This window comes from Klebsiella terrigena (genome assembly GCF_006539725.1).
GTDB classification, from domain to species: Bacteria; Pseudomonadota; Gammaproteobacteria; order Enterobacterales; family Enterobacteriaceae; genus Klebsiella; species Klebsiella terrigena.
This window is the reverse complement of record NZ_BJNO01000017.1, coordinates 1-114,719: the sequence shown is the minus strand read 5'-3', so window position 1 is coordinate 114,719 and position 114,719 is coordinate 1. Positions and strand designations below refer to the sequence as shown.

Sequence of the window (114,719 nt, the reverse complement as noted above, 5' to 3'; positions counted from 1 at the left end):
CGCTTCGATCCCTTGTGTAAGGGATGTACCAGTAAAGATAGCTGTAAAGAGAAAGCTTTTCTGGGAACCCCGGTTATTTATCAGGAGCAGTGCGTAGGGGTCATTAGCCTGGTGGCATTAACCTGCGAACAGCAGGAGCGTATTAATGACAACCTGCGCGAGTTTTCCGATTATGTTCGCCACGTTTCGTCGATATTTGTTTCGCGACTGCTGGAGGATCAGGGCGGCAGCGATAATATCCAGAAAATGTTTTTAACGATGATCGAAAATATGGACCAGGGGGTTCTGGTTGTCGGTCACGATCAGAAGGTCAAATTTGCCAATCACACGGCGTTAAAGATTCTCGGGGCGAACCAGGGGAATATGATCGGTCAGCTGATTAATTTCAGGCCGCTGACCTTTGAGCATAATTTCACGCGCGGTCATATGCAGCACGTGATCTCATTCGATAACAAGACCGAAATGATTATTGGCCAGCTGCACGCGGTTCAGGATCAGTGGCTGTTTTTAATGGCCTTCCATCAATCGCACTCCTCTTCGAATTTAAGCGCCTCGGTGGAAGAGCCGCAGATTGCGCAGATTGCGCAGATGGTGGGAGAGTGTCGGCCGATGCGGCAGCTGAAAAAGCTGATCAGCCGCATCGCGCCCAGCCCCTCAAGCGTCATGATTGCCGGCGAAAGCGGCACCGGGAAAGAGGTGGTTGCCAGAGCGATACACAAGCTCAGCGATCGTCAGGCCAAACCTTTTATCGCCATTAACTGTGCCGCTATCCCTGACCAGCTGCTGGAAAGCGAGCTCTTCGGCTACGTCAAGGGCGCGTTTACCGGCGCCTCGGTGAACGGCAAGACCGGGCTTATCCAGGCGGCAAACCACGGCACGCTGTTTCTCGACGAGATTGGTGATATGCCCCTGACGCTGCAGGCTAAGCTGCTGCGGGCGATTGAATCGCGCGAAATCCAGCCCGTCGGCGCCAGCCATCCGGTGCCCGTCGATATCCGCATTATTTCGGCGACTAACCAAAATCTCGAGCAGTTTATCGTGGCCGGTAAATTCCGCGAAGATCTCTACTATCGCCTCAACGTGATCCCGCTCAGACTGCCGCCGCTGCGTGAGCGTCAGGAGGATATCGAGCTGCTGATCCACTATTTTCTCCATCTGCACACCCGGCGCCTTGAGCTGGTCTACCCCGGCGTGGCGCCGGAGGTCGTTGCCATGCTGAAGGGCTACCGCTGGCCGGGAAATATTCGCGAGCTGAGCAACCTGATGGAGTATCTGGTCAACGTGGTGCCCTCGGGCGAGGTTATCGACGCCTCGCTTCTGCCGCCCAATATTATCAGCGGCGCCAGGCTTGCCGAGCGTGAGCCTGGTGCCGCCGAGCCGGTGAGCATGCCGGGAGAAGAGGAGAGCGTCACGGCGCTGGAGGAGATGGAAAGGCAGATGATCCGCGAAGCCTTAACCCGCCACAGCAATAAAAAGCAGGCGGCAGATGAGCTCGGGATTGGCATTGCCACCCTGTATCGTAAGATCAAAAAATATGAGCTGGTGGGGCTGTAGAGGCGCCGGCCGCAGGGGCTGAAAGCGCCCCGCGTATCACTCTGAGAGAGCGGTTATCAAAATCGCTACCGGGCGTCCGCTGTGTTGGCGCTATTTGATGAATTCGGGGTTGTTCGTTTTTTGAGCATAATGGCTAAAGCGATCCGCCGCCGTGCTTGCTCGCTTCAGTCGCCATTTCATGGCCTTAACGGGATGAATGGCACCGTTCTTGCCTTGTGATGTTCTCTTCGGCCGCCGTGGCGGCCGGTAAGCAAACATGATAAGGACAGGAACATGGCGCAAACCAATGACAATATCGCTCCCTCATCCGTACCCTCGCAACACGCATTTTTTTCAAAACCGCGCATTATCGCCCGACCGGGATTTAACCGCTGGCTGGTGCCGCCGGCCGCGCTGGCGGTGCATCTCTGTATTGGGATGGCCTACGGTTTTTCCGTTTTCTGGCTGCCGATGTCGCAGCTGGTGGGCGGCAGCGGATCGCTGCAGTGCCCGGTCACGATCTCCTTCTGGCAGCAGCTTTTTACCCGCGAATGCGACTGGAAAATCTCGCTGCTAGGCTGGACCTATACGCTGTTTTTTGTCTTTCTCGGCTGCTCTGCGGCGCTGTGGGGAAGCTGGCTGGAAAAGGTCGGGCCGCGGCTGGTGAGCTTCATCGCAACGCTATGCTGGTGCGGCGGACTGCTGCTCTCAAGCGTCGCCATCTATTTTCATCAGCTCTGGCTACTTTGGCTGGGGGCAGGGGTTATTGGCGGCGTCGGCCTTGGGCTGGGCTATATTTCACCGGTCTCGACCCTGCTGCGCTGGTTCCCCGATAAGCGCGGAATGGCCGCCGGCATGGCGATAATGGGCTTTGGCGGCGGCGCGCTGGTGGGGGCTCCTCTGGCAAACGCGTTGATGAATTTTTTCGCCGACGCGACGGGTAACGGCGTCTGGCAGAGCCTTCTGGCGCTGTCAGCCATCTATGCCCTGTTTATGCTCTGCGGTACCTTCGGCTATCGTCTGCCGCCGATGGGCTGGCATCCCGCCGGGGAGAAGGCGCTTAAAGTGATGAGCGCGCATTCCACCGTTCAGGTACACGTCAGCGTAGCCTGGCGCACGCCGCAGTTCTGGCTGCTGTGGCTGGTGCTGTGGCTGAACGTGACGGCGGGGATCGGTATTTTAGGGATGGCCTCGCCCATGCTGCAGGAGATTTTTGCCGGCAAGCTGCTGGCGACGACTCTGCAGTGGCACGAGCTTAACGCCGACCAGCTGCGGCGCATCGCCACCATGGCAGCAGGCTTTACCGGGCTGCTGAGCCTGTTTAATATCATCGGCCGCTTCTTCTGGGCTTCGGTTTCCGATCTTTGCGGCCGGAAAATGACCTTTGCCATGATTTTTCTCCTCGGCGCCGCGCTGTACGGCTCCCTGCCGCTGATCAACCACGGCGGCTATGTCGCCATTTTCGTCTGCGCCCTGTGCGTTATCATTTCGATGTACGGCGGCGGCTTTGCCACTATCCCCGCCTATCTGGCCGATATCTTCGGCGCGCAGATGGTAGGGGCGATCCACGGGCGTCTGCTGACGGCATGGTCCGCCGCCGGTATTAGCGGCCCGGTTTTAGTGAATTATTTACGGGAATATCAGCTGGCCCAAGGGCTTGCTCCGCAGCGGGTGTACGATATTACGCTGATGGTCCTCACCGGGCTGCTGGTTATCGGCCTGATCTGCAACCAGCTGATCCGCCCGATACCGCAAAAATATGCCATGTCCGCCCAGCAACAGCAGCAGGCGAAAGGGCTGTATACGGTGAATGAGAACGCGCAGCTCAGCTGGGAGCCTCGGCCGTCGCGGGCGCTGATGGCCTTGAGCTGGTTCGCGGTAGGGGTGCCGCTGCTGTGGGGAATAGGGACCACCTTCCAACAGGCGGTGAAGTTCTTTATGTAGCTATCCGTCAGGCAAGCGCCCGCTGGGGCATCGGCCGGGTGCTTGCTCAATCGCCGTTTATCAAAATAATTCCCATTCGACCCGTCGGTGATACACTACATACTGTGATCTTTGTCATACCGTAATTAAAACAGAGAAAAGAGACACTGCTATGCAACATATCATTGAGGGTTTCCTCAACTTCCAAAAAGAGATCTTCCCCCAGCGTAAAGAGCTCTTCCGTAGCCTGGCTTCCAGCCAGAATCCCAAAGCGCTTTTTATCTCCTGCTCCGACAGCCGTCTGGTGCCAGAACTGGTGACCCAGCAGGATCCTGGACAGCTCTTTGTTATTCGTAATGCGGGTAATATCGTGCCTTCCTTCGGGCCGGAACCGGGTGGGGTCTCAGCTACCATCGAGTACGCGGTTGTTGCCCTCGGGGTGACCGATATCGTGATTTGCGGCCACTCTAACTGCGGCGCGATGACGGCGGTTGCGACCTGCCAGTGCCTCGACTCCATGCCGGCGGTTTCCCACTGGCTGCACTATGCCGATGCGGCAAGAGCGGTTGTTGACAGCAAAACCTGGGATAGCGAAATTGATAAAGTGAACGCGATGGTGCGTGAGAACGTTATCGCCCAGCTTAACAATATCAAAACGCATCCGTCGGTAGCCGTCGGGCTGCGCGACGGCGCGCTGCGCCTGCACGGCTGGGTATATGATATCGAAAGCGGCGCGATTGGTGCCCTCGATAAAAACACCAAATCCTTCGTCTCGCTCTCTGAAAATCCTGAAGTTTTCTTCGAGTAGCTCTTCTACAGGGCATGGAAGCCCTGCATCCCGCACCTCGCCGTCATCCTGCTGATAAACGTTCCGCTACGCCCGCTCGGGTTTGATAGAGGCTTTGCCGATCGCCAGCAGCGCGACGCTCAAAATAAATCCCGTTCCGCTGAACAGATAGAGCGAGCCGGCGGCTCCGATAGCCTCAGCGCAGTATCCTGCGCCGAGAGAGACGATCGCCGAGACCGCCATTTGTCGCCGGTAGCTTCTGGCGATTGCGGCTGGCACCTGTTGCCGCTCGAAGTTTTTGAGCAGCGCGTAGACGGCGAGGGAGAACACGACGTTAGAGAAAATATGCGCCACAAAGACCAGCACCAGCGCCACAGCGGGCCACGTCGCGAAGGGGATTAGCCCGTAGCACAGCAGAAAAATCGCCAGGCAGCCGATCTGCAGCCCGTTGCTGCTGCTGTTTTTTTCAAAACGCGCCGGGTTGAGCAGCAGCGGCCCAACCAGCTGGCCCAGGCTGCGGGTAAAAAGCAGCGCCAGAGCGGTTGTTTGTTCCGGCGAGCCTGATGAGAGCGCCCCGGGAGCCAGCCCCGGCAGCAGCGCCATTGCCGGCGCCCCCGCCGCGGCCAGCAGGGGCAGGAGCAGCATCGCGTGGCGCTGAGAATGGGTCAGCGTTTGCCAGCGCAGCGAAGAGAGGCTCCGGACGTGCTCGACAAACGGCGCGCCGACGCGCCTTTTCGCCCGCCCGAGGAGGATGAGGGCGGCGGCGAAGCTCAGCAGATCGATAAGCAGCAGATGAGTCGCGCTCATATATCCCCGCAGGACTAATCCCAAACCAATGCCGCAGAGCACGTTGCCGGCAAAAATAAGGCTTTCGAGCGTTGTGGCGACCGGGAGCTCCTCTTCGCTCAGGCCGGTTTTGAAGAGTTGACTCAGCGCCGGGAAGGTCATGCCGGTGGTGAACGCCCCGATCGCCTGAGCCATGAGCAGCAGCGGGATAGAGTCAATCGCCACGGCGTAAAACGGCACCGCCAGCCCGATAAGGCCAAGCCCTTCGCCGAGTATCAGGATCGTAAAGGGGCTCAGGCGCTGGCAAAAGCGTTCGCCCGCGATGCTGCCAAGCAGTCCGGGGACGGTGGAGAGAACGTAGGCAAGAGCCAGCGACGCGACGGGGGCCGAGAGGCGGATTAGCTCGCCAAACACGACGATCCAGGTGATACCGTTGCCTATCGAGGAGATCAGAAACGCGAGAGCGAGCAGGCGTAGCCACGGCTTATTCGCCATGGTCTGGAGAAGAATTCGAATCATTGTCATGTCCGTAATAAGCGAAAAATTGCTTTTCCAGCCACGGGCTAGCCGCCGTTAGCTGAAAATTAATACAACTGTTATCGGGCTTATTGTCAGGACATTACATAACCAGGGATCCGCCGGGGAGGAGTGCAAGTGTTAATTTAATATTGCATATTTGTAGCGTTGTCAACGCCGGCGCGCCGACAACGCTATCGGGTCCTCAGCCGTGCTGGCGGACGACTTACAGCACGCCATCGCCGCCGTCAGAACACCAGACCTGGCCGGAGGTGAACGAGCAGGCGTCGGAGGCCAGCGTCACGTACAGCGGGGCAATTTCCACCGGTTGCCCAGGGCGACCGAGCGGGGTATCTGCACCAAACTGGCGGACCTTCTCCTCAGGCTGGCCGCCGCTGGACTGCAGAACCGTCCAGTAGGGGCCGGGGGCGACGGCGTTGACGCGGATCCCCTTCGGACCCAGCTGTTTGGCTAATGATTTGGTGAAGGCCACGAGGCTGGCTTTAGTCTGGGCGTAATCAAAGAGTATCGGGCTCGGCTTAAAGGCCTGAACCGAAGAGGTGTTGATGATCGCGCTATGCTCTTTGAGATGGCGCAGCGCGGCTTTGGTTATCCAGAACGGCGCGTAGACGTTGGTTTTGAAGGTGGCGTCAAAATCCGCCGTTGTGAGTTCTGCCAGCGAGTCGCAGTACTGCTGACGCCCGGCATTATTCACCAGAATATCCAGACCGCCCAGCTCTCTGGCGGCCTTTTCAACCAGCGCTTCGCAGAAGGATTCGCTACGAATATCGCCGGGAATAGCCACCGCCTTGCGCCCTGCGGCCTCAATCAGAGCGATGACCTCTTCGGCGTCGGCTTCTTCCTCCGGCAGATAGTTTATTGCCACGTCCGCTCCTTCACGAGCAAACGCAATGGCCACCGCGCGGCCGATACCCGAGTCGCCGCCGGTAATCAGCGCTCTCTTGCCGGACAGTCTGGCCGAGCCAACGTAGCTTTCCTCACCGTGATCGGGAACGGGCAGCATCTCCGAAGCCAGGCCGGGAGGCGTTTGCGGCTGGTCGGCAAACGGAGGGCGGGGGTATTGTGCGCTGTGTTTGGCGTGGTCGCTCATATAATTTCCTCTGTTCAGGCAAATATTAAGCATAGGTCCAATGGGCGGCAGGAAAAGGTATTTTAGGAATTAAGTCAGCGGTGGTGCCGGTATTATTATGCTGCCGCAGGGCAATATCATGCGTAATTGTCTGATTAGCCGCGATGTTTTATTTCTGCGACCGATGTGGGTCGGGTAAAATTTTAGGATTGTTCTAACGGCTGGTGCGGGGTTTATTACCTGTGGATGCGTGGGGGGGATTATTCTGCGGCCGGATGGCGTTAATTTTACGTTCTTTACAAATACGCTCAATTTTACCGCTGAAAAAATAATCCGCCACCGCTTGATGGGTTGTCCTGTTGAGGGTTAGATGGGATGAGCCGAGATGTTTAAATTTATTTCTGGCACCGTTTTTATTGGTCTGGCCCGCCGGGTAAGCGGCCCGGCGGTTTGACACAGGCTTCCTGTCACTTACTGTTAATTCTCGACGGCAATGATTTGCCATAGCGCGAATCATTTTTCATAAACCAACCGAAAGGTAACATTATGACAGAGCACAGAGGTGGATCGGGTAATTTCGCGCAAGACCGGGAAAAAGCATCTGAAGCCGGTCGTAAAGGCGGTCAGCATAGCGGGGGGAATTTTAAAAACGATCCCCAGCGCGCTTCAGAAGCCGGGAAAAAAGGCGGTGAGAATAGCCACGGCGGCGGGCATAAATCAGGCGCCAGCTAATTCCCGTGCGGTCTGGCATAAAGCGTAACGCTATCGTCAGCGTTATATATCCTGCGGGCCGCTGGCCCGCATTTTTTTACCCACAGCGTCAACGCACCGGCAACAATGCTATATATCTGCGTCATCTGTTAAATAGTCTGCTCTTTGCGTAATAACCGCAGCCAGCAGCGGAGGATAAATACTGTGTCCCATTCTAGCGTAAATGACCCTGATAAACCGGCCCGCCATCCGGCAAAAGACGACCCCCGCGAACGGGGGGAAATTCCGCGTAAAAGGGATGATAGCGAAGATCGGCAAAAGGACCCCTGGCAGCCGGCTCCTGACCGACGCTAAGGGCAGGCACGGCCTTAGCGCCGATGCCCGCCCGCAAGCGTCAATGGCGGCTAGCGCTCGATAAACGGCAGCCACCGCCGCGGGCGCGCTGCCGGCTGCGATGCGGCTTTAGCCATCGCGGCGCCAATTTCCGCGCAGACCGTAAGCCCCTGAACGAACGGGCGGTCGTGCATGAGATAGGGCAGCGCACCAAACGCAATGCGCCCGCGAACGATCTCCGGCTCCAGCAGGGTGTAGTCTTCCCCGACGTCGGGAATAGCGTCCCCGGCGGCGAGGATCTGCTGGCGCAGCGTCGGGAACGGCAGGTCTTTGGTCTTCAACGGCTTCTGCCCTCTGGCATCGATAAAGACCTCAAAGGCATACCTGGACTGGCCAACGCTTATTTCCGTCAGGTTATCCTCAATGGCGATGGTGTAATCGGGTCCAAGCGGGAGAATGCTGATAACGCCGGCCTCGTGCAGCGCCAGCAGCCGGCGAATGGATTGCGACGGGATCGCCGCGTAGTTATCGATAAACACCCGCGCGAGGCCGGCGCTAAACCGCTCCGCGTCCCGTGAGTCGAGATGAGGGACGATGGCCTGGACCGCTTCATGCAGTCTGAGGATTGCATAGCGCCATGCCACCGTGCGCCTGTCGCGCTTGTTGCGCTCGACCTCGATGAGATTCGCCTCAGCCCAGCGGAAAGGATCGCTCTTCCTGCGCGCGGCGAACCAGGCATCGTGGAAGCTGTCGGCGTTAAGCGAGTGCAGCGCTATCTCCCGGCTCCACTGCGGGTCGGCGGCGTCAATTTCCTGCGCCATCAGCGCGAAGACCCGGTCGAGCAGCCCCTCGGGTCCGGCGGCGATGTGCCGGGCAATCGCCTCGTCGCTGGCGATCGTTAAGGGTTCATAGGGAATGGGGCAGTAGAAGTCGGCTTCAGGCAGGATCCCGGAGCGGGACATCATCACCATTTCCAGCGCCTCGCTGCCGCGATCCAGCCTGAAGCTCAGCGACCGGTCCTCCGCCTCCACAAAATCCCCGTGCTGCGCGGCAACCGCCATGGCGGCATCGATGCCGCTGAGCGACGTTCCCATAATTCCGACCCGACAGGGCGCGATGCGCGCGCTCATTAGTCCCGACCAGGGGCTCGGGAAGTGGGCGCGTGGGGTGGTGTCGTCTTCAGGCCAGACGTGTCCGGTGGCGATAACCGCAAGGTCAAAATGCGCGGGTTCCGCAAGCCCCTGGGCGCAGAGCATCACGCCTTCGGAGGTAACGTGCAGATCCTCCACCCGGCAGGATTCATGGATCGCGACCTCAAATCCGCGCTGGCGGGCCGTCGCCACCAGCTGCTGAAACTGGTCATGGAAATATTCACCCAGCAGCAGGCGCGGCAGGAACTGGCGGACATGAAGAGACTCTTTACGCACCCCGTAGCGCGCCAGATGCTCAGCGCTCAGCCCCTGCAGCCAGTCGATATAGGTTGAGAAAATGGGGGGGATTTCGATGCTGGCAATGTTCGCCAGCATCATCCGCGCGGTGTCTTCCTTGCTATAGGGCATCCCGACGCCGGCCCGGTCGGCCTGTTCATAGATGGAGACGGCAAGCGGCACCGCGTTGTGTAAAAGGGCGTGAAAAGTATAAATTCCCGTCGGTCCGGCGCCGATAATCGCAATTTTCTTCATTGATATGGGCTCATTGTTTTGGCGCAGCCATCCGTTATCTGGCTGACGCTGAAGGTGTAACTAAGGGCACAGAGCAAAGTATAAACGAGGGATCGCGGGGCAGCGGTAAAGTGCCTGTATCTGCTAGCGAATAGTTGGCGGAAGCGGCGGGAGCATCCTTTCGTTGAAGGGGACTTAAAATCATTTTTTGGTGTCGTCAATTGCGCAGCGTTAGCCTGCCCGGGATGCCGGTATGAGGAACTGCAAATTCTCGAAAGGAGGGGGCTTAATAATTAACGCGGACGGTATTTTCTTTGAATGAATAAATAAACCCCGAATTTCAAGATTGTGATTATATTATGATTAAATTGTGTTTATTTAATGTGGATGTCATTCATTTGATTTTATGGGCTGTAATTAACTAACCTTGATTGTATTTGTATCTCGCTGTTTTTGTTGTTGTATTTTTCTTTTCTTTCTGCTTGTTAATTATGGGCTTGATAATGAATCTCATTTTTAATAACGTAGGGCGGCACAATAATCCTATTGAGCGCTGTTCGGAATACGCTATCAAAGAATAGCGTGGCGCGTTTGTCTCTTCGTTTTTCCAGGGCGGAATTTTTATTTTGGCGAAAAAGGGTAATTGATATCCCGATATAACATCGGGAGGCGCCTGCTTACGCCAAAACCAGAGAAGATGTTCTGTGCCTGGAGGTCGCTGCCGTTGTTTATCTGACGGATGAAGAAGGCGTGCCCCGACGGCAAAATAAGAAAACAGGGCATATTCCATGAAACATTATTCACACTACTCGCTGGCCGCGCTGATTCCTATGGCTATCTGGGGAGCGGGGTCGCCGGTGCAGGCCGCTGACGACAGCACGCCAGACGAAACGAAGAGATCCGCTGCGGCAAACGCATCGGAGAAACACGACGAAACGATGGTCGTTACCGCAGCCGCGCAGACTCTCCAGGCCCCCGGGGTTTCCACCATCACTGCCGATGAAATCCGCAAACATCCACCCGCACGCGACGTCTCCGAACTGATTCGTACCCAGCCCGGCGTCAACCTGACGGGCAACTCCACCAGCGGTCAGCGCGGTAATAACCGCCAGGTCGATATTCGCGGTATGGGGCCTGAGAACACGCTGATACTGGTGGACGGTAAACCGGTGACCAGTCGTAACTCCGTGCGCTATGGCTGGCGCGGAGACCGCGACACGCGCGGTGATACCAGCTGGGTACCGGCGGAAATGATCGATCATATCGACGTTATTCGTGGCCCGGCGGCGGCCCGCTACGGCAATGGCGCAATGGGGGGCGTGGTTAACATCGTCACTAAACCGACCAGCAGCGAGTGGCATGGTTCCTGGAATACCTATATGAACGCCCCTCAGCACCGTAAAGAGGGCTCGACGAAGCGCACGAACTTCAGCCTAAACGGTCCGCTGTCGGATGAGGTCAGCTTTAATTTATGGGGTAACCTGAGCAAGACGCAGGCCGATGCCCAGGATATTAACTCCGGCCATGAAGCGGCACGAACCGGTACCTATGCGGGATCCTATCCTGCAGGGCGCGAAGGCGTCGTGAATAAAGATATCCACGGCAAGCTGCGCTGGGAGTTTGCGCCGATGCAGGCGCTGGAGTTCGAAACCGGCTACAGCCGTCAGGGCAACCTGTACGCCGGCGACACGCAGAACACCAACACCAGCACGCTGGTGAAAAGCATGTACGGCAAGGAGACCAACCGCCTCTATCGCCAGACCTACGGCGTGACCTGGACCGGCGGCTGGGATAACGGCGTGACCAGCAACAGCTATGCCCAGTATGAACATACCCGCAACTCGCGGATGAGCGAAGGGCTGGCGGGCGGGACGGAGGGCATCTTCTCCAGCAGCGAATTCTCGGATATCGACCTCTCGGACGTGCTGTTGCACAGTGAAGTGAATATCCCGTTTACCCTCGGGGTTGAGCAGAATCTGACCCTGGGCACCGAGTGGAACCAACAGCGGATGAAGGATGGCGTGTCGACCACCCAGTCTCTCTCCTATGGCTCCATCGACGGCACCCCGGCAACCGGGCGCAGCCCGTACTCCAGCGCGGAAATTTTCTCGCTGTTTACCGAAGACAATATCGCGTTGACGGATAGCACCATGCTGACGCCAGCCCTGCGCTTTGATCACCACAGTATTGTCGGTAATAACTGGAGCCCATCTCTGAACCTCTCCCAGGGGCTCTCCGATGACTGGACGCTGAAACTGGGGATTGCCCGCGCCTATAAAGCGCCGAACCTCTACCAGCTCAACCCGAACTATATTCTGTACAGTAACGGCCAGGGCTGCTACGCCAGCAGTTCCGCCTGTTACCTGATGGGTAATAGCGATCTGAAGGCCGAAACCAGCGTTAACAAAGAGATCGGTCTTGAGTATAAGCACGAGGGCTATCAGGCGGGGCTGACGTGGTTCCGCAACGACTACCGTAATAAGATTGAGTCAGGTTACTCGGCGGTAGGCACGGCCAGCAACGGTACGACCAATATCTATCAATGGGAAAACGTGCCGAAGGCGCTGGTAGAAGGGCTGGAAGGCTCGCTAAATCTGCCGGTGAGCGAAACGGTCAGCTGGAGCAACAACCTGACGTGGATGCTGCAGAGCAAGAACAAGACCACCGGCGATCGCCTGTCGGTCATTCCGCAGTTCACGCTGAACTCTGACCGTTAGCTGGCAGGTGCGTGACGATCTCTCCTTACAGAGCACCTTCACCTGGTATGGCCGCCAGAAACCGAAGCGCTTTAACTATAAAGGTGAGGCGGTGTCCGGAAGCGAGCTAAACGAAGTCAGTCCATACAGCATTGTTGGGCTAAGTGCGACCTGGGACGTCAATAAAAACCTGAGTCTGACCAGCGGCGTGGATAACCTGTTTGATATTCGCCACTATCGCGCCGGTAATGCGCAGACCACGGGGAACTCGACAACCGGGGCTTATCTGTATGGCGCCGGCGCGGAAACCTACAACGAGTCGGGGCGGACGTTCTATGTGAGCGTGAATACGCATTTCTAAAACATCATCAATCACGGGCCGGAATAGGTTGCTACTCCGGCTTTTTTGCCGTCAGCTAAAACGGCAAAGGGCAGCTTGATGAGTTGTCCGTAGCGTTTGCCGGGCGGATTGCTGGCGCTAAAGCACCTGCGGTACGTGCCGCTGACGGAACCGATCAGGACTGGAATCTCTGGTTAGCATCAGGCGTCGGGTATTAAACGGATTTGAATATCGTGGAACAGGGGATATTGAGTAGGGCTGAACGGCTGTAGAAAGCGCTTCTTTCGAGGAAAATGCACCAGATTAAGAAAATCTGGTGCGTCCGAGTGGACTCGAACCACCGACCCCCACCATGTCAAGGTGGTGCTCTAACCAACTGAGCTACGGACGCATTTGGTGCGTTTAATTGGACTCGAACCAACGACCCCCACCATGTCAAGGTGGTGCTCTAACCAACTGAGCTATAAACGCTTTATGGTGCGTTCAATTGGACTCGAACCAACGACCCCCACCATGTCAAGGTGGTGCTCTAACCAACTGAGCTATGAACGCAATGTTGTGGTGACAACGGGGACGCATATTAGCGATCGGGAGAGGTTGTGGCAAGAGGCAAACGTCACTTTTCTTGCAGAACAGACGCGATTGCGGAAGTTTTACTCATGTTGTCTATATTTTGCTGATGATCAAGGATATTTCTTGCCCAGTTTTCACCAGAAGGCCTTAGCGACCGGCCATGAGGAACGCTTCCACCCGCCTGGAGTGGCGCCTGTTGACGGGCGGGCGCGGTATCGTAAATCCGTTGCGGACGCAAAGGGGGACGCGGCGGATAGCCGGCGTCGACTAACTATTCTCCCGGGTGAAAATAGAAAAAAGACTCGCGCTTGTTTCATACGATATTTATTAGTTAAATGCATTTAACCTTCGGTAATAATTTGTGTGGTCAATGTATTTTCGTGGGTTTTATTTATGGTGTAGGCATTTTCTTATATACGATATTAATATGATTATTTCCCCCGCGAGTTTAAATTTGATTTTGGTCACGAATTCATGGCTATTAACGGCGTAACGTGGTTCTCGCACTCACTAAACAATCAAGGGAAATGAAAATGAGCACACATGAAGTTCAGGATTTAAAAAACGAAGAGTTAGATGGCGCATACCCGAAGGCCTGCGTGGTAAATACTACCCGCTATCGCGTGCATGGTGAGATAAAATATGCCACCTGCAGCACCGACAATTTTAACCTGCGGGCCGGGGCGCAGGAGTCTTTTGCCCGCGGGCTATGCCTGCTGACGCGGATTAATGCGGTAGTGCAGCTTGAAGACCGGGACGTACAGGCGAAGCCGTATACCTCAACCGGGACTTCATACAGCCAGTTCGCGGTCATTGAAGTTGCGCCAGGGGTATTTGAAGTGACGCGTCGTACTTAATAATAAGTATCGTCGTAACGCTTTTGTATTTTGATATCAACAAGGTCTCTGCTGCGGCCTTTTTTAATTAAGGGAAGCGTTGGGTTTTATTTAAATATAAGGCGAAGGGTGAAGAGGGCACAGATTATCAGTAGGATCAGAATGAGCTCAAAACGATAGCGTTGCAGCATAGTGCTCTCCTAAAAAAATCGGCGCTGAAGCAGCGCCGATTTATTACGATACCAGACGAGCCGGATTAATTATGCAGCCGGTTGTGCAGCCGGTTTAGCGGCAGTGTGGTGTTTAGCTTTATGGTGTTTTTTAGCAGCCTGAGCTTTCTGCGCTACGGCAGGTTTTGCTGCGGCTTTATGGTGCTTTTTAGCAGCCTGGGCTTTCTGCGCTACGGCAGGTTTTGCTGCTGCTTTATGGTGTTTTTTAGCGGCCTGAGCTTTCTGGGCTACGGCAGGTTTAGCTGCGGCTTTATGGTGCTTTTTAGCGGCCTGGGCTTTCTGAGCGGCAGCCGGTTTAGCTTCTGCTTTTTTGTGTTTTTTCACAGCCTGAGCTTTCTGCTCTGCAGCCGGTTTAGCGGCGGCTTTGTGATGTTTTTTGTGATGAGTGGTCTTGGCAACGGTGCTGTGAGTTGCAGCAGCTGGAGCCTGAGTGGTGCTTACCGCATCAGCAGCGAAAGCAGCAGAAGACAGACCCATAGCAGCGGCAACGACCAGAGCTAATACTTTTTTCATTCTGATATCCTCGAAAATGTTTCTTCAGTTAACCCCACTGCGGGGCTGTTGAAACAACTATATGCCGGTCATGGCGCGAGTTCAGTGAGTGTTTGGTATCGGCAGGTAACCGAATGTACGACGCAGGCTGCGGGAGGGCATAAGAGGGTTTCCGCTAACGAGGAAGCGTTAGCGGAGTAGGGACGGGCTTAGCCGCGCGTCGTTTGGGCAAGCGTCGCGGCAAGCTCCCGTCGGCTCATGGGAACGCAATAGGCGGGCGTGCCGCGTTCAAAGCGCCATCCTTCGCTCAGCGGCCCGACGTCGAGGGCATCAAAACCAAAGGCGTCGTACAGCGCGGCGGCAATGGTTTTCCCCTCTTCATCATCGCCCGCCAGCGGCAGCGCCCGACGATTTTCCGCCCCGGCGGCCAGGCCATCGCTTTCCAGCTGCGTCATCGGGATGGCGTTGAAAGCTTTGGTGATTCTGGCGGTGGGCAGGTTCCGCGCCAGCAGTTCGCTGGTCGTGGTTTGCCCGGAATCGAGCTCGGCAATGTCGCCATCCCGTTGCGGGTAGTAATTGACCGCATCAATAACGTGCTTATTTTTAATCCCGGCGACCGGCAGCGCGTTGATGGCGCTGAGGGGGACGGCAATCACCACCACCTCGCCAAATTCGGCGGCCTCGTCCGCGCTGCCCACCTGGCAGCCGATCATCGGCCGCAGGCTGAACAGCGTCTGCGGCCCCCGTGAGTTGCTGAGCATCACGTCGTGCCCGGCCTGCAGCGCAAGCTTAGCGATGGAGCGTCCTACAAACCCGGCGCCTATTATTCCGATCTTCATCTTTGACTCCTGACAAATTGTCTCGTTGAGGAAATAAATTTAATTCCCTCGTCACAGAAGATAAATCGTAAGATGGTTGCATGATAAACAACTCAAATGAGTGAATCATGGATCAGCTCACCAGCATGAAGGTTTTCGTCAAGGCGGCAGAAACCGGCTCATTTGCCGCCGTTGCCGAACAGCTGCAGCTTTCGCCGCAGATGGTTGCCCGCCACGTAGCGGCCCTCGAGGCGCATCTCGGCACCTCGCTCATCGCGCGAACGACGCGGCGGCAAACCCTGACCGATATCGGCCGCAGCTACTATGAGCGCTGCCGCGTGGTGCTGGACGAAGTCGCTGAGGCCGACGCGCTGGCGCTGGAGATGAAGGCGACTCCTTCCGGCATTATCAGAGTCAATGCGCCGGTTACCTTTGGTTCGCACGCGCTCTCGACGTTTATCACCGACTATCTCGCCCGCTACCCCGAGGTTCAGGTTGAGCTGACCCTCAGCGACCGCATCGTCGACCCGATAGAAGAGGAGTTCGAGGTGATTATTCGCATCGGCGAGCTGGCCGACAGCACCATGGTCGCCTGGCCGCTGCGTCCTTACCGGTTAATAGCCTGCGCCTCTCCTGACTATATTTTGCGCCACGGCGAGCCGCAGACGCCGGCGGATCTGCAGCACCACTCCTGCCTGGTCTATGGCCACTGGTCGGCCATGAACGCCTGCCGCTGGCAGTTCACCAGGGAGGGCGCCACGGTGGAGGTTAAACCCGCCGGGCGCTTCCGTTCGAACGACTGGAAAGCGCTGATGAACGCCGCTCTCGCCGGGCACGGCATCACCCTCGGGCCGGAAGAGGTGCTGAGAGTTGAGGTTGAGGAGGGCAGGCTGGTGCAGGTTTTATCGGGATTTTCCGGCCCTTCGCGGCCGATGCACGTGCTGGTGCCGGCAGGACGCCGACGCACGACCAAAATCAAATGCTTTGTTGAGGCGCTGAGAGAGGCGCTGGGCCCGCACGGACCCGGCTATCGCTGAGAAACGGCGCCCCGAAAGCGGGGCACCGCTGCCGGTTAGCGCGCTGCGCGCTGTAAAATGACGCTCGACGGCTGACGCTGGAGGAAGCGCATCCGCAGCATCATCAGGATCGCCGCAGAGGTTAAGCCGATAATGAACCCGCACCAGAAGCCGGCAGGCCCCATGCGCGGGACGACAATATCGGTTAACGCCAGCACATAGCCGCTCGGCAGTCCCAGAACCCAGTAGGCGGTAAAGGTAATAAAGAAGATTGAGCGCGTATCCTTATAGCCGCGCAGGATCCCGCTGCCGATGACCTGGACGGAGTCGGAGACCTGATATATCGCCGCCAGCAGCATCAGCTGGGAGGCCAGTACCACCACTTCCGGGTTGTCGTTGTAGAGAAGGGCAATCTGTTTGCGCATCAGGATGGTGAAAATCGCCGTGATCGCGGCCATGCAGACGCCAACGCCGACGCCGGTTCTGGCGGAGGTTTGCGCATCGAGGGTTGAACCCTGGCCGAGGCGGAAGCCGACGCGGATAGTAACCGCCGCCGCCAGCGACAGCGGTAAAACGAACATCAGCGAGCTGAAGTTAAGCGCAATCTGATGGCCGGCGACATCGATAATGCCCAGCGGAGAAACCAGCAGCGCAACCACCGCAAACAGGGTCACTTCGAAAAAGAGCGCCAGCGCGATCGGCAGCCCGAGCTGGACCAGACGCTTGAGGACGGCAAAATCCGGCTTGCTGAACCCCTCGGCGCCGCGAATATCACGCATTGAGCGCGCCCGACGTACCCAGGAGATCATGCTGAAAAACATCACCCAGTACACGGAAGCCGTTGCCACGCCGCAGCCCACGCCGCCCAGCTCCGGCATGCCGAAATGGCCGTAGATAAAGATGTAGTTGACCGGGATATTCACCAGCAGGCCGATGAAGCCCATGACCATCCCCGGCTTGGTTTTCGCCAGGCCTTCGCACTGGTTACGCGCAACCTGGAAGAAGAGGTAGCCCGGAGCCCCCCACAGCAGCGCGCGCAGGTAGCCGACGGCTTTATCCGCCAGCGCCGGGTCAATATTATGCATTGAGCTGATGATATAGCCGGCGTTCCACAGCACTACCATCACCAGCACCGAGACGAACCCCGCCAGCCAAAAACCCTGGCGCACCTGGTGCGCGATGCGCTCACGGCGCCCGGAGCCGTTGAGCTGCGCGACGACCGGCGTTAGCGCCAGCAGCAGGCCGTGACCAAAGAGGATCGCCGGCAGCCAGATGGAGGTACCGATGGCAACGGCCGCCATATCGGTGGCGCTGTAGCCACCCGCCATGACGGTATCGACGAAGCCCATTGAGGTCTGGGCCACCTGCGCAAGGATGACGGGAATAGCCAGTGCTAACAACTGACGCGCTTCAATGAAGTACTTCTGCACCTGTACACCTTTATATTGTTGTTATTTTAAGACTAAAAAAGCCGCCGTTAATGGCAGCAAGAAGAAAAAGCAGAGGGATTAGCCAGTCTATTGTAGCGAGGATTAGCCATTAAGCCAGTGAAAAAATGGTAGGGCACGATGCGTGCTGGCAACCTTATTTACCACCTGTTATTGTTTCCGATTAATATATTGTGAGCCATTCCTGGAGGAGCAAAGCATGTTTACTGGCATTGTGCAGGGGACCGCTAAAGTGGTGTCCATCGATGAGAAGCCCAATTTTCGTACCCACGTGGTGGAGCTGCCTGAGCACATGCTCGACGGACTGGAAACCGGTGCGTCGGTCGCACACAACGGCTGCTGTCTGACCGTCACCGAGATCGACGGCGCGCGCATCAGTTTTGACCTGATGAAAGAAACCCTGCGTATCACCAACCTCGGCGCCGTGCGTCAGGGGGACGTGGTCAACGTTGAGCGCGCGGCAAAGTTCAGCGATGAAATCGGCGGCCATCTGATGTCCGGCCATATTATGACCACCGCGGAGGTGGTTAAGATCCTGACCTCGGAAAATAACCGCCAGATCTGGTTCAAGGTCCAGGACCCGGCGCTGATGAAGTACATTCTGTATAAAGGCTTTATCGGCGTTGACGGCATTAGCCTGACGGTTGGCGAAGTCACGCCAACGCGCTTCTGCGTGCACCTGATCCCGGAAACGCTGCTGCGCACCACGCTGGGAGTGAAAAAGCTGGGGGATCGGGTCAATATCGAGATTGACCCGCAGACGCAGGCGGTGGTCGATACCGTTGAGCGGGTGCTGGCCGCGAAAGAAGCCGTCCAAAAGGCGACGCAAGAGTCATAGTCGCGGGCTGCTCGCTACGATGGGGCTGCCGTTTAGCTCCCGGCCGCAGCCTGCGGCTCGCCGATTTCAGCAGCGCCATTTCTCATCGCTGAACGCCCGCTGTTGCGGAAACAACTACGGGATGGGGAAAAAAAAATGCCTGTCGGTGATGACACCGGCAGGCATGTTGAGTGCAGGTCAGGATCTAGCGCGCCACGCGCAGGCCGCTTTCGGCACCGCGAGAAAACACCACCTGCCACAGCTGAATATCGCGCGCGCGAAAGGCACCGGCGCAGGCGTTCAGATAATAGCTAAACATGCGCTTGAAACGCTCGGTGTAGTTATCGGCAATATCCGGCCAGCTGGCGAGGAACCGCTCGTACCAGGCCATCAGCGTGGTATCGTAATCGGCGCCTATATTGTGCCAGTCTTCCATCACGAAATGCGTTTCGCTGGCTTTTGCAATATGGCGTACCGACGGCAGGCAGCCGTTAGGGAAGATATATTTATTGATCCACGGATCGACGCTGAGGTCCGTTTTGTTTGAACCGATGGTGTGCAGTAAAAAAAGACCGTCCGCTTTCATATTCCGGTTGACGACATCGAAATAGGTGGCGTAGTTTTTCGGCCCCACGTGCTCGAACATACCGACGGAAACAATACGATCAAAACTATCATGTAAGTCGCGATAGTCCTGTAACAGGATAGTGACGTCTAATCCCTCACACCGCTGCTGGGCCATTTTTTGCTGTTCGGCAGAAATGGTAACGCCAACCACGCTAACGTGATAATTTTTTGCCATGTAATAGGCCAGACCGCCCCAGCCGCAGCCAATATCCAGCACCCGCATCCCCGGCTCCAGCTGCAGCTTACGGCAAATAAGATCTAATTTAGCCTGCTGAGCCTCTTCCAGAGATTGCGCCTCTTTCCAGTAAGCGCAGGAGTATTGCATATAGGGGTCGAGCATCTGACTAAAGAGGTCGTTGCCGAGATCGTAATGCTCTTTGCCGACAATCCAGGAACGTTTTTTACTTTGCAGATTGAACAGACGAGCAGCAGCAATACGCAGCGTATCTTTGAGATGGCGGGGAAGCTGGTTTTCCAGCCCGGCGCGCAGCACCTTGTGGAAGAAAATATCCAGACGCTCGCAGTCCCACCAGCCGTCCATATAACTTTCACCTAACCCCAGAGACCCTTCCTGCAGCACGCGCTTAAAAAAGAGGGGGTTTTTTATCCGTAGATCGGAGGGAGCGGGGCCATTAATTTCAATACCCGCACGACCGAGCAACTCAGCTGTAATTCGGTACCAGTCGTCATTTGGTACACTTACTTCTTCTATACACGATGAACTCATAGCTTCTCCATCACGCCCAAGTGATCAGAACCTTAAAACAGCGTAGACGCTTTTTTTGGCATTGTGAGAAATCTCACGGAAAATCCGTGAAGCTGCTATCCGACGTAGAACAGAGGAAGGGAGATAACCCTTGCCGAAAGGCCTTCCATGGTGAAACGGGAGGCGTCCTGCCCCCGTTAATATCGATAAACTTTCTATTTATGTGATACGGGATCCAGTATAGGCCCCTATTTTAAGGCTTTCAATAAAAACATATTAGCAGGCTAATTACTGGACCTTAACATCACTGAAACCATTCTATGCATGTGACGACTGGGTGCTGAGACGGGCGCTCCGCAGCTGCATCGCATATCCCAGTCCGGCCAGCACGATGGAGGCCAGCATCACGCTGGTGGTGGTGAGCAGCGGAGTGGCGATCAGCGTCGACACCAGCAGGCTGGTCAGGAAGCACAGTCCGAGCTGCAGGGTATTCTGCAGCGCGGCGGCGCGACCCGTCGCCTGAGGGAACGGCCGTAGCGCCTGGGCGACGACAATCGGGTAAATGGCGCCGTTAACGATAGCCATCACGCAGAAGGGTGCCATCAGCGCGACGATAGAGACATCCTGCTGCAGGCCCACCAGCCAGGTGGCGGCAACGCTGATGGCAAAAACGACCAGCAGCCACGGCAGCAGCTGCTGTCCCTGCCATTTCTGCAGCGCGGCACGACAGCCGTATCCGCCGATTAAAAAGGCGATAGTCTGCGGTACGTAGCTCAGGCCGATGGCGGTTGGCCCGTAGCCCATGTCGTGCAGAATAAACGGCGAACCGGTCAGCCAGGCGAAAAAGCTGGCGGAGCAGGCGGCGTAGATCAGCACGTTGCCGCTGTATTCGCGCGAGCGCAGCAGCGCCAGGAAGGTGAGTTTTTTCTGCGTGCTGCTATCGGGCTTGCTCACCGGCTTGAGGCGTAATGCAGGCAGCATCAGCAGCAGAGCGACGATAAACAGGGTCGCGAAGATAGCCTGCCAGTCGAAATGGGCGAGCAGCCAGCTGCCGAGCAGCGGTGCCAGGGCCGGGGAGAGGCCCACCAGCGGCATGATGGTGGCGAATATGCGGTTGGTGCGCTGGGCAGGATAATAGTCGGTGACCATCGCCTGCCAGGTGACCGCCGCTGCGCAGACGCCGATGGCCTGCACAAATCGCAGCGCCAGCATCAGGGTCGCGTCCTCGACCCACAGCATGCCAAGGCAGCCGACGGCGAAGATCGCCAGGCCGCTGAGCAGCACCGGCTTGCGCCCATAGCGATCGGATACCGGGCCCCAGAACAGCTGGCCAAGGGCGAAACCGGCGAGAAACACGCTCAGGCTGGCGCTGACCGAGGCCGCTGAAGTATTCAGATCCTGTTGGATAGCCGAAAACGCCGGCAGATACATATCGGTTGCGAGGAAGCCGAGCACGCTGAGACCCGCCAGCCAAACCAAAAATCCTTTCCCAGGTTGTTGCATAAAGTTCTCTTTCTTCTGATGCAGGTAAGATGCCGCAGAGTGTAGGGAGTGCATTCTGGCTTGTGAAACGCTAATATTTGTTAAATGCGTTCAAAAAATTTGCAGGCAGAATATGTGGTCAGAATACTCCCTTGAAGTGGTTGATGCGGTTGCACGCAACGGCAGCTTTAGCGCAGCGGCTCAGGAGCTGCATCGTGTACCCTCGGCGGTCAGCTACACCGTGCGTCAGCTCGAAGAGTGGCTGGCCGTTCCGCTCTTTGAACGTCGCCACCGCGACGTTGAGCTCACCCCCGCCGGGGTGTGGTTTTTACAGGAAGGGCGTTCTGTTATCAAAAAAATGCAGATCACCCGCCGCCAGTGTCAGCAGATCGCCAACGGCTGGCGCGGGCAGCTCTCGATCGCGGTTGACGATATCGTGAAGCCGGCGCGGATGCGGCAGATGATTGTTGATTTTTATCGCCACTTTCCGGACGTCGAGCTGATTGTCTTCCAGGAGGTGTTTAACGGCGTCTGGGACGCGCTGGCCGACGGCCGCGTGGAGCTGGCCATCGGCGCGACCCGCTCGATTCCGGTCGGCGGACGCTACGCCTTTCGCGATATGGGCATGCTGAGCTGGCACTGCGTCGTCGCCAGCCACCATCCGCTGGCGAAAATGAACGGCCCGCTGAGCGATGACACGTTGCGCAACTGGCCGTCGCTGGTCAGGGAAGATACTTCCCGATCGCTGCCGAAGCGCACGACGTGGCTGCTGGATAATCAGAAGAGGGTGGTGGTGCCGGACTGGGATGCCTCGGCAACCTGCCTGTCGGCCGGGCTCTGCATCGGCATGGTGCCGTCGCACTTCGCCCGTCCGTGGATCGACAGCGGCGAGTGGACGGCGCTGGCGCTGGAAAATCCGTTCCCGGACGCCGCCTGCTGCCTGACCTGGCAGCAGAGCGATATCTCGCCAGCGCTCTCATGGCTGCTGGACTACCTTGGCGACAGCGAAACGTTAAATCGGGAGTGGCTGCGGGCGCCGGAATAGCCGACGCCCGGCAGGATTAGCGGCGGTAGTCGACGAACGGGCCGTCGATCACCGAGCGGCGCTCGACCAGCCGCGGGTGAACTTCGATAGACTGCGACTCTTCGCGCTTGTTGACGATGCGGTCCATCAGCATATTGAAGGCGGCTTCGCCGAGAGAGTCCTTTGGCTGATGAATGGTGGTCAGCGCCGGGCTAAAGTAGCGGGCGTTGCGCACGTTGTCATAGCCAATCAGCGAAATATCCTGCGGAACGCGCAGGCCCATTTCGTCGGCGGCGCAAATCGCGCCCATCGCCATGATGTCGCCGCCGCAGAAGATGGCGGTCGGACGATGCTGCTGGCTGAGGATCTGCTGCATCGCGCGGTAGCCGGACTCCGGCTCGAAGTCGCCCTGAACCACCCAGCTTTCCGGGACGTTAATCTGCGCTTCTTCCATCGCTTTCATAAAACCGGCCAGACGCCCGGCGCCGGTGTTGCGCTCCAGCGGACCCGGGATCACGCCGATTTCACGGTGGCCGCGCTCAACGAGGTAACGACCGGCCATATAGCCGCCTTCAAAGGCGTTATCGATAACCGAATCGGTAAAGTCGGCCTTGGACTCACCCCAGTCCATCACCACCATCGGGATGTTGCGGTACTCTTCGAGCATGGAGAGCACCGACTGCGGATATTCGGAGCACATCACCAGCAGGCCGTCGACGCGCTTTTGCGCCATCATTGACAGGTAGGCCTGCTGCTTTTCCGGATCGTTCCAGGCGTTGCCGAGAATCAGGGTGTAGCCCTTCTGGAAGCAGCTCTTCTCAACGGACTCGATAATCTCGGCGAAATAGGCCGCTTCGCTGCTGGTGGCCAGCAGACCGATCGATTTGGTGTGATTAACCTTCAGGCTGCGCGCCACCGCACTCGGAGAGTAGTGCAGCTCTTTGATGGCAGCCCATACCGCGTTGCGCGTCTCTTCAGCGACAAAGCGGGTTTTGTTAATTACATGTGAAACTGTTGTAGTGGAAACGTTTGCGCGCTTCGCTACATCTTTAATTGTTGCCATTACTTCTCTCTCCAGACCTTGACCTGATCGTCTGCTTATCGATACGGAAACGTTTGCCTATACACACCCTGAGTACAATGTTCAACATTGCATCACGTCGGGAAACGACACAGAACGACAGGAAGGGGTCAATGGCCGATACGCTTTCAAATTAGCGTGGGATTTTGTCCGATCTTGCGGCAAAGGGGAAGAGTAAAAATGTGCATCACCCTAAATCTCAGAAGATTTTTATACAATATTGTGCAAAAATGAGCAGGCTCACTTTTCTTGTGGGGATAATCAGGGGGAAAATTGATGGATACAGATTTAAAGTTTTCGCTGACCACGACGATTATTGTTCTGGGCCTGATCGTGGCCGCAGCGCTGACCGCCGTACTGCACTAATTTTTTCGGGGGAGAGGCTCCTTTCCCCCTATCTCCGCGCATTATTATCAAATTCGCAAAAATCTTTTGCCATTTCGTTTACTTTTGTTTTTCTGTGATTGATGTCATGCTTTTCGCTTCTGATGAGATACCGTCGCTGAGGGCGGTCTGCTGGAGTCATTGCATGAAGATCAACTTTCCCCTGTTAGCGCTGGCCATTGGGGCGTTTGGTATCGGTACGACCGAATTTTCCCCGATGGGATTACTGCCGGTTATCGCCAAAGGCGTGGATGTGTCCATTCCCGCTGCGGGGATGCTGATCAGCGCCTATGCCATCGGCGTGATGGTCGGGGCGCCGCTGATGACGCTGCTGCTGTCGCACCGCGCGCGCCGCAGCGCGCTGATTTTCCTGATGGCTATTTTTACCCTTGGCAACGTCCTCTCGTCAATGGCGCCGGATTACACCACGCTGCTGCTCTCGCGCATTATTACCAGCCTGAACCACGGCGCCTTCTTCGGCCTCGGGTCGGTAGTGGCTGCGAGCGTGGTTCCTAAGCACAAGCAGGCTAGCGCGGTAGCCACCATGTTTATGGGGCTGACCATCGCCAACATTGGCGGCGTTCCGGCGGCGACCTGGCTCGGTGAGACCATCGGCTGGCGCATGTCCTTCCTCGCCACGGCGGGTCTTGGCCTGGTGGCGATGGTCAGCCTGTGGTTCTCGCTGCCAAAAGGCAGCGCAGGGGAGCGGCCAAACGTGAAGGAGGAGCTGGCGGTATTGATGCGGCCGCAGGTGCTCTCCGCGCTGCTGACCACCGTGCTCGGGGCCGGGGCGATGTTCACCCTCTATACCTATATTTCGCCGGTGCTGCATACCATTACCCACGCTTCGCCGCTGTTCGTCACCGCAATGCTGGTGCTGATTGGCGTCGGCTTCTCTCTGGGCAACTATCTTGGCGGAAAATTTGCCGACCGCTCGGTTTCCGGCACGCTGAAGGGCTTTTTACTGCTGCTGATGGTTATCATGCTGGCGATCCCGCTGCTGGCGCAGTCGCAGGTCGGCGCGGCCATCAGCATGGTGGTGTGGGGCGCGGCGACGTTCGCCGTGGTGCCGCCGCTGCAGATGCGCGTGATGCGCGTGGCTCACGAAGCGCCGGGGCTCTCTTCTTCGGTGAATATCGGGGCGTTTAACCTCGGCAATGCGCTGGGCGCGGCGGCCGGTGGGGCGGTAATTTCCGGCGGGCTGGGCTACGCATTTGTTCCGGTAATGGGGGCAATCATCGCCGGCGTGGCGCTGATGCTGGTTCTGTTCAGCGGTCGCGGACGACCACAAGAGGCCTTCGCCAGCCGTTAATAATCACCGCAGAAGGGTTTCCCCTTCTGCGGTGCAGTTTTATGCCGCCAGATTAGCCGCGACAAACTTCCAGTTTACCAGCGCCCAGAAGTGCTCCAGATAGTTCGGACGGGCGTTACGGTAGTCAATGTAATAAGCATGTTCCCAGACATCCACGGTCAGCAGCGGTTTAGCGCTGCCGGTGAGCGGCGTGCCGGCGTTGCTGGTGGAGACAATTGCCAGGCTGCCGTCGGCATTTTTGACCAGCCACGTCCAGCCTGCGCCGAAGTTTTTCGCCGCCGCATCGGTGAACTGCGCTTTAAAATCAGCGAAGCTGCCGAAGGATTTAGCGATGGCTGCCGCCAGTTCGCCTTCCGGCTCACCGCCGGCATTCGGCGCCAGGCAGTCCCAGTAGAACGTGTGGTTCCAGACCTGGGCCGCGTTGTTAAAGACGCCGCCTTCGGAAGAACGAACGATCTCTTCCAAAGACTGGCCTTCAAAAGCGGTGCCCTTGATCAGGTTGTTGAGGTTAGTGACGTAGGCCTGGTGATGCTTACCGTAGTGGTATTCCAGGGTTTCAGCGGAAATGTGCGGCGCCAGGGCGTCTTTCGCATATGGTAATGCAGGTAATTCGAACGACATTGCTACTCTCCTTATTATATTAATGCGTGCAATAACCATGTAGTGCACAGGGAGATAGTAGCAAATTAAAAGATGTGGCAAAAGAGAGAGTTAACCTGCCGCAGGCGCGGCAGGGGGGCATCAGCGGATCGTTTTAGGCGTCATCACGCGGCGGGCGCCAACGTAGTGGCGAACCCAGTAATCTTCGCTTAACGAGGTAATCTGAATATCGCGTCCGGTACGCGGCGACTGGATAAATTTGCCGTTGCCGACGTAAACGCCGACATGATCCGCCGTGCCGCGACCGCGGGTGCGGAAGAAGACCAGATCGCCGCTCTCCAGCTCGCCGCGATCGACGGGGCGAGCATCGCGCAGGTGGTACATTTCGTTCGCCGTGCGCGGGATATGAATCTTCACCAGGTCTTTATAGGCGTAATAAACCAGCCCGCTGCAGTCAAAGCCGGTGCGCGGCGAGGTGCCGCCCCAGCGATAGGGCTTACCAATTTGGTCCATCAGCTTCGACATCGCGGTGCTCTGCGCTTTTTGCACCCGTACCTTATGCGCATCGGCCAGCGTCAGCGGCACTTCTTCCTCGGCAACCGGCTTGCAGCGCTTTTTATAGCCTTTACGCACGACGCACTTCTGCTTCACGCTGGCCATCGCCCGCGTCGGCTCGATAGTGGATTTAACCGAAGCCGCGCACTGTTTTTTATAGCCTTTTCGCAACACGCACTTTTTCGTTCCACCGGCGACCTGACGGTTTAATGCCGTTTGGCTCGAGGCGGTGGTGCGGGTAGGGTGTTTGGCGCGGGAGGAGGTCGATGCTTTCTTGCTGGAGGTTTTGGCGCTGGATTTTGTTTTCTGAGTGGAGACTTTTTTCTTGCGTTCGCTGGTGCCCTTTGCCTGATGCGCTTTCGGCGTGGCGGAGGCGTGCGTATGCCCTGAAGCATGCGCCAGTGGTGTAAATGAGATAGATGTAAACAGTAATGCGCAGAGCGAAATCGCGATTTTGTTTAGCCGCGCCACTGAGCAATCCCCTGATTAATTACAGACATGTACACATACCTGACCATGAATGACAAAACCCAACGATTCTAATGCATAAAAACCCTGAAAGTTAATACTCTTTTGTATCTAAAGTGCATATATAATTTTCTTCATTAGAATCAATTGGTTAAATTGGTCAATTCAAAATCATTCAAAACAAACTCATAACTATATTTCGATCTTATCCCACTCCCTTCCCCTGTCATCGCGATATTTTGCTGTCATGACACCCGACTTATGCCCCAGAAGATGCTGCGCAAAGTCCTCTCCAGCCTGTTTATCGTACAATCGTGCTGACAGACTTCGTAGCTCATGAAAGCTCGGCGGCTCGCCAGAGAAACTAAGCCCGGACAGCTCGCGCGCTTTCCTGAAATTACCCGATACTGTTGCGGGTGAAAGTGCCTTACCTGCAGTCGATGAAATAATGTTTTTCCCGCCGGACAGATTGCGGCATTTCGCCAGAATTCCTTCGAGAGACACATCCAACGCATCAAGCCTCAATGCTACGTTCTTTCTCGTGGCGCCAGCTGCGAACCATGAATGATGAGGATGGTCATTCTTACTTCAGTGCCTTCCTCGATCGGTTTGCGGCAGTACGCGCATTTCTTCTGCATTGCACCTCCTACATATGTGCTGTGAATGCGGCAGGGTGCTCTTCTAAAACGCCCTTCAGTGGATAACAATCACCCTGAATGCCTTGCTCAACGGCTGCGTCTTTGACGGTAGCCAGTTAACAACTACTGCCGGCTGCTTCTTTTCCACCCCACCCGGGAAACAAGGCGGTACCGCTATAACTGAGCCGCGTGCGCATAGCCGCATTCACCGCATTGCAAAGCCTGCTGATTAGTTTTTCTGTCCCTTAAGGCCGGGTAGCCGAACGTTTTTTATCGGAGCAACGCAGCGCGTTGTTGATGAAATGAGTTTAACCATTACTAAATCTTTTTGTAAAGCGATAAGTAAACTTTTTGGTGAAGTAAATGCTAAACTTTTGCTGGGATTAGATTTTTAGAGGGAAAGAACAGAGTTGGTGGCGAAAAAAAACCGCCATATTGGCGGTTTAGATATTTGATTGCTATTAAAATCACTTTCTTGAAGCGAGTAACTCTTTGAAAAGCTCGTTAAATTTGTTGTATTTAGATTCAAAATCTTTGAGTGCTTCCCGCTTTGCCGAATCAGGAAATCCGCGAAAGTACTTTATGAGTTCTTCTTCTTCTGTACTTAGTTCTAAAGCAGCAAGTTTTGCAGCTGAGTTCTCATCATCAGCGTCAAGATAGCCGGCAGGCATGCCATAGTCTTTTTCTAGACGCCTTGCAGCCCTTTCACCAAAAGAACTCCGCCCATTTATCAGTTGCGATAAATAGCTCTTCTCTTTCTCTGGTAACGACTTTTCTGAGAACCACTCTTTAAGCCGTTTTCGTCTGATATCTGATGTCGTCATATGCGCATTTTGATTAGTAATTTATAAACAAGCAAATACTTGACTTTTAGGTTTAGTAATTTATAAACTCAAGCTACATTTACGAAGGAGCATGTATGCAACTCAAAGACTATCTCAGCATGAAAAGAGGAAACGCAAAAGCTTTAGCTGTAAAGCTTGAAGTTTCAACCTCTTACTTATCGCAAATGGCCTCGGGTAACGCAGCTATTTCACCCGCTCGCGCCATTCTTATTGAGCAACTAACAGATGGGCGAGTTACCCGAGCTGATTGTTTTCCAGATGAATGGCGAAGTATTTGGCCGGAATTTGTTCCCTCGGTCGAAACGCATAACGCTGATCAAGATCAGGGTCGGGGGTAGCGCATGCATTCGCTTCACTTCCAACAGAATACCGGAGCCGGTACGGGAATATGCCTGTGGTCGCAAAGATGATTATGAGAGAATAACCGAAGTCTTTTAGTGAATATTTATGTGTTGTAACTCAGATCTGAGCTAGCGCTCTTACGATACAGAGCTTAAGCTCAGCTGACAGGCAGCTTTGTGCCAAGAGCGGAAGTTAACTACGGATAAAATTCAGCGCCTCACCTCCAGAGCCGCTGCATAATGGCAATAAGCTACACTTGTTCATTATTTCCAAAACAGGAAAGCCTTCCGCTGCTTCAACGGTGTGTGTTTGACATCGCGCAGTTGGGACATTTTGATCAACAACGAGCATGGCCAGCTAACGATGAAATTGATACTTGTTCGACACGCAGAAACAGAGTGGAATTTGGAAGGAATTATTCAGGGGCACAGCGATAGCCCCTTGACCTGTCGGGGTTTGCGTGAAACATCCGTCCTACTAGCAGCGTTTAGTGCAAGTGAGTATCAAATAGAGCGTGTTTACGCTTCTCCGCTTGGGCGTGCCTGGCAAATGGGGCAAAGCCTGGCTGAACACTTTCATTGTTCACTGACGGCTGAACCGGCCCTTAAAGAGCAGGCCTTTGGTCAGTTTGAAGGTATGCCGTTAGAACTACTCAGACAAAAACATCCAAACTATGCAAATGAGTTATTCAGGCTTGATGCAGAGTATTGTCCACCTGGGGGGGAGTCACTGGCGCATGCTTCTCAGCGAGTTATGCGTTTTTTACAAAACCTGGAAGATACCTCATCACATCAACAAACAATATGTATTGTGTCTCACGGGCATGTCAGTCAGGGCACTCTGGCAATTCTTAAAGAAGGGACTGTCAATAGTTTCCCTCGCTATGCTCACCCCAATGCAAGTTATTCTGTTATCGACCTGATTAATGGAAAATGTATCGGCCTAAAGTGGGGGATTGCTACACATTTACGTCACCTGAATTAGTGGCTACCTTTCAAGCATTGAAAACCCATCCTGCCAGAGTCATCATTATTTAAGCACAAAGTCCGCTTTTCGCTCTCAGGAGACCTACAGCGTCACGTGTTTGTCTGCTGTGTGCCAGGAGCGGACTTTACTCTCTTACATTTTACGGAATGTGAGTGCGCTACAAATGTGGATCAAGGCTCCAGATACCACGAGCCAGTGACGCGTACTACTTCGATACGTCCGGCCGTAACAAAAAATAAACCTTGTCAATTCAACCCGCTACGGCGGGTTTTTTTATGCAACTACTGATAGAAAAGTTAACAATTCGTTCTCTTAAGATATTGAACATTTATCGGCATGGATGTACTGTTTATTTATACAGTATATCGATGTCGAGGTTACTATGAGAATTGAAATCACAATCGACCGCAAGAAGGTGTTGCCAGATGGTGCTGAGCCTGCCCTTGAAGCTGAACTGCTGCGGCGGTTCAGCCAGAAGTATGAGGACTGCAAATTATCAGTACGTCGCTCCGGGGCTGATAGTCTGAGTGTTTTGGGTGGTATTGATGGCGATAGAGAAACGATAGAAGAGATTCTGCAGGAAACGTGGGAAAGTGCCGACGACTGGTTTTACTGAATTGGCTTTAGTTGGTAGCAGGCATTTTTGTCAGAGCATCGCATACAGCGTTTCCCTCAGATGCAGCTGCCAGACATCTTTTTAGTCTGAATGTAGCTCGGGGAGGGGCGATGGATATTGAAGAGGCCATTCGTATAATCAAAAAAGGTGGCGAATACCGAATAAAATGCAATGGTGACCAGGTTATCGTCCTTGAAAAGATCAGCGAAAAGCAATTTCTAGCTACCATCGAAGAGTTTGTAGAATTGTCTATTGAAGCTGGGATAATTGACCCGGCATATATAAACTTGCCATAATCAATTTGCCGCCTGAACAACGGCATCGGAGTATTGCAGCGCCACCGGAGAATCACGATGGCGCATTTGCACCTAATAAAGCAGTCACAAGGCATACTGATCCCTGCAACGCAGGAGACCAGCGAATTTCTGCAATCAAAATGCAGGCTCGGCGCCGTCCTGGAAGCCGACTATAAACTCGTCCGCAACCCGGCGTTTCATCGCCGCTACTTTGCTTTACTCAATCTCGGCTTTGACTACTGGGAACCTACCGGCGGAGCGATCTCATCCAATGAGCGCAAGCTTGTGTATGGCTACGCCAGTTTTCTAGCCGCCTATGGCGGTAACGAATCAGCCCTTCTTGATGCCGCAGAACAATACCTCGATCGCGTAGCCGAGAAACGCGCCGGCAGCATCAGCATCTGTAAATCTTTTGACGCCTATCGGACGTGGGTCATTGTCGAGGCAGGGCATTATGACGCCATACAACTGCCGGACGGAACGCTAAAAAAACATCCCCGTAGCATTTCTTTCTCCAGCATGGACGACACCGAATTCCATGAATTGTACAAGGCGTCGTTGGATGTTCTCTGGCGCTGGATACTCTCCCGTTCATTCAACAGCCAGATGGAAGTCGAGAACGCCGCAAACCAGTTACTGAGCTTCGCGGGGTGAGGACTATGAAGAAATCATGGTTCGCACATACCGAATGCACAACAGCCCAGGCAGACGAGCTGGTGGCTAAATACCGGCAGCGGGGCATCAAGGTTGAACGCAGTTTAAACCCAGACCTTATTACCTGGACCGTCAGCGCGCAGCTGGTTGAGGACAAGAACCCTCCGCGCCCGGATTCCCGCTGGCGTAATCGGATGTGGGAGTGATTATGGCAAACCTTCGCAAAGCGGCTCGTGGCCGCGAATGTACCGTTCGGATCCCCGGTTATTGCAACGGCAACCCGGAAACCAGTGTTCTCGCGCATTACCGTCTGGCGGGGACGTGTGGTACCGGGTGCAAACCCGATGACACCCAAGCGGCAATAGCCTGCTGCGGGTGTCATGACCTGATCGACGGCAGAAAAAAAACCACCGATTACACCCACGATGAATTACGCCTGATGCATGCAGAAGGTGTGCTCAGGACTTTGGCCATATGGAAAAAAGAGGGGCTACTGAAAGCATGAAACTCGAAGCATCACTCAAACACTTCAGCCCCCAGGGCATGCAGATTAGCGAAAGCATGAATAAAACAGGAGTACAGAACAATGCGTGATATGTATGAAGTATTAGACTGCTGGGGCGCATGGGCTGCTGCTGACGGTAACGGTGTTGACTGGCAGCCAATAGCTGCGGGATTTAAAGGCCTGCTTCCTCATGGGAAAAAATCGCGCCTGCAGTGCGATGATGATGAAGGGATCATGATTGATGGATGTGTATCTCGGTTGCGTAAGTATAAGCCTGAAGAGTATGAGTTGATTATTGCTCACTTTATAATTGGCATCTCACTACGTACCATTGCGAAGAAACGAAAGTGTTCTGATGGTACCATCCGGAAGGAATTGCAGACGGCAATGGGGTTTGTTGACGGCGTACTACATATGCTTTGATATACATAACCAAAATATACCATAAGAGAAGTAAGCTGAAGGTTTAGCTTACTTCTTATTAAATTCTCTCTTCTCTTTAAATAGTTCTTTTATTTTAAGTGGAATGAAAGTTGACTGTATAAATGAGAAGCATGTCAGGAAGGCAATTGAGTGTCCAATCACGGATTTTATATTCGATAATATTGTTGAGGTGTTTGTTTTATCTTTTGTTATTAAATAAAAGATAAAGATTAATGCCAATGTAAGTATGTAAAGTAAAAAGAGAGCATAGTATTTGTTAAAACGCATCAAGAATCTTTTTTCTTGATTAGCAGCATCCAACGCACTCATGTTGCTAAGTAATGTTGAGTTTTCACCGGACATAGTAATAACTAAAAGTAAAAAGCCAGACAGAATTGAAAATACGTTAGCTACAAGATTCAAAGCATCAGTATTGTTAGTCAAGCTACCCGTTAGGAAAACAGAGAAGCTTAAGGAGGCTATGATGTTTAGTGCTGATACAATCAGCCCTGTTGTGTTTATGTTTTTTAGCATCTTAGCCTCCATTTAATTTACTATCATTATAGCTCTTTTGTTACAAAATCCTCTAGGATTTCTTTTGCATATTTAGCATTTATAGACTTAGAACCATATGGGACTGTAAAGTATGTTCTGGTAAGCTTCAGATCGTCGCTATAAAATTTATCACCTTTTTTCGTTTCAATGTAAAAATCTCTATCAAGATCATTAACCCAGTTTGCGGTATCGTTTTCTATGGATTGAGCTAATTCGGCATTTCCTTTGGCATCGATAGTTAAGTGTCCAGATATTCCCTTAGCTCTGATTTTTGGCTCTTTATTAAAGATTGATTCTATCAACCCAGGAGCCTTAACGAAATCCGATTCTTCTACGTCAATGTTAAGATGAAGAGCCTTTAATTTGTCGTCTTTAATTTTTTGGATGACATTATTTTTCAAAATAGATGTTGGAGTTACTGATATGCCAAATTCCTTAAGGATTTTTGCAATTTTAACTTCGCACCAATTAGTTGAGATCTGCATTAATGATGCAATTCGGTTGTCCTTAATCATTAAGAATGCATGAAGGTCATCGAGGTTTTCTACATCAAGCAGATCGCTTGCTGCTTTTTTTAGCGGGGTGATTGAAACTTGCGCTTTCGGATTGTAAAGGGCTAGGTGAAGATAGTGGAGATTGTTGCTAGTTTCAAATGCCTTCAGCATGAGGTGTTTCTCTGTACTGATCTTGATAACCGCGTCGACTTTAAAGGCTGTAGACTTTGCGATTTGGTCAAAGAGAATATCAGTGGATGTTGTGTTTACTTTGAAACCCCTGACTAAACATTTTTTTGTCAGTCCATCTTTCTTAGAGTTAGAGAAATTCATAAATGACCTTAGGTTAGAATCAGTACGGGAGAATTGTAATAAATTGCTAACGCGTACGCAAAAACTATCGTAATCTGTTAGGAGTGGTCACTTCGACACACCGCCTAATCATCGAAACCCTGCCACCCGTCGGGATTTTTGCTTTTCTGGGGCTCGCATCTGCGGGCCTTTTCTATTCTGGTCGCCAGAACGTCACTCACTCTGTGTTTTGTCGTAAATCCATCTGGCGGCCATTCCATGCATAAGGCTAACGGGGAAAGAACTGGGGCAGCCAAGCTTCCAGCCCCGTGAAGCCTGACCCTTTCCTGACTACAGACAGCACCCGCTAACTACGCGAGGTGAGAGACCATGAAAATGAATAACCAGAACGAGAATATCGTTACCCATTTCTTTGCGTGGCTGGCTGCTGTTGCCTCGATGCTGGGGATTACTACCCAGGACATGGTTTATATCCTCTTTGGTTTTATCGGCGTGGTGATTTCTCTCGCGTCGTTTGTGCTGGGTCGAATGGATGCGAGGAAAGAGCGCAGCGAAGACAGTAAACGCACGCAACTGCTAGCTGATTATCTCCATGGCGCGCAGCAGAAGCCCGTACATGAGAGGCCCTCATCGGCGGAAGTCATTACCGAATCAATGAACAGGATAAACAACGATGGCGCAACTGACTAAGAGAGCCGGTACTGCCGGTGTGGTTTGTTCTGTCGGCGCGATTATCGCAATTGTGCTGAATGCCGGTAACGTGCGGACCAATGAGCGAGGCCTCGAGCTGATTGGTAATGCTGAAGGCTGTCGGCGTGATCCGTATGTTTGCCCGGCTGCCGTGCTGACTGATGGCATCGGAAATACCCACGGTGTTAAGGTCGGCGTTCGCAAAACCGACAAACAGATCGCCGCTGACTGGGAGCGAAATATCCTTGAGGCTGAGCGCTGCGTTAACACCTACAGTAATGGCCGCCGGCTAAGCGACAACACGTTTTCAGCTGTCACCTCGATAACCTTTAATGCCGGCTGCGCCAATATGCAGAAATCAACGCTGTTTGCGCTGCTGGGAAAAGGTCAGGTGACGCAGGCATGTAACCAGTTCCCTCGCTGGGTATACGGCGGCGGGAAAGTCCTCCCCGGCCTGGTGACCCGTCGAGCAGCAGAAAAACAGCTCTGTCTGGACGGTGTGAAATGAGCCGCTTAACCGCCATTATCAGCGCAGTAATTATCTGCCTGATCGTTTGTCTTGGGTGGTTGGCGATGCATTACCACAGCGCCGCTGCGGAGCAGGAAACCCGAGCTAAAACCGCAGAGCAACAGGTAAACACAGCGCAGGACATCACCTCAAACGTCCTGACCACCATGAGCATATTCAATTCCATCGCAGAGGCTAACCAGCATGCTAAAGAGCAGATCGTACTGGACGCATCGGGAGCCTCGGCTGACATCCGAGTTTCTGTTGCGAATGATGATTGCGCTCCCCGTTATATTCCTGTTAGCGCAGTTAAGCGGTTGCAGCAATACAAAGACCGTTTACGTCAAGGTGCCGGTGGTGCCACTACCGGCCAGCCTGACAGCTGAAACGCCATATCCCGACATCCCCGACAAAATGACGTGGGGCCAAAGCCTGGATTTGAACGTCAGCCTGCTGTCGGCGCTGGGCCATTGCAACCTTGATAAAGCCGACATCAGGAAGGCGGAAAAAGAAAGAGCAGCGCAAGCCGTTAACCCCACTAAGGGATAACAAACCAGCAATACCTACTCAAGGATAAAGCCATGTCAGTACGTGCAAAATTTCAATGTAACAGCATCAATAAATCGCCGGATAACTCTTCGGCTGTTGTCCACCTTATCGCGGTAACGACTGGCAGTACGGAGAACGAAACTTGGTCGAAGTATACCCCTAGCGGTCAACTGCATACGAATTAATCAGCTGACTAACTGACAAAAACTACCTCGCTCTGACGAGGTTTTTTTATGCCTGAAAATTGCGGAGGTGTGATGTTTAAACAGAAAAAATATAAGTCCGTCGGCTGGCTGAAAGGTGGCAGGGATTACCCCGCTCTCGACTGCTTCGGCCTTATTAATGAAATTCGTCGGGACCTGGGGTTACCAGCGTGGCCGGATTTTGCAGGGGTGACGAAAGACGATGGGGGCCTCGATCGTGAAGCCAAAAAATTTATGCATTCGCTGACCCGTTGCGACCCCTGCGAGGGGGCTGGTGCAATTTGCTATTCCGGCTCCACAGTGACACACGTCGCGATTGTAGTGCGGATAGGTGAGCAATTGCATGTTGCAGAGTGTAACCCACAAACAAACGTTACGTTTCTTCCGCTGGCCCGCTTTAAACGGCGCTTTGTAAAAGTGGAGTTCTGGCAATGACCATCAGATTTTATCCTTCACGTCTGCCGGGCGAACCGCTGGAAACACACGAACATAGTGAAATGTCTTTCCACGACTGGATGGTATTGAACGTAAAAGAATATCGGGATCAGGAAAAGCACCCGATAGCGGTTGAGGTGGGTGGCATTAATGTCCCTCCCCAGGAGTGGCCGCTTTGCTTTATCAAGCCTGAAAGCGATGTGAGGATTTATCCCGTACCATTTGCAACGGCCGCAGCTGTCGCAGCCTGGGCATCGTTGGCAATAGCCGCGGCATCAGCGGTTTATGTGCTGATCACTATGTCCAACATGGACAAAGGCGGTTATTCATCATCATCCGGTACCGGTCTGGATTTAAACCCGGCAAAAGCGAACACCGCAAAACTTGGCGATCCCATCCGCGAATTATTCGGACGCTATCGCGTATATCCCGATTATGTCGTGCAGCCTGTCACCCGATTTGATCCAGATGACCCGACGATAATGCGTGTGGAAATGCTGCTCTGCGTCAGCGTCGGCAATGTGGCTTTCACCACCGGTGATATCCGTATTGGCGAAACGCCGGCGGCCGCGCTGGGCGATAAGTTTTCCTCAACCGTCTACGGGCCGGGTGCTGATGTGTCGGCTGATCGCCGTAGCGAAAACTGGTACAACTCGACCGAGGTGGGCGGCACATCATCCGGTACCGGCCTCGATATGGCTCAGACCTCACCCGATTCGACGGATATCACGGCTGATAGCATGACGGTATCGGGCCCATCTGTAACGTTTTCGGGATTGATCGATTCCAGTGTTGACGATGATGAAGGTAACACCCTGCCAGAGTCATGGGTCGCCGGCGCACTGGTGACAATTATCGCTCCGGCCAACTTCCAGATATCGACGTCATCGGGTTACAGCCTACTGACCAGCGACATTATTGCGGAGATGAACCCGTATCCGGGAATGCCGGTTACGTTAGAAATTAACGGTGCTCAGTATGAGCTGTTCATCGCGACCTACACCCCCAAACAGGATGCTGTTCCTGGTGTCGGGGGAACGGCTGCTGCGGTGCGTGGTAATGCTGCACCGACAACTTATGATTTTTCAGTAACAGGCCAGACGTTTAATCTGACCTGGCAGGGGGCTACTTACACGATCTCGCTCGTGGCAAACTACGGCACTATGTCCGGGTTGCTGGCAGCGATTAACGAAGGGATCACAGGTTCCGGCCTCATTGCTCATGATGATAGCGGCGTGGTGCGTATTGTGGAGATATCGAGTCCGTGGCGTGGCGGATCCATCACCTCATCGTCGCTTCCGGTATCCGTCTTCGGGGATAACCCTGATTCTACGTCAGGCACGGCATCAAGCGGTGGTAGCCCTGCGATTACGTCTAATGTCACCCTCGCATATGGAAGTGCTGCAGGTGCGGCCTTCTCGGGTATTCCTGAAGGTACGCAGCGGCTTGCCCTGGCCCATAGTGGTAACGAGTATCGGATCGCTGATGCCGACGGCACTACGGCAACGGTTCAGCGTGTAATTGAGGGTGTAATAGATCCATCCTGGCTCGGCTTCTCTCCGCGCACGATGATCGATTACCAGGCCACAGGTATCAATGACAATAATACCTGGATGGGACCGTTTCTTGTCTGTCCCGAAAATGAAGTTGTGGATGCCTTTGAAGTGAATTTCTCGTTCCCGTCGGGAATTTGCGGGTTCGACAGCAAAGGCAAAAAACGCATCCGCCATTGTGAATGGGAGATTCAGTATCGGGTATATGGCTCCGGCTCCGGCTGGACCAGTCGGCAGGGCGTTTACGCGCTACAGAACGTCAACGGACTGGGGTTTACTGAGCGCTTTGATCTCAGCACGACGGGACTAGTTGAAGTGCGTTGCCGCCGCCGGAACGAGCAGGGTTCGAACAACGCACGCGACTCGATGTACTGGCAGGCGCTGCGTGGTCGGCTATTGGCTCGGCCATCATCCTATGCTGGCGTTACGCTTTTGGCGGCGACGGTGGAAACCGGCGGGAACCGGTAGCGGCCATCGCCAGTTTTGCGGTGATCACACCTCCTGCTGCGACTTTCACAAACCCGGTATTAAAACTGGTCGTAGAGACCGTCGGGTAAGACGTCGGGGAGGCAACGCTCACAAACCCCGGCACGGGAAAGGCTTCTGTACCTCCAGCTGTTACGGGGTCGCCTGCCAGCGAGGTAATCGTTTTTTCGAATTCCTCATATGACGTATAGCCACCTGATTTGTCTTTGTTGTCAACAGTGAGGATGTCTTTTAGGACGTTGCAGGAAAACGTTGATGATGTGGTGACGCGGGTCGCCAGAATGACAAATCCATCAGCGGGTACAGTGAAAACACGCTGATACACAGAGGAGCCCACCCCGGTATTATCCGCTAAAATGAACACCTGATTGACGTCGTAAAACGCAATGTTCGCGAAGGCGGACCCGTTACTGGTTGCTGTCAGGATGAGCTTTTGTCCCTCTTTCACAGAGAGGAACGTTGAGTTGCGCCAGTTCGTGGACAGTACCCGCGAGCCATCAGCTTTGACAATGTAGTTTGAACCGGTCAGGTCACTGAGGACGGCCAGCGGGGTAGAGCCGACCAGGCTATTCATGTAATTGATGATATCGGAATTCTGATATCCCGATTTTGACCATACGGAACCATTCCACAACCACAATGTACCTGTTGCGGTATCAAGGCCCACCTGATTTGCGTTGGCAGGTGTAAATGCCAGCAAATCTGCTTCATTGGCAAAACCGAGTATTCCGCCCAGTTGGGTAATTTTTCTCTGCAGGAGTCGCCATGATTCCAGCGGGTCACCAGCGCGATCGGGAACTGTGGCTTCCGGACCGTTCACCAGTTTATCCAGGCGCGTGACATTATCGAGCAGCACCTCAGGAGACGAGCTCCCCAACGGCGGATTAAAAGCCATAGTTTTTGCTCCAAAAAATAGCGTTCGCGCAAACGAGGGTTTGTGCGAAGTGATGGAGCTTTTTACAATCAGCTTTTTCAATGGGTTACAACATGCTGATTGGTTATGCTAGGGTCTCAACAGTGGACCAAAACCTAGATTTACAGAAAAATGCGCTGATTCGTGCAGAATGTGAGCTGATTTACGAGGATACGGCGAGCGGAAAGAACTCCCGGCGGCCAGGGCTTAAACGCACGCTGCGGCGGCTCCGGCCTGGTGATGTGCTGGTGGTTTGGAAACTGGATCGGCTGGGGCGAAGCGTGCGTGACCTGATCACGCTGGTATCGGAGCTGCAGGCGCGCGGGGTTAATTTCCGAAGCCTGACCGATAGTATTGATACCAGTACGGCCGCCGGCCGATTTTTCTTTCACGTAATGAGCGCCCTGGCGGAAATGGAGCGCGAATTGATAGTGGAGAGGACTCGCGCAGGTTTAGCCGCGGCCAGGGAGCAGGGGAGAGTCGGCGGCCGCCGGAGGGTGATGACTCCGGAGGTTGTCGAGCAGGCGCGACGAATGCTGGATAACGGCGCGACCCGGCAGCAGGTGGCCGACCTGATCGGGGTAGGTGTGAAGACCATTTACAAATATTTCCCTGCGGGGTAAGGATGCTCACCTGAGAACCGTATTTCAAGCAAAAGGACATGATTATATCTTGGCCCGGTTGCTATAGATTGATGAACCGACAGGTGTTTAACTGAAATGTCATATGTTTTTGTAATGAATTGAAATGTAATTATTTAAGAGGATGATTGGATGAATTAAGATGTGACGTTACACGACAATTTTTATAATGCTCGCACATCTAAATTTAGAAAGATAAACCAATTAATTTAAAATTTTAATAACACATTTCCAGGGAATAATCTTCGGTTTGAAGGTTATGTGTCAAGAGTTTTCAAAGAATTGTCTGATGGACTCCTTTTCACCAAGGTATTCAAAGCCGAACAAACGAATTTTAACTTGGTTGTAAAACCATGCATTATCATGCCGTTCAATTACTCCCCCGGTATGGAAGCATAACCCCGTTGCTGCCCGAATAATCGCATATTTATCATTGCTGAACCTGACTCTATGGATGCAGAAAGGTTGGTTTACGTCTCCAAGAACACGGCTGGCAATGATATCCCCTTCAATAAAAACATCTTTCCTGCTTTTCATAAACCTTCCTTCATCTCAGTGATAAGCTGTTTTAGTACTCTGTATTGTTCAAATGCGAAAGTGCTGATCAGCCACCAATACACCAACATTCTGATGGTCTGAATAATAGCCCACAGGCAGGGCACTCCAGAACCGCATTTTTCCGTAATTTACCTGCTTTCTGATCGGCCCGGTGGGCACATACCGGGCAAGCCACGTGAACGGGTCTTTCTTTAAAATGCCTGAGTCCATTTGTATAAGACATAAATTGATACTCTATGGAATGTAATATTCATTATACGCCTTTAAACAAGATTATTTAGATAATGTTATGTGGATTTATTACTAAATCAGCAAGTCAGACCCGCAGACCACCTAGGTGATTTGTGATATAATACCCTTCCGTGAGAAATTTATAATGAAATCAGAAGACATCCTCGACTGGTACCCGGCGCAATTGCCGCCAGTGAAAATTATCCTTGGTGAAGCCGTGCTGGCCGTCGGCAAACAGGGGCGCCCCATTAACACCCGGACGTTGCTTGAGTACCTGCAGGTGATGCAGGACAAACAAAAAAGAAGGGATGACAAAACCGCGATGAAGACCGCAATTGATGTTCTCCGGGACAATCAGCGCACTAACGGCAGACGTTAATGCGCACGCTAAGCCAGCGTCAGTTCTGAATGATATCAATGGTATGGAATTGTCCGTCATCCATCAGCGGAATGCTGTCATCGGGGAGGATGATGCCGTCCAGAGTGGCCTGGTATTTCCCGACGCCACGTGAAACGCTAATGTGATACTGACTGTCGCCGTACTGATATGTCATGGAAAACGACGGCCAGTTGTCCGGCAACAGAGAATGAACGGTAAGGGAAGTACCGCAACGTTTTATCCCCAGCAGCTCCTCTGTCAACAAACGGTATGCCCAGCCTGCGGAACCGGTATACCAGCTCCATCCGGCACGACCCGTATGCGGCGCGACGCTGTACACATCAGCGCTCATGACGTAGGGCTCCGCTTTATATCTTTCCACTTCACAGGCATCCAGCGTGTGGTTTATCGGGTTGATCATTGACCACAGCTGCCACGCGCGTTCTGCATTCCCCATCCGGGCAAACGCCATCACCGCCCAGATGGCGCCATGAGTATACTGCCCCCCGTTCTCCCGCACTCCTGGCAGATAGCCCTGGATATATCCCGGATTCAGCCCGTGCCCATCGAAAGGTGGCGTTAACAGTTTGATTAGCCCGGCCTCGTTATCCACCAGATGCTTATCCAGCGCCTGCATCGCCATGACGCTACGCGCCCGGCTGGCGACCCCGGACAGTACCGACCAGCTTTGCGCAATCGCATCAATTCGACAGTCTTGCGACGCTTTTGAGCCCAGGGGAGTACCGTCGTCAAAATATCCTCGCCGGTACCATTCACCGTCCCATGCCGAGGTTTCGAGATTTTTTTGCAGGCGCAGCGCCTCTGAACGACACATTGAAGCGACGCTGGCATCCTGTCGCCGATCGGCAAGCGAAGCGAAGCGTTGTAAAATATCGTACAGGAAGAAGCCCAGCCAGACGCTTTCACCTTTCCCCTCAATGCCAACCTGGTTCATCCCGTCATTCCAGTCGCCGGCCCCCATCAGCGGGAGACCGTGCTGCCCGAAGCGTAATCCATGCTGAATAGCTTTGACGCAGTGTAACCATAGCGTCTCTTCGGTGCTGCTGATGACCGGCGTGTCGTAGACGGACTCTTCACCCGGATGGAGCGGGCGACCTTGCAGATAAGGAATATTCAATTCCAGTATTTCCGTGTCCCCGATCGTTTCGACATAGTGACAGACTGCGAGCGGGAGCCAGAGATAGTCATCCGAACAGCATGTACGCACGCCGTTACCGTGAGGAGGGTGCCACCAGTGTTGCACGTCTCCCTCAACAAACTGTCGTGTTGCGCACAGCACTATCTGTTCGCGCATCCTTTCCGGGGCGGCGTGACTGAGCGCCAGCGTATCCTGCAGCTGATCGCGAAAACCAAATGCGCCGCCGGACTGATAGTAACCGCTACGCGCCATAAGGCGACTGGCTATCGTCTGGTACAGCAACCACCCGTTGACCAGTAAGTTCACGGAGGTGTCCGGGGTATTGACCACCATTTTATCGAGTACGTGATGCCAATAGCGGTGAACGTTGTTCAGCTCCTGGCGGACGGTATCCTCATTCAGATAGCGGGCCAGGGTCTCCTGAGCCCGGCTATGATTTTCATCCACGCCAAGGACAAAAATAAACGTTCTCTGGTCGCCATCAATTAGCGTGGCCGCGGATTGTACTGCTGCGCAGGGATCCAGCGCGGCCCCCGTTTTACCCGAGAGCCTGCGCAGCTTCATGGCGTCCGGATTTTGCAATGAACCGTTTCGGCCAATAAACTCGCGGCGGTCGCCCGTCAGCGAGCAGTCGGAGCCGCTGACGGCAAAAAATGCCGTGCGCTCGCCGCCGTTAGCGCCGTAAAAGTTGTTGGCCATCACCCCGCAACCGCCAGAAATGTTGACTGGATACGTAACGATATGGGAGGCCGAACGGGTTTGTAAATCCCCAAGCGTCCACTCCGCATAGCCGGTGACGGACAGTTTACGCGTTCGTCCCGAATTATTACTGAGCGTCAGGATCGCCAGTTTAACCGGTGCCTGTTCGGCGACCAGTATCGTCAACTCACTGTCTATCCCGCTCTCCCGGTGGGCAAACACGCTGTAGCCAAAACCATGACGGGTCAAATAGTCGCCGTGGCCGCGCACCGGCAGTATCGTCGGCGACCAGCACGCACCGCTCTCTTCATCACGCAGATAGAAGGCTTCACCACTGCGGTCGCTCACCGGATCGTTTTCCCAGGGCGTTAAGCGGTATTCATGGGCATTTTCATACCAGCTGTAGGCCTGTCCCGCCTCTGAGATAACGCTGCCAAAATCGGCGTTTGCCAGCACATTTGACCACGGAGCTGGCGTCGGCTCGTTTTCCCTGAGGACAATCTGATACTCCCGACCATCCTGAGAAAAGCCGCCGAGCCCATTGAAATGGCGCAGCTGATGGGTATCAGGCGTCCAGTCGGTATGTCGATTGCCCTCCGCTGCAGGGTGCGGAATTAGCAACCTGGCCTGGGGTTTTAGGGTATGAATGCGCTGGTTAAGCTGTTCACTTAGCCCACCGGCTCGATCATCAAGGTACAGGCAGGCGACGCTCATCAGAAGCTGCTTATCCTCGGCGGAGAGATGCTCGCCATTACGGACAAAAATCCCGCCTGATTTATCCAGCAGGCTGGCTCCCGACCTGGCATAAATCAAATCCATAATCTGGTTTTGCAGCGCCTGCTGGTAACCGCCAGGGCTCTCATTGAGGATCACCAAATCGACCTCCAGCCCTTTCTGGCGCCAGTATCGGTGCGCCTGAATAAGTGTTGTTACCGAGGCGATACCCTCTTCGCTGGTGATACTGAACAGCACTATCGGCAGATCGCCTGAAATCGCCCAGCCCCACAGGCCGGACTGACCTCGCCGGTTACGGCTGATAATCTGGCCGTCGGCGCGCAGCTCGTGACAGGGGTAAAGCACCGCGCTGGCGAGACGGTTAAACAGCGTGGCATCATCTTCACTGGCGTTCATCTGGCGTAACACCACCAGACTGTGGGACCAGGCCAGTTCAAAGATGCGGTCAGCGATGGGGTGATCTCTGTATTTTTCAAGCAACGCCAGGCTGTGCTGGCGGCTTTCGCTGATACCGTAAACGATATCGATAGTGACGGGCTGTCCCGGCAGTAGCGTGATAGCGTGGCGAATCGCCAGTATCGGATCAAGAACGGCCCCCGAGGTATTGCTGAGCGGTCCTTTTTTTACGCTTGTCAGCGCATTTGAAGGGGTTCTGCCGCGGCCAATAAATGCTGCCCTGTCGGTTTCAAACGAGATGCTCTTACTGTTATTGCCATGCACGACCACCATGTGAAACATGCACGGGTTCTGTTCGTCCAGCGAACGCGGGCGGCGATGGCACAGGATCGCGTCACGATCGGGGTTAATCTCGGTCTGGATGAATAAATTGCTGAATGCCGGATGGGCCCGATCGCTGGCGTCGGACGCCAGCACCACTTCGGAATAGGTTGTCAGTTCAAGGTCGCGCGGCATTCGCCCCCTGTGTACCAGCGTGAGCCTCCGTAGTTCAATATCATCTTCCGGGGAGACCACAATCTGGGTTCTGACACTCAGCGATCCGAAAGTACGCCTGTATTCAGCGCCGGCATCGGTAAAGATCGTCTCGTCGCCGTTATCGGCGTCTTTGCCGGTGGGATGCCAGGTATTGCTCCAGACTTCGCCCGTTTGCGAATCGCGGATATAGCAGAATGCTCCCCAGTTATCCCGGGTCGTATCGCTGCGCCAGCGCGTGAGGGCAATATTGTTCCAGCGGCTATAGCCACCGCCACCGGGGGTCAACATCAGATGGTAATGACTGTTGGACAACAGCTGAACTTCAGGCACCGGCGTATCTGCTCCGGTGAAAATACGCGGTTCGTAGCGAACGGGTTTGACCCTTCCTTCATGGGATTCGAAATGACGGCGCGGGCTGTAGAGATCGACCGCATCCGGCACGCGCTCCTGTAACAGCAGGCTCGCCGAGCGGAAGACGGTACTGGACATGAATCGCTCCGTCATCGGGGCGTTAAGCAGCACGTGAGCCAGCGCCTGAAATGCCATCCCCTGATGGTGCGCCATCCAGGACTGCACGACGGCATACAGCTGCCCGGTTGCGAGGCGGGAGGGAGTATAGTCCAGCGCTTCATAAAAACCGTATTCGCCGCGCGCGCCGTTTTTTTCCAGGCTGAGCAGATTCTCGCAGGCTTTCTGCGGAGAGATCGTTAGCGCCAGCAGTGTCGCATACGGGGCGATGACCATATCGTCAGCAAGTCCTCGCCGCAGACCGAGGCCCGGTACGCCAAATGCCTGATACTGATAATTGTGCTGAACATCAAAAGCATGATAACCGGACTCCGATACCCCCCACGGCACCCCACGCTCTTTGCCCCAGCGTATCTGACGCTTAACCGCGGACTGGCTCATTTCATCGAGAAGGCTACCGGGCCAGGTGGGCATCACCAGGTTCGGCATCAGGTATTCAAACATCGAACCGCTCCACGACATCAGCGCGGTTTCATGGTCAATGGTGGTGAACAACCGTCCCAGGGCATACCAGCTTTTTAACGGCAGCTGGTTAGTCGCGATGGCGAGAAAACTGGTCAGACGGATTTCAGACGGCAGAAGATCGTAATGGCTTTTATCGGGTGTGTTCGTATCACAGTTGTAGCCGACGCTGAGCAGGCTGGTCGCCTCGCTGTACAGAAAAGCAAAATCCATTCTCGCATGATCGTTCAGCCGCTGTTCAAGTTCAGTGATAATCTTCAGCCGCATGCGGGCCAGCGCCGTAGCCGATGCCGGAGGCGTTCCTTCGCCGCAATAGCTCGCGCCGGCAAGCCAGCTCAATGTCGGCAGCATCTGTTCGCTATACGTCTGAGGTATCCAGCCAAGCAAATGCGACCATTCATGGCAAAGCTGCACCAGCTGATGCTCAAGGTGTCCTGTCCAGCGCACCACAAGGCTGCTCTCCTGAGCGCACTGCGTCGTCAGATGGTTACACTGGGCGCGCATTTTTTTAAGTTCGTTGAACAGCTGCGCCGGAGGCAGCGACGCTGCGTTCAGGCAGTGCTTGCGCAGCAGTCGCAGACCGGTTGGCGCGTTCTGACCCCAGTGTTTTTCCAGAATGATTATCGTATCGTTCAGTCCGGCCAGGATCTGCTCGCTGTTCAAAACCGGCTGATGACGCATGGCGGACAGGCCTTCGCGCAATGTTAGTAAATGGCCGGCCATATTGCCGCTGTCAACGCTCGAAACATAGCGTGGGCTGAGGGGCGCGAGCGTGCGGGTGTCATACCAGTTAAAGAGATGGCCCCGGAAGTGTTCCATTTTATCCATTGAGTCGAGAGTCATCGTCACGCGCTGTAAAACCTCTCCCCCGGGCAGGTAGCCAAAATCCCAGGCGGTCAGGTTGGCCATCAGGGAAAGTCCGATATTGGTGGGGGAGGTGCGATGTGCGATGGTTGGCTGCGGTATTTCCTGGTAATTGTCCGGTGGAAGCCAGTTCTCTTTTGCCGTGGCAAAGGTTTCAAAGAAGGCCCAGATTTCGCGACTCGTCTGACGCAGCAGCTGCTTCTGTTCCTGGTTCAGCGAAATCGCCTTACGTTCAGGCTGGCGGCTTAGCCAGCTCAGCAGCAGGGGGGCCAGACACCATAGAACGCCGACGGGCAGAGCGATAGTCAGAAGCCGTGGGGAAAAATGAAAAGTCATCATCGTCAATGCCGCCCCGGCGACAACATTCAGCCACATCGCCCGATAAAAACGAATCACCGAAACGCCGGGCTGATGGCCGTCGGGGCTGTGGCTGGTCCACTGGATGAGATTGCGCTGACTGACGCCAAGACGCCAGAGCGTCACGGCAATGGCGTACAATGAGTATCCGGCCTCATGCGGCAGTATCGCAAAATTGAGCCCGATACGGGAAAACCGTTTCAGCGCCCCGGCCGCGACGAGTGGAATATGCAGCCGCAAAGGGCGACGAAGCGGTTTATGCAGAAGGTCGTGGCTGATACTCAGCGCTGAAGGCAATAACCACACCAGCGCCAGCGCGCCAAGCCAATAAAGCGGGTTGGGGACCAGCAGCAGGGAGCAAAAAAGAAGCGTCAGCAAAGACGGGCTGACCAGACTGCGGCGTAAATTGTCGAATAACTTCCAGCAGGAAAGCGCCGATAGCGGGTTTTTATCCCGGGTTCCATCCGCCTTTCTGATGTACGGGCTGAGCCAGTTAAGCAGCTGCCAGTCGCCACGGATCCAGCGGGTGCGGCGGGCAACGTCTGACAGATAGTTGTTCGGGTACTGCTCGTAGAGTAAAACTTCACTGAGTAGCCCGGAGCGAGCGTAGCACCCTTCGAGTAAATCATGGCTGAGGACCAGATTTTCCGGGCAGGCGTTGGCGGTGGCCAGGACAAAGATATCGACGTCATAAATGCCCTTACCAACGAACGATCCTTCGCCGAAGAGATCCTGATAGATATCTGAAGACATCATCGAATAGGGATTATTACCCGGCACGCTGCTGCGCATGGCGGCATAGCGTCCCTGTCCGTTGCGCGGCATTTCCTCCGCCATCCCGGGCTGTAAAATGCCGTACCCTTTGACGACCCTCTGCCGTAGCGGATCATACTCTGGCAGGTTGAGCGGATGCGCCATTGTCGCGACCAGCTTATGCGCCGTGTCGCGCGGTAACACCGTATCGCTGTCCAGGGTGATGACATATTTAATATGACCCGGCAACAGATGCGCTGGCGCATCTGCGACGCTGGAAAATTGTGCCGCGGGATGGCGCAACCAGTTGTTCAGCAACGCCAGCTTTCCCCGTTTGCGTTCATAACCCATCCATTTTTCCTGCGTGGGGGCCCATTCTGGCTGTCGGTGCAGAAGATAAAAGCGTGGGCGGCTGGCTGGATAACGGCGGTTAAGATCCTCAGTTTCCGCGATGGCCTGTCTGAGCAGCCCGCTGTTTTCTGGCGGTTTTTCAACGGCGGAATCGGCAAAATCGGTGAGAAGGGCGAAGCGGAGGTTTTCGTTCTGATTACCCAGCCAGCACACTTCCAGGCTGGTGAGGAGCTTGCTGATGCTTTCGTGACTTGTCAGCATACAAGGGACCACTACCAGGGTCGCGCAATCAGCCGGAATTCCAGCGGAAAAATCCATTCGCGGCAGCGGTCGGGGTATTCGAAAGCGAGTGGTCGCTTCGCTCAACAAATCGTTCATTAACTGACTGACCGCCAAAATAAGCGGCAATGCCAAAAGTATCAGCATCCAGCCCATTCCCTGCTGCGCGGTTTCGTGCAAAACTCCGGCCGTCACCGCTGTCGTCAGCAGGCTCAGGCTGCCAAGCCATGACAACAAGGGGATTTTGTTGAAACTATGCCGCAGGCGTATCAGCCCTGAGGTATCTGCGGAAAGCTGTACTTCCAGCAGCTCGCGGCCTCCACCGGCCAGATAATAACCAATATGATGCCCCGGCGTGCCGGGCGCATTTTCCACAGAAAGGGCCAGTACTCGGCTGGCTACCTCTGACTCGCTGAAACGACTGTCTCTGGCCAGGATCTCGATGACGTGGCGGTAATGATCCCGGGTATCAAAGTGCATACGGGAATAGGTGCCGGCAGGATCGAGACGCAATGTCTGTTCTACGACGCTGATTGCCTCGGCGAAATCAGCCCAGTTCGTTTCGCTCAGCAAACGCAAGCCCGCGATGCTGTTGCTGACGGAAAGCTGGCTGGCCGCAAGCTGTTGATTGAAGCGGTGAATGAGAACCTCGGTTGTCACGCCCTGTTCAGCAAGACGCTGGTCCACCCAGGTCAGCGGCAGAGCCAGCGCATTGCCGCGCCCCTGCAGGCGGCGTACCAGTTCTGCGACAAACGCACTGCTCAGCGGCGGCCGCGCGCGCGCCATGTCGGCGACCACCATGATTAAGTCTGCCGGAGTATTCTCGGCACATTCGAAAATCCGCGTAATCCATGTATCTGCCAGGCTGCGCTCTTGCTGGGCTTTTACTACTTCCATACTGACGCGACGCAGATTTTCGATTAGAGACAGACGCAGCATGCCCGGTAGCGCCCAGACCTCGCCTAACGTCAGCGGCGTCACCTGTTGATAGGCCGCAATATAGCTGGTCAGGCTGGCCACATCCCAGCGCCCGTCTCCGTGGGCAATAGCTTTAGATGCAATATCGTAAATGCGCGGGCAGTGGTGAGGCGATGCCAGGGACGGGAGGCCTTTGCCAAAGCTTTTTGGCAGGTGCTGGCGGACAATGCGGATTTGTTCCTCAATCAGGTAGTAATTATCAAGCAGCCACTCACCCGCGGGCATGATGCTCGATTTTTTCCCGGCATTGAGCGCATAACAGTTTTGCGTGATCGCAGCCTCATTATCCCCCAGCCGTTTAAGAAGATAGTAAGGCAGCTTGTCCGGCGACAACTTATGAGTATGCGCCAGTTTCTGGCCGTAACGTTCCATCTGAGGCGTCGAAAACAGCTCAGAGCGCAAGCTATTTTCGCTTGTTGAGTCGTTGGCAGGAGACGGCACCAGTTCAGGGGCTTTCGTAGACATACGGGAGCGGCTAAACCATGCCCGGGGATTCATTTTCATAGCGTTGCTCTGATGCGACATTAACGCGCAGGAGCAGTTGCGAAATCAGTTCAGAAACGTTCTCTCAGGATGGGCGTAAGGCATCAGGGATTTAACAGCTGCCGGTCTTTATTTCAGTATAGAACACCGATTTGTACGTGAGCCGGCGTAAGGGGTTAGCGTGGCGAGACAAAAAGGGCCTTACATCCCGGGCATAGCATTGCCTGCTTTAACCGAATCTTTGATGCAGGCTGGGGGGATTTTAAGCCGCAGATGGGGCAGGTGGCGGTGGACGTTCCACCGATGAGCTTCATTGCGTAATCGAGAAATGACATGATGATTAACCTTTCAATGAATGTTTTTTAGTCTACCATGTCTGGCTAAAATTTAATCTTTTTAATGTTGGCGCTTGCTATTTATATTTGTTATGTCATGAATGATTGTTTAACACATTGTTTTTAAGTTTTTTTTTATGGTTCTTATCTAAGGCTAGGTAATCAGCTTTGGTCTTTCATATTACTAACTGTGCGCGATACCGTATGCCAGATGAAATGTTTTGCAGACACAATTCCATCGGCGGCAATCTCCCCGGCTTCCTTACCTCCAATATCCTGTCTCATCCATTCACGAGCGGCTTCTGGAACCAGTACGAGCGGCCCGCGGTCGTGAATATCGATCAGCTCTTGGTCGGCGGTTGTAGTCACTATCCGATTTGATACTGATGGCTTTGTGGCGTAACTAAGAGGCACGGCAGGGAAAATGCTGCTGTAGGCAGGTCACAAAAGGGTCTTAAGTTATTGATAAATAGTGACTGGATTTGTGGTGCAATGTGGTGAACTGCAGTGTATTTTTTAATCTATTATTATTATAACATTATGATTTATATGCGTATTATGTGTTTTGTTTTCACTTTTGTATCTAAAGTGTCGTTTGATTAACAATTGCAAAAAAATATGGCAGACATTGACCGACTTGTACAGAAAGTGCGCAGCACGGCGGCGCGCCAGCTGATAAAGTCATATTTATAAGGCAACTTCTGGGCACAGAAGATAAAATATAGAGAGTGAAAAAAATGTTATTATCTGTCCTGCGTTCAGGACGCTACAATGACAAATTACTGCCGTATAGAAGTTAAGGAAGCATGACAATGAGCACTACCGTAGAAAAAATCGAACGTCAAATCGCTGAAAACCCGATCCTGCTGTACATGAAAGGATCGCCAAAACTGCCAAGCTGCGGCTTTTCCGCTCAGACCGTGCAGGCGCTCTCCGCGTGCGGCGAACGCTTTGCCTACGTAGATATCCTGCAGAACCCGGACATCCGCGCTGAGCTGCCGAAGTATGCAAACTGGCCGACCTTCCCGCAGCTGTGGGTTGATGGCGAGCTGGTTGGCGGTTGCGACATCGTGATTGAAATGTATCAGCGTGGTGAACTACAGCAGCTGATCAAAGAAACGGCGGCGAAGTATAAAACTGACGAGCCGAAAGCAGAATAATTTTGCTACCCGTAAAAAAGCGACTTCCGATGAAGTCGCTTTTTTTTGTCTCTTATTCCGCTTCAGGCACCGGCAGCGGCCATCCGCCAAGGCGTTTCCAGCGGTTAACTATCTCGCAGAACAGCTGGGCAGTCTGGTCGGTATCGTACAGCGCAGAGTGCGCCTTGGTACCATCAAACTCCATACCGGCGGCGAGGCAGGCTTTGGACAGCACGGTTTGACCGAGCGCCAGTCCGCTCAGTGCGGCGGTATCAAAGGTGACGAAAGGGTGGAAAGGATTGCGTTTTAGCCCGGCGCGCTCGGCGGCAGCCATGGTAAAGCTGAGATCGAACGTGGCGTTGTGCGCCACCATGATGGCGCGATTACAATCGCTGTCCTTCATCCCTTTGCGGACCATTTTGAAAATAGCGTGCAGCGCGTCGTACTCGCTCACCGCGCCGCGTTCAGGGTCGTTAGGGTTGATGCCGTTAAATGCCAGCGCTTCGGGCTGCAGGTTTGCACCCTCGAAAGGTTCAACATGAAAATGCAGCGTTTCGTCCGGCATCAACCAACCCTGCTCATCCATTTTCAAGGTAATGGCAGCGATCTCAAGCAGGGCGTCGGTTTTGGCATTGAACCCGGCGGTTTCGACATCGATAACCACAGGATAAAAACCGCGAAAACGGTCGCACAGACCATTAAGTTGAACGTTCTCGGACATCAGATTCTCTTTACTGGAAAAAAGTAGCGCGCATTATGGCAAATTTTGCCGTGCCTTGCAGCAGTCAGGGGATAAAACAGCGGGCGCCGATCGGCGCCCGAAACCGTTAGTGGCCGAGGCCTTTTCCGGCGTCTTTCTCTTCGATCAGCTCGATTTTGTAACCGTCCGGATCTTCAACGAAGGCGATAACCGTGGTGCCGCCTTTAACCGGGCCGGCTTCGCGGGTGACGTTGCCGCCGTTCTGGCGAATACGTTCGCAGGCTTCTGCCGCATTATCCACGCTCAGGGCGATATGGCCGTAGGCGCTGCCGAGATCGTATTTGTCCACGCCCCAGTTGTAGGTCAGCTCGATAACCGCCGTATCGCTCTCCTCGCCGTAGCCAACGAAGGCCAGCGAATATTTATATTCGGTGTTTTCGCTGGTACGCAGCAGCTTCATGCCGAGCACGTTGGTATAAAACTCGATAGAACGCTGCAGATCGCCAACGCGCAGCATGGTGTGAAGTAAGCGCATGTTTGTATACTCCTTTTTTACAACAGCCTGTTGGCCGTCGTATTTGAAAATGGCCAGAATGGCATCAGAAACGGACAAGGCGTTTCCGGCACCGGAGCACTATAACGTAAAAAGGCGGCCTTTTCAGGCCGCCCGTCCGATAAGAGGCATCATGCGCTAAAAACGAATGGCCGCCGGGCCCTGAGCGTGCGCCGGTCGGCTACGATTTGCGCAAATCGATGCGCAGGATGCGTTCCTTCGCCCCTTCGACAAATACGTCAGGATCCCAGTCGCGGTTGAATCCTTCCTTTATACCGACGTACAGAGTATCCCCGTCTGCCGATAGCACCATCTGGTTTGGATAGACCGGCGTGCGGAATTCACGGGTTACGGCATAGGTTGTGGCATCGACAACGCTGAGGGTGCCGCTGGTGAAATTGGTGACGTAGAGCTCGTTATATTTCGGGTTGTACCTTACCGCGTTGGCCCCGGCGCCGGTACGCACGTAGCCCAGCTGCCTGCCGTCGCGCAGGTCGAAAATATAGAGCCCGTCACGGGGGCCGCTGCGGTCGTCATGGTCGAAGGCGACGACAAAGACCCTGGCGGAGTCGGCGTCTACCGCCAGATTCTGCGCGCTGGGAAGCCGCGGCTGCGTGTTCTTGAGGGCAATGGTGCGCAGCACCTGCTGCTTTTTCGCGTCGATCTCGTTGATGTAATCCCGGCCGCCAACGTAGATTTTCTGCGTTTTTTCATCGAGCGTCAGCCCATAGGCCGTGCCTTTATAAGCCTCTTTGACCTCGCCTTTGAGCGCCAGCGTGGTGCCGTCGAGCATCAGCAGCCTGTGCAGCGGCTGCGTACCCTGCGCCGTTTTCAGCATATTGCTGTAGCTGACGAACAGGGTATCGGCATCCTGGCTGTAGACCATATGGCGCAGATGCTCGAAGCGAGAATCGGCGGCGTTAGGCGTTTTAAAGCTGAGCCTGTCGCTGGTTTTTGTCAGCTTCCCGGTGGCGGTATCCAGCAGGCTTATCCGCAGCGAGGCCGACTGGGTGTGGCCGATATAGAGCCGATGCTGCGGCTGATTCATCGCCAGAGAAAACGCCCGGTACGGCATCTCGTAGCGATGTTCAATTTTCAATGACGTCGGGTTAAAGGCGTATAGATAGCCTCTGTTCGCCTCGCGGTTCACGCGATCGGTCACCGCCGCAAAGACGTACTGATGGGCGTTATCGAAAGCCAGTTCGTAAATCCCTTCATCCGCCTGCTCGAGATAATTGGTTTTCAGGGCGAAGCGTGAAGTCTCGCGCGCCGGCGGATCGATGGCTAACGCCGAGGCGGGCAGGAGGGCCGCAATAAGCAGGCATCCCAGTCGTGTGCTTAAGTTGGAGCGATTCATTTTTTATTCCTGATATGAACAGTGGGGGCGCGGGATAAAACCAGGGCTTTATCCGGCACCGGGTTTTAACTCAGAACTGGATCTCCCCGCCGAAGATCCAGGTTCGCCCGCGGGCGGTGGTATTCACCGACGCTCCCTCCCGGGCGTTATCGAGGCTCTGGTTCATGCGGTTCAGCGCTTCGGCGTAATCGCGGTTGGTGACGTTCTGCACGCTGAGGCGCAGCTGGACGTTGTCGGTCGCCTGCCAGCTGCTGTAGAGGTCGATAACGGTCGGGATATTCGGCATGTCCTCTTTCGGTACGGTATTGCTGTCGCTGATGCCCTCGGTACTCAGGCGTTTGGTTTTACCGGTAAATTTGACCAGGCTGCCGACGGTTAACCGGCGATCGAAGAGGCGGCCGCCGACGTCGAGCGTGGCGTAGCTTTCGGGCAGGTCGCTGAGGTCGCTGTAGGCAAAGCTATAAACCGTGCTGGCGATCGAGGTGGGCTGATCGGTGTGCTGCTTGCTCCAGGAGAGGTTCGCGTAGGCGAAGCCGATATCATATCCGGCCTCAATTTCGTAACCTTTGCTGGTGACCTCTGAGGTGGTGTTGACATAGACGTTGGCGTTAAAGCCGCCCAGAGAGTTGTCGAAATCCTTGCAGAGCTGACCGTTGTTGCACAGCAGGAAGGATTCGCTGGTAATGTAATCCTTAATCCGCGTGCGGTAGGCCAGCGCCTTTAGATGAAAGCTGTCCTGCTCGTGCAGCAGGCCCTGCTTATTGATATTAAAGCCGGCCTCCCAGGTCTGGGCTTTTTCCGGCTTGAGGAACGGGTTCATCGATGCGCCGCCCTCGTTAGCGAAGAAGACCTCCTGGACGTTTGGCGCGCGGGAGGAGCGGCTCCAGCTAACGAAGGGCTGCAGCCATGGGGTGACCTGGGCCGAAAACGTCGCCGAAGGATTGAGGCTGTTATCATCAAGACTGAGATGGCTCTCGCCCTGCGGGAAACACTTTTCATTGTCCGCGCAGGCGGGCTTGAAGCCTGTCACCTGGCTGCGGGTATAGTTAAGATTGAGATCCAGCTGATAAATATCCTTGTTCAGCGTCAGGCTGCTGTACAGGGCCGAGATCTTTTGCTTGCCGGCGGGAGCAAAGGCGTTGTGATCGGTCTCAGTATTCTGCACAAAGCGCCGGGTATAGCGGGTATCCATTAATTTCCCGCCGACCTGGAATACGGTAAACAGATCCTCACTTATTTTAAATCGACTGGTGTTGCTAATATCGATAGCGTTGGATTTATTGGTGGTGGACGAACTGTTGAAGTTATACAGCGATTCCGGTTTGTACGCCTGATTTCCACGGCTGGTGCTGGCCAGCAGGTTTAATTCCACCAGCTCGTTCAGCGGGGCGTAATTATAGCGCAGGGCGTAATCGTCGCTGGTGATGTCGCGCCGGGTAAAGCTATTGTTGTAATTACGGCCGGAAAACTCAATTTTATTGAACTGGTCCGGATTAAAGTTCAGCTTATAAAGCTGGGAGCGTGGCTCCTGGCGTAAGTATTTATTATCTTCGCCGATAAAATCTTCGCTGCTGCGCCCGCCGCCGTTTTTATAGGTCGCATAGGTTCGGCTTCCGCTGATGCCGACCAGCGCGCCGAGGGCGCCGCCATTTTCGAAGGTATCGGTCTTGCCGGCAACCGCCACCATGCCGGTGCGGCCAAGGCCGTTATCGCCCACCGAGAAACGGGAAAGAACCCCCGTCTGGCGCCCCTCGCGCAGCACGTCATCGATGCCGATGGTGCGCATATTGGCGCTGCCGGCGAGGGCGTTAACGCCCTGAGAGCCGGCGCTGCTGCCGCGCGTCACGTCGACTTCGGCAAGAAAGTTCGGGTCGAGCGGAACGCCGGCTGCGGTGTTGGCGCCGCCGTGATAGTTGGCGGGCGCCATGCCAAAGTAGGTCTGGGTCACGCCATCGACCATCGTATTCACCCGGCCCAGCCCGTTCATGCCGCGAATATTGACGCTGATCGAACCCTGCAGCGGATCGATTTGCGTATAGGTCCCCGCCATACTGCGCAGTGAGGCATCCAGTCCCTGCAAATTCTTATTTAGCGTGCGCGAACTGTAGGCCCCGGGGCGGGCGTAGCTCTCCTCAGAGGAGCCGACCTGATTTTTCTCGGCCAGCGGGTTATCGGTAATCGTGAGGGGAGAGAAGACCGACTCTCCCTCGGTTTCTGCCGCAAAGCTATGGCCGTGGACGATAATAAGCCCGGCCATAATCCCTTTGGCGATTTGCGATTTTTCCATAATCAAATCCTGTTTTTGTATTTTATCAACGCAGCAAATGAGCAACATTACCCGCCGCAGCCAAACGACCGCGCCGCGATAAATTGCGCATAAAAAATAAAAGTTCCGCCACCGGCAGGGTTAATTTCCCTGCCGCGGTCGGTGATGCAGAAATGAATCAATTAAATGACGCTATTTAAATTTATTAATCGGCCGGCGGTTAATACCGGTAATGCCCAGGGTTATATTTTTAATAGCCCAAACTCCACCGGCAGGGTGACCTTCTGGACGCCGTTTCTGAGCATCTCTTTTGGCGGCGGCGGCAGCGGTCGGGCGCTTTCAAGCGCAATAAGCGCCGCCCGATCCAGCGACAGCGTGCCGGATGAGGTGACCAGCCGGGTGCTGAGTATTTCACCGCGCTCATCGACGCTGAAGGCGATAACGGCCGTCCCGGTGCGTTTGCGCCGCCTGGCGTCGTCGGGGTAGTTGCGCATTTTGTTGATTTTGCCCTTCACCAGTGATTCCCAGCTGATTTTACTCTGGCTGATGCTGGCGGCGTCGGTGTCCAGCGGCGCCGCACTGCGCTGCGTCCGCGCGGATTGTACCGGCGGGGCGGCCAGGCTGGTGGTGGTCGAGTTTCCCTTCTCTTCTTTACGCTCCTGGGCCGATTTCTTCTTCGTTTCGGTTCTCTTTTTGCGCTCTTTTTCCGGGGCTGCCGCCGCCAGCTTAAGCTCTGCGTCATCCTGCACGCGAAGCTTCGGCAGCGCTTTGTTACGCAGTGCCTTGCGTTCGGTCATGGCGTCTACCCTGCGCTGCTGGCTGACGCCCGGCGGCAGCTCGGGGCGAATGAAGGAGACCTCCATCTCGGGCGCGTATTCAATCATCACCGCGGCGGGCGTCGACTCGGGCTGCCTGAGGGAAAAATGGAGAATAAACGGCAGCACCAGCGCCGCGTGGAGCAGCACGCTGCCTGCGGCGCCCTTGAGCCACGGCGCGCGCGTGAAGATCGGGGGCGTATTCATCGCGCTCTTCATTTTACCGCCGGCACGGGCCAGATATAGTCAGCCTGTTTGGCCGTCAGGCTGGTGCCGTCGGTGGTGAGCATCACCACCAGCGGCTTCTCCGCGCCTAAATCGGCGAGATGCAGGGGCACGCCGACATCTTTGGCGGCATGGTAGCCGCCGGCAATCAGCAGCGCCGGGCGCGGCGCCTGGATGAGCTGTTTGGCCATAAAGCGATCGCGATTCTGCTGAATGGCCATCATCGCGATGACCTGCTCGCCGCTGATTTGACCGTCATGCATCAGGAAGATGATAGCCGACAGGGCTTCATGCACCTGCGGGCGGGAAGAGCGCTCTCCGCTCGGGAAAGCGGGGCGCTGATAGAGCTCGTTGACCTGCTGGCGGCTAATGTTGGCGGCCATCAGCGGCCAGGGGCCTTCGAGGGCCGTCATCACCAGGTCACGATAGAGATCCCACGGCCAGCCGTTGTTCCAGCGCATCGTTTCCGCCGCGCGGGTGGCGCTGACCGGCGCTCCGGCCGCGCTGGCCTGCTTGACCCGGTTGACCGCCTCCTGCTGGCTGATATCGATCATCTCCAGCAGTACGCTGCCCTGAGGGCGGGATTGCGCCAGATTTTTTAGCAGCCACTGCTCAATCTGATGATGGCGGACGTTGGTGTGCTCTTCGCCGACGATGACTAGCGGGGCGCTGCGTATCCTGGCGATAAGCTGCGCCGGCGTCAGGGTGCTGCCGGAGGCTGTATCCACAATACAGGCGCAGGCCTGAAACGGGGCTGGCGTCGTCGAGGACGCCCCGTGGCATGCCGTCAGGGCCAGCGTGCCGCTAACAACCAGAGATTTTAACAAGCATTCCATATTAAACATAAATATCCGTTTTCTGTTTTATTGGTGGTGTTTATTTCTATGCTGAGTATTTTTGCAGAATTATATGTAACAATGATAATGATTATCAAGATCATTCGTATTATCATTTGCGGTGTGGGTTTAACCGAAACGTCGGGCCACGCGGCAGGGGTGTTGCACGGAGGGGCTGGAAGCGGGGAGCGTCAAACGGCGGTCGGGTTCGCGTCCTTCCCTGGACGGAACCCCGGCGTATTTTAGCCATCCGTGGAGCGGCTGATCTCCTCCCAGGCATCGATCCCGGCGCTCATCTGCTGAAGCTTCTCCTTAACCAGGGTCACCGCGTCACTCCCCAACAGCAGCGACGCGGGAGGGGCCGGATGCTGAATCAGCGCCAGCATCGCCCGCGCCGCCCGATGCGGATCGCCCGGCTGGTGGCCGCTGCGCTGCATCCGCGTTTCGCGAATGGGGCCGAAGCTGAGGTCGTAATCGTCTATGCTACGGGCTGTGCGCACCATTGAGCGTCCGGCCCAGTCGGTGCGAAACGATCCCGGCTGAACCGCCGTCACCGCGATATTAAAGGGCTTAAGCTCTTTGGTTAAGGTTTCGGAAATACCCTGCAGGGCGAACTTACTCCCGCAGTAGTAGCTGATGCCGGGCAGGGTGATGAATCCGCCCATTGAGGTGATATTCAGAATGTGACCGGCGCGGCGCGCGCGGAACCAGGGTACAAAAGCTTTAATCATCGCCACCGCGCCAAATACGTTAACGTTGAATTGCGCCACAAGCTCCTGGAGCGGCGACTCTTCCATGATCCCCTCATGACCGTAGCCGGCGTTATTGACCAGCACGTCAACCGCGCCTATTTCCCGCTCTACGGCATCAACAAGCGGCGGGATGGCGGCAAAATCGGTGACATCCAGCACTCTGCCAAAGCACTGACCCGGCGACAGGGCCTCAAACTGCGCCCGGTCGCTCTCGTTTCGTAGCGTTCCGACCACCCGATGTCCGGCGCTGAGCGCCTCTTCGGCCAGCGCCCGGCCAAATCCGCTGCTGACGCCGGTGATGAAAAATAGTTTTGCTGATTGCATATCCACTCTCCTTCGTTAAGTTGAGCAGGCAGAATAGGGCCGAACGGCGGTATGGCGTAGCCCCGATCCTCTTTGGTCTTTGCCTGTTCCTATGAGCCGTCTGGACGCGACTGGCTGGGAGTGGCACACTTCGCGCAGGTTCCCGCTTCTTTAACGCAGGCTCTATGACAACGACCGATGACCGGCAAATGGTGATGCTGCTGGACCGCCTGACCCCGCAGGAGGGCTACAACCTTACCGCGCTGCCCGACGTCCGCTTTTTGCGATCGAACCGACCGCTGCAGCGCACGCCGGTTTTATACGAACCGGGGATCGTTATTGTGGTGCAGGGGAGAAAGCAGGGGTTTCTCGGCAATGATGTCTATTTGTATGATGCCCGGCATTATCTGATGGTCTCCGTACCGGTGCCGTTTACCATGCAGACCGATGCCAGCGCAGCCGAACCGATGCTGGCCATTTACATTCGCCTGGACTTCACCTTAGCTGCAGAGCTGCTGCTGGAGCTTGACGGTCGCGGCGCCCCCGTCGCCGGCGCGCCGCGAAGCATGATGTCGAGCCTGATGGATGAGCAGGTCGGCGGCTCGGTGTTACGCTTTCTGCAGATTATGTCTTCGCCGCTGGATGCGGAAATGCTCGGACCGTCGATGCTGAGGGAGATCTATTACCGGGTACTTACCGGCGAGCAGGGACCGGCGCTGCGCAGCGCCCTGCGGATGCAGGGCCAGTTTGGCAAGGTGGCGAAAGCGATCCGAAAAATCCATGCACAATACGCTGAGAGCCTTGACGTTAGCGCCCTGGCAAAAGAGGTCGGGATGAGCGTTCCGACCTTTCACAGCCACTTCAAGGCGGTAACCAACACCTCGCCGATGCAGTACCTCAAATCCACGCGCCTGCATCAGGCCCGGCTGCTGATGCTGCGCGGCAACCTGACCGCCTCCGCCGCCGGCGTGCGGGTCGGCTATGAGAGCATTTCTCAGTTCAGCCGCGAGTTTAAGCGGCTTTTTGGCCTGACGCCGGTGCGTGAAGTTGAGCGCATGAAGCGCAATTTTTCCCTGCCCGCCCCGGTTACGCCCTCCGCGTTTGTCTCATCGCATTGAGCTGTCCGCTGGGGAACATTCTGCGGCCCAACGCCCCGCATACGCTTTATCATCGGCCCGCACTATTCGTTTTTAATCTCCGCCGGGCGCGGCGGATAATAAACAAATTAGCGCTTGATTATATTACAACTCTTTGCCCATCACGCTTTATTAAATATGTATGTACGATGCATTATTAATTACGTTCCAAAGAAACTAATTCTCCCGTTCTGAATTATTTTTCATATTAAATTAAAGATCTTCTAAGATACAATTTAATTCATTTGTAGAGAATTTTGCGATAAAATCCTGGAAAACGAATTTATCGCAGAGTGGCTGTGCTGCAAAACACCTCCGCGCCTGCCTTCCGCTGATGTTGATTCTGCGGCCTGCCGCAGAAAAGACGTTTCTGGAACCCGTCTTGATTTTGTTTTAATCAACGCTATCTTTGTATTTCCATTACCTGATGAGCTGGAGGGTTATATGCCTTCTCCAAAGGATCCTGATATTTTTGAAGTGCCTGAAATACAATCTCAGCAATTAACGGCGTCGCAATCAGATAAAGTCCAACCCAATGTTAATTTATTTCGCGGAGAGGTGGAGCTGTGTGTTCCTTTGGTTAATTTAGACATGAATAACGGGCTGTCTGTAAAAATTGCGGCGCAGTACGGCAGCAACGTTGGGATGATTGCCAGCAACTGGAATCTCGATGCGCCGACGGGAATATTAGGCATGGGCTGGACGCTTCCTCTGGAACGTATTCACGCCGAATACTCCGGCTCAGCTAGCTGGAGCGATGTGATTCTGTATTACGTTCGCGATGGCGTCAGCAATCGGCTATATCGCAGCCTCAACCCCTGGCAGCGCGGGGAGCTTCCCATCAGCTATCGCGCCGAGATGGACGAGCGCGCCCCGTCGCCGCAGCTGATTTCCGCGCTGGCGCAGCAGGGGCTCGCGGTTTCGGCTGAGGCGCTTATCGTAGCGGTCGAGGGGGCGGAACAGTGGACAATCAGCGACCCGCTTAACGAACTGGAACTAAATATTAGCGCCACACAAAGCAGGTTGATTATTTATGACGGGGGTTATCATTACGAATTACAAAGCTTTACCTATAGCCGTATTAGTTACTACCCGCGCTATGAACGCTGGAGTATTGTTGATAAACAGGGAATAACCAGTAGCTTTGGCGGCGGAGTGAGCCAGCAAAACGATGAAAAAAATAATATGGCGCAAAGCATTGAGTGGGCAGTTAAGTGGGGGAACTGGCACGGCGCGAGTATTGTTACCCATCACAACCAACGACGCACGCAGCAGCAATATCCGATATCCTGGTATTTGACCAGCTCAAGCAATAGCTGGGGGCAAAAAAATAATTACTACTACCAGCAAACTCGCCAGTCGGTGGGTGCCGATGGCCTGAGCTATACCAAAGCCATTTATTTAAGTCGAATTGTCGATTGTTTTTCAAGGGAAGTGCGACTGAGCTATGCCGATAAAATATTCGAACCGGAAAGCGCCAGCGGTCGTCGTGAATATATGGATGCTAATAAATCCATTCCGAATAATGTTCCTGATGCCTTTCAGTCGAAATATGAAAGCAAATATCTGAATTATATTGAGGTTGTTAATGAGGATGCGGATTTATTATATACCGTGCGCCTCGGCTACCGGCTTGATACCTTTCTGACGCTGCCTGAGAACGCCTCTCCGCTGCTGCGAGGTAATGCCTGCAAGCGGCTGTTAACCTCGGTGGTCGTCGAACAGGCCAACGGCGCGGCATTACCCGCAGAGACCTTTGATTACTGTTCGGCCAGCGATCCGAACCCGGGCGCGCTCAGGACCCACGTTTATCCGGAAGGTGCCACGGTCTGCTATTTCTATGAAAAACAGGATTTTCCGGAGAATGCCAGGACCTTGCGCGTTGACTCGCCGGTGCCGGGCAGCGAACCGCGCATCTGGTTTGGCCAGGATTACGCGGTGCTGGTCTGGTATAACGGCAATGACCAGAGCGGCCAGATATCCGTTACGGTATACACCTGGTGCGGGCGCTGGATCGCCTGGCGGCCTGCGGTTCCAGCCTTTGGCGATACCCTGAATCTTGAACAGCTGCAGGTTCATAGCCAAAACGACTTTTTTACCCTCTCATGGCCGCGCGGTAACGGCCTCTCATCGGCCGTTTACGCCTACCATCGCGACAACCGGATCCTCGGCAACTGGCTGGAGTATGACGCAAACCCGGTGGTGCTGCCGACGATGTTCCTTGAGGTCACCGCGGGCAGCCGATTCTTTGTGCTCAATGACTATCACAGCAATATCGTTACCCGTTTTACGTGGGACAATCTGGCGCGCCGTTGGCAGAAAGCGGTTATTTACGACGGCAAGGGGGTTATCCCAGGGCAGGGTCGATACTGGCTGGCGGCCAGCGGGAATATTCTGTTTGTCCTCAAATACGACATTACGGGGGCGCCGGGCAGTAAAAATAATCATATCGATCTGCATTGCCTGTCTGAGGTTAACCAGTGGCGGCTGCAGGACAGCCAGCCCGAGCATCAGATCAGCATCGCCGGCACGCTTCTGGCGGCCAATTTCGCCTTGTCCTGCGCCCCGTGGGTTTGTGCGGCAAGCTATGTAACCCATCAGGCGGAAACCTCCTTCGACTATGCTCTCTCCCTGTTCACCTGGGATGAGCACGAGCGCTTTAATCCGGTCACCACGCGTCAGTATCGCCAGCTTTGCGCCAGTACCGCGGTGAAAAATGTCGCCTGGGTTGCCCAGGTGACCCCGAGCGGATTGATTGCCAGCGGCCCGAATTTACTGCGTTATACCGGCGTTGACTGGTTAGAAAATAGCGAGCTGCAAATACGTACGGTGCCGGATGACCAGAGCCTCTACTGGTTTGCCATAGGTAATGACCTGGTGCTCAAGTGCGAGAATACGCCTGACCGTATCGTCGGCATGGCGCAGGTTTTTGATCCCAATACGACCTCTTCGCAGTGGCTCACCGCGCCGATCTCACTGTATGACGCCCAGCCCGCCCAGCCTCGTCTGAGCCACTACTACCCGACGGTGAGCAATGATTTCGTGTCGTTTAACACCGGCCTGTACTATCGGGGCGTCTCCACCGACTGGGTCGCGCCGCTGCAAATGCCGCTCCAGCCGCTGCTGCCGGCGAATGCCAGCATCACCTCGCTTATCAATCAGGCCCCGGGTTTTATGGTCTGGCTGCGCCAAAACGAAGAGGTGGCGCAGAATACCCAGGTTTACCAGCTAAGCAACGGGACGGTGCAGAATGCGGGCATTCTCAACAGCAATTTCTATCAGCTAATCGATGCCCAGGGGCAGATGCAGAACAGGAACGGACAAGCCCCTTCTGGCCCGGACAGCTTTGTCACCTACTCGCCGATGAACGCGGCCTTCAGCCAGGCAAGCAGCCTGTTTCTGCACCGCTATTTGCGCAAATCTCTGTCGGAAAATCTTAGCGCCCGCGCGGTCTATAAGGTGGAGATCCAGCGCGGCATGGATACCGTCACCACGTACTATGATTTTGACGCCGCCTCGGCCAGCGTTGATAGCTCCGGCACGGTGGCAAAATTCTATCAGGTCAGCTCGTGGGTTGAAGATAAACAGACCTGCGGCTATGAAACCTACCGCTACTTTAACGGGATTGCGCAGAATCTACCGGGAGAGAATCCCCGCTCACCGGCGGTACTCGACGGACTGCTGATTGAGAAAATCGGCATTGATGCCGGGGGGCAGGTTGTCAGCAGCGAGCAAACGGAATGGCAGGCGCAAAATGCCATTTTACTGACGCCGCAATCGACGCAGGAGAGCCCGATAAACGGCGCCTTTGTTCTGGCGAAAGCGAAGCAACAGACCCTGGATGGCGTCAGCACCCGCAAAGAGAGCCGCTACGATATGGCTACCGGGGAGGCCGTTGCGCAGCAGTCCGAGTCCTACAACGTCGAGGGTGTTAAAGAGACCCGAATCCAGACGATGCGGCTGGGCTGTCAGGCTTACCCCGAGCTGTTCTATGCCAACGTGCTGTCCGCCGTCGTTCAAACGCAAAAGAGCACCCGCCTCGGCGACGCCGAGGCCATTATTGAATCGGTGGTGGCCACCACCTGGCAGCCCTCCGACGGACCGCAGATTGCTGACGGAGTGCGGCTCGCGGTGATGGCCGTTGCGGCGCACTATCGCTGGCTTGGCGGCGAGGAACCGCCCGACTTTAACTTTAGCGCCTGGCGCGGCGATCGGGCGCCGCCTTACGATTTTTCGCAGTTTACCGGCTGGCTGTGCCAATCCCGGGTGGGGGTGCGCAGCGCCGCCGGGCTGGTGATGGAAACGGAGGACGTGTCGGGAAATACCGAGACGGCGCTGTACGACGCGCGACAGCAGTATCAGGTCGCGAGGATACAAAATGCGAGCAGCGCACAGCAGGAGTGCAGCTACTACGGATTTGAACGCTACGAGGATCCGCAGTGCTGGCAGCCAGCCGGCGGCGCGGGGATAGTCTCTGGCGACTGTTACACCGGCAATGCCAGCCTGCGACTGATTTCCGGAGGCAGCCTGCGCGGCGTGCTCTGCCCGCAGCGTCAGGACCGGACCTACGTGCTGGGGTTCTGGTACTGCACGGCGGACGGTTTTTCCCCGGCGGCGCAGGCCGGGTGGCAGGCGGTACTGCGGGCGTCGGGCGGCGAAACCGTTGCCAGCTTCTCCTTCGATTTTGCCGCCACGCAGGGGGAGTGGCGCTACGGCTATCTGCGGCTCGATCTCGCGGCGTACGCGCAGTCGGGCGTGCTGCAGGTGGTGCTGGAGGCCATAAACGCGACGGCGCAGGCCGTGCTGCTCGACAACGTGCGGTTTGTTCCTGCACAAAGCCGCTTTGCGGCAACGGCGTATAGCGTGAAGTACCGGCTGCGTGCGAATCAGCTGGGGGCCGGCACCATGATGCGGCGCTACTATTACGATCGCTATAACCGCTCTGCGGGCACCAGCGATGACTATCTGAACGCCGTCAGCACGCTGACCTACACCTTCTTGTCTCGTCAGGCGCACGCGGCGTTTGCACCGGGTGAACCGAATCAATCTCTAACCATCAGCGCGCTGGGCGGGGGGGAGATGACCACCTTTAGCGAAGGGGAAACGTGGCGGCGTACCTGGCAGCTCTCGGGAAGTCCCGAAGAGTGGCGAGTCGACAGCGGGCAGCTATCGCATATCAACCCGGCGCAGAGCGGTTCGCTAAGCAGCCCGCAGCAGGATAAGCCGTTCGCGCTTTCTTGCGAGCTGTTCAGCGTCGCGGGAGGCGCGCCGCAGTCCGCGGACGATTTCACCCTTTCCGTAGGGGAGGCGGTGTCACTCAAGTGGTCAGCGGCCGCCGCGGCCTGGCGCGGGACGCTGGCCGGCCAGCCGCTGACGCCCGTGGTTGAGCAAAGCCTGGTGCCGCAGAGCTGTCTGCTGATTTGCACCCCGTCAGCGCTGCTGTTTTATGCCAATAACCAGCTGATATTCAGCGCCACGCCGGGGGGGGCCGTCGGCCAGAGGGTGACTATCTCCACCGGCAAAAATGCGCTCGGGATCCAGAACCTCGCCCTGGTGCGGGAGCCTAAATTCAGCGTGGTGTTTCAGGATGGGGCGGCCTATGCGCACCAGTACCAAACGCTTTTCGAGGCCAACGCGCTTGTCCGCCAGGCGATCTACAGCGCACGCGGCCAGCGGATTGTGGTCACCAAAAACGGCCTGGCTCGCTTTGGTTCCGTGGGGATGTCGCGCCCTCTGATGCGCTATAACCCGGATTTTGTCCAGATTGATGACTTCCTGACCCACCTGGATAGCAGCGGCGCCATGCAGGGTGAGATATCCCAGTACTACAACGGGGAAAACGGCGTTTCAGACGACCTGCAGTACCCCTATTTGCGCAATCGGCTGGAGGCATCCCCGCTGGCTCGGGTCGTGGAAGTGGGGAAACCCGGGAAGCGTTTTGCGATCGCCGATATGGCAACCACGCCGGAGGAGCAGCGGCATACGCTGAAGTATCGTTACGGGAATAACGGCAATATTCCCCTGGCGGCAGCGCAAGGCTTGCCGGATAAACGCTATTTTGTGCAGGTACAAACCAGCCCCTTAGGCGTCAGCAGCAGCCTGCTGCTCGATAGCAACCAAAATGAAATTATTCGCACCGGTAGCGGGATCGTCAGCAAGGATCTTCTCTCGCTCAACGCCGAGGGCCGCCTGACGCGACACGCTTTTCCCAACCAGTTTGCCGATAGCATTAGCCAGAAGGCGGCGTTTTTTGAACTGCAGCAGTACGATCGCCTCGAACGGCGCGTGCGCTTGTCCCACCCTGATATGGGTGAGGTGAACTATGTCTATAACGCCGCCGGGCTCATCCGGTTTATGCAGGATGCGCAAGGCGCCAGCGCGGGATATTACGTCTACTTTAAATACGATGGCTTGAACCGGCTGGTGGAAAAAGGGATCTATTCCGGCCCGTGGCAGGCCAGCGTTCTGCGGGGCAGGGCCAATCAGCCGCAGTGGCCGCAGGCGGACGCCGCGCAGCGGATCCAAAAGACGCTTCAGTACGTCGGTTACGACAACGGGGATATCAACGGCCTGGGTAAAGTGGAACAGACGCGGGTTTTTAACGCGCTGAATACCACCGTCAGCCAGGAGACGCTGCGCTACGACAGCTGCGGTCGGGTGGAGCACAAGCGGGTGCAGCTGAGCCAGGAGGGTCAGCTCCTCGATGACAGTACAACCTCATTCAGCTACACCTTCGGCGGTAAGATGTCGCAGGTGATTTACCCCAAAAGCGACCGCAGCGGGTTCCCTGCGGTATGTTATCAATATGATGAGCTGGAGCGGGTGGTCGCCATTGGATCGCCGCAGGCGCCGCAGCTGTATCAATCTTTCCGCTGGGCGCCGGATGATAATCCGCTCTCTGGGACCCTGAATGCCGGGCTGCAGGAGCAGGATTTTACCTACTACTCGCCGGGATGGCTGCAGGCCAATACCGAGCCCCAGGCGCATCAGGGCTTTGAAGAGAATATTCTCAGCCGCTATGACGATGGCAAGGTGCAGGAGGTCGAATCCCGCTTCAGCGGCGAGTCGGCTCAGGGGCTGAATACGACGGTATCGGTGAGCTACGATGAGCTCAACCGCGTTACTCAGGCCCTCTGTCAGCAGCAGAACCTGTGGGATCTGCGCAACGTTACCTACGATCCCAACGGCAATACGCTCTCGCGCATCGCAGGCGGGCAGCCCCAGCAGCTCAGCTATGTGCCGGGAAGCGACAAAATCGCCAGCCTGAGCGGTGCTGAGAGCGCCGACTGGGATTTCACCTATACCGCAAGCGGCGCGGTGAAAACGGTCAGTCGTTCAGAGACGGCGGATCGCAGCAGCCTGACGTTCGACTACGTTGCCGGCAGCCTCCAGGTCGCGTCTATATCCCTCAGCGCGGATGACAAGCAGCTGCAGTTCGCCTACGGCAATAAAGGGCTGCGGGTCATGAAGCAGCTTATCGCCGGCGATCGGCAAATAATCCGGCGGATCTACCTCTTCGGTCTCGACGCGCAGCCGTTGTCAGAAGTTGTCGGAAATGACGTCACGCATTACGTCTACGGCCCGCAGGGTCTGGTCGCCTTCTTCTGCGAAGGGCAGCGCTACGCGGTCATCAAGGATCACCTCGGATCGGTGCGCCTGGTGCAGGATAGCCAGGGCCTCGCCGTGGCGCAGTTTACCTACGACAGCTTCGGGCGGCTGGTCGGCAGCGTCGGCAACACTGGCCTGCTGCGCTACCGCTATACCGGCCAGGAGTGGGACGAAGAGACCGGGCTATACAACTACCGGGCGCGCTTCTACAGCCCGCTGACCGGCACGTTCTACGCGGTCGATCCGAAGAATGAAACGGCCAGCCCTTATCTGTATACCAGCAACGATCCCTTTGATTACACCGACCCAACGGGAGAGTCTCTGCTGGGCGATATTTTCAGCTGGATTGGCCAGGTGCTGATCTCGACTCTGGAGATCGTCGCGGCTGTGGCGCTCGATGTGGTAACCGACGGTGCCGCCATCGCCACGCCACTCTCTGGAGCGCTGCTCGGGGCGGGATTGAGCACGGCGGCGGCGGAGGTGGGGGCGGCTGCGCAGCATAAATCCCTGAGCTGGGCCGACTTTGGCGAAAACCAGGCCGTAGGCGCGGTGTCGGGAGCCTTTACCTCAGGCGTCGGCTCTCTGGCCGAGGGCGCGGGCAACGCCGTGGGAACGGTGGTGCAGAGCTCTCTCAAAGGCGGCGTCAACGCGGTGAAAGCCGCCAACTTCGTCACCCGGGTTGGCGTCGAGGCGGTAGGCTCTACGTTGGGAGCGGTGACCGGGAAAATGGTTGAAAACGGCATCAACGGCAATAACGTGGCCCTCGGGCTGACCAGCAGCTTTGGTATCGGCCTGGTCAACGGCGTCACCGGCAGCCTGATGACCAACCTGGGCAAGGGCTTTCTGGGCGCTCAGCCCACCTGGCGGGATAAGTGGATCGTGGCCGGGGTAACCGGTGCTGCTGCCGGCGGTACCGGTGCGCTGGTAGCCAACGGCCTGAATGATGAAAAAGTGAATGGCGTGAACCTTGAAATTGCCTTCTCGCTTGGCGCGGTCGGGGCGCTGGTCTCCGTCAGGCCGAACGCCCGATTTGCGCCGGACCATGCGGGGCCGACCGTCGAACGCCCGGCGATTAACGACGGCGATATGGGAAATCGATTTATTACCAACGATATGCTGTAAACCCAATAACAAAAGAGCCACAAAGCATCCCTTTATGGCGCGGATTTGTGCACGCCACAAGCAGGAGCAGTAAGAGGCCCCGGTATTGAGCTGCCATCGGGGAAAGAGTCCTTACGCATGAGGAATCAATCAATGTCCCAAAATCAAAACTATCTTGCTCTGGTAAACCAATTTGGCCTGGACATAAATGCTTTAAAGCAGGGCCAGACGCTGAAAACCACGGTGATGGTCTCATCCCTGGCGGATTTTAAAGCACTTTTCGCCGGTAATCTGTCGGCACACAGCAGAACGTTAACGCACGGTCAACTGCAGGCGAACGCCGCCGCTTTCCAGGACGACAGCCACGCGCACCTGCTCCATCGTCTCACGTCGTACGTCTACGGCGATCACCTGCTGAGCCCGGCGGACCAACAGCGCGCTGCGGCCTATTTCCCGTTAGAGGTGGATGTTGAGAGCGCCGAGGATGTGACTATCGACAGCGCGGTGCAATACGGCCCCAGCGGCAAACCGGTACTACTCAACTACCGCAAGCTGACGTTCAGCGGCAACGGCTCCATTACCGCCATAAACACGGTGCTGAGCCTGAATGCGGAGATTGTGGAGATCGTCAGCAGCAGCGCCAGCTCCGGCAGCGAACCCTATCATATAGCCTCCATCGGCAAGGAGGGGGACTCCGGTGCCGCCGGAAGCAACGGCAGCAGCGTGACGAACCAGGCGGCAAACGGGAGCAATAAACAGCCGGCGTCGCCGGGCGTGTGTACCGGCGTAGGCTCCGGCGGCGATGGGGTGCAGGGAGCGAATGGAGGAGACGCCAACGCGGGGGAGTTTGGCCTCGACGGTAAGCCCAACTTGCAGGCCAATATTACAATTTCCCAGGACATCATCGGAACCCTGGTGGTGTTTACCCAATCGGGCGGCGGCGGCACGGGAGGCAAAGGCGGCTCGGGAGGTACGGGCCAGAAAGGGGGGGATGGCGGGCACGGCTGCGATTCAGGCTGCGAAGGTACCGACGGCGGCAACGGGGGTAACGGCGGCAACGGCGGCCACGGTGGTGCCGGCGGCGACGGCGGGAATGGCGTTAACGGCAACAATGTCTACGTAACCGTTCCCATCGGCAAAACGTCGCAGGTTTACCACTTTAGCCAGACTTCGGTGCCCGGATTTGGAGGCAGCGGCGGTGCCGGCGGCAGCGGAGGAGAAAGAGGCGGCGCCGGTTCGGGCGGCAAGCATTCCAGCAACGGCCGCGAAGGTGCCAACGGCACCCCAGGCAACGCGGGCGCGCCGGGGAAAGGAGGGACGATCAACGGCAGCCCGGGAAGCATTTATGTCGTAGCAGGCTAGCGCGGTGTAAAGCCGGTTTGGCGCCCTGCGCCGGGCCGGTTCAATTTTCCCTCTGGCGGACTGACGAAGATGATGCCACGAAAAACTGATTTTTTGTCCATTGCGCTCCGACTGGGTCATGATGTTGAGGCGCTGATGGATGGTCACGAAATTATTACCTATCAACGGATCCCAACCCTGGAAATCGCACGGGAGGTGCTGTGCCGCGCATCTGCGGAAATCCGGCGACGGCGCAGCCGCGTCTTTTATCAGGGGATCGCGGCCAGACAGCGGCTGGCGCAGGGGATGCACGACCGGGGCGAGGAGTTTGTCTACGCCGACGGCGTGATTCATCCCCGCGATGCCGTCGGGCTATCGCATCATTTACCTCTGCCGGTGAAGCTGGTTTCGGTAAAAGAAAAGGTGGTCAAAGCGAATGAAGTCTGGGATCTGAGCGTCCGCCACGACCAATGGGGGCTCGACTACATGGAGGAACTCTACACGACGGTCAATATTGAACGCCTGATTCTGGAGCCCGGCGCGCGGGTGATTATCCAGGGGAACGTCTTTTCGCTGCACTGCCAGAAGATAGAACGCAGGGGCAATCATCTCCTGCGCGACGGGTACGACATCGGGATTTTGCCCACGCCTTTCTCGGTTGACCGGCGGCGAGGAGAATATCACGGGGTACACGGCAGCATCGGCCGCAGCGGTGAAGGCGGCGAGCATGGGATCGGCATGAAGTCAGGCGGTGGTTTACTGGGGCCTTACTGGAGTAATCCTGACGCGAGCGGCAGGAGTGACGGCGCGGCGGGTCAGGCCGGGGCTGCGGGTGGGCACGGTGGATTTGGCCGCCAGGGCGGAATGGTGAAGCTTGCCGAAATCTACGTTGAGGAGCTGATCAACTTTGCCGGGCTGCCGCTGCGAATATTCACCCAGGCCGGGCCGGGAGGCGATGGCGGTAACGGTGGCGACGGCGGTGCCGGTGGCAGCGGCGGCCATGGCGGTGAGGGATTACTCACCCGTAGCGACAGGCGGCCGCCGGGACGGGGCGGCGATGGCGGTTCGGGAGGCCGAGGCGGCAACGGCGGCCAGGCCGGTAACGGCGGCATCTCGTCCAGCCTCTATATTGAGGTGCCGGAAGCGCTAATCCCCGCCGTTTCGCTGACCGCGCTTGCCAGCATGCCCGGAACGCCGGGGCGGGGCGGTGAGGGCGGTAGCGGCGGGGCCGCAGGCGCGGGCGGCAATCTTGCCGATGAGCAGCCCGGCGCGGTCGGTGGCGTCGGCATAAAAGGCGAGCCCGGAGAGAAGGGAACGGCGGGTAAATCTCGTCCCGCGGCGCAGGTCTTTATCAACGGCTCTCCCCACGGTGAAATTTTACAGCACAAGCCCTGCAGCGAAAAAATTCAGGTATGACGAGCGTGATACGCGGTCGGAGGGGATGCATGAGCGGATAGGTGAACGCGTCGCTAAGCGGATTGCGGGCGGGCAGATGAAAAAATAGCGGCGTCAGGCCGCCGCTATTGTTTTGTCGCTATAAAAGAGGGTGTTACAGCGTAGGGTAGTCGGTATAGCCTTCTGCGCCGCCGCCGTAGAAGCTCTCCGGACGCTGCGGGTTCAGCGCCGCCTTGTGCTTCAGACGGGCAACCAGATCCGGGTTGGCGATAAAGTCGCGGCCGAAAGCCACGGCGTCAATCAGCCCTTTGCTAATCAGATCGTTAGCCTTTTCAACCGTGTAGGCACCCGCGCCGATGATGGCGCCCGGGAAGCGGTCGCGAACCTTCTGACGGAACTCATCGCTGTACGGCTGGCCGCCGGCCCAGTCCGGCTCGGACATGTGCAGGTAGGCGATGCCGCGTTTAGCCAGCTCTTCAATCAGATACAGGGCGTCGGCTTCTTCGTTCGGGCCATTATCGACGTTCTGGAAGCTGCCGATTGGCGATACGCGGATACCGATGCGATCGGCGCTCCACTCTTTACTGACCGCATCAACCACTTCCAGCACCAGGCGAGCGCGGTTTTCAACGCTGCCGCCGTATTGATCGCTACGCTGGTTAGAGGTTGGCGACAGGAACTGGTGCAGCAGGTAGCCGTGAGCCGAGTGCAGCTCAACGAGATCGAAGCCGGCGTCGCGAGCGTTGCCTACCGCCTGGCGGAAGTCGTTGACGATCCCCGGGATCTCATCGAGCTCCAGCGCACGCGGCATCGAGGTATCGGCGCGCACGGCGTGGCCGTTCTCATCGCGCAGCGACGTACGGGTGCCGGCGCTGATTGCGGAAGGCGCAACCGGCGCCGCGCCGCCTGGCTGCAGGCTGTTATGCGAGATACGACCGGTGTGCCACAGCTGTACGGCAATATGTCCCGCTTCGGCGTGAACGCCGGCGGTGATTTTCTGCCAGGCCGCGATTTGCTCCGGGCTGTGCAGACCCGGGGCGCCGGCATAGCCTTTAGCCTGGGCGGAAATCTGCGTCGCTTCGGAGATAATCAGCCCGGAGCTGGCGCGTTGGCGGTAATACTCTGCCATCAGCGGAGTCGGGATATCGCCGGGCTCGATGCTGCGCAGGCGGGTTAACGGAGCCATAAACACACGGTTAGGTACGGTGACAGCACCCACTTTCAACGGGGTAAACAATTTTGATTCGGACATAATGACTCCTGAGTAGACCGGTCGTCTTGAAATGAGTTAAATAAAAACGCCTGTTAAACGCCAGGCGCGGCAATAATACTTTTGGCATGGGCAAGGGCGCTTTCAAGCGGCGTTGCGCTGCGCGTAATCTTGGCCTGCAGGTTGGCGCCCAGCCATAAAGAGTAGAGCACCTGCGACAGCGTTAACGCGTCGCCGCTGAAAACCAGGCTCCCTTCCTGACGGCCCTTTTCCAGCGCTTCTCCAAGCAGGGTAATAATCTGGCTGGCGCCTTTATCCATCTCGGTACGCATCGACTCCGACAGATCGCAAACTTCCGCCGACAGCTTCACCGTCAGGCAGCCGCTGATAATGCCCTGCTGGCAAAACTGGGTCAGCGTATGCTGATAGTAGGCCAGCAGACGATCGCGATAGTTGCCTTCGCCGTGGGCGAAATGTTCCACCAGCCGCTGCAGATAGCCAGCGTAGTGATGTTCCAGCAGCGCAACCCCGTAAGCTTCCTTCGAGCGAAAATAGTGGTAGAAAGAGCCCTTCGGCACTTCCGCCGTTTTCAGCAGTTCGCTCAGGCCCATCCCGGTAAAGCCGCGGTGCATGCACAGCTGTTCGCCGGTGGCCAGGATATGTTCGCGGGTATCGCATTCGCTATGTTTGTTCATGCGGCTCACTGTAGTAGACCGATTGGTCTAATGCAAGCGATAATTTTAAATGATGTGTGGCGCAGAGGCTGAGCAACAAAAGTTGCCAACCGCGGATGAAACGTCTTCAATGAGAGAGAGAACGAGGTGACCGGAGGCGTGAGGTGGCAGAGCAGCTGGAGTTTTTCCCGGTACAGAGTCCGTGCCGGGGAATTTGTCAGTCGGACGAACGCGGCTACTGTCGCGGCTGTTTACGCAGCCGCGAGGAGCGTTTCGGCTGGCAAACGATGAGCGACGTACAAAAGCAGGACGTTCTGCGGCTGTGTCGTCAGCGCCTGTTGCGCAAATTACGCGCGGCTAAGGCGGAAACAGCGGAAGAACCGCAGCAACCCTCACTGTTTTAATGGCAAAAATGGGTATACTCAAAGCACTTTTTTGTTGAGGACGTTGTTATGGTTCAGCGTATTGCTATGGCCCCGCAGGGGCCGGAATTCTCGCGTTTTGTTATGGGCTACTGGCGTTTGATGGACTGGAAAATGTCCGCCAAAGAGCTGGTCGGCTTTATTGAGCAGCACCTGGATCTTGGCGTCACAACCATCGATCATGCGGATATTTACGGCGACTATCAGTGCGAAGCGGCGTTTGGTGAAGCGCTGAAGCTGGCTCCGCATCTGCGAAGCCGGATGGAGATCGTCAGCAAATGCGGCATCGCCACGATGGCGCGGGCGGAAAACACCATTGGTCACTACATTACCGATCGCGACCATATTGTGCTCAGCGCCGAGCAGTCGCTGCGCAACCTGGCCACCGACCACCTGGATCTGCTGCTGATTCATCGCCCGGACCCGCTGATGGATGCCGATGAGGTCGCCGAAGCCTTCCTTGCGCTGCACCACAGCGGCAAGGTGCGCCACTTCGGCGTCTCTAACTTCACGCCGGCCCAGTTTACCCTGCTGCAATCGCGCCTGCCGTTTACGCTGTCGACTAACCAGCTGGAAATCTCCCCGGTGCATCAGCCGCTGCTGCTGGACGGCACCTTAGATCAGCTGCAGCAGCTGCGGATCAGGCCGATGGCGTGGTCCTGCCTGGGCGGCGGTCGTCTGTTTAATGATGAAAGCTTCCAGCCGCTGCGCGATGAGCTGGCCCGGGTGGCTCAGGAGCTGAATGCCGAAAGCATTGAGCAGGTAGTTTACGCGTGGATCCTGCGCCTGCCGTCGCAGCCGCTGCCGATTATCGGCTCCGGCAAAATTGAGCGCGTCCGCTCCGCGCTGGTAGCGGAAAAGCTGAATATGTCCCGTCAGCAGTGGTTCCGCATCCGCAAAGCCGCGCTGGGATACGACGTCCCGTAAGCGCAGCCAGAGCGCTCGCGGCGCCGGTGATATGCCCGATAAACCCGGATACGGCCCGCGCCGCATCCGGGTTTTTTCTTTTAGCGCCAGCGCCTCACGCGGTTCTCTCTTCTATCGTTCCGGCAACCGGGGCCTGCTCCAGCTGCGACAGCGCGCAGTAAAGGCGCCAGATAACCGCCGCCAGCTCCTTCGCCGCCGGCTGATGGTGATGATTAAGCGTGTCGCAAATGCGCTGCAGCTCCAGCAGCGTTGACGCCAGCGGCCGCTGCTGAACGCCGCGCTCGCTCATCACGTCCCGCAGCAGGCTGATGCACAGGTCGCGCACCTGAGAGAGCGGGTCGGAGCGGGTCTCCCACTCCCGAAGCTGCCACACCACGTGCGAACAGTTAAGCAGCACAACCCCCCAGCGCAGCAGCCAGCGGCGCGCCAGAGCATCCTGGCTGTTGCTCAGCTGGCTGATATGGTGATAAACCAGAGACTCAAACTCGTGCTCGCTATGCTGCGGATGGCGGCTAAGTTGGTCGACAAAGTGACGCCGTAACGCTTTGATGTGGCGACGGCTCTTGCGCGCATCCGAGCCCGGGCTTATCACCGCGAAGGCAAGCCAGGCAAGGCCTACGCCGATGATTTTTCCGAGGTTATCGTTAAGGAATGCGGCAAAGTCGTACACCGGCGGGTTGGTCACAGAAATAAACGAGCCCATAAATACGATCAGCTGCCCCCACAGGCCCGCCAGTTTCGGCATCTGCAGCTTGAGCAGCTGCATGGTGGTGAGCAGCGGAAAAAGAAACAGCAAAAATTGCCATAAATCGGTTATCTGCACCATCAGGCCGAACTTCACCACGAAGCTGAACAGCGAAAGCAGCACCAGGGTGCGCATCAGTAGCGTCAGCGATTTAAACGGCGAGGGCGAGACGGAGTAGAGCACGCAGCAGATGGCGGCGAGGGTGAGCGCGGCGGCGCTGGACTGCCACTGGGTGCTGATGCCCCAGGCCCCGACCATCACCAGCGCGCAGAAGGTCCGCACGCCGTTCCACAGCGCTTCCGCCTGGTCAGTGTGGCGGGCCAGCGCGGGCGCCGAAGGGACGTTGAATTCGGTCACCGCCGTCGCGTTTTCCACCCGCGCTATCCAGCGGCTGCTCCGCAGATAGAGGCGGCAGAAGTAGCGCAGGCGCATCCAGAACGCCAGATGCCGATAGTCGGCGGCGGCTCCGGGCGCCAGCGGGGCAATAATGCGGGCGACGGAGTAGAGATCGGCGCGCGGGCTGGCCAGCTCGCTCAGCAGGGTCTCCAGCACGGCGCGAGTATTTTTTGGCGCATCGGGCCAGTTGACCAGCAACCGGCGCAGGCTGGAGATGACGCTGGTCATACGCAGCTGCTGGTGCAGCAAATAGTTTAGCAGCGGGTTCTGCCGGCGGAAGCGATAGTGGCTCCAGAAGGCCTGAATGCGCAGCAGGTTCATGGTGAGGATCTGACCAATAACGCTTTCGTGGGCGGTGCGAATCGCATCGGTGGTTTCCGGCACCCACAGCAGGCTGGCGTGCTCCAGCAGACGAGCGTGCATATTTTTTAGCGCCGTCAGCAGCGTGGTGCCGTCGGAGGTGCTGGGCAGGATCATCATCATGACCCCGCCGCAAAGGATCCCGACGATGACTTCGCAAACGCGCGACTGGGCAATGGTCCACAGCTCGTTGGCGTCGGTCACGTTGATAACCGGAAAGGCAATAATGGCGCAGGTATAGCCGGCAAGCTGGAAAGCGTAGGCCACGTTGTTGGTGTACATCGCGCAGGCCCAGGTGCAGAGCGCGATCCACGCCGAGATGCTGAATAAGAACAGCCACGGATCGTTCAGCGTATGGCCGGCCAGCAGCAGGGCGGCGCAGGCGCCGAGCAGGCTGCCGGCGATGCGGCCAAAGCTTTTGCTGATAACGCCGCCGACGGTAGGAAAGCTGACCACCGCCGCCGAGGTCATTGCCCAGTAGGGTTCGTCCAGGTTCAGCCAGTAGGCAACGCTCAGCGCCAGGCACATGGCAATGCCGTTGCGCAGGGCGTATCGCCACTGCGCCCGGCTGGCCTTAACCCACGGAAGCGCCCGCCACGTCAGGGCCTGCACCTTCACTATGGCCGGCCAATGGAGACGGTGCAGGTGGTACCGGAGATAAGCGTTATCTCCGGCGGCAGGCCGCTCAACTCGATGCGTACCGGCACCCGCTGGGCCAGGCGAACCCAGGGAATATTCGGTTTAATATCCGCCACCAGCCCGGCGCCGCTTTCAACGCTTTGGTCAACAATGGCGCGGCCAATGCTGGAAACGTGACCTTGTAACTTTTGCTTGCTGCTATACAGAATAACCTCGGCGCTATCGCCGGCGTGGATATGGCGCAGCTTGGTTTCTTCAAAATAGCCAATAACGTAGAACGAATGGCTGTCTACCAGCGCGAACAGAGGGCGGCCAACGGAGGCGTAGTCGCCCACGCGGGTGGAGAGATTGGTGACCCAGCCGTCAACCGGCGCCTTAATCACGGTCTGGCTGAGCTGCCACTGCGCGTGTTCGAGGCTGGCCTGGGCGACACCGGTTACGGCCTTGGCCGCTTCGAGGACCGCGTTCGCGGTACTCAGCGCGGTGCCGGCGCTTTCAAGATCTTCGGCGGAAATAACGTTGCGCGACAGGTCCCGGCGGCGGGCGGCGTCGCTGGCGGCCTTCGACTGCGCGACCTTAGCTTTCGCCAGTTCGGCGCGGGTTTTAGCCAACTGAGCCTGGGCGTTGAGTAGGGCAATACGATAGGGCGTGTCATCGATCGTAAACAGCACATCTCCGGCTTTCACCAGCTGATTATCGCGGACGTTGAGCTGCAGAATGCTGCCGGAGACCTGAGGCGTGATGCCGACCTGCTCGGCGCGCACCTTGCCGTCGCGGGTCCACGGCGATTGGGTGTAGTAGTTCCAGACCAGCCAGGCGACAATAATCGCCAGCGCAACAATCAGTAAAGTTGAGAAGTATTTTAGTTTTTTCATCGAGTTAACATTACCAGACGGTCAACAGAACCAGTGCAAGACACACTGAAAGCGCAAACAGGGAGAGATCCATCAGCAGCGGGTGCCAGATCTCGCCGGCGTACATCCAGTCGCGCAGCTGACGATGCAGCACCAGCCAGATGAAGAATCCCAGCAGGACGGCTTTAAACAAGGGGGGGAAATAGATAGAAGCGCCAAACACCAGGTCCTGGAGCGACAATCCGCAAGCGTTAAGACTCAGTTTCACAAGCAAAAATCCTTTGCCGTTGCAGGGAGAATGTCAGGTAATGCTATTATTTGCATTGTAAATCATTGTTTTCATATTAGTGAATCAGGTAATTCATTTGTTTTGATTATTTAAATGCTGCACACTATTCTAAAATCAGTATAATAACTTAGCAAGCTAATTATAAGGAGATGAAATTGGAATCGCCACTGGGTTCTGATCTGGCACGTTTAGTGCGCGTCTGGCGCGCGCTGATCGACCATCGCCTGAAACCTCTGGAGTTAACGCAGACGCACTGGGTCACGCTGCATAACATCCATCAGCTGCCGCCTGAGCAGTCGCAGATTCAACTGGCGAAAGCCATCGGAATTGAGCAGCCCTCTTTGGTGCGTACGCTGGATCAGCTGGAGGAGAAAGGTCTTATTTCTCGCCAGACCTGCGCCAACGACCGGCGGGCGAAGCGTATTCGGTTGACGGAAAAAGCGGAGCCGTTGATCAATGAGATGGAAGAGGTTATCAGCAAAACGCGCGATGAAATTCTGGCCGGCGTCTCGACGCAAGAGGTTGAAATGCTGCTCGGTTTGATTCGCAAACTGGAACACAATATTCTGGACCTCCAGGCAAAAGATTAACCTGTCCAGGGCCTTGATCTCTCAAGGCCCTTCATCTTTTTTTACTTCACCTCACTCCACACGACGACGCGGTTGCGTCCGCCGCTTTTCGCTTCATACATTGCCGTATCCGCCCGCTTCACGCACTCCTCGGCGCTCAGGCTGCCGTCAACGGCGGTAAATACCCCGGCGCTGATCGTCATTCTTTCCGGCAGGGCGTCCTGTCGCTCGTTGACCGCGAGACGGATGCGCTCGGCGATAGCGCTGGCGTCCCCTGGACCGGTATTCACCAGCAGCAGGGCGAACTCTTCACCGCCAATGCGGGCGGCCACGTCCTGCGGACGAACGTTTTTTTGCAGCACGTCGGCGGTAAACTGAATGACTTTGTCCCCCTGCACGTGCCCGTAGCTATCGTTAATGCGCTTAAAGTAATCGAGATCGCTGACAATTACCGACAGCGGCTGGGATGCCGAGGCTTTCGTCAGCTGCGCGTTGAGGGCGTCGTAGAAATAGCTGCGGTTATGCAGGCGGGTCAGCGGATCGCGGATTGAGTTTTGGTAGGACGTCAGGTATTTATTGTTAGAGTGGCGGTACAGCGTAAAGACATCACACAGCAGGACAAACAACATAAATAACGTGCTGATGGCTTCGAACGTCCGCGCGTGATACCACGAATACAGCATGTCGCTCTGCGGCATGAGCACCAGCAGCGTGAATATATAAGCCGAACAAAAGAATGCGCCGCTATACCAGAATATATTTTTCAATCGGCTTATATAAATTAACAGCGTCAGCGTTATTAGCCAGCTGGCGACTAAAATTCGCCCGATAAAATTATGCCAGAGCGGGGAGAACTGATGGCTTAAATTGTCGACCAGCGCGATATTCAATAGCGGATGATTGCTTGAATAAAGCCACGACAGAGTAATTATCAGGATGGTAAAGCTCAGGCAGCCCGTCAGAATAAGCGCATGTACCCTTTTGGTGAGACGCGGGCTATGGCGAAAGCGATATAAAACAATCGCGATAGTGAAGAGTATTACCATCATCGCGTTGCGGAAGGTAAAGAAAATCAGCGCGTCGTTGGCGTTAGGCATGGGGCCCTGGCTGCAGAGAAACCAGCCCGTGTGGCCGCTTAGCGTTCCCAGCATCAGCAGCGCCGACCCGGCGAAGGCGCAGGCAATGGCGGTCAGGTACAGGCGCTCCCGAACGCACCAGTACTTCATTATCATGAAGCAGGAAATCGTGAGATGTAATATCAATAAAAATATTGTTAGCACCGGCAATAGCACCGGGCTGGCCGTAGATGTACGACTAATTAATGAGGAGGCAAATAAATGTATCAGACCGGTGGCAATAATACAGATAAGTAAATAGAGTAACACCTTGTTTAATAAAGGCCGTGAGTTAATTAGCATCTTCTTCATCCCTGGAAAATAATACGGCACGGAGCGACGTCATTGTCGCGCATGATGATGTGGGGCAGGGGTTATAATAAGGCCACGCGTGCGCTTAATATTGCGCCAGCGCAAATCTCCGTTCGTTAACGCCGCGGCGAGCTGAATCCCAAAGGAGAAAGAGTGGGGTCAATAGATTGATATTTGGGGAATAATGCGGCCCCGCAAGGCCGCATGAAAAAAAGATTAACGCGGGGAAACGGTGACCTGGCTGCCGCTGCCGGCAATCGCCACGCGCTGACCGATGGAGAACGGGGTGCTGCCCTGTTTCTGGACCACCAGAATGGTGTTGCCGTCGTCCTTACGGATTTCCAGCTCAACGCCCTGCGTTTTATTCATTGCGCCCTGGACGCCCTGACCGGCTACGCCGCCCGCCACCGCGCCTGCTGCCGTTGCCAGCGAACGGCCCGTGCCGCCACCGATGGTATTACCGAGGAATCCACCCAGAACTGCGCCGCCGATAGCACCGATGGCATTGCTGTCATCGCCGCTTTGGATCTGCACCGCGCGGGTATGCACGATGGTGCCGTAAGTCACGCTCTGGACCTGTTTGGCTTCGGATGCGGAGTAAACATCACCGGAAAGGCCGCTGCTGCTCACGCAGCCCGCAAGAGTAAAACCAATCATCGAGACAGCCAAAACACGTAAAATCATTTATGAATCTCCTTCACCAAATAGTGTTCTGTTGAACTTCCATGTGGTCAATTATATGGCATTTAAGCGTCGGCTGGCATAGCTTCCGCGTGGACAATACAAAAAATAATAAGCACAGACGTCTTAACCATAGCTAAACGTACGCGCTTTACGCGAAACGCCGCGTTGATAAGCGCGAGGCTTCGGGCTTCTCTGCTCAGGCTTTGGCGCCGTTTGAAAGCGGCTAAAACCTGATTATCTGACAGCGGGAATGATTTAAGGTTTATCCGTTTTCGTGTTAAAAAAAATTATTGTCCCATAGCAATGACCCCGTCTTTATGATGGAGTGTCGCTATACCAGAGTCATGGAATGAAGGAAGGCGTATGAAATCAGGTCGCTTTATTGGCGTAATGTCCGGCACCAGCCTGGATGGCATCGACGTTGTTCTGGCGGTAATTAATGAAAGTATTGTGGCCCAGCAGGCCAGCCTCTCCTATCCCATCCCTGTTGCTATAAAAGAAGAGATTCTGGCCATCTGTCAGGGACAGACGCTCACTTTATCGCAGCTGGGGCAGCTTGATACGCGCCTCGGGCGGCTGTTTTCCGATGCGGTGCGGGCGTTGATGCGCCAGGAAAATCTGCAGGCCTCGGAGATTGTTGCGATTGGCTGCCACGGCCAGACGGTCTGGCACGAGCCGATGGGCGATGCGCCTAATACCCTGCAGATCGGCGATAACAACCAGATTGCCGCCCATACCGGCATCACGGTAGTGGGGGATTTTCGCCGTCGCGATATGGCGCTTGGGGGCCAGGGCGCGCCGCTGGTTCCGGCCTTTCACCATGCGCTGCTGGCCCATCCGGTCGAGCGCAGGATGGTGCTAAACATTGGCGGCATCGCTAATCTCTCGCTGCTGGCGCCCGGCCTGCCGGTACGCGGCTACGACACCGGTCCGGGCAACATGCTGATGGACGCGTGGATCTGGCGCCAGTGCGGCAAGCCGTACGATAAAGATGCGCAATGGGCCAGCGAAGGCAAGGTGCTGCTGCCGCTGCTGCAGGAGATGCTCAGCGATCCGTGGTTCGCGCTGCCCGCGCCGAAGAGTACCGGTCGCGAATACTTCAACTACGGCTGGCTGGCGCGGCATCTGGCGCGCTATCCCGGCGTTAGCGCGCAGGACGTTCAGACCACCCTGACGGAGCTTACCGCGGTGACGATCGCCGAGCAGGTGCTGCTCAGCGGCGGCTGCGAACGCCTGCTGGTGTGCGGCGGCGGGGCCCGTAATCCGCTGCTGATGGCGCGGCTGCCGGCGCTGCTGCCGGGTACGGAGGTCTCTACCACCGACGCGGCGGGGATCAGCGGTGACGATATGGAAGCGCTGGCCTTTGCGTGGCTGGCGTGGCGGACTATCTCCGGGCTGCCCGGCAACCTGCCGTCGGTGACCGGTGCCAGTGAAGCCTCCATTCTTGGCGCTATTTTCCCGGCGAATGCGCCGCAGAATCAGAGTTAACTGAAATCGCTCTATTTTATTAACCGGTAAACTGGATGAAGTGAGTGGAGGGTCAACACCCTCCTGGACCGGGAAAGTCGAAGGCAACCAAATGAAAAAAATCCTTATCGCAGTGATCCCTTTTATGCTCGCAGGCTGCAGCTATTACAATCAGTTTGCCGAGCGCATGCAGACCGATACGCTGGAGTATCAGTGCGATCAGAAACCGCTGACCGTTCATCTCAATAACGTCCGCCAGCAGGTGAGCTTCATTTACGATAACCAGCAGCTGAATCTGCAGCAGGGACTCTCGGCGTCGGGGGCTCGCTACACCGACGGCGTGTACGTCTTCTGGTCAAAAGGCGACGGGGCTACCGTCTACAAGCACGACCGCGTGGTGCTGGAAAACTGCCAGCTGCAAACCGCCAAACGTTGAGATTTCCGTCCCGGGGGCGCACAATAACGCCACCCGAAGACTCTTTTCTCAATGGCCATGTCAGACAACGACGAATTGCAGCAAATCGCGCATCTGCGCCGAGAGTATACCCGTGGTGGCCTGCGTCGCCACGATCTTCCCGCCGAACCGCTGACGCTGTTTGAGCGCTGGCTCCGACAGGCCTGCGATGCCCGCCTGGCCGACCCCACGGCGATGGTGGTGGCCACCGTTGATGAAAGCGGCCAGCCCTACCAGCGCATCGTGCTGCTAAAGCACTATGACGAAAAGGGGCTGGTGTTTTATACCAACCTCGGCAGCCGTAAAGCGCACCAGATCGAAAAAAATCCTCGCGTCAGCCTACTGTTTCCGTGGCATATGCTGGAGCGCCAGGTGATGGTGACCGGCAAAGCTGAACGTCTGTCGACGCTGGAAGTGGTGAAGTACTTCCACAGCCGCCCACGCGATAGCCAGATCGGCGCCTGGGTCTCCCAGCAGTCGAGCCGTATTTCTGCCCGCGGCATCCTTGAAAGCAAATTCCTTGAGCTGAAGCAAAAGTTCCAGCAGGGCGAAGTGCCGCTGCCGAGCTTCTGGGGCGGGTTCCGCGTCAACATCGAACAGATGGAGTTCTGGCAGGGCGGCGAGCATCGTCTGCACGATCGTTTTCTGTACCAGCGGCAAAACGAAGGCTGGCAAATCGACCGTCTGGCGCCATAAAGGACGCAAAATGTTGCTTTAAGCGCTGGTGCTAGGTTCCCCGGCGCTTTATTCTATAGGCTTCATTTTTCACGCTGCATCGTAGCCATCCGTGCCTGCTCGCTCCGGTAGCTTACCCGCGTAAGCGCCAGAGGATCCCCACGCGTGCCGCTGTGATGCAGCCTGAATCATTTTGTGCAGTATTTTTTCGCGTCTGGCGAAAAGTCGTGTACCGGCAAAGGTGCAGTCGTTTATACATGGAGAATTTGATGGCAAGCAGTAACTTGATTAAACAATTGCAAGAGCGGGGGCTGGTAGCCCAGGTGACGGACGAGGAAGCGTTAGCAGAGCGACTGGCGCAAGGCCCGATCGCGCTCTATTGCGGCTTCGATCCTACCGCCGACAGCTTGCATTTGGGGCATCTTGTTCCATTGTTATGCCTGAAACGCTTCCAGCAGGCAGGCCATAAGCCTGTGGCGCTGGTGGGTGGTGCGACCGGTCTGATTGGTGACCCGAGCTTTAAAGCCGCCGAGCGTAAACTGAACACCGAAGACACGGTGCAGGAGTGGGTTGATAAAATTCGCAAACAGGTCGCGCCTTTCCTCGACTTTGACTGCGGTGACAACTCGGCTATTGCCGCGAATAACTACGACTGGTTTGGCAGCATGAACGTGCTGACCTTCCTGCGTGATATCGGCAAGCATTTCTCCGTCAATCAGATGATCAATAAGGAAGCGGTTAAGCAGCGTCTGAACCGTGACGATCAGGGCATCTCCTTTACCGAGTTCTCCTACAACCTGCTGCAGGGCTATGACTTCGCGTGCCTCAACGAACTGCACGGGGTTGCGCTGCAAATCGGTGGTTCGGATCAGTGGGGTAACATTACCTCCGGTATCGACCTGACCCGTCGCCTGCATCAGAACCAGGTATTTGGTCTGACCGTTCCGCTGATCACCAAAGCGGACGGCACCAAGTTCGGTAAGACCGAAGGCGGCGCGGTATGGCTGGATCCGAAGAAAACCAGTCCGTACAAATTCTACCAGTTCTGGATCAACACCGCGGATGCCGACGTCTATCGCTTCCTGAAATTCTTCACCTTTATGGAAATTGACGAGATCAATGCCCTCGAGGAAGAAGACAAGAACAGCGGCAAGGCGCCGCGCGCGCAGTACGTGCTGGCGGAACTGGTTACGCGTCTGGTTCACGGTGAAGAGGGTCTGATCGCCGCTAAACGCATTACTGAGAGCCTGTTTAACGGCAACCTGAGCGAGCTGAGCGAAGCGGACTTCGAGCAGCTGGCGCAGGACGGCGTGCCGATGATTGAAATGGAACAGGGCGCCGACCTGATGCAGGCGCTGGTGGATTCCGAGCTGCAGCCATCCCGTGGCCAGGCGCGTAAAACCATCGCCTCCAACGCGGTGACCATCAACGGTGAAAAACAGGCCGACCCGGAGTACGTCTTCGGTGATAGCGATCGCCTGTTTGGTCGCTATACCTTACTGCGCCGCGGTAAGAAAAATTACTGTCTGGTCTGCTGGAAGTAATTGCGTAAAGGCAGGGGCGTGGGAAACCACGCCCCTTATTTTTTGCTGTCAGGTATCCAAGATGAAGAATATCCTCGCCATCCAGTCCCACGTTGTGTTTGGCCATGCCGGCAATAGCGCCGCCGAGTTTCCGATGCGCCGTCTTGGCGCCAACGTCTGGCCTCTCAACACCGTGCAGTTCTCAAATCATACCCAGTACGGTAAATGGACCGGCTGCGTTATGCCGCCGGCGCACCTGAGTGAAATCGTGCAGGGCATCGCTGATATTAATCAGCTTCAGCGCTGCGACGCGGTGCTCAGCGGCTATCTGGGATCGGCGGAACAGGGCGAACATATTCTCGGGATTGTTCGTCAGGTGAAAGCGGCCAATCCGGCGGCAAAGTATTTTTGCGATCCGGTGATGGGCCATCCTGAAAAAGGTTGCATCGTCGCGCCGGGCGTGGCCGAGTTTCACGTGCGCCATGCGCTGCCTGCCAGCGACATTATTGCGCCGAATCTGCTGGAGCTGGAAATTCTCTGCGAGCATCCGGTGGCGAACGTCAGCGAAGCGGTAGCCGCCGCGCGCGAGCTGATTGCTCAGGGGCCGGAAGTGGTGCTGGTGAAGCATCTGTCGCGCGCCGGGATTAGCATGGATCGGTTTGAAATGCTGCTGGTGACGCGTGACGAAGCCTGGCATATCAGCCGTCCGCTGGTGGACTTTGGCCTGCGTCAGCCGGTAGGCGTAGGGGATGTAACCAGCGGCCTGCTGCTGGTGAAGCTGCTTCAGGGAGCCAGCCTGCGCGATGCGCTGGAGCACGTTACCGCTGCGGTATACGAAATTATGCTGGCGACTAAAGGAATGCAGGAGTATGAGCTGCAGGTCGTGGCGGCGCAGGATCGCATTGCGCAGCCGGAGCATCTCTTCAGCGCCACGCAGCTCTAGCGCCGATAGCCTGCCCGGAATCGCGTCCGGGCAGGGACATCAATCTTACTTCAGACCTTCCGCTTCCAGCGCAGCCGCCACCGACGGGCGCGCGGCGATGTGCTTCATCCACGCCTCGATATGACGATAGCCTTCCATATTCAGCTTCACCGCGTACGCCCAGCGGAGTACGGTAAACAGGTAGCCATCGGCGATGGTGAAGCGATGGCCGTTAAGCCACTGCTTATCCTGCAGCGATTCGTCAATGTACTGCAGCTTCTTCTCCAGCTGCGCGCGTACCGTCGGTTTGTAATCCTCCGGCGTATCCGGACGAAACAGCGGGGTGAAGCCTTTGTGCAGCTCGGTGGCAACGTAGTTGAGCCATTCCAGAGTCTGGTAGCGGGCAACGGTGCCCACCGGAGCCAGCAGCTGCCGGTCCGGGACGCGGTCGGCAATGTACTGCATAATCGCCACCCCTTCCGTGAGCAGCAGTTCGTCGTCAAGCAGCAGCGCCGGAACCTGGCCTTTCGGGTTAATCAGCAGGTAATCATCCCCGTTTTCAAGGCGTTTTTTCATCACGTCAACGCCCTGTAAGGTGAAGTCCAGCCCGCTTTCGCGCAGGGCGATATGCGAAGCAAGAGAACAGGCGCCGGGTTTGTAGAACAGTTTCATCGGTAACTCCTCGTGGCTGCAGTTTTCTGTATGTTAGTCCGCCCAGGGGCAAAAAAAAAGCCGCTAACGAAAGGTTAGCGGCTAAATTAAAGGGTTTTCCCGACGCGATTAGACGGTTGCTGTCTCGCGCTCTTTCGCGACGCTATCGTCGTCCAGAGTCATACGATTCAGCTTCGGCGCCGTCAGCAGCATCAGCGCGGCGATAACCGCCGTCACGATACCAATCTGCATGAAGACGTGGCCGTAAACGTTCAGAGAGACCAGCGGGTCGGTCACGTTTTCCGGAACGGCCATCAGGTTAGCAATCTTACCGGCAATAATTGCCGCACCCGCGGTGGTCAGGAACCAGCTGCCCATGATGAAGCCCATCAGACGCTGCGGAACCAGCTGGGCAACCATTGCCAGGCCGAGGCCGGAAATCATCAGCTCACCGATACTCTGCAGCGCATAGCTCAGGATCAGCCAGTTTACCGACACGATACCGGCATCGCTGGCGAACTTGGTGCCCAGCGGCAGCACCAGGAATGCGCCAGAGCACAGGATCATCCCGATAGCGAACTTGTGCGGCATCGGCAGACGGTCGCCCATCTTGTTATAGATGGCGGCCAGAATCGGGCTACCAACCATGATCCAGAACGGGTTCAGCGCCTGGAACTGCTCCGGCTGGAAGCTGATGCCCATAATCGCGTGCTCAACGTTGCGGATGGCGAAGAAGTTCAGAGAGGTCGGCATCTGGCTGTAAAGGACGAAGAAGACGATCGCCTGCACCATCAGAATGAAGGCGACAATCATCTTACGACGCGCGGCGCCCTTCATAGCGATAGCTTCTTTGGCGAAGATGATGACAATACCCAGCGCGACCACGCCCAGAACCATACGGGCGATGCCCTGGTTATGCAGCAACCAGGTGGCAATCACTACCAGGATAACCACGCCCACGATAGTCGCCAGCAGTTTGCCGTAATGAACCGGTGCGAAGTCGGGTTTAGAACCGTAGTTTTTCACCCATTTCTTGCAGAACATAAAGTTCACAAGCGTAATCAGCATGCCGACAAAGCTCAGGGAGAAGGCGATACTCCAGCCGAACTTCGCTGCCAGCCACGGAGTAGCCAGCATAGAGAAGAACGAACCGATGTTGATGGACATGTAGTACATGGTAAATGCACCGTCCAGGCGCGGGTCGTCTTTCTCATAGCAGGTAGAGAGCAGGGAGGACGGGTTCGCCTTAAACAGGCCGTTACCGACGGCGATTGTCGCCATACCCATATAAACGATAGCGGCGTCGTGTCCGGAGTACGCGACCAGCGCGTAGCCGATAGCCAGGACGATAGTCCCCAGCATAATGACGCGCTTGGTGCCGAGCACTTTATCGCCCAGCCAGCCGCCGATAGCCACGAGGCCGTAGACCAGCGCGCTGAAGGAGGAGAAGAGTGTAATAGAATCCGCTTCTGACATACCCAGCTGTTTGACCAGGTAAACGGCCATGATCCCTTGCAGGCCGTAATAACCAAAACGCTCCCATAATTCGATCGAGAAGATCAGATAGAACGACTTCGGCTGCTTGAAAGCGTTCAAACTCACGCTTTCTGCTGGTTTATTGTTTGCAGTTGACACATATACCTCTTTTTTTACATCCCATATTAACGGGGGGTGTTCGGGGCGCAATCTTCGATGACCGCCGCCTTTATAGTTATTCTGGAGGGAAAACGGCAGGTAATGTTCACTATCCTGACCGTTCAGGCAATACCTTTGTAATAATCTGTTACACATAACCAATGCATTATAATACGCAGGTCATTCAAATGTTATGCAGAGTTAAACTTCACCGTTTTGCTATTGGTGATATTTTTATCTGTCTGCATCCGCAGGATGGCGCACAAAGGCGATATATTCTACTGATTAGCCTTGAACCTAGTGATATAGGCCATAATCCTAAAAAATGATGGGGTATTGTCCTGATAAGCAGGGCTGCGCTATTGCAATTGCTGGCTTTCATTATCAAGTGAGTAACAACAAATTAACATAAAGTTGCGTGAATGATCTGGATCACAAATGTATATAAAATTTTTCGTCGAAAAAAATGATTAACCTGGATGAGCGTTATATAAGCAGAGGATTGCCCTGTTAACAGGCGTGGCTATGGCGGAAGTGGCAGGGTGGAAAGGGGCTTAACAGTACCATTACCCCAGGCAGGGTAATGGCGTTGTTCAGATTCAGGCAGCGTAGACCTTCTCTTTGAACTCGCAGAGGTCCTCAATCAGGCAGGAACCGCAGCGCGGCTTGCGGGCAATGCAGGTGTAGCGCCCGTGGAGAATAAGCCAGTGGTGGCAGTCCACCTTAAATTCGGCGGGAACCACCTTCAGCAGCTTCTCTTCGACCTGCTCGACGTTCTTACCCGGGGCAAACTGCGTCCGGTTGCACACGCGGAAAATATGCGTGTCGACCGCAATCGTCGGCCAGCCGAAGGCGGTATTGAGCACTACGTTGGCGGTTTTGCGCCCGACGCCGGGCAGCGCTTCCAGCGCGGCTCTGTCCTCCGGGACTTCGCCATTATGCTGCTCCAGCAGGATCCGGCAGGTCTTAATGACGTTTTCGGCCTTGCTGTTAAACAGGCCGATGGTTTTGATATATGACTTAACCCCGTCGACGCCAAGGTCGAGCATCGCCGCCGGAGTATTGGCGACCGGATAGAGCTTTGCCGTCGCCTTATTGACGCTGACGTCGGTCGCCTGCGCCGAGAGCAGCACCGAGATCAGCAGCTCAAACGGCGAGCTGAAGTTGAGCTCGGTGGTGGGATGCGGATCGTTATCCCGCAGGCGGGTCAGAATTTCCAGACGTTTACTCTTATTCATCAGGCTTTCCCTGCGGCATCAGAGGGCGCGACGACCGGGGCTTCGGCGATTGCCGCCCGGGCCTTGCGCTGTTTGCTGCGCTCATCGATGAGATATTTGACCGCCAGCATCATCCCGAGGCCGATAAACGCCCCCGGCGGCAGCATCGCCAGCAGGAACGGGGTGTCGGTATGGAAGGCTTCGATGCGCAGCGCTTTTGCCCAGCCGCCGAGCAGGCTATCGGCGCCGTCAAACAGCGTACCGTTACCAATGATTTCACGCAGCGAGCCGAGGACAAACATGGCGCAGGTGGCCCCCATGCCAATCGAGAAACCATCCAGCGCCGAAAGGGCCGGCCCCTTTTTCGCCGCGAAGGCCTCGGCGCGACCGACGACAATACAGTTGGTCACAATCAGCGGGATAAAAATCCCCAGCGACTGATAGAGGCCGTAGGCGTAGGCGTTAATCAGCATCTGCACGACGCTCACCACCGAGGCGATGATCATCACGTAAATAGGAATACGGATCTCGGCCGGCGTCCAGCGGCGCAGGCTGGAGATGGTCAGGTTGGTGAGGGTCAGCACCAGAGTGGTTGCCAGCCCTAGCCCCAGCGCGTTGGTGGCGGTGGAGGTCACGGCGAGCAGAGGACACATCCCCAGCAGCTGGACCAGCGCCGAGTTGTTTTTCCACAACCCCTGGACAATAACGTCTTTTACTTCGCTCATGGTCTAGTCTCCACAGGCGGTGAATTCGGGAATCTGCGTTGGCAGCGTTTGTGCGTACAGGCCGGCGCGCTTAACCGCGTTGACGACCGCGCGCGGCGTAATGGTCGCACCGGTAAACTGGTCAAAATCGCCGCCGTCTTTCTTAACCGCCCAGCGGCTGTCGCTCTGTCCATGAATAACTTTGCCGGCAAAATGGGTGATCCAGTCAGAAAGACGCAGCTCAATTTTATCCCCAAGGCCCGGCGTTTCGTGATGCTCGGTGACTCGGGTGCCGAGGACGGTGCCTTTAAAATCTGCGGCGACCAGCAGCTGAATCGCCCCGGAGTAGCCGTCCGGCGCGGTGGTTTCCATGACCGCGCCCACCGGAATGTCGTTATTTTTAGCGATCCAGATCTTATGCTGCCCTTTGCCCAGCGCCGGGGCGGAGGCCAGATAGCAGCTCTTCAGCAGATCGTTATTATACAGCTCTGCCGGCAGCACCTGGTCAAAAAGCGCCTTTTGCTGTCGGGACGCCTGATCTTCAATCGTCGATTTGGTCAGCTCATTGATAGCCGCCGTCAGGCCGGTGGAGCCGGCGGCGAACAGTGCCAGCGTGATGCCGTGTTTGCGCATGCTTTTTAACATGACGGGTCCTCAGCGGTGGCCGTACACGCGGGGCCGCGTGTAGTAATCAATCAACGGAACGGTAATATTCGCCAGCAGCACGGCGAAGGCTACGCCGTCAGGATAGCCGCCGAAGCTGCGAATCAGCCAAACCAGCAGGCCCGCCAGGGCGCCGAAAATAAGGCGCCCGCGGTTGGTGGTGGAGGCGGTTACCGGATCCGTCAGAATAAAGAACGCGCCGAGCATGGTGGCGCCGGACAGCAGATGTATCTGCGGCGCGGCCAGGCTCTGCGGCGAGAAAAACCAGCCGAGCGTGGAGCAGACGGCCAGGCTCAGCAGGAAGCTGAGCGGGATATGCCAACGGATCGTCTTCTGCCACAGCAGGAACAGCCCGCCGACCAGATAAGCAATATTCACCCACTGCCAGCCAAGCCCTGCCAGAGCGCCGCCAAAAATCGGGTACTGGAGGATCTCCTTCACCTCGTGGCCCGCGTGCAGCGAGGTTTTAAAGGTGTCCAGCGGCGTGGCCTGGCTGATACCGTCGACCCCGAGACGCAGGGCGTTCATATCGCCACCGGCGGCGGTGTGGCCGGTGAAAATGACCCGCAGCGCGTCGCTAAAGCCTGGAATGTGGGCCGCAATTTCCTGCGGCGGCAGCCAGGAGGTCATCTGCACCGGGAAGGAGATCAGCAGCACCACGTAGCCAATCATGGCCGGGTTAAAGGGGTTATGCCCCAGCCCGCCGTACAGCTGCTTGGCGATGATCACGGCAAAGGCGGTACCCAGTACCACCATCCACCAGGGGGCAAGGGGCGGAATGCTGACGGCCAGCAGCAGGCCGGTCAGCAGCGCAGTGTTGTCGGCCAGAATGGCGGCAACATTCTGCTTGCGCAGCTTGAGGATAACGGCTTCGGTTCCCCAGGCGGTTAAGGCGGCGAGAATAAGCTGCAGCACGGTGCCCCAGCCGAAAAACCAGGTCTGCACCACGATGCCGGGCACGGCGGCGAGCAGCACCAGCAGCATAATCCGCGAGGTCTGACGCTGGTTGTGGGTATAGGGAGAGCTTGCGATTCTGAAAACCATTTAATCCTCGTTAACTGCCTGCCGGGATGCTTTCCTGGCCTGAACTCGGGCGATTGCTTCGGCGACTGCAGCCTTGCGCGGATCGTCATTGGCGGCGGACCCGACGTCGGCCGCCTGCTGCTCGGCCTTGCGGGCCTTGGCGCGGGCGATCGCGGCTTCTACCGCGGCCTTGCGCGGGTCGACGGCTTCGGCTTCCGGGGCGGCAGTAGTGGCCTCAGCCTGCTGCTCGGCCTTGCGGGCCTTGGCGCGGGCGATAGCGGCTTCTACCGCGGCTTTACGCGGGTCGACGGCTTCGGCTTCCGGGGCGACGGTAGTGGCCTCCGCCTGCTGCTCGGCCTTGCGGGCCTTGGCGCGGGCGATAGCGGCTTCTACTGCGGCCTTGCGCGGGTCGACGGCTTCGGCTTCCGGGGCGGTAGTAGTGGCCTCCGCCTGCTGTTCGGCCTTGCGGGCCTTGGCGCGGGCGATGGCGGCTGCTACCGCGGCCTTGCGAGGGTCGACGGCTTCGGCTTCCGGGGCGGCAGTAGTGGCCTCCGCCTGCTGCTGGTCGGCCTTGCGGGCCTTGGCGCGGGCGATGGCGGCTTCTACTGCGGCCTTGCGCGGGTCGAGATCTGCGCCGGCCGACGGCTCGGGCGCGGACTCAGCCAGTTCGTTTTTACGGGCGCGCGCCTGCGCTTTACGCGCTTCGCGCGCGGCGATGGCTTCACTATTGTCCGGCTTAGCGCCCGCCTGAACGACGATTGGCTGCGCTGCGTCCTGCTGTTTTTCGCGCACGCGGGCGAGGGCGGCGTTAATCGCCGCGCTATCTTTGGCGGCGGGCTGCACGGCGGACTGTTTATGCCGCTCGAGGCGCGCGGCCTTATCGCGCTCCAGACGCGCCTGGCGTGCTTCAAAACGGGCTTTGGCTTCCGCCGCACGCTTCTCTTCCAGACGAATCTCCGCGATCTCGGCCTTCTCCTGACGGAAGTACTGCACCAGCGGAATATTGCTCGGGCAGACCCAGGCGCAGGCGCCGCACTCAATGCAGTCGGCCAGGTTGTGGGTCGTGGCCTTGTCGTGCTGCTGGCCTTTGCTAAACCAGTACAGCTGCTGCGGCAGCAGATCGGCAGGGCAGGCATCGGCGCAGGCGCTACAGCGAATGCAGCCCTTTTCCTCTTCCGCTTCGCCCATTTCACTGGCCGATGGGGCCAGCAGACAGTTGGTAATTTTGACCACCGGCACGTCGAGCCACGGCAGGGTAAAGCCCATCAGCGGGCCGCCCATAATCACCATCGGCTCAGCGCTGGGGCAAAAACCGGCATCATCCAAAAGATGGCGTACCGGCGTGCCCAGCCGGGCCCAGACGTTGCCCGGGCGCGAAACCGCTTCCCCGGTTAAGGTCACCACGCGTTCGGTCAGCGGTTCGCCATCGATCACCGCGCGTTTAACCGCGTAGGCGGTGCCGACGTTTTGCATCAGGATCCCGATATCGGAAGAGCGGCCGCCGTGGGGCACCTGCTTCCCGGTGAGGATCTGCGTCAGCTGCTTAGCGCCGCCAGAGGGATATTTGGTTGGGATCACGCGCAGGGAGATGCCGTGCGCATCGCTCAGTACCGCACGCAGCATGGAGATTGCCTGCGGCTTGTTGTCTTCAATGCCGATCAGCACCTGGCTCGGCTGTAAAATATGGGCCAGGATGCGAATGCCGTCGATAATCTGCGTCGCACAGTCCTGCATCAGACGATCGTCGGCGGTGATGTAGGGCTCGCACTCGGCGGCGTTAATAATCAGGGTGTCGATTTTGTCGCCGCCGCCGCGCAGCTTGATGCCGGTCGGGAAGCCGGCGCCGCCCAGCCCGGCCACGCCGAACTGGTGGATGCGCTCGATAAGCTCTTCGCGGGATTTGCTCTGGTAGTCACTCCAGCCGTCGCGTTCAATCCAGCGGTCTTCACCATCGGCATCAATGATAACGCTCATCTCCGCCAGCGCGGAGGGGTGCGCCGTCGAATGCGGAGCGATGGCGCTGACGACACCCGACGTCGGGGCGTGAACGGGCAGCATTTTTCCCCAGCCGCGGGTAAGCGGCTGGCCGCGCAGGACGCGATCGCCGGGCTGCACGCAAAGCTCGCCCTCTGCGCCAATATGCTGCTTAAGCGGAATAACGAACTGTTGCGCAAGGGAGACCTGGCGCAGCGGCGTACCGTTTGACTGGGTTTTCATCTCCGGCGGATGAATACCGCCGTTGAAATCCCAGACCTTGTCTTTTTTGAACGCGGAAAATAGCTTAAACATGTTGTTCCACAGGAATGATGCGCACCGGGATGGTGTGTAGATCCCACTTCCAGGTTTCAGTGGTCGCCGCAACCGGAACCATCTCTATACACTGCGTCGGGCAGGGCGCGACGCAAAGATTACAGCCGGTACAGAGCTCGCTCATCACCGTATGCATCGCGCGGGTCGCGCCAACAATGGCGTCAACGGGGCAGGCCTGGATGCATTTCGTGCAGCCAATACAGTTCTTTTCGTCGATGACCGCCAGCATACGCGCGGGCTCAGCCTCCTGAGCATCGCCGTCAGCAGGCTGCGGGTCGACGTTCAGCAGGGTGGCAATTTTTAACATCACCGCTTCGCCGCCGGGGGCGCAGCGGTTGATTTTCTCGCCCTGCAGGCCGACCGCTTCCGCATAGGGGCGACAGCCGGGGTAGCCGCACTGGCCGCACTGGCTTTGCGGAAGAAGTTCGTCGATCTTCTCAACGACCGGATCGTCCTCCACCTCAAAGCGGCGGGAGGCGTAACCCAAAATTAAGCCGAAAATCAGCCCGAGAAGGCTGATCGCAACGACGGCTATCCAGACAGCGCTCATATTACAACTTCACCAAACCACTAAAGCCCATAAATGCCAGCGACATTAAACCTGCCGTCACCAGCGCAATGGCGTTACCGCGAAACGGCGCCGGGACGTCAGCAACCACCAGACGCTCGCGAATGGCGGCAAACAGCACCATTACCAGAGAGAAGCCGACCGCCGCCGCAAAACCGTACAGCGCGGACTGCAAAAAATTATGCCCAAGGTTAATATTCAGCAGCGCAACGCCGAGCACGGCGCAGTTGGTGGTGATCAGCGGCAGGAAGATACCCAGCAGGCGGTACAGCGCCGGGCTGGTTTTGCGCACCACCATTTCGGTGAACTGTACGACCACCGCAATGACCAGAATAAAAGCCAGCGTGCGTAAATAGACCAGATTCAGCGGAATAAGAATCCAGGTATCAATCAACCAGGCGCAGATAGAGGCCAGGGTCATCACAAACGTGGTGGCCAGCCCCATTCCCATGGCGGTCTCCAGCTTTTTGGAAACCCCCATAAACGGACACAGTCCAAGAAACTTCACCAGCACGAAGTTGTTAACGAGGACGGTACCAATAAAGAGCAGTAAATAATCAGCCATCAATTCGACCTGAAACGGAAAAAGCCGCCTATTATCGAATAAAACGATACCGGCGACAACAGGTTAACTGTGGGGTTATTACGGATTGACGAAGGTCCGCTTAACCCGTTCGGAGCGCTTGAAGTAAGGAACCAGCAGCGCGGCAGCAAGAAGAGGGAACAGCAGCTGGCGCAGGGCCAGAACGTCCGATATTGGCGAAAAGGCAAAAGCTTTAATCGCCAACAGCAGAGAGATCAGCAGCCAGATAATATAGTGCTTCGGCACCACCTTCCGCCGTTTGAAAAAGGCCAGCGTCAGCCACAGGGTGTAGTACCACATGGCGACGGCGAACAGCAGGGATGCAATCCACAGGATAAGATTCCCGGCGCTCATTGCGCTCAGCAAGGAGAACGTTTGGGGCGCCATGAGCGCGTTGGCAAAGATAAGCAGCGATAGCGAAGCGCTTAACAGCGCAACCAGTAGCCACGCAAGCGGCCCCAGCAGCCATCCGCCAATTCGTTCTGCAGAGTCAGAGGACATACTTTCTCCCGGATTTAACGCCAGTGAAATACCCGTTGAGCGTCAGGCTGCGCGCGCATGCCTGAGCAAGCGTCTGTACATTCGCGCTGCTCGCCCGGCGGGCCGGCGCTCAACCTGTTCAGGTACGGATCAAAATCAAGGGCGGGAGTATAAGCAACTGGCGTGCTTCAGAACAGTTTTTATTGCACGTAACGCCAGACGGACTTGGGAACCTGGCCAATATCGAACAGTTTACCGCCAGAAACCAGCTCGGCCCGGCGATGGTCAGCGGCGCGGTACATATTAACAATCTCTTCGTTATCGGTCAGGGAGTAGTTAAGGTGGTCAAAAAGCTTTTCCAGACTTTCCAGCGAGCTGATTTTACGAAATTTTAATAAATAGTCCTGAACGGTCATTTGCGTATCCATTTTATAATCGGAATAAATATGAGCCTGTCCCATTAGGTTATTTGATTTGCCATTTTGGCCCAGGGCCGTGCTCACATCCTCACGCACTTCGCGCGCGCGCTGCGGTTGTTCCACGCTCCCGGTATCACAAACAGCGGCACCGTTACCCGGCGGGATCGCCTCTAAGTCGAATATTACCAACTTTCAGTAAACCTGCTCTAAACCAGCGGCACCTTATTAACGGTGCCTGGGCGGAATTATTTCGGTTGTAAATACTAAAGACAAGAACTGATTACATTCCTGGTGTAGTAACAAGAAATTTAAGAATATTCTAGCGCTGAATCAGGCGCCGGACGGCGCCTGGAGGAGAAGATTAACGCTGTTGACCGCGGCTGGCAATAACGTTTTGATACCAAAAATAGCTCTTTTTCCGTTTGCGGGCGAGCCCCTGCTGATGGTCGACAAAAACGAAGCCGTACTGTTTCTGATAGCCGTTCAGCCAGCTCAGCAGGTCGATAAATGACCAGGGATAATAGCCGCGTACGTCGGCGCCGGCGTCGATCGCTTTTTCCAGCGCACTAATGTGGGCACTGAGGTAGTCGATACGCGGATCGTCGACAATTTCGCCGTCAATAATCGGATCTTTGGCGCCCAGGCCGTTTTCGGTGATGTAAATCGGAATATCACCGTAGCGCTCCTTGATCATCATAATGCCGTCCGTTAACCCCTGGGGCCAAATTTCCCAGCCCCATTCGGTATAGGTGCTTTGCGGATTACGCACGAAGTGGAACAGCCCCTCAACGCCAGGCTCGCCGCCGCTTAATCCTTCCTGCGGATGGGCTGAAACGGTTTCGCGGCGATAGTAGTTCAGGCCGATAAAATCGCTGTGGTTTTCACGCAGCAGCGCGTCATCGCCGGGGGCAAAGCGCGGCACGCCCCACAGCGCCTGGGTTTGCTGCAGCAGCCCTTCGGGATAGGTGCCTTTTAATACCGGATCGTACAGCCAGTGGGTATGGATAGCGTCAGCCATCTCGGTCGCCAGGCGATCCTCTTCGCTATCGGTGAGCGGCGTATGCGGCTGCAGAACGTTGACGAAGCCAATCTCACCCTTAATACCCATTTCACGAAACGCTTTAATCGCCATCGCGTGGGCCACAAAGACGTGGTGACAGGCCTGAATGGCGCGGGCCGGATCGCGCACCGCCGGCGGATGGCAGCCGTTAATGTAGCCATGACCAATAAAAACGATGGTCTCGTTAAAGGTGGCCCACAGCTTGACCCGAGAACCGAAACGCGCGTAGCACAGGCGCGCGTATTCGGCGAAGGCCTCCGCCGTGCTGCGGGCTTCCCAGCCGCCCTCATCCTGAAGCGCCTGCGGCAGATCCCAATGGTACAGCGTGATCATCGGCTCGATATTGTGCGCCAGCAGCTCGTCGATCAGATCGCTATAAAACTGAACGCCGGCTTCGTTGACCTCGCCGCGGCCGCCGGGCAGCAGGCGCGGCCAGGAGATGGAAAAACGGTAGCTCTGCAGGCCCATTTCGGCCATCAGCGCGACGTCTTCGCGAAAGCGGTGGTAGTGATCGACGGCGACGTCGCCGTTGGTTCCCTGGAAAGTAGCGCCCGGCTGGTGAGAGTAGATGTCCCAGATCGACGGCCCTTTCCCGTCGGCATCGTGGCCGCCCTCAACCTGATAGGCTGCGGTAGCGGCGCCCCATAGAAAATTTTGCGGAAATGCGGCCATGAGAAAAGCTCCTTAGCAAATGATAAGGAGAGTGTAATAAAGGGTTATACGGAGATGCAACCGGTTTCAGAAACCGGTTGCATACTTGCGAAGCGGGTCACTCTTTAGCGTTAACGCTATTTTGTCTGCACAACATTAGCGGGAGGCGGGGATTGGTAGTTATCAATGTGATGCGCGATAACCAAAAGCAGGGCCGAAACGCCAAGAACAACCCAACCTATAAGCTCTACAATTCTGCTGAAAACGGCTGCCATAATTCTGCTATTGAAAGTTAAAACAGAGCTAAATGTTACTAAATGCCGCGAACAACGCAAGTATTAGCTGGCGAAGTTTTCACGACTGGTGCAAGAGTGAGCGGTCGACAATGCATAAGCAAAGCTAATAAGACGTTTGGGTCTTATAGTTATGGTGACCCCCCGAACTTTTCGCCAGAGAGGTTGCAAGATGAGTGACAATATTCGCGTCGCAATAATCGGCTACGGGTACGCCAGTAAAACGTTCCATGCGCCGCTGATAAGCGGTACACCGGGAATGACGCTTGCCGCGGTGTCGAGTAGCGATGAAGGTAAGGTGCGGATCGATTGGCCAGCGGTGTCGGTTGTGGCCGAACCCCGCCAGCTGTTCGACGACCCCAACATCGACCTGATCGTGATCCCTACGCCGAACGATACCCACTTTCCGCTGGCAAAAGCCGCGCTGGAGGCGGGAAAGCACGTGGTGGTGGATAAACCCTTTACCGTGACACTGTCACAGGCTCGGGAGCTGGATGCCGTTGCCAGAAGCCGGGGACGGCTGCTTTCGGTGTTCCACAACCGCCGCTGGGACAGCGATTTTTTGACCGTTAAATCATTGATTAACGAAGGGCTGCTGGGGGAAGTCTGCTATTTCGAATCGCACTTCGACCGCTATCGTCCCCGGATACGCGACCGCTGGCGGGAGCGGGGCGGCCCGGGGAGCGGGATCTGGTTCGATCTTGGCCCCCATCTTCTCGATCAGGCGATCTGCCTGTTTGGCCTGCCGGTCAGCATGACCGTTGATCTCGCCCAGCTGCGCCCGGGGGCGCAGTCTACCGACTATTTCCATGCGGTGCTGGTTTACCCGCAGCGCCGGGTGATCCTCCACGCTACTCTGCTGGCGGCGGCGGAAACGGCGCGCTTTATCGTGCACGGATCGCGGGGAAGCTATATCAAATACGGTCTCGACCCGCAGGAAGAGCGGCTAAAAAACGGCGAGCGCCTTCCGCAGGAGGACTGGGGATACGATATGCGCGATGGAATTCTGACGCGCGTTGACGGAGAAGATCGCAGCGAGGAGAGCTGGCTAACGCTGCCCGGCCATTACCCGGCGTACTATGCCGCCATTCGCGATGCGCTCAACGGGAATGGGGAGAATCCGGTACCGGCGAGCCAGGCTATTCAGATTATGGAGCTGATTGAGCTGGGGATTGAGTCAGCAAAGCATCGGGCGACGCTATGTCTGATTTAACAGGCCTGATTTAACAGGTCTGATTTAAGATGAGACGCCCGGCAGGATTGCTGCCGGGCAGGAACCTAGACGCGCTGCACGCGCTGGATCAGTACCGCTTTTTCCTCTGCGCTGAGGAAGGCGAGCGCCAGACCGTTGATTTGCGCCTGGCGGATTTGCTCGCGGCTGAGGCCCGCAGCCGGGGCGGCAACGTTATATTCATGAATAATATCGACGCCCTGTACCGCCGGATCGTCGGTGTTAATCGAGGCCAGCACGCCGTGCTCGAGGAAGGTTTTTAACGGATGCTCGGCCAGCGACGCGACGGTGCTGGTCTGAATATTCGAAGTCAGGCAGGATTCAATCCCGATACGCTGCTCGGCTAAAAAGTCCATCAGCGCCGGATCCTGCACAGCCTTGACCCCGTGGCCGATACGCTCAGCGCCCAGCTCACGAATGGCCTGCCAGATGCTTTCCGGGCCAGCGGCTTCTCCGGCGTGGACGGTAATGCGCCAGCCGGCGTCGCGGGCCTGGGTGAAGTGTTGCATAAACAGGGTACCCGGGAAGCCGAGCTCATCACCGGCCAGGTCGAGCGCGGTTATACCGTCGCGATGGGCAAGCAGCGCGTCAAGCTCCTGCTGGCAGGCGGCCTCGCCGAAGGTGCGGCTCATAATACCAATCAGCCGCGCTTCAACGTTAAAGTCGCGGCTCCCGTCGCGCACGCCGGCAATGACCGCCTCAACCACGCCGTCGACCGGCAGCTGGTGGGTCATCGCCATGTAGCGCGGGGAAAAGCGCAGCTCAACGTAGTGCAGGCCGTTGCGCGCCGCGTCTTCTACGTTTTCATACGCGACGCGACGGCACGCTTCCAGCGAGGCGAGCACCTTTACGCCCCAGTCAAGCTTGGCAAGGAAGCTCACCAGATCGGGTTCGTTGCTGGTGACCTGGACATGCGGACGAAGGGTATCGAGGGTGGTTGCCGGGAGCGCGATGTTAAACTGGCGGCCAAGATCGAGAATCGTTTGGGCCCGGATGTTGCCGTCAAGATGGCGATGAATGTCGGTTAATGGCAAAGTTGAATCAATCATGGTCGCACTCATTTTTTAGTAAAAGTGCACATCATTATACAACAGGGTTATAACTGTTTAAAAGTATTGAAAAAAATCCTGTCTATACAAGCATCTGGCGGCGCTGCGGGAACCGCTGGCGCTGTTTAAGATCCCGCATTGCGATTTTGTCCCCGCCTTTGCCGCGCGTCTATCTCTGCCTGCGCGCATTTTCAGCAATCGCGGTGCCGGTGAGGGCGTTGACAGCATGTCCGGGAATATGGTTGTATTGTACAACTATGTTGTCAGGGCGGTTTTATGAATACTGAAATGCAGATCGTTGAAGAGATACGCGTGGCTTCCCGGCAGATGGTGCGGGAGCTCGGATTCATGAACAACACTCTGGCCGCGAGCCCATACTCCCCCTCGATAGTGCATACTCTGCTCGAAGTGCATGCGCAGGGCCTAATGACGGCGGCGCAGCTGGTGCAGATTCTGGGGCTTGAGAAGTCCAGCGTCAGCCGCATGTTGGCAAAACTGGTCAGCGCCAACGAGCTGGAAGAGGTGCCGTCGACGGAGGATGCAAGGGTCAAACACCTGGGCCTGACGGCAAAAGGCCGGGAAACGGTGGCGAAAATTAATCAGTACGGTAGCGAACGGGTGATCGCCGCGCTGAAAAAAATGAATCCCCATCAGCAGCAGACCGTGTCACAAGGGCTTAAACACTACGCCAGTGCCCTGGCCGCCTGTCGTGAAAACAGCGAGATCGCTGCCCGGGATTCGCTTGAAATTATTACCGGCTATCACCCCGGCACCATCGGGCGCATCGCGGAAATGCACGGTAGCTACTATGCCAGAGAGCACAATTTTGGCGTTTTCTTTGAATCCAAAGTTGCCGCGGGCCTGGCTGATTTTGCGGGCCGTCTGGATAAAGCCTGTAATCAGATATGGCTGGCCGTGTTGAACGGGCGCATCGTGGGCTCTGTGGCGATTGACGGCGAGGATCTCGGCAACGGTGAAGCGCATCTGCGCTGGTTCATTCTCGATGATGGATGCCGCGGCAGCGGCGCGGGCAGAAAACTTATCGCCGAAGCGATGAGGTTCTGTGAAGAGAGCGGCTTCAGTTCCGTTCAGCTCTGGACCTTCAATAAGCTTGCGGCCGCGCGTCGGCTATATGAATCGTTTGGCTTTACGCTGGTCAAAGAGTGGCAGGGCGATCAGTGGGGAAGCCTCATCATCGAGCAGCAGTTTACCTGCCAGTTGCGCTAAATATTCACGGCTTCTCGGTGGGGACAGAAAATAATGCTTGCTATCAATGGTTATCTATGTGATCAATAGCAGGTCGGTTTGGTACACAGAACCAATAAAGCGGTTTAGTAAAGCAGTCCTCATCTCAAGCGTTATTCCTAAATAATCCTTTTTTCGAGCCTCCTTATCGTTATTAATTAATTTCTGTGATGCGAACTTTTCGCCGCAAGGCTTTGAACATTGGGATAATACTTATGTCTGGTAAGATGATTGGTTTAGTAAAATGGTTTAATGAAGGTAAAGGTTTTGGCTTTATTTCTCCAGTAGACGGCAGCAAAGATGTTTTCGTACATTTTTCTGCGCTGCAGGGTGATGGCTTTAAAACTTTATTTGAAGGGCAGAAGGTCGAATTTACTATCGAGAGCGGTGCCAAAGGCCCTGCTGCCGGTAATGTCGTTCTGCGCGACTAATTAATTTCGCGTTTTTATGAATCTGCGATAACGATGACGGTGTAATCCCGAGTAGTCAGATTGATAAAAAATGCGTGCGGTTGAGCTAAGTCGGCAGTATCTGCTGGCTTTAATCGATGCGGTAGATTGGTTTTTGTCTGAAATTTCAGCAGACTGAATGCCGTATGTTGTACTGTAGCGTGAAGAGTTCTGTGGGCTGATGCAACTTAATCATCACCCTGAGCTAACGTACGTAAAAGGAGTGACCGCCTCCTGAAACAGGACACTGTTTTACATTGTGTAAATTTTTGTATTTCGTACGCCTGCGGGCAAATTAAAAACTAACAACATCCAAAATAATCGCTGATAAAGTAACATGGTTTGATCTGAAGTGATTTTCAGATTTATCGTTAAGAAATAATGACAATGATGTCTTTCTTTTACCAACCATTCGAACAGTGATTTCCGCTGTCATTGAAGGTCAAGAAGAACCTTCAGTTAAATATGGCTAAATGCCCCTGCGGTAGTGAATGTTGTAGCAAATAAAAGGCTAACATCATGACTGACCACATTCATTTCAGGTGCCCATGCTGCCATGGGTCACAGTACAGAACATCAAACTATGATGTATCTGAAAGCAATCCATTCGGTGCGAAATGTATCTTTTGTAAATCTTCAATGATTACATTTGATAATATTGCCCCCTATATTTCGGCAAAAGCCGCCGTATCTGGATTACGCAATTAATCAAAAGGCCCCGCAAGGGGTCTTTTAACATCAGTGCGACGGTGCCAGGTTCTACCACGGCAGGATTCAAATGCTCGCTGGGCGCTTATGCTCGCGCATCTGACAGTCTTCAGTGCGAACCGCAACCGTACATCTAGCCCCGGCCATCGCCGGGGTTTTGCTATTTTAGCGCTCAGCGTCGGCCGCGCCGCAGAGCGCGTGGGCCAACGGCAGCCTGCCGTCCGCGCTCATAGCAAAACGCTATTAATCATAGTGAATCAGTATTTAATTTTGGCGATGATATTTTCTATAGTTCCAGGTGCTACTTTTCCTGCAATGACTGGCAGGCTATTTTAAAAAGGACTCCGGGACTATGGTATTCACGCTAAAAAAATTTGCTGTTTCGCTGGCCGTTGTCGGCTCGCTGCTGCTGACCGCCTGCGGCCCCGCGGGAGGGGATCCTAATCATATCAAGGTGGGGATCAGCGCCGGTATTGACCAGCAGGTGTGGTCGGTGGTGCAAAAGGTGGCGAAAGAGAAGTACAACCTCGACGTCGAAGTGGTGACCTTTAACGACTTCGTCCTGCCGAACGAGGCGCTCAATAATGGCGATCTCGACATCAACGCTTTTCAGCATAAGCCGTATCTGGATAAGCAGATTCAGGAGCGCGGCTATAAGCTGGTAGCGGTGGGGAATACCTTCGTTTACCCCATCGCCGCCTATTCGAAGCAGATTACCGCTATCGACCAGCTGCCGGACGGCGCGCAGGTTGCCGTGCCGAACGATCCGACTAACCTTGGCCGTTCGCTGCTTCTGCTGCAAAAGCAGGGGCTGATTACTCTTAAAGAGGGCACCGGCCTGCTGCCGACGGCGTTGGATATCGTCAACAATCCGAAGCGCTTAAAAATTGTTGAGATTGAGGCCCCGCAGCTGACGCGCGCGCTGGACGACAGGCAAATATCCCTCGCGATTATCAACACCACGTTTTCCAGCCAGGTCGGACTCTCGCCGAGCCGTAACGGGCTGTTTGTCGAAGACAGGCACTCGCCGTACGTCAATATTTTTGCCAGCCGCATCGATAATAAAGACAGCGAGAAGGTGAAAAATTTGGTCAAGGCGTATCAAACCGATGAGGTGGCGGCGGCTGCAGAGGAGCTGTATAAAGGCGATGCGGTTAAAGGCTGGTAATCTCTTTTTCGGTATCAGGGCCACGCCCTGATACCGAATGTCGCTTATTTATTGAGCATTTTATTGTAGACAAAAAAGTCCGTATCGCGCACGAAACCGTTGCGTTCGTACAGCGCCTGCGCCGGAGCGTTGTCGGTGGCGGTACTGAGCATGATAAAGGCGGAATCTGTTTCCTTCGCCAGCTGCTCGGCGCGCTCGATTAGCTTCTGCGCGACGCCGTGCTTGCGCGATTTGCCGTCGACGAAGAGATCGTACAGCAACCAGATCCTCTTCATTTCTAATGAGCAGAACAGCGGATAGAGCTGTGCAAAGCCGGCGGGCTGGCCGTCAACTTCCGCGAAAAAAATAACCGATTCATTCAGCTCTAAACGTTTGAGAATAAACTCACGGGCCTGTACCGGCTGGGCTTCTACCTGATAAAAATTACGATAGGCTAGATACAGCGGCAGAATTTTATCGACATCCTGGGGCTGGGCCTGAAATATGTTCATTACGTACCTCACGCTAAAAAGTAGGCTAATTGTATTACAAATAGCTTTCAGGTAAACCGCAAGGGAACGGGGACGGGCCGCTGTACGGCGAGGTTGCCGCACGCGTGGCGTCTTATTGACGTCCGTTCGCCAGGCGAATTACCCTGCGGGCGAAATAATGCGTGGGAATCACGATCGAAATCATATCGTAGCCAAAAAATAGCCGCTTATCCTTCTGGCCTCGCTGCTTTGTTGGCCGAACGGCAGGCCGGCGGCCTGCCGTTTTTACCGACCTATTTCTGAATCAGATAGCGGATGGTCGGCCCGTCCTGCTGAATATCCAGAACGGTGTAGCCGTAGTTTTTCGCATCGTGCGGAATATTGTTGATCGACTGCGGGCAATCGCTGACCACTTCGAGAATTTCCCCCTTCTTCAAGGACGGCATTGCTTCAAGCGTCGCGACAGCAGGATAGGGGCAGGGCTCGCCGACCATATCGAGGCGGTAATCAGGAACGATAGTTTTCATGCGGTGTCCTTAGCGCCGGCAAGGGCGGCGGATTTTTGACGGAAAAAGCGTTTTTCCCAGGCAATGACCAGCATCAGGGCGATAAACAGCAGGAGATAGGTGACCAGCAGGCCGCCGAAGGGACCGAAGGTGGTCAACAGATTGACCTTATCCCAGCGGGTGGCCAGCGCTGGTGACAGGTCGTCCCAGAAGTAGGCCAGAATGGTTGAACCGATAACGTTGCCCAGACCGACCCACCAGTAGTGAACCTGGCCTTCAACGGCGCGATACATCCAGCCGGTTTCACAGCCTCCGGCGAGAACAATGCCAAAACCGAACAGCAGACCGCCGATGACCGCATTGGGGCCGGCCCACATGATTTTCGGTTCCATTCCGAGCTGCACGTAGCTAAAGATACCGATTGCGCTGGCGGCCATGCCGAAAATAATGGCTTTGGCCATATAGGTCCGGCCGGTTATCCACATATCGCGAAACGCCGAGGTGAAGCAGATCTGCGCCCGTTCGATAAGCAGGCCAAAACCGACGCCAAAGAGCATGGCCAGTCCCAGCTTCGGCCGGTCGACCGCGGTAAGCAGACCCCAGGCTATCATGGCGAAAAAGACCAGCATGCCGAGACGAAAACGGCGCCGGGCCTGCTGAGGCTTTTGGGTTAACGGCGAAGCAGTGGAGACTTTCTGCATCCTGACCGGAATGCGAAAAATGGGCAGCAGGGTGAAGCGGGCGCCAAACCAGGTGCCGATAGCGGTGGCGATAGCGAAAAACCAGGCGTGCAGTGAGAACTGGGGGATCCCGGTGAAAAAGGCCGCCAGATTACAGCCCATCGCCAGACGGGCGCCAAAGCCGGCAATAATACCACCAGCGACGGCCTGGATAATGCGGATTCGGCTACGCGGCATGCGCAGCTTAACGTTATTTGCCCACAGCGCGGCGGCAAAACAGCCGCCGAACATGCCGATAATCATCATTCCGTCGATGCGGGTTAACGGCGTCCCCTCAAGATGGATGAGCTTATAGTAGCCCCACTGCTCGCTGTGCACGCCGGCAAGCTGCAGCAGCTGTCCGCCCCAGCGGGTAAATTCGCCGGTAACGGCCCAGAAGGTGCCGGTAATACCAAAGTAATAAGTCGAAAGAATACCTGCGGCAATAACCGCCGGAGCGGGTGCCCAGAATTTAATCAGGTAGGTTTGTTTGAACTGCTGCCATGTCATAGAAATGCCTCTGAACTCAGAAGGTAAATCACCCCCGACGGGGTTTAAGAGCAGGGGATAATACGCTGGTGGTCATGACAAAACGCTCGACGGGATCAAAAGGCCTATTTTTCCTGCGCACAATTAGCGCCCGCGGGATAAAGCAAATATGTCATTCAGGCTACCGTTTTATGACCAAATCATTAACCTTGCCAAGGTGGCTAAAATAGCGAAAGATGACCGCGTTCGGGCCCGAATACTGCTCAATGAGATCCTGAGGGATATATGAGTCGAGACGTTACGTTAAAAATGTTAAAGCCCGATTTTGATATGGAAGTGTCCGGGTTGGTTTATGGCTATCTGTTCCGTGAAGGTAACGCGCCGCGAAAAATATCCTCGAATGAGGTCTGCGCCGAATATCATGAGCTGGTGGGCGAAAATGATTTCGTCTGGCTGCACCTCAACCTGAATCATGCCACAGCCGAAAAATGGCTGATGGCGCATTTTCCCGTCGACGACTTCTTCTTTGAGGAGATCCGCGATGGTTCCCACACCACGCGCATCGAACGCCAGGGCGACAGCCTGTTTGCCGTCCTCAACGACGTGCTGTTTAACCCCAAAGAGACCACCTCCGAAACATCAACGCTGTGGCTCTACTGCAGCCAGAAGCTGGTGGTGACGGCGCGCTATAAGCCGCTGCGCTTTATTGAGTGGATGCTGCCGCGGCTGGCAGCGCTAAAGGTAAGCTCCTCTACCGAGCTGCTGGCCTTTTTGCTGGAAGAGCAGGAGGAGGTGCTGGAGCAGGTGGTCAGGCAGGCCAGCCGCCACGTTGATGCCATCGAAGAGCGGCTGCTCAGCAACCACGTTCAGCGCAACCGTGCCGATCTGGCGCGCCTGCGCCGCATGCTGCTGCGCTTTCAGCGCCTGCTGGCGCCGGAACCGGCGGCGATGTTCCGTCTGCTGAATCGCCCTCCGGCATGGATTGACCGGGCGGTAGTTCAGGAGTTTCGCCAGTTCACTGAGGAGTTTACCGTGGTGCTGAATGATTTATCCGGCCTGATCGAGCGGATTAGCCTGCTTCAGGAAGAGATTACCGCCAGGCAAATGGAGCAAAGCAACCGCACGCTGTATACCCTGACGGTGATTACCGTTCTGGCGTTGCCGATTAACATCGTGGCCGGCTTCTTTGGCATGAACGTCGGCGGCATCCCGCTGTCGGCCAACCATCATGGCTTTATGCTGCTGGTGCTCATCGTCGGTATCTTTACGGTCGGCGCCGGGTATCTGGCCTTTCGGCGACGGGACGATCTTTAGGCGTCAGCTATTATTTTCGGTAGAAGACCGCGGCGTCGGCCTGCGCTACCTTATTGCGAGGGATTATCAATAAGGAGTTAAGGGATGACGAGACTCGGCGCAATGCTGGCCCCGTGCCTGCTGTTGCTTCTGCTGTCGGGCTGCGCGACCGACGGCGTTAAAAAACCATTATCACAGCCGAAGCTGCTGAAAAAGAGTGAACCCGTCTATCCCGTCGTGGCTTCCGCCAACCGTCTGACGGGCTACGTCCGGGTTGTCTATGATGTCAACGCGCAGGGCAAAATTGAGGAGCTGCGGATTGTGGACTCACAGCCCCGCTATCTGTTTGATGAGGCGGTGGTGAGGGCGATGGCGCAGTGGGAGTTCGAGAAGAATAAACCGTACAACAACATGGAGATGCGCTTTCGCTTCAGCTTCTTGCCGGTCAATCCACAGGGCCAGTGAGGGCGGGTGAATGCGCGTTACGCAGCGGCCCCGCGTAACGCACAGTCTTAGGTTAGCGAGCGCAGGGCGGCAATCAACCCCTGAACCCCTCTCTCAAGCTTGACCCGCGGACACCCGGCGTTGAGGCGCACAAACCCCACGCCCTCCTCGCCGTAGGTCGAACCCGGCATGATGGCAATCTTTTGCTCGTGGATTAACGCCTGCTGCAGGGCGCTGTCGTCAACCTTGAGCGCCCGCAGGTCAATCCACGCCAGATAGGTCGCCTCCGGCGGCTGCCAGTTCAGCTGCGGGAAAGCCTGATTCAGCTCGCGGGCAATATAGCGCAGATTTTCCTGCAGATAGGCCCGCAGCGCGTCCAGCCAGCCGGCGCCTTCGCGATAGGCGGCAATATGGGCAACCAGCGCCGGGACGCAGGGCGAGGAGAGGCCATCCCGCGATTTCAGCGCGTTGAGGTAGCCCTCGCGGGTAGTAACGTCGTCAATCAGGCCATAGGCGCCGGTCAGCGCCGGAATATTGAAGCTTTTCGACGCCGAGGTAAACAGCGCCCACGGGCCGCGGGCGACGTCGCACCACGGCGTATGCCGGTGGTTTTCCCAGGTCATATCCATATGGATTTCGTCGCTGATAACCTTGACGCCGTGCTTTTCGCAGAGCTGGGCCATCGTCGCCAGCTCGTCGCGGCTCCACACCTTGCCGGTGGGATTATGCGGGCTGCAGAGCAGCAGGATTTTATTGCGCGGCTCGGCCAGCGCCCGCTCCAGCTCGGCCATATCGCAGCGCCACTGGCCGTGGTGAGCGACGAGCGGGACCGGGACCAGCCGGCGCTGGTTGCCGGCAATGGTCTTATAGAAAGCATCGTAGGCCGGCGTATGCACCACCACGCCGTCGCCGACCTCGGACCACTGGCGGAGGGTTTCCGCCACCATATAAATCACCGATGGTCCGTAGACGATGGCATCGCTCTCGACAGGGCTCTGAAAACGGCTGGCGAACCAGTGGCTAACGGCGCCGAGGAACTCGTCGTTTTTCCAGCGGCTGTAGCCAAAAACGCCGTGGGCCAGGCGCTGGCTGACGGCGTCAAGAATGCAGGGCGCGGTGGCAAAATCCATGTCGGAGATGGTAAAGGGCAGCAGGTCGGCGGTGCCGAAGCGGTCGGCGACGTAATCCCACTGCGTACACCAGGTACCGTGGCGATCGACGGGCGTTGAGAAATCAAACATCGGAACTTCCTTTATCTGAAACCCCCTCCTGGCGGGAGGGGGCGCGGCGTTTATGCCTGGACGGTATTCATCAGGACGCTCATCTCATCCTTCACCGACTGGACCTGCGGCCCAATGACCACCTGGAGATTATGCTGATTAAGCTGAACGACGCCAATGGCGCGGTTGGCCTTCAGCGCGGCGGCGTCGACTTTGCTCATGTCGCTGACCGACAGGCGCAGGCGGGTAATGCAGTTATCCAGGGAGGTGATGTTCTCTGCGCCGCCCAGCGCGGCAAGGATAGCGGGCACGTTATAGCCGGACTTGCCGACGCTACCGGCGGTGGCTTTCTCAAAGGCGGCGCTGTTTTCGATATCGCGACCCGGCGTTTTGAGGTTAAAGCGGGTGATGGCGAAGCGGAAGATGCCGTAGTACACCGCGAACCAAACGGCGGCGACCACCGGAACCAGATACCACTTGGTCGAGAGCCCGTGCAGGATGCCGAAGACCACGAAATCAATCACGTTGCCGTCGGTATTGCCGATGGTTACCCCGAGCACCGCCATGATGGTGAAGCCGAGACCGGTCAGCAGGGCGTGGATGAGGTACAGCGCCGGAGCGACGAACAGGAACAGGAACTCCAGCGGCTCGGTGGTACCGCCAATAACGCAGGCAATGACGCCGGAGATCAGCAGACCCTTAATTTTGTGGCGATTTTCCGGGCGTGCGCAGTGGTACATCGCCAGCGCCGCGCCCGGCAGGCCGCCGAGGAACGCCGGCATTTTACCCTGGGAGAGGAAGCGGGTGGCGCTTTCGGAGAAACCGTGGGTTTCCGGACAGCTCAGCTGGGCCTGGAAGATAGTCAGCGCGCCGCTGACGCTGTGGCCGCAGACGTCCATGGTGCCGCCCGCTTCGGTAAAGCGGATCAGCGCCACCAGAATATGCTGCAGGCCGAAGGGCAGCAGCAGGCGCTCGCCGGTGCCGAAAATCATCGGGCCAAAGTTGCCCGCGCTGTTAATGACGTTGCCCAGCGCGTTGATACCCATCGCAAAGATCGGCCAGACCAGCGGGATGGCGAGGCCGACCAGCCCCATCACCACGGTCGTCGCAATAGGCACAAAGCGGGTACCGCCGAAGAAGGCGAGCGCATCCGGCAGGCGGATATTGTGAAAACGCTCGTGCAGCATCCAGATAATAATCCCGGCGATCACCGCGCCGAGGATCCCGGTATCGATCGACTGAATGCCGATAACGTTCTGGATATTGTTGGCTTTAAGAATGGCCGCATCGGTGGTTGGCAGAATGCCTTTCGCCGTCAGCCAGAAGTTGACCGCAAGGTTCATTACCGCATAGCCGACGAAGCCGGCAAAGGCGGCGACGCCTTTATTTTCGCGCGCCAGGCCCAGCGGAATGGCGATACAGAACATCACCGGCAGGAAGCTGAAGGCGAAAGAACCGATCTTGCTCATCCAGACGAACACCGCCTGCAGCAGCGGGGTATTGAGCCACGGCTGGAGGGTCAGTACATCATGGCTGCTTAGGGAGCTGCCGATGCCCAGCATGATCCCACAGAATGAGAGCAGGGCCACGGGTAGCATAAAGGTTTTCCCTAACTGCTGGAAAAATTCCCACAACGTAATTTTTGGGGCTGTTTTCGCCGTCATAACACGAATCCTGCTGCTGAGGTTATTGGTAGGATGTAACGTCACGGAAAGATAAAACGTTTTACCAATTTTTAGTGCGATAAAAATCACATAATCACGCGATAATAACGTTTATAAAGGTCACTCATTGATAAAACGTTTTATCGACAGCCACAGGGAGTCGGTTGCAGGCATGGCTATCGCAAGAAAGATCACCATTAACGATGTGGCCCAGGCCGCGGGCGTTTCGGTCAGTACGGTGTCGCTGGTGCTGAGCGGCAAAGGCCGCATCTCGTCCGCCACCGGCGAACGCGTCAATCAGGCCATTGAGCACCTGGGCTTTGTCCGTAACCGCCAGGCGGCCTCGCTGCGCGGCGGGCAGAGCGACGTGATTGGCCTCATCGTCAGCGACCTCTCGAAGCCCTTCTACGCGGAGCTTACCGCGGGGCTGACGGACGCTCTCGAATCCGCAGGCAAGATGGTCTTCCTCACCCAGGGCGGGCGTCGGGGCGAAAAAATGCTCCAGCGTTTTGAAACCCTGGTGTCGCAAGGGGTCGACGGGGTGATTATTGCCGGGGCTATCGACCAGGGCGGCGAGCTGCGCGACCGGGCGGCAGAGGTCGGCATGCCGCTGGTGTTTGCCTCCCGGGCCAGCTACCTCGAGGATATTGATTTAATCCGCCCGGATAATATGCAGGCCGCGCAGATGGTCACCGAGCATCTTATCCGCCGCGGGCATCAGCGTATTGCCTGGCTGGGCGGGCAAAGCTCGTCGTTAACCCGCGCCGAGCGGGTGGGCGGCTACTGCGCGACGCTGCTGAAGTATGGCCTGCCGTTTCATAGCGAATGGGTGGTGGAGTGCGAGTCGAGCCAGAAGCTGGCGGCGGAGGCGATGGCTTCACTACTGCGGCAAAATCCGACCATCACCGCGGTGCTGTGCTACAACAGCGTCATCGCCACCGGCGCGTGGTTTGGCCTGATGCGGGCAGGGCGCCAGAGCGGTGAAGACAGCGTGGAAAGCTATTTTGAGCAGCGGATTGCGCTGGCGGCGTTCGCCGAAGTGCCGGAGGCCGCGCTGGATGACGTGCCGTTAACCTGGGTGACCACGCCGGCGCGAGAGATGGGCAAAAGCCTCGCCGGGTGTATTCTGCGTCGTCTTGAAAAGGGGCCGGAGTCCGCGCGCAACCAAATCATGCCGCCGCGGCTGGTGACCAGAAAATAGCCCTCCGAAGAGGGCTATTTCGCGTCTTACTGCTGCGGCGTCACCGGCGGAACCAGCTCTTCCGGCTCTGCGCTCTGCGGCGCGGAATCTGGCGCCGCGGGAACCGACAGGCCGAACATTCCGGCGAACTCATCCAGCGGCATTTTCTGTCCGTTCAGGGTGACCTGGCCTTCGGCATACTGCAGGCTGGAGGTGATGGCGTTATTCTCCATGGCGGTGATGCGGAACATCTGTCCCATAGCCGCCAGGCCTTTGACCTGCTGATCGGCAAGCTTCGCTGCGTCAGCCGGCTGATAGCCTTCCAGACCCGCAATCTGGGTCATAAATTCGGTCGCCATCTCTACCGGAACGACCAGCTTGCCGTCCAGAGACTTCACGCTGCGGTCAATCTCGTCGGCCAGGGTTTGCGCCGGTGCGGTAACCACGGTCGGATCTTTCAGTAAAATGGAGAGATTAAAGGTGCTTTCGCCCTTCGCGTTGCGCCAGCTCAGCGGGGCGATGGTCAGCGACGGGTTGCCTTTCAGCAGCACCGGCAGCGCCTTAAAGAAGGTCTCGGTCAGCGCCTGCTGGTAAAGCTCAGGGTTCTGCGCCAGCTCCGGCTTCGCCATCAGCGCCTGCGCTTCGCTATTGTACTGCTGGCTAAACTGGTGCCACGCCTGGCCGTCGAGATTATCCAGCTTCACGGTCAGCCTGCCGCTACCCAGATCCTTATTTTGCAGCTTGAGGCTGTTAACGGTGTAATCAAGCTGGCTGTTGATGCCCTTGCCGTCTTCGGTCAGCGTCGATTTGCCGTCGATATTCATCCCTTCCAGCAGGGCCAGCTCTTTGCCTTCGACGCCAATCGCCAGCTTCTCAAGCGACACTTTTTGCTTGCCGATGCGCTCGTTAAAGCTGGTCATCTCGGTGGCGCCGTCGGTTTTCAGATTGCTGAAGTTCAGCTGCACTTTCTGATTGTACTCGTTGACCGCGTTGATCTGGCCGCTGCCCGCTTCACCGGTCAGCGCGATGGCCTTGCCGTCACGATCGGCATTGAGCTGGAACTGGCCGCCGCTAAAGGTGACCTTTTCGTCGCCTTTACTGTAATCCAGGGGCTTAAGATCGATAGCCGACCGGCTGTCGCCGCTGTAGGCAATCAGGGTGTCAATGGTAAACGGCGTGCTGCCTTTAGCGATATCAAACAGCGCCTTACTGGCTTCGTTGTTGACCAGGGTGGTTTTGACCGACGCCATCGACGGGCCAAAGTGGCCGCTCTTCAGCGCCGCCAGCGGGAACGGCCCGTGGCTGACGACTTCGTCAAAAACCAGGGGCTGTCCGGCGGCGAGCCAGCTGCTCTCTTTGCCCGCGGCCGGCTTCACAACCAGCTGCAGGTGGCTGCTGAACAGGCCGCGCTGATAGTTCTGCCAGCCCAGCTCCAGCCCGGCTTCCGGGGCGCTGTTTTGTAGCTGAGCATTGGCCTGCTGTACCACCTCGGCGATCCGGCTTTCCAGCTGCTTGCCCGTATACCAGGAGCCTCCGGTCCAGACCACGCCCAGAGCCACGATAATTCCTGCTGCGACCAGCGATTTCTTCATAGTATTTGTCCATAAATAAAACCAGGCGCAAGAAGCCGCCTGGTTGTGCTGTCATGATGGGTCAAAGTCTAGCAAGAGCGGCTAAAAACTTCAGTAACTTACGGGAGCTTATTAAAGACGCGCGCCAGACGGCCGCTGCCGCTTACCGCAACCGGCGATTCATCGCTGGCAATAAACGCCGACTCGCCGGGCTTCAGGGTCAGAGACTGCTCGCCTTTGCGGATCGTCGCTTCGCCTTCGACGCAGAAAATAATCGCCGCGCTCTGCTGGGCGAGAGTGGACTCCTGTGCCGACAGCGCGTGCAGGGAGAAGGCAAAGTCATCGACCGGGATGGGGAAGTCCAGCTCGGCACCGTGCTGCTGCGGCTGCGTCAACAGCTCGGCGGCCGGTTTGGCTTCGAACTTAACGTTGGCAACCAGCTCCGGAATATCGATGTACTTCGGCGTCAGGCCGGCGCGCAGCACGTTATCCGAGTTGGCCATCACTTCCAGCGCCACGCCCTGCAGGTACGCGTGCGGCGTTTCCGCAAACAGGAACATGGCATCGCCAGGGTTCAGCTTCACCACGTTGAGCAGCAGGGGAGAGAACAGGCCGCTATCGTCCGGATAGAACTCGGCGATCAGGCGAATGGTCTGCCACGGTTCGCCCTGTTCGGCGTCGAGCGCCGACTGCAGGACGCTTAAGGCGTGAGATTTTTCTTCGCCCTGCATATTCAGCAGGCTGGCGAACAGCTGGCTTAAGCGTTCAGCATCCGGGCTGCTGAGGAACTCGCCGATCGCCGGATGGGCGCTGGCAACCGGCTGCAGAAGCGCGGCGATTTCGGCAAATTCGCGGAAGGCGTTCATGGCCAGGAACGGCGTCAGGGCAAATACCAGCTCCGGCTTGTGGTTCGGATCCTTGTAGTTGCGCTCTGCGGCATCAAGTGGGATCCCGGCGGCATTCTCTTTGGCAAAGCCGATTTCAGAGGCCTGCTTATTCGGGTGCACCTGAATCGACAGCGGCTGGGCGGCGCACAGCACTTTAAACAGGAACGGCAGCTCGCCGAAGCGCTCGGCGACCTTGCTGCCGAGCAGGCTGGCTTTATCGCTCTCGATAAATTCGCGCAGCGAGCGCGGGCTGCCGCTGGCATCGAGGATCTGTGAACTACTTTTCGGGTGCGCGCCCATCCACAGCTCCGCCATCGGCAGATTGTTGGGGTTAGCGATGCCATAAAGTTCGGTTAATGCGGTGTGACTTCCCCAGGCATAGTTCTGTACTGAGTTAATGAGCTTCTGCATTCTCAATCCCTGTTTCCACTTGATAGTTATCGCTCTATTAAACCAGTAAACGCCTGAGAATCAACTGCTGAAAGAAAAAGTCGACCTTGTCTCAGTTTTTGTTAAAAAATTGTGTAAAATCGATCGACTCGCTTTTCTACAGGAAAATGGAGTGTCTGCCTGAAATATAATCAGCCAAGCAGTAAGTGAGAGCACAATGTCGAATAAACCGTTTGTTTATCAGGATCCTTTTCCCCTCAAAAAGGATGACACCGAGTATTATCTCCTCAGCAGTGACTACGTCTCCGTTAGCGAATTCGCCGGCCAGGAAGTCCTTAAAGTTGAACCCCAGGCGCTAACCCTGCTGGCCCAGCATGCCTTCCACGACGCCTCCTTTATGCTGCGCCCGGCGCATCAGCAGCAGGTGGCCGATATCCTCAG

General features: G+C 56.2%; 104 protein-coding genes, 3 tRNA genes and 5 pseudogenes (1 of these 112 running past the window's edge). 49 read left to right on the top strand and 63 right to left on the bottom strand.

Going from position 1 to position 114,719, the window contains the following annotated elements; all coding sequences use genetic code 11:
* From RTE01_RS18370 to RTE01_RS18360, 3 genes are all read left to right on the top strand, one after another.
* Positions 1–1,554, top strand: partial view of a sigma-54 interaction domain-containing protein gene (locus RTE01_RS18370; RefSeq protein ID WP_141335254.1) — the 3' portion only. It extends 234 nt beyond the left edge of the window; only the last 1,554 of its 1,788 coding nucleotides appear in the window; its start codon lies beyond the left edge, outside the window; the stop codon is at positions 1,552–1,554.
* 273 nt (positions 1,555–1,827) lie between these two features.
* On the top strand, positions 1,828–3,477 hold the full coding sequence (locus RTE01_RS18365) for an OFA family MFS transporter (protein ID WP_141335252.1): 1,650 nt from the start codon (positions 1,828–1,830) through the stop codon (positions 3,475–3,477).
* 151 nt (positions 3,478–3,628) lie between these two features.
* Entirely contained in the window at positions 3,629–4,264 is a 636-nt protein-coding gene (locus RTE01_RS18360; RefSeq protein ID WP_071844942.1) for a carbonic anhydrase, read from the top strand.
* Positions 4,265–4,330: 66 nt separating this feature from the next.
* On the opposite strand, the gene RTE01_RS18355 is transcribed toward RTE01_RS18360, so the two are convergent.
* From RTE01_RS18355 to RTE01_RS18345, 3 genes are all read right to left on the bottom strand, one after another.
* Positions 4,331–5,548 (bottom strand): MFS transporter, encoded by a 1,218-nt coding sequence (locus tag RTE01_RS18355; protein ID WP_141335251.1) that lies wholly within the window; start codon positions 5,546–5,548, stop codon positions 4,331–4,333.
* Between the two features lie 223 nt (positions 5,549–5,771).
* Positions 5,772–6,656, bottom strand: coding sequence for an SDR family oxidoreductase (locus RTE01_RS18350; RefSeq protein WP_041145933.1), 885 nt, complete (start codon positions 6,654–6,656; stop codon positions 5,772–5,774).
* 193 nt (positions 6,657–6,849) lie between these two features.
* The gene (locus RTE01_RS18345) at positions 6,850–7,140 is read right to left on the bottom strand and encodes a hypothetical protein (protein WP_141335249.1); all 291 of its coding nucleotides are present in this window, start codon (positions 7,138–7,140) and stop codon (positions 6,850–6,852) included.
* Positions 7,141–7,181: 41 nt separating this feature from the next.
* Here RTE01_RS18345 and RTE01_RS18340 point away from each other — a divergent pair, with 41 nt between their 5' ends.
* Entirely contained in the window at positions 7,182–7,367 is a 186-nt protein-coding gene (locus RTE01_RS18340) for a con-10 family general stress protein (protein WP_134526435.1), read from the top strand.
* 383 nt (positions 7,368–7,750) lie between these two features.
* On the opposite strand, the gene RTE01_RS18330 is transcribed toward RTE01_RS18340, so the two are convergent.
* Complete coding sequence (locus tag RTE01_RS18330; RefSeq protein WP_134526432.1) at positions 7,751–9,361, bottom strand: FAD-NAD(P)-binding protein; 1,611 nt, start codon at positions 9,359–9,361, stop codon at positions 7,751–7,753.
* Positions 9,362–9,761: 400 nt separating this feature from the next.
* Positions 9,762–10,130 (bottom strand): hypothetical protein, encoded by a 369-nt coding sequence (locus RTE01_RS18325; protein WP_134526429.1) that lies wholly within the window; start codon positions 10,128–10,130, stop codon positions 9,762–9,764.
* Between RTE01_RS18325 and RTE01_RS18320 the strand changes: the two are divergent.
* Positions 10,129–12,397: pseudogene (locus tag RTE01_RS18320) on the top strand (TonB-dependent siderophore receptor). The gene RTE01_RS18325 and the pseudogene RTE01_RS18320 sit on opposite strands and share 2 nt — an antisense overlap.
* Positions 12,398–12,690: 293 nt before the next feature.
* Here the strand turns inward: RTE01_RS18320 and RTE01_RS18315 are convergent.
* The 3 genes from RTE01_RS18315 to RTE01_RS18305 form a co-directional block, all read right to left on the bottom strand.
* Positions 12,691–12,767: transfer RNA gene (locus tag RTE01_RS18315), tRNA-Val, on the bottom strand.
* Between the two features lie 3 nt (positions 12,768–12,770).
* Positions 12,771–12,847, bottom strand: a tRNA-Val gene (locus tag RTE01_RS18310).
* 4 nt (positions 12,848–12,851) lie between these two features.
* Positions 12,852–12,928 (bottom strand) — tRNA-Val (locus tag RTE01_RS18305).
* Positions 12,929–13,482: 554 nt separating this feature from the next.
* Here RTE01_RS18305 and RTE01_RS18300 point away from each other — a divergent pair.
* Positions 13,483–13,806, top strand: a complete 324-nt coding sequence (locus tag RTE01_RS18300) for a hypothetical protein (RefSeq protein WP_134526425.1) — start codon at positions 13,483–13,485, stop codon at positions 13,804–13,806.
* A gap of 86 nt (positions 13,807–13,892) precedes the next feature.
* Here the strand turns inward: RTE01_RS18300 and ydgU are convergent, their stop codons facing one another.
* From ydgU to RTE01_RS18290, 3 genes are all read right to left on the bottom strand, one after another.
* A complete protein-coding gene (gene ydgU / locus RTE01_RS26720; RefSeq protein WP_455430947.1) occupies positions 13,893–13,976 on the bottom strand; it encodes a small membrane protein YdgU in 84 nt (27 codons plus the stop codon).
* A 69-nt stretch (positions 13,977–14,045) separates the two neighbouring features.
* On the bottom strand, positions 14,046–14,528 hold the full coding sequence (gene asr, locus RTE01_RS18295) for an acid resistance repetitive basic protein Asr (RefSeq protein WP_134526422.1): 483 nt from the start codon (positions 14,526–14,528) through the stop codon (positions 14,046–14,048).
* 188 nt (positions 14,529–14,716) lie between these two features.
* Entirely contained in the window at positions 14,717–15,346 is a 630-nt protein-coding gene (locus RTE01_RS18290; protein ID WP_141335247.1) for an NADPH-dependent F420 reductase, read from the bottom strand.
* A gap of 107 nt (positions 15,347–15,453) precedes the next feature.
* Here RTE01_RS18290 and RTE01_RS18285 point away from each other — a divergent pair, with 107 nt between their 5' ends.
* A complete protein-coding gene (locus RTE01_RS18285) occupies positions 15,454–16,362 on the top strand; it encodes a LysR family transcriptional regulator (RefSeq protein ID WP_134526419.1) in 909 nt (302 codons plus the stop codon).
* Positions 16,363–16,397: 35 nt separating this feature from the next.
* Here the strand turns inward: RTE01_RS18285 and mdtK are convergent, their stop codons facing one another.
* Entirely contained in the window at positions 16,398–17,771 is a 1,374-nt protein-coding gene (mdtK, locus tag RTE01_RS18280) for an MdtK family multidrug efflux MATE transporter (protein WP_041145923.1), read from the bottom strand.
* 217 nt (positions 17,772–17,988) lie between these two features.
* On the opposite strand from mdtK, the gene RTE01_RS18275 reads away from it, so the two are divergent.
* Positions 17,989–18,627, top strand: a complete 639-nt coding sequence (locus RTE01_RS18275) for a riboflavin synthase (protein ID WP_041145922.1) — start codon at positions 17,989–17,991, stop codon at positions 18,625–18,627.
* A 184-nt stretch (positions 18,628–18,811) separates the two neighbouring features.
* Here RTE01_RS18275 and cfa read toward each other — a convergent pair whose 3' ends face one another.
* The gene (cfa, locus tag RTE01_RS18270; RefSeq protein ID WP_041145921.1) at positions 18,812–19,960 is read right to left on the bottom strand and encodes a cyclopropane fatty acyl phospholipid synthase; all 1,149 of its coding nucleotides are present in this window, start codon (positions 19,958–19,960) and stop codon (positions 18,812–18,814) included.
* Positions 19,961–20,257: 297 nt separating this feature from the next.
* Positions 20,258–21,442, bottom strand: coding sequence for a purine nucleoside transporter PunC (punC, locus tag RTE01_RS18265; protein ID WP_115192518.1), 1,185 nt, complete (start codon positions 21,440–21,442; stop codon positions 20,258–20,260).
* Positions 21,443–21,554: 112 nt separating this feature from the next.
* Here punC and punR point away from each other — a divergent pair, with 112 nt between their 5' ends.
* Positions 21,555–22,466 (top strand): DNA-binding transcriptional activator PunR, encoded by a 912-nt coding sequence (gene punR / locus RTE01_RS18260; RefSeq protein ID WP_041145919.1) that lies wholly within the window; start codon positions 21,555–21,557, stop codon positions 22,464–22,466.
* A gap of 16 nt (positions 22,467–22,482) precedes the next feature.
* Here punR and purR read toward each other — a convergent pair whose 3' ends face one another.
* Complete coding sequence (gene purR / locus RTE01_RS18255) at positions 22,483–23,508, bottom strand: HTH-type transcriptional repressor PurR (protein ID WP_041145918.1); 1,026 nt, start codon at positions 23,506–23,508, stop codon at positions 22,483–22,485.
* Between the two features lie 294 nt (positions 23,509–23,802).
* Here purR and cydH point away from each other — a divergent pair, with 294 nt between their 5' ends.
* Together cydH and RTE01_RS18245 are read left to right on the top strand one after the other, a co-directional pair.
* Positions 23,803–23,892, top strand: coding sequence for a cytochrome bd-I oxidase subunit CydH (gene cydH, locus RTE01_RS18250; protein ID WP_041145917.1), 90 nt, complete (start codon positions 23,803–23,805; stop codon positions 23,890–23,892).
* A 163-nt stretch (positions 23,893–24,055) separates the two neighbouring features.
* The gene (locus RTE01_RS18245) at positions 24,056–25,222 is read left to right on the top strand and encodes an MFS transporter (RefSeq protein ID WP_041145916.1); all 1,167 of its coding nucleotides are present in this window, start codon (positions 24,056–24,058) and stop codon (positions 25,220–25,222) included.
* A 39-nt stretch (positions 25,223–25,261) separates the two neighbouring features.
* Here RTE01_RS18245 and sodB read toward each other — a convergent pair whose 3' ends face one another.
* From sodB to RTE01_RS26440, 5 genes and pseudogenes are all read right to left on the bottom strand, one after another.
* The gene (gene sodB, locus RTE01_RS18240; protein WP_134526416.1) at positions 25,262–25,843 is read right to left on the bottom strand and encodes a superoxide dismutase [Fe]; all 582 of its coding nucleotides are present in this window, start codon (positions 25,841–25,843) and stop codon (positions 25,262–25,264) included.
* 120 nt (positions 25,844–25,963) lie between these two features.
* A complete protein-coding gene (locus tag RTE01_RS18235; RefSeq protein ID WP_041145914.1) occupies positions 25,964–26,848 on the bottom strand; it encodes a C40 family peptidase in 885 nt (294 codons plus the stop codon).
* Positions 26,849–27,037: 189 nt separating this feature from the next.
* Positions 27,038–27,370: pseudogene (locus RTE01_RS18230) on the bottom strand (tyrosine-type recombinase/integrase); the annotation flags it as partial.
* Positions 27,371–27,372: 2 nt separating this feature from the next.
* On the bottom strand, positions 27,373–27,483 hold the full coding sequence (locus tag RTE01_RS26445; RefSeq protein WP_134526410.1) for a YdaE family protein: 111 nt from the start codon (positions 27,481–27,483) through the stop codon (positions 27,373–27,375).
* 467 nt (positions 27,484–27,950) lie between these two features.
* Positions 27,951–28,307 carry a hypothetical protein gene (locus RTE01_RS26440; RefSeq protein ID WP_227697864.1) on the bottom strand — a complete coding sequence of 119 codons (357 nt, stop codon included), beginning with the start codon at positions 28,305–28,307 and terminating at the stop codon, positions 27,951–27,953.
* Positions 28,308–28,402: 95 nt separating this feature from the next.
* Here RTE01_RS26440 and RTE01_RS18210 point away from each other — a divergent pair, with 95 nt between their 5' ends.
* The 8 genes from RTE01_RS18210 (at position 28,403) to RTE01_RS18175 (ending at position 32,151) form a co-directional block, all read left to right on the top strand.
* Positions 28,403–28,666 carry a transcriptional regulator gene (locus RTE01_RS18210; RefSeq protein ID WP_132509875.1) on the top strand — a complete coding sequence of 88 codons (264 nt, stop codon included), beginning with the start codon at positions 28,403–28,405 and terminating at the stop codon, positions 28,664–28,666.
* A 367-nt stretch (positions 28,667–29,033) separates the two neighbouring features.
* Positions 29,034–29,654, top strand: coding sequence for a histidine phosphatase family protein (locus tag RTE01_RS18205; protein WP_015697053.1), 621 nt, complete (start codon positions 29,034–29,036; stop codon positions 29,652–29,654).
* A gap of 385 nt (positions 29,655–30,039) precedes the next feature.
* Positions 30,040–30,273, top strand: coding sequence for a DinI-like family protein (locus tag RTE01_RS18200; RefSeq protein ID WP_115192522.1), 234 nt, complete (start codon positions 30,040–30,042; stop codon positions 30,271–30,273).
* Positions 30,274–30,383: 110 nt separating this feature from the next.
* On the top strand, positions 30,384–30,569 hold the full coding sequence (locus tag RTE01_RS18195; protein ID WP_115192523.1) for a hypothetical protein: 186 nt from the start codon (positions 30,384–30,386) through the stop codon (positions 30,567–30,569).
* A 57-nt stretch (positions 30,570–30,626) separates the two neighbouring features.
* Positions 30,627–31,223 carry a DUF1367 family protein gene (locus tag RTE01_RS18190; protein ID WP_132509890.1) on the top strand — a complete coding sequence of 199 codons (597 nt, stop codon included), beginning with the start codon at positions 30,627–30,629 and terminating at the stop codon, positions 31,221–31,223.
* A gap of 5 nt (positions 31,224–31,228) precedes the next feature.
* Positions 31,229–31,429, top strand: coding sequence for a hypothetical protein (locus RTE01_RS18185; RefSeq protein ID WP_134526407.1), 201 nt, complete (start codon positions 31,229–31,231; stop codon positions 31,427–31,429).
* 2 nt (positions 31,430–31,431) lie between these two features.
* Entirely contained in the window at positions 31,432–31,728 is a 297-nt protein-coding gene (locus tag RTE01_RS18180) for a DUF1364 domain-containing protein (RefSeq protein WP_134526404.1), read from the top strand.
* Between the two features lie 81 nt (positions 31,729–31,809).
* Positions 31,810–32,151, top strand: a complete 342-nt coding sequence (locus RTE01_RS18175; protein WP_134526399.1) for an antiterminator Q family protein — start codon at positions 31,810–31,812, stop codon at positions 32,149–32,151.
* A 48-nt stretch (positions 32,152–32,199) separates the two neighbouring features.
* Here the strand turns inward: RTE01_RS18175 and RTE01_RS18170 are convergent, their stop codons facing one another.
* The gene (locus tag RTE01_RS18170; protein ID WP_134526396.1) at positions 32,200–32,685 is read right to left on the bottom strand and encodes a hypothetical protein; all 486 of its coding nucleotides are present in this window, start codon (positions 32,683–32,685) and stop codon (positions 32,200–32,202) included.
* A gap of 26 nt (positions 32,686–32,711) precedes the next feature.
* Positions 32,712–33,533, bottom strand: coding sequence for a hypothetical protein (locus RTE01_RS18165; protein ID WP_134526393.1), 822 nt, complete (start codon positions 33,531–33,533; stop codon positions 32,712–32,714).
* Between the two features lie 348 nt (positions 33,534–33,881).
* On the opposite strand from RTE01_RS18165, the gene RTE01_RS18160 reads away from it, so the two are divergent.
* The 6 genes and pseudogenes from RTE01_RS18160 to gpJ all read left to right on the top strand — a co-directional run.
* Positions 33,882–34,202, top strand: coding sequence for a hypothetical protein (locus tag RTE01_RS18160; protein ID WP_063267069.1), 321 nt, complete (start codon positions 33,882–33,884; stop codon positions 34,200–34,202).
* A complete protein-coding gene (locus RTE01_RS18155) occupies positions 34,186–34,710 on the top strand; it encodes a lysozyme (protein ID WP_134526390.1) in 525 nt (174 codons plus the stop codon). The genes RTE01_RS18160 and RTE01_RS18155 overlap by 17 nt, the downstream gene beginning before the upstream one ends.
* The gene (locus RTE01_RS18150; RefSeq protein ID WP_134526387.1) at positions 34,707–35,096 is read left to right on the top strand and encodes a DUF2570 domain-containing protein; all 390 of its coding nucleotides are present in this window, start codon (positions 34,707–34,709) and stop codon (positions 35,094–35,096) included. Before RTE01_RS18155 ends, RTE01_RS18150 begins: the two co-directional genes overlap by 4 nt.
* Positions 34,981–35,259, top strand: coding sequence for an Rz1-like lysis system protein LysC (lysC, locus tag RTE01_RS18145; RefSeq protein ID WP_218029265.1), 279 nt, complete (start codon positions 34,981–34,983; stop codon positions 35,257–35,259). The genes RTE01_RS18150 and lysC overlap by 116 nt, the downstream gene beginning before the upstream one ends.
* A 257-nt stretch (positions 35,260–35,516) precedes the next feature.
* On the top strand, positions 35,517–35,897 hold the full coding sequence (locus RTE01_RS18140) for a nitrite transporter (protein ID WP_134526383.1): 381 nt from the start codon (positions 35,517–35,519) through the stop codon (positions 35,895–35,897).
* Positions 35,894–37,909: pseudogene (gene gpJ, locus RTE01_RS18135) on the top strand (TipJ family phage tail tip protein); the annotation flags it as partial. The gene RTE01_RS18140 and the pseudogene gpJ, both read left to right, overlap by 4 nt.
* On the opposite strand, the gene RTE01_RS18130 reads toward gpJ, so the two are convergent.
* The gene (locus RTE01_RS18130) at positions 37,875–38,912 is read right to left on the bottom strand and encodes a hypothetical protein (RefSeq protein ID WP_134526380.1); all 1,038 of its coding nucleotides are present in this window, start codon (positions 38,910–38,912) and stop codon (positions 37,875–37,877) included. The pseudogene gpJ and the gene RTE01_RS18130 overlap by 35 nt on opposite strands.
* Positions 38,913–38,923: 11 nt before the next feature.
* On the opposite strand from RTE01_RS18130, the gene RTE01_RS18125 reads away from it, so the two are divergent.
* Positions 38,924–39,472, top strand: a complete 549-nt coding sequence (locus tag RTE01_RS18125) for a recombinase family protein (protein WP_134526377.1) — start codon at positions 38,924–38,926, stop codon at positions 39,470–39,472.
* Between the two features lie 282 nt (positions 39,473–39,754).
* Here RTE01_RS18125 and RTE01_RS18120 read toward each other — a convergent pair whose 3' ends face one another.
* Both RTE01_RS18120 and RTE01_RS26650 read right to left on the bottom strand, forming a co-directional pair.
* Positions 39,755–40,027: a hypothetical protein gene (locus RTE01_RS18120; protein ID WP_123552194.1), complete on the bottom strand. Its 273-nt coding sequence runs from the start codon at positions 40,025–40,027 to the stop codon at positions 39,755–39,757.
* Positions 40,028–40,094: 67 nt separating this feature from the next.
* Positions 40,095–40,271: a YnfU family zinc-binding protein gene (locus tag RTE01_RS26650; protein WP_218029264.1), complete on the bottom strand. Its 177-nt coding sequence runs from the start codon at positions 40,269–40,271 to the stop codon at positions 40,095–40,097.
* Positions 40,272–40,424: 153 nt separating this feature from the next.
* Here RTE01_RS26650 and RTE01_RS18115 point away from each other — a divergent pair, with 153 nt between their 5' ends.
* Positions 40,425–40,658 carry a hypothetical protein gene (locus RTE01_RS18115; RefSeq protein ID WP_095096819.1) on the top strand — a complete coding sequence of 78 codons (234 nt, stop codon included), beginning with the start codon at positions 40,425–40,427 and terminating at the stop codon, positions 40,656–40,658.
* 19 nt (positions 40,659–40,677) lie between these two features.
* Here RTE01_RS18115 and RTE01_RS18110 read toward each other — a convergent pair whose 3' ends face one another.
* The 3 genes and pseudogenes from RTE01_RS18110 to RTE01_RS18105 all read right to left on the bottom strand — a co-directional run.
* Positions 40,678–49,260: a GH36-type glycosyl hydrolase domain-containing protein gene (locus tag RTE01_RS18110; RefSeq protein WP_134526374.1), complete on the bottom strand. Its 8,583-nt coding sequence runs from the start codon at positions 49,258–49,260 to the stop codon at positions 40,678–40,680.
* A gap of 155 nt (positions 49,261–49,415) precedes the next feature.
* The gene (locus RTE01_RS26255) at positions 49,416–49,574 is read right to left on the bottom strand and encodes a YnfU family zinc-binding protein (protein WP_218029263.1); all 159 of its coding nucleotides are present in this window, start codon (positions 49,572–49,574) and stop codon (positions 49,416–49,418) included.
* A gap of 162 nt (positions 49,575–49,736) precedes the next feature.
* Positions 49,737–49,952, bottom strand: a pseudogene (locus tag RTE01_RS18105) (SOS response-associated peptidase family protein); the annotation flags it as partial.
* 434 nt (positions 49,953–50,386) lie between these two features.
* On the opposite strand from RTE01_RS18105, the gene RTE01_RS18100 reads away from it, so the two are divergent.
* Positions 50,387–50,734 (top strand): Grx4 family monothiol glutaredoxin, encoded by a 348-nt coding sequence (locus RTE01_RS18100; protein ID WP_041145851.1) that lies wholly within the window; start codon positions 50,387–50,389, stop codon positions 50,732–50,734.
* Between the two features lie 52 nt (positions 50,735–50,786).
* Here RTE01_RS18100 and rnt read toward each other — a convergent pair whose 3' ends face one another.
* The 7 genes from rnt to RTE01_RS18065 all read right to left on the bottom strand — a co-directional run bounded on the left by rnt (position 50,787) and on the right by RTE01_RS18065 (position 58,541).
* Positions 50,787–51,434 carry a ribonuclease T gene (gene rnt, locus RTE01_RS18095; RefSeq protein WP_134526371.1) on the bottom strand — a complete coding sequence of 216 codons (648 nt, stop codon included), beginning with the start codon at positions 51,432–51,434 and terminating at the stop codon, positions 50,787–50,789.
* Positions 51,435–51,540: 106 nt separating this feature from the next.
* Positions 51,541–51,948, bottom strand: coding sequence for a lactoylglutathione lyase (gloA, locus tag RTE01_RS18090; RefSeq protein WP_041147656.1), 408 nt, complete (start codon positions 51,946–51,948; stop codon positions 51,541–51,543).
* A gap of 199 nt (positions 51,949–52,147) precedes the next feature.
* Positions 52,148–53,323 carry a YncE family protein gene (locus RTE01_RS18085; RefSeq protein ID WP_134526368.1) on the bottom strand — a complete coding sequence of 392 codons (1,176 nt, stop codon included), beginning with the start codon at positions 53,321–53,323 and terminating at the stop codon, positions 52,148–52,150.
* 70 nt (positions 53,324–53,393) lie between these two features.
* Positions 53,394–55,610, bottom strand: coding sequence for a TonB-dependent receptor domain-containing protein (locus tag RTE01_RS18080; RefSeq protein WP_141335245.1), 2,217 nt, complete (start codon positions 55,608–55,610; stop codon positions 53,394–53,396).
* A gap of 221 nt (positions 55,611–55,831) precedes the next feature.
* A complete protein-coding gene (locus RTE01_RS18075) occupies positions 55,832–56,611 on the bottom strand; it encodes a TonB family protein (protein WP_255313542.1) in 780 nt (259 codons plus the stop codon).
* Positions 56,612–56,619: 8 nt separating this feature from the next.
* Positions 56,620–57,465, bottom strand: coding sequence for a ChaN family lipoprotein (locus RTE01_RS18070; RefSeq protein ID WP_255313544.1), 846 nt, complete (start codon positions 57,463–57,465; stop codon positions 56,620–56,622).
* 242 nt (positions 57,466–57,707) lie between these two features.
* Positions 57,708–58,541 carry an oxidoreductase gene (locus RTE01_RS18065; protein ID WP_134526362.1) on the bottom strand — a complete coding sequence of 278 codons (834 nt, stop codon included), beginning with the start codon at positions 58,539–58,541 and terminating at the stop codon, positions 57,708–57,710.
* Between the two features lie 164 nt (positions 58,542–58,705).
* Between RTE01_RS18065 and RTE01_RS18060 the strand changes: the two genes are divergently transcribed.
* The 4 genes from RTE01_RS18060 (at position 58,706) to RTE01_RS26435 (ending at position 71,122) form a co-directional block, all read left to right on the top strand.
* The gene (locus RTE01_RS18060; protein WP_134526359.1) at positions 58,706–59,638 is read left to right on the top strand and encodes an AraC family transcriptional regulator; all 933 of its coding nucleotides are present in this window, start codon (positions 58,706–58,708) and stop codon (positions 59,636–59,638) included.
* Between the two features lie 609 nt (positions 59,639–60,247).
* A complete protein-coding gene (locus RTE01_RS18055; RefSeq protein WP_170197857.1) occupies positions 60,248–68,386 on the top strand; it encodes an RHS repeat-associated core domain-containing protein in 8,139 nt (2,712 codons plus the stop codon).
* Between the two features lie 132 nt (positions 68,387–68,518).
* Positions 68,519–69,727, top strand: a complete 1,209-nt coding sequence (locus RTE01_RS26195; protein WP_166793732.1) for a hypothetical protein — start codon at positions 68,519–68,521, stop codon at positions 69,725–69,727.
* 69 nt (positions 69,728–69,796) lie between these two features.
* A complete protein-coding gene (locus RTE01_RS26435) occupies positions 69,797–71,122 on the top strand; it encodes a hypothetical protein (protein WP_141335241.1) in 1,326 nt (441 codons plus the stop codon).
* A 133-nt stretch (positions 71,123–71,255) separates the two neighbouring features.
* On the opposite strand, the gene nemA is transcribed toward RTE01_RS26435, so the two are convergent.
* A complete protein-coding gene (gene nemA / locus RTE01_RS18040; RefSeq protein WP_041145843.1) occupies positions 71,256–72,353 on the bottom strand; it encodes an alkene reductase in 1,098 nt (365 codons plus the stop codon).
* Positions 72,354–72,406: 53 nt separating this feature from the next.
* Complete coding sequence (locus RTE01_RS18035; protein ID WP_041145842.1) at positions 72,407–73,006, bottom strand: TetR/AcrR family transcriptional regulator; 600 nt, start codon at positions 73,004–73,006, stop codon at positions 72,407–72,409.
* A gap of 143 nt (positions 73,007–73,149) precedes the next feature.
* Between RTE01_RS18035 and RTE01_RS18030 the strand changes: the two genes are divergently transcribed.
* Together RTE01_RS18030 and RTE01_RS18025 are read left to right on the top strand one after the other, a co-directional pair.
* On the top strand, positions 73,150–73,389 hold the full coding sequence (locus RTE01_RS18030; protein ID WP_041145841.1) for a DUF1289 domain-containing protein: 240 nt from the start codon (positions 73,150–73,152) through the stop codon (positions 73,387–73,389).
* Positions 73,390–73,437: 48 nt separating this feature from the next.
* Complete coding sequence (locus RTE01_RS18025; protein WP_041145840.1) at positions 73,438–74,334, top strand: aldo/keto reductase; 897 nt, start codon at positions 73,438–73,440, stop codon at positions 74,332–74,334.
* 94 nt (positions 74,335–74,428) lie between these two features.
* Here the strand turns inward: RTE01_RS18025 and RTE01_RS18020 are convergent, their stop codons facing one another.
* From RTE01_RS18020 to RTE01_RS18010, 3 genes are read right to left on the bottom strand one after another with little or no spacing between them, the layout of a single operon-like run.
* Positions 74,429–76,453 (bottom strand): FUSC family protein, encoded by a 2,025-nt coding sequence (locus RTE01_RS18020; protein ID WP_041145839.1) that lies wholly within the window; start codon positions 76,451–76,453, stop codon positions 74,429–74,431.
* Positions 76,453–77,349 (bottom strand): efflux RND transporter periplasmic adaptor subunit, encoded by an 897-nt coding sequence (locus tag RTE01_RS18015; protein ID WP_134526338.1) that lies wholly within the window; start codon positions 77,347–77,349, stop codon positions 76,453–76,455. The genes RTE01_RS18020 and RTE01_RS18015 overlap by 1 nt, the downstream gene beginning before the upstream one ends.
* Positions 77,350–77,359: 10 nt before the next feature.
* The gene (locus tag RTE01_RS18010; RefSeq protein WP_115192550.1) at positions 77,360–77,596 is read right to left on the bottom strand and encodes a DUF1656 domain-containing protein; all 237 of its coding nucleotides are present in this window, start codon (positions 77,594–77,596) and stop codon (positions 77,360–77,362) included.
* A gap of 170 nt (positions 77,597–77,766) precedes the next feature.
* Here RTE01_RS18010 and slyA point away from each other — a divergent pair, with 170 nt between their 5' ends.
* Complete coding sequence (gene slyA / locus RTE01_RS18005) at positions 77,767–78,207, top strand: transcriptional regulator SlyA (RefSeq protein WP_071844932.1); 441 nt, start codon at positions 77,767–77,769, stop codon at positions 78,205–78,207.
* 41 nt (positions 78,208–78,248) lie between these two features.
* Here the strand turns inward: slyA and RTE01_RS18000 are convergent, their stop codons facing one another.
* Entirely contained in the window at positions 78,249–79,604 is a 1,356-nt protein-coding gene (locus RTE01_RS18000; protein ID WP_134526335.1) for a sensor domain-containing diguanylate cyclase, read from the bottom strand.
* Between the two features lie 225 nt (positions 79,605–79,829).
* Positions 79,830–80,297 (bottom strand): outer membrane lipoprotein SlyB, encoded by a 468-nt coding sequence (gene slyB, locus RTE01_RS17995; RefSeq protein ID WP_041145834.1) that lies wholly within the window; start codon positions 80,295–80,297, stop codon positions 79,830–79,832.
* A gap of 363 nt (positions 80,298–80,660) precedes the next feature.
* Between slyB and anmK the strand changes: the two genes are divergently transcribed.
* From anmK to pdxY, 5 genes are all read left to right on the top strand, one after another.
* Positions 80,661–81,785, top strand: a complete 1,125-nt coding sequence (gene anmK / locus RTE01_RS17990; RefSeq protein ID WP_134526332.1) for an anhydro-N-acetylmuramic acid kinase — start codon at positions 80,661–80,663, stop codon at positions 81,783–81,785.
* Positions 81,786–81,876: 91 nt separating this feature from the next.
* Positions 81,877–82,200 carry a C-type lysozyme inhibitor gene (gene mliC / locus RTE01_RS17985; protein ID WP_041145832.1) on the top strand — a complete coding sequence of 108 codons (324 nt, stop codon included), beginning with the start codon at positions 81,877–81,879 and terminating at the stop codon, positions 82,198–82,200.
* A gap of 57 nt (positions 82,201–82,257) precedes the next feature.
* A complete protein-coding gene (pdxH, locus tag RTE01_RS17980; protein WP_041147654.1) occupies positions 82,258–82,914 on the top strand; it encodes a pyridoxamine 5'-phosphate oxidase in 657 nt (218 codons plus the stop codon).
* A gap of 248 nt (positions 82,915–83,162) precedes the next feature.
* Positions 83,163–84,437: a tyrosine--tRNA ligase gene (gene tyrS / locus RTE01_RS17975; RefSeq protein WP_115192554.1), complete on the top strand. Its 1,275-nt coding sequence runs from the start codon at positions 83,163–83,165 to the stop codon at positions 84,435–84,437.
* Positions 84,438–84,498: 61 nt separating this feature from the next.
* A complete protein-coding gene (gene pdxY, locus RTE01_RS17970; RefSeq protein WP_041145830.1) occupies positions 84,499–85,359 on the top strand; it encodes a pyridoxal kinase PdxY in 861 nt (286 codons plus the stop codon).
* A 45-nt stretch (positions 85,360–85,404) separates the two neighbouring features.
* Here the strand turns inward: pdxY and gstA are convergent, their stop codons facing one another.
* The 13 genes from gstA to blr all read right to left on the bottom strand — a co-directional run bounded on the left by gstA (position 85,405) and on the right by blr (position 97,577).
* Positions 85,405–86,010, bottom strand: coding sequence for a glutathione transferase GstA (gstA, locus tag RTE01_RS17965; protein WP_041145829.1), 606 nt, complete (start codon positions 86,008–86,010; stop codon positions 85,405–85,407).
* A gap of 108 nt (positions 86,011–86,118) precedes the next feature.
* The gene (dtpA, locus tag RTE01_RS17960) at positions 86,119–87,624 is read right to left on the bottom strand and encodes a dipeptide/tripeptide permease DtpA (RefSeq protein WP_115192556.1); all 1,506 of its coding nucleotides are present in this window, start codon (positions 87,622–87,624) and stop codon (positions 86,119–86,121) included.
* A gap of 599 nt (positions 87,625–88,223) precedes the next feature.
* Entirely contained in the window at positions 88,224–88,862 is a 639-nt protein-coding gene (gene nth / locus RTE01_RS17955) for an endonuclease III (RefSeq protein WP_041145827.1), read from the bottom strand.
* On the bottom strand, positions 88,862–89,566 hold the full coding sequence (locus tag RTE01_RS17950; RefSeq protein WP_134526329.1) for an electron transport complex subunit E: 705 nt from the start codon (positions 89,564–89,566) through the stop codon (positions 88,862–88,864). The genes nth and RTE01_RS17950 overlap by 1 nt, the downstream gene beginning before the upstream one ends.
* A 3-nt stretch (positions 89,567–89,569) precedes the next feature.
* Positions 89,570–90,190, bottom strand: coding sequence for an electron transport complex subunit RsxG (gene rsxG, locus RTE01_RS17945; RefSeq protein ID WP_041145825.1), 621 nt, complete (start codon positions 90,188–90,190; stop codon positions 89,570–89,572).
* Between the two features lie 9 nt (positions 90,191–90,199).
* Entirely contained in the window at positions 90,200–91,252 is a 1,053-nt protein-coding gene (gene rsxD, locus RTE01_RS17940) for an electron transport complex subunit RsxD (RefSeq protein WP_134526326.1), read from the bottom strand.
* Positions 91,253–93,520, bottom strand: coding sequence for an electron transport complex subunit RsxC (gene rsxC, locus RTE01_RS17935; protein ID WP_134526323.1), 2,268 nt, complete (start codon positions 93,518–93,520; stop codon positions 91,253–91,255).
* Positions 93,513–94,091 (bottom strand): electron transport complex subunit RsxB, encoded by a 579-nt coding sequence (gene rsxB / locus RTE01_RS17930; RefSeq protein ID WP_134526320.1) that lies wholly within the window; start codon positions 94,089–94,091, stop codon positions 93,513–93,515. The genes rsxC and rsxB overlap by 8 nt, the downstream gene beginning before the upstream one ends.
* A 1-nt stretch (position 94,092) precedes the next feature.
* Positions 94,093–94,674, bottom strand: a complete 582-nt coding sequence (gene rsxA, locus RTE01_RS17925) for an electron transport complex subunit RsxA (RefSeq protein ID WP_025710820.1) — start codon at positions 94,672–94,674, stop codon at positions 94,093–94,095.
* A gap of 78 nt (positions 94,675–94,752) precedes the next feature.
* On the bottom strand, positions 94,753–95,193 hold the full coding sequence (locus tag RTE01_RS17920) for a DUF2569 domain-containing protein (protein WP_045858531.1): 441 nt from the start codon (positions 95,191–95,193) through the stop codon (positions 94,753–94,755).
* Between the two features lie 179 nt (positions 95,194–95,372).
* Positions 95,373–95,588 carry a transcription modulator YdgT gene (gene ydgT / locus RTE01_RS17915; protein WP_041147653.1) on the bottom strand — a complete coding sequence of 72 codons (216 nt, stop codon included), beginning with the start codon at positions 95,586–95,588 and terminating at the stop codon, positions 95,373–95,375.
* A 364-nt stretch (positions 95,589–95,952) separates the two neighbouring features.
* Complete coding sequence (locus RTE01_RS17910) at positions 95,953–97,323, bottom strand: GH1 family beta-glucosidase (protein ID WP_115192559.1); 1,371 nt, start codon at positions 97,321–97,323, stop codon at positions 95,953–95,955.
* Between the two features lie 116 nt (positions 97,324–97,439).
* A complete protein-coding gene (gene blr / locus RTE01_RS17905; protein ID WP_071844930.1) occupies positions 97,440–97,577 on the bottom strand; it encodes a division septum protein Blr in 138 nt (45 codons plus the stop codon).
* A 190-nt stretch (positions 97,578–97,767) separates the two neighbouring features.
* Between blr and RTE01_RS17900 the strand changes: the two genes are divergently transcribed.
* Entirely contained in the window at positions 97,768–98,808 is a 1,041-nt protein-coding gene (locus tag RTE01_RS17900) for an oxidoreductase (protein WP_134526317.1), read from the top strand.
* A gap of 65 nt (positions 98,809–98,873) precedes the next feature.
* Here the strand turns inward: RTE01_RS17900 and add are convergent, their stop codons facing one another.
* On the bottom strand, positions 98,874–99,875 hold the full coding sequence (gene add / locus RTE01_RS17895; protein ID WP_141335239.1) for an adenosine deaminase: 1,002 nt from the start codon (positions 99,873–99,875) through the stop codon (positions 98,874–98,876).
* A 276-nt stretch (positions 99,876–100,151) separates the two neighbouring features.
* On the opposite strand from add, the gene RTE01_RS17890 reads away from it, so the two are divergent.
* The 4 genes from RTE01_RS17890 (at position 100,152) to RTE01_RS17875 (ending at position 103,445) form a co-directional block, all read left to right on the top strand.
* Positions 100,152–101,102 carry a bifunctional helix-turn-helix transcriptional regulator/GNAT family N-acetyltransferase gene (locus RTE01_RS17890; RefSeq protein ID WP_141335237.1) on the top strand — a complete coding sequence of 317 codons (951 nt, stop codon included), beginning with the start codon at positions 100,152–100,154 and terminating at the stop codon, positions 101,100–101,102.
* 233 nt (positions 101,103–101,335) lie between these two features.
* Positions 101,336–101,551 carry an RNA chaperone/antiterminator CspA gene (gene cspA / locus RTE01_RS17885; RefSeq protein WP_041145816.1) on the top strand — a complete coding sequence of 72 codons (216 nt, stop codon included), beginning with the start codon at positions 101,336–101,338 and terminating at the stop codon, positions 101,549–101,551.
* 537 nt (positions 101,552–102,088) lie between these two features.
* Positions 102,089–102,277, top strand: coding sequence for a cold shock small protein YmcF (ymcF, locus tag RTE01_RS17880; RefSeq protein ID WP_071844929.1), 189 nt, complete (start codon positions 102,089–102,091; stop codon positions 102,275–102,277).
* 352 nt (positions 102,278–102,629) lie between these two features.
* Complete coding sequence (locus RTE01_RS17875) at positions 102,630–103,445, top strand: MetQ/NlpA family lipoprotein (RefSeq protein ID WP_115192562.1); 816 nt, start codon at positions 102,630–102,632, stop codon at positions 103,443–103,445.
* 44 nt (positions 103,446–103,489) lie between these two features.
* Here the strand turns inward: RTE01_RS17875 and RTE01_RS17870 are convergent, their stop codons facing one another.
* From RTE01_RS17870 to yedE, 3 genes are all read right to left on the bottom strand, one after another.
* The gene (locus RTE01_RS17870; protein ID WP_134526314.1) at positions 103,490–103,936 is read right to left on the bottom strand and encodes a GNAT family N-acetyltransferase; all 447 of its coding nucleotides are present in this window, start codon (positions 103,934–103,936) and stop codon (positions 103,490–103,492) included.
* 272 nt (positions 103,937–104,208) lie between these two features.
* On the bottom strand, positions 104,209–104,442 hold the full coding sequence (gene yedF / locus RTE01_RS17865; protein WP_041145813.1) for a sulfurtransferase-like selenium metabolism protein YedF: 234 nt from the start codon (positions 104,440–104,442) through the stop codon (positions 104,209–104,211).
* Positions 104,439–105,650, bottom strand: a complete 1,212-nt coding sequence (gene yedE / locus RTE01_RS17860; protein ID WP_141335235.1) for a selenium metabolism membrane protein YedE/FdhT — start codon at positions 105,648–105,650, stop codon at positions 104,439–104,441. The genes yedF and yedE overlap by 4 nt, the downstream gene beginning before the upstream one ends.
* A 264-nt stretch (positions 105,651–105,914) precedes the next feature.
* Between yedE and RTE01_RS17855 the strand changes: the two genes are divergently transcribed.
* Both RTE01_RS17855 and RTE01_RS17850 read left to right on the top strand, forming a co-directional pair.
* Entirely contained in the window at positions 105,915–106,943 is a 1,029-nt protein-coding gene (locus tag RTE01_RS17855) for a CorA family divalent cation transporter (protein WP_141335233.1), read from the top strand.
* An 84-nt stretch (positions 106,944–107,027) separates the two neighbouring features.
* Complete coding sequence (locus RTE01_RS17850) at positions 107,028–107,387, top strand: TonB family protein (RefSeq protein WP_071844928.1); 360 nt, start codon at positions 107,028–107,030, stop codon at positions 107,385–107,387.
* Between the two features lie 47 nt (positions 107,388–107,434).
* On the opposite strand, the gene RTE01_RS17845 is transcribed toward RTE01_RS17850, so the two are convergent.
* A complete protein-coding gene (locus RTE01_RS17845) occupies positions 107,435–108,607 on the bottom strand; it encodes a MalY/PatB family protein (RefSeq protein WP_041145810.1) in 1,173 nt (390 codons plus the stop codon).
* Positions 108,608–108,657: 50 nt separating this feature from the next.
* Positions 108,658–110,250, bottom strand: a complete 1,593-nt coding sequence (gene malX, locus RTE01_RS17840) for a maltose/glucose-specific PTS transporter subunit IIBC (RefSeq protein WP_041145809.1) — start codon at positions 110,248–110,250, stop codon at positions 108,658–108,660.
* A 172-nt stretch (positions 110,251–110,422) separates the two neighbouring features.
* Here malX and RTE01_RS17835 point away from each other — a divergent pair, with 172 nt between their 5' ends.
* Complete coding sequence (locus RTE01_RS17835; RefSeq protein WP_041145808.1) at positions 110,423–111,451, top strand: Mal regulon transcriptional regulator MalI; 1,029 nt, start codon at positions 110,423–110,425, stop codon at positions 111,449–111,451.
* A 26-nt stretch (positions 111,452–111,477) separates the two neighbouring features.
* On the opposite strand, the gene RTE01_RS17830 is transcribed toward RTE01_RS17835, so the two are convergent.
* A complete protein-coding gene (locus RTE01_RS17830) occupies positions 111,478–113,022 on the bottom strand; it encodes a YdgA family protein (protein ID WP_115192567.1) in 1,545 nt (514 codons plus the stop codon).
* 98 nt (positions 113,023–113,120) lie between these two features.
* Complete coding sequence (gene manA, locus RTE01_RS17825) at positions 113,121–114,299, bottom strand: mannose-6-phosphate isomerase (protein ID WP_115192568.1); 1,179 nt, start codon at positions 114,297–114,299, stop codon at positions 113,121–113,123.
* A 196-nt stretch (positions 114,300–114,495) separates the two neighbouring features.
* Here manA and RTE01_RS17820 point away from each other — a divergent pair.
* Positions 114,496–114,719: pseudogene (locus RTE01_RS17820) on the top strand (fumarate hydratase); the annotation flags it as partial.

Bases quoted from the DNA above. Each gene is read 5' to 3' on its own strand.
- nth (WP_041145827.1), bottom strand. From the start codon at position 88,862: ATGAATAAGAGTAAACGTCTGGAAATTCTGACCCGCCTGCGGGATAAC.
- RTE01_RS18365 (WP_141335252.1), top strand. From the start codon at position 1,828: ATGGCGCAAACCAATGACAATATCGCTCCCTCATCCGTACCCTCGCAA.
- RTE01_RS18275 (WP_041145922.1), top strand. From the start codon at position 17,989: ATGTTTACTGGCATTGTGCAGGGGACCGCTAAAGTGGTGTCCATCGAT.
- RTE01_RS26440 (WP_227697864.1), bottom strand. From the start codon at position 28,307: ATGACGACATCAGATATCAGACGAAAACGGCTTAAAGAGTGGTTCTCA.
- RTE01_RS18290 (WP_141335247.1), bottom strand. From the start codon at position 15,346: ATGAAGATCGGAATAATAGGCGCCGGGTTTGTAGGACGCTCCATCGCT.
- RTE01_RS17900 (WP_134526317.1), top strand. From the start codon at position 97,768: ATGAGTGACAATATTCGCGTCGCAATAATCGGCTACGGGTACGCCAGT.
- asr (WP_134526422.1), bottom strand. From the start codon at position 14,528: ATGAAAAAAGTATTAGCTCTGGTCGTTGCCGCTGCTATGGGTCTGTCT.
- slyA (WP_071844932.1), top strand. From the start codon at position 77,767: ATGAAATTGGAATCGCCACTGGGTTCTGATCTGGCACGTTTAGTGCGC.
- RTE01_RS17850 (WP_071844928.1), top strand. From the start codon at position 107,028: ATGACGAGACTCGGCGCAATGCTGGCCCCGTGCCTGCTGTTGCTTCTG.
- rsxD (WP_134526326.1), bottom strand. From the start codon at position 91,252: ATGGTTTTCAGAATCGCAAGCTCTCCCTATACCCACAACCAGCGTCAG.
- RTE01_RS17875 (WP_115192562.1), top strand. From the start codon at position 102,630: ATGGTATTCACGCTAAAAAAATTTGCTGTTTCGCTGGCCGTTGTCGGC.
- mliC (WP_041145832.1), top strand. From the start codon at position 81,877: ATGAAAAAAATCCTTATCGCAGTGATCCCTTTTATGCTCGCAGGCTGC.
- RTE01_RS18200 (WP_115192522.1), top strand. From the start codon at position 30,040: ATGAGAATTGAAATCACAATCGACCGCAAGAAGGTGTTGCCAGATGGT.
- RTE01_RS18180 (WP_134526404.1), top strand. From the start codon at position 31,432: ATGGCAAACCTTCGCAAAGCGGCTCGTGGCCGCGAATGTACCGTTCGG.
- ymcF (WP_071844929.1), top strand. From the start codon at position 102,089: ATGACTGACCACATTCATTTCAGGTGCCCATGCTGCCATGGGTCACAG.
- RTE01_RS18300 (WP_134526425.1), top strand. From the start codon at position 13,483: ATGAGCACACATGAAGTTCAGGATTTAAAAAACGAAGAGTTAGATGGC.
- RTE01_RS18115 (WP_095096819.1), top strand. From the start codon at position 40,425: ATGAAATCAGAAGACATCCTCGACTGGTACCCGGCGCAATTGCCGCCA.
- RTE01_RS17890 (WP_141335237.1), top strand. From the start codon at position 100,152: ATGAATACTGAAATGCAGATCGTTGAAGAGATACGCGTGGCTTCCCGG.
- RTE01_RS18210 (WP_132509875.1), top strand. From the start codon at position 28,403: ATGCAACTCAAAGACTATCTCAGCATGAAAAGAGGAAACGCAAAAGCT.
- RTE01_RS18345 (WP_141335249.1), bottom strand. From the start codon at position 7,140: ATGGCAAATCATTGCCGTCGAGAATTAACAGTAAGTGACAGGAAGCCT.
- RTE01_RS18245 (WP_041145916.1), top strand. From the start codon at position 24,056: ATGAAGATCAACTTTCCCCTGTTAGCGCTGGCCATTGGGGCGTTTGGT.
- yedE (WP_141335235.1), bottom strand. From the start codon at position 105,650: ATGACATGGCAGCAGTTCAAACAAACCTACCTGATTAAATTCTGGGCA.
- cydH (WP_041145917.1), top strand. From the start codon at position 23,803: ATGGATACAGATTTAAAGTTTTCGCTGACCACGACGATTATTGTTCTG.
- rsxB (WP_134526320.1), bottom strand. From the start codon at position 94,091: ATGAGCGCTGTCTGGATAGCCGTCGTTGCGATCAGCCTTCTCGGGCTG.
- gstA (WP_041145829.1), bottom strand. From the start codon at position 86,010: ATGAAACTGTTCTACAAACCCGGCGCCTGTTCTCTTGCTTCGCATATC.
- RTE01_RS18060 (WP_134526359.1), top strand. From the start codon at position 58,706: ATGACAACGACCGATGACCGGCAAATGGTGATGCTGCTGGACCGCCTG.
- pdxH (WP_041147654.1), top strand. From the start codon at position 82,258: ATGTCAGACAACGACGAATTGCAGCAAATCGCGCATCTGCGCCGAGAG.
- RTE01_RS18055 (WP_170197857.1), top strand. From the start codon at position 60,248: ATGAATAACGGGCTGTCTGTAAAAATTGCGGCGCAGTACGGCAGCAAC.
- RTE01_RS17950 (WP_134526329.1), bottom strand. From the start codon at position 89,566: ATGAGCGAAGTAAAAGACGTTATTGTCCAGGGGTTGTGGAAAAACAAC.
- RTE01_RS26195 (WP_166793732.1), top strand. From the start codon at position 68,519: ATGTCCCAAAATCAAAACTATCTTGCTCTGGTAAACCAATTTGGCCTG.
- RTE01_RS18125 (WP_134526377.1), top strand. From the start codon at position 38,924: ATGCTGATTGGTTATGCTAGGGTCTCAACAGTGGACCAAAACCTAGAT.
- rnt (WP_134526371.1), bottom strand. From the start codon at position 51,434: ATGTCCGAGAACGTTCAACTTAATGGTCTGTGCGACCGTTTTCGCGGT.
- RTE01_RS26255 (WP_218029263.1), bottom strand. From the start codon at position 49,574: ATGTCATTTCTCGATTACGCAATGAAGCTCATCGGTGGAACGTCCACC.
- RTE01_RS18085 (WP_134526368.1), bottom strand. From the start codon at position 53,323: ATGAATCGCTCCAACTTAAGCACACGACTGGGATGCCTGCTTATTGCG.
- tyrS (WP_115192554.1), top strand. From the start codon at position 83,163: ATGGCAAGCAGTAACTTGATTAAACAATTGCAAGAGCGGGGGCTGGTA.
- RTE01_RS18170 (WP_134526396.1), bottom strand. From the start codon at position 32,685: ATGCTAAAAAACATAAACACAACAGGGCTGATTGTATCAGCACTAAAC.
- RTE01_RS17920 (WP_045858531.1), bottom strand. From the start codon at position 95,193: ATGTCCTCTGACTCTGCAGAACGAATTGGCGGATGGCTGCTGGGGCCG.
- punR (WP_041145919.1), top strand. From the start codon at position 21,555: ATGTGGTCAGAATACTCCCTTGAAGTGGTTGATGCGGTTGCACGCAAC.
- RTE01_RS26435 (WP_141335241.1), top strand. From the start codon at position 69,797: ATGATGCCACGAAAAACTGATTTTTTGTCCATTGCGCTCCGACTGGGT.
- RTE01_RS18360 (WP_071844942.1), top strand. From the start codon at position 3,629: ATGCAACATATCATTGAGGGTTTCCTCAACTTCCAAAAAGAGATCTTC.
- gloA (WP_041147656.1), bottom strand. From the start codon at position 51,948: ATGCGCTTACTTCACACCATGCTGCGCGTTGGCGATCTGCAGCGTTCT.
- RTE01_RS17835 (WP_041145808.1), top strand. From the start codon at position 110,423: ATGGCTATCGCAAGAAAGATCACCATTAACGATGTGGCCCAGGCCGCG.
- RTE01_RS17855 (WP_141335233.1), top strand. From the start codon at position 105,915: ATGAGTCGAGACGTTACGTTAAAAATGTTAAAGCCCGATTTTGATATG.
- RTE01_RS17870 (WP_134526314.1), bottom strand. From the start codon at position 103,936: ATGAACATATTTCAGGCCCAGCCCCAGGATGTCGATAAAATTCTGCCG.
- RTE01_RS18205 (WP_015697053.1), top strand. From the start codon at position 29,034: ATGAAATTGATACTTGTTCGACACGCAGAAACAGAGTGGAATTTGGAA.
- lysC (WP_218029265.1), top strand. From the start codon at position 34,981: ATGATGATTGCGCTCCCCGTTATATTCCTGTTAGCGCAGTTAAGCGGT.
- RTE01_RS18285 (WP_134526419.1), top strand. From the start codon at position 15,454: ATGGATCAGCTCACCAGCATGAAGGTTTTCGTCAAGGCGGCAGAAACC.
- purR (WP_041145918.1), bottom strand. From the start codon at position 23,508: ATGGCAACAATTAAAGATGTAGCGAAGCGCGCAAACGTTTCCACTACA.
- RTE01_RS26650 (WP_218029264.1), bottom strand. From the start codon at position 40,271: ATGTCTTATACAAATGGACTCAGGCATTTTAAAGAAAGACCCGTTCAC.
- blr (WP_071844930.1), bottom strand. From the start codon at position 97,577: ATGGCAGCCGTTTTCAGCAGAATTGTAGAGCTTATAGGTTGGGTTGTT.
- ydgT (WP_041147653.1), bottom strand. From the start codon at position 95,588: ATGACCGTTCAGGACTATTTATTAAAATTTCGTAAAATCAGCTCGCTG.
- cfa (WP_041145921.1), bottom strand. From the start codon at position 19,960: ATGAGTTCATCGTGTATAGAAGAAGTAAGTGTACCAAATGACGACTGG.
- rsxA (WP_025710820.1), bottom strand. From the start codon at position 94,674: ATGGCTGATTATTTACTGCTCTTTATTGGTACCGTCCTCGTTAACAAC.
- RTE01_RS18330 (WP_134526432.1), bottom strand. From the start codon at position 9,361: ATGAAGAAAATTGCGATTATCGGCGCCGGACCGACGGGAATTTATACT.
- RTE01_RS18100 (WP_041145851.1), top strand. From the start codon at position 50,387: ATGAGCACTACCGTAGAAAAAATCGAACGTCAAATCGCTGAAAACCCG.
- RTE01_RS17910 (WP_115192559.1), bottom strand. From the start codon at position 97,323: ATGGCCGCATTTCCGCAAAATTTTCTATGGGGCGCCGCTACCGCAGCC.
- RTE01_RS18140 (WP_134526383.1), top strand. From the start codon at position 35,517: ATGTTTAAACAGAAAAAATATAAGTCCGTCGGCTGGCTGAAAGGTGGC.
- RTE01_RS18000 (WP_134526335.1), bottom strand. From the start codon at position 79,604: ATGCTAATTAACTCACGGCCTTTATTAAACAAGGTGTTACTCTATTTA.
- anmK (WP_134526332.1), top strand. From the start codon at position 80,661: ATGAAATCAGGTCGCTTTATTGGCGTAATGTCCGGCACCAGCCTGGAT.
- slyB (WP_041145834.1), bottom strand. From the start codon at position 80,297: ATGATTTTACGTGTTTTGGCTGTCTCGATGATTGGTTTTACTCTTGCG.
- cspA (WP_041145816.1), top strand. From the start codon at position 101,336: ATGTCTGGTAAGATGATTGGTTTAGTAAAATGGTTTAATGAAGGTAAA.
- RTE01_RS18325 (WP_134526429.1), bottom strand. From the start codon at position 10,130: ATGGAATATGCCCTGTTTTCTTATTTTGCCGTCGGGGCACGCCTTCTT.
- RTE01_RS18150 (WP_134526387.1), top strand. From the start codon at position 34,707: ATGAGCCGCTTAACCGCCATTATCAGCGCAGTAATTATCTGCCTGATC.
- RTE01_RS18160 (WP_063267069.1), top strand. From the start codon at position 33,882: ATGAAAATGAATAACCAGAACGAGAATATCGTTACCCATTTCTTTGCG.
- nemA (WP_041145843.1), bottom strand. From the start codon at position 72,353: ATGTCCGAATCAAAATTGTTTACCCCGTTGAAAGTGGGTGCTGTCACC.
- RTE01_RS18155 (WP_134526390.1), top strand. From the start codon at position 34,186: ATGGCGCAACTGACTAAGAGAGCCGGTACTGCCGGTGTGGTTTGTTCT.
- RTE01_RS18350 (WP_041145933.1), bottom strand. From the start codon at position 6,656: ATGAGCGACCACGCCAAACACAGCGCACAATACCCCCGCCCTCCGTTT.
- RTE01_RS17830 (WP_115192567.1), bottom strand. From the start codon at position 113,022: ATGAAGAAATCGCTGGTCGCAGCAGGAATTATCGTGGCTCTGGGCGTG.
- ydgU (WP_455430947.1), bottom strand. From the start codon at position 13,976: ATGCTGCAACGCTATCGTTTTGAGCTCATTCTGATCCTACTGATAATC.
- RTE01_RS18110 (WP_134526374.1), bottom strand. From the start codon at position 49,260: ATGAAAATGAATCCCCGGGCATGGTTTAGCCGCTCCCGTATGTCTACG.
- RTE01_RS18165 (WP_134526393.1), bottom strand. From the start codon at position 33,533: ATGAATTTCTCTAACTCTAAGAAAGATGGACTGACAAAAAAATGTTTA.
- RTE01_RS18120 (WP_123552194.1), bottom strand. From the start codon at position 40,027: ATGAAAAGCAGGAAAGATGTTTTTATTGAAGGGGATATCATTGCCAGC.
- sodB (WP_134526416.1), bottom strand. From the start codon at position 25,843: ATGTCGTTCGAATTACCTGCATTACCATATGCGAAAGACGCCCTGGCG.
- RTE01_RS18355 (WP_141335251.1), bottom strand. From the start codon at position 5,548: ATGATTCGAATTCTTCTCCAGACCATGGCGAATAAGCCGTGGCTACGC.
- add (WP_141335239.1), bottom strand. From the start codon at position 99,875: ATGATTGATTCAACTTTGCCATTAACCGACATTCATCGCCATCTTGAC.
- malX (WP_041145809.1), bottom strand. From the start codon at position 110,250: ATGACGGCGAAAACAGCCCCAAAAATTACGTTGTGGGAATTTTTCCAG.
- RTE01_RS17845 (WP_041145810.1), bottom strand. From the start codon at position 108,607: ATGTTTGATTTCTCAACGCCCGTCGATCGCCACGGTACCTGGTGTACG.
- RTE01_RS18175 (WP_134526399.1), top strand. From the start codon at position 31,810: ATGCGTGATATGTATGAAGTATTAGACTGCTGGGGCGCATGGGCTGCT.
- RTE01_RS18195 (WP_115192523.1), top strand. From the start codon at position 30,384: ATGGATATTGAAGAGGCCATTCGTATAATCAAAAAAGGTGGCGAATAC.
- RTE01_RS18025 (WP_041145840.1), top strand. From the start codon at position 73,438: ATGGTTCAGCGTATTGCTATGGCCCCGCAGGGGCCGGAATTCTCGCGT.
- RTE01_RS18065 (WP_134526362.1), bottom strand. From the start codon at position 58,541: ATGCAATCAGCAAAACTATTTTTCATCACCGGCGTCAGCAGCGGATTT.
- RTE01_RS18070 (WP_255313544.1), bottom strand. From the start codon at position 57,465: ATGGAATGCTTGTTAAAATCTCTGGTTGTTAGCGGCACGCTGGCCCTG.
- rsxC (WP_134526323.1), bottom strand. From the start codon at position 93,520: ATGTTTAAGCTATTTTCCGCGTTCAAAAAAGACAAGGTCTGGGATTTC.
- RTE01_RS26445 (WP_134526410.1), bottom strand. From the start codon at position 27,483: ATGCAGAAGAAATGCGCGTACTGCCGCAAACCGATCGAGGAAGGCACT.
- yedF (WP_041145813.1), bottom strand. From the start codon at position 104,442: ATGAAAACTATCGTTCCTGATTACCGCCTCGATATGGTCGGCGAGCCC.
- RTE01_RS18190 (WP_132509890.1), top strand. From the start codon at position 30,627: ATGGCGCATTTGCACCTAATAAAGCAGTCACAAGGCATACTGATCCCT.
- RTE01_RS18185 (WP_134526407.1), top strand. From the start codon at position 31,229: ATGAAGAAATCATGGTTCGCACATACCGAATGCACAACAGCCCAGGCA.
- rsxG (WP_041145825.1), bottom strand. From the start codon at position 90,190: ATGTTAAAAAGCATGCGCAAACACGGCATCACGCTGGCACTGTTCGCC.
- punC (WP_115192518.1), bottom strand. From the start codon at position 21,442: ATGCAACAACCTGGGAAAGGATTTTTGGTTTGGCTGGCGGGTCTCAGC.
- RTE01_RS18015 (WP_134526338.1), bottom strand. From the start codon at position 77,349: ATGAAAAAACTAAAATACTTCTCAACTTTACTGATTGTTGCGCTGGCG.
- pdxY (WP_041145830.1), top strand. From the start codon at position 84,499: ATGAAGAATATCCTCGCCATCCAGTCCCACGTTGTGTTTGGCCATGCC.
- RTE01_RS18075 (WP_255313542.1), bottom strand. From the start codon at position 56,611: ATGAATACGCCCCCGATCTTCACGCGCGCGCCGTGGCTCAAGGGCGCC.
- RTE01_RS18340 (WP_134526435.1), top strand. From the start codon at position 7,182: ATGACAGAGCACAGAGGTGGATCGGGTAATTTCGCGCAAGACCGGGAA.
- RTE01_RS18035 (WP_041145842.1), bottom strand. From the start codon at position 73,006: ATGAACAAACATAGCGAATGCGATACCCGCGAACATATCCTGGCCACC.
- RTE01_RS18080 (WP_141335245.1), bottom strand. From the start codon at position 55,610: ATGGAAAAATCGCAAATCGCCAAAGGGATTATGGCCGGGCTTATTATC.
- manA (WP_115192568.1), bottom strand. From the start codon at position 114,299: ATGCAGAAGCTCATTAACTCAGTACAGAACTATGCCTGGGGAAGTCAC.